Source organism: Desulfopila aestuarii DSM 18488 (assembly GCF_900143695.1).
In the GTDB taxonomy this organism is placed as follows: Bacteria; Desulfobacterota; Desulfobulbia; order Desulfobulbales; family Desulfocapsaceae; genus Desulfopila; species Desulfopila aestuarii.
This window is the reverse complement of record NZ_FRFE01000021.1, coordinates 1-96,775: the sequence shown is the minus strand read 5'-3', so window position 1 is coordinate 96,775 and position 96,775 is coordinate 1. Positions and strand designations below refer to the sequence as shown.

The window sequence follows — 96,775 nt, the reverse complement described above, 5'->3', positions numbered from 1 at the left end:
CGTTTTATGATTTCCCTGCCGCCCATTGGCAACATATTCGTACATCAAACCCTATCGAGTCAACGTTTGCCACTGTACGACTTCGGACAGCAAAAACAAGGGGATGTGTCGCAAGACATACTATCTTGTCGATGGTTTACAAACTCGGCCAGAGCGCCCAGAAGAAATGGCGTCGGCTAAGGGGATTCAAGCTACTTGCTGAGGTCATTCGAGGGGTGAGATTCAAGGATGGCGAGAGGGTTGAACCAGTAAAAGAAGGTGAGCTGACCAGGGTGGTCAATATCTAAGAATGATTCTTCAAACACCAGATTTGACTATAACTCGGAGATAACCGTTGGTGCTGCCTATGAGTATCTAGATGCTGGAAGTGCTGATATCGATCTCGATGGCGGACCGCTTCAGGGTGACCTCAAAGGTGATTATGGAACGAATGTAATACACTTCCTGGCAGTCAACTTTATATGGAGATTCTAGAAATTTACGCTATCTCATCAAGAGATGCTTCCTGATTATTGTTGCGGAGAAGTTCGGCAAGGACGTTAGGTATCGTGGTTGATATTTCACTATCGTGTATCCGGAAATTTAATATTCGTGTTGTCAATATTAACTGGTAGACTGAGTAGCCAGGTTAATACTTCCTGATATGTCGGGATCGTCCAACAACTTATAATTGCAACAAAATTGAGCAACTGTAAGGAAGAGATTACCAAAGAACACCCATCAAGAGAGCAAAAGCAAGCCAACCTGATGTTCTTACTGCAAATCTCATATTTTCATTTATTTGCACTACAGTCAGCTTAGATCTAACCTTCCTTGATATGAAGGTCTGGTCATATTGCGATTTCTACAAATAATACCGAGAGGACAAGTAAACCCAGTACCTCAATTGTGTCACGACCAAGTGGTCATACCCAAGCCTGGCCATCTATAATAACACTGCTTTTTAAAAACAACCTGTTCTCTTCCACCCTACTCTTTTTATCTCTCAATCCGTTTTTATCTTTTCACCACCTTCACAGAATGAATCACTTGCCAAAATGATATCTGAGGGATAGCCTTACACAACAAAGGAGTCTGTCTTCATAACAGCTCTTGCGACTGGCCAAACCATGTCAGCATTTCCAGCCTTGCCGCCGGACTGCAAATCATACAGTCCAGTTATATTCTGACAACACCCACAGATGTATTCATGATAAGGAGAGCAACATGGTCGAGATCATGCACAGCAATATCCTGGAACTCCACGAACTTCGAGAAAATGCCTTCGCTGGAGGAGGCACCAAGCGCATCGATATTCAGCATCAACGTGGAAAGCTCACTGCAAGGGAACGTCTTCACCTGCTTCTCGATGAAGGGTCTTTTGAAGAGATCGATATTCTCAAGGTTGGACGTGGTGAAGGTGTCGGCAGCTATGAAAGCCATCCCGGCGACGGAGTCATCACCGGTCACGGCAAGATCAACGGTCGTGAAGTCTTTGTGTTCAGTCAGGACTTTACGGTGGTCGGCGGATCACTCGGTGAAGGCCACTCCCAGAAGATCTGCAAGGTTATGGACCTGGCCCAGCAAGTCGGCTCCCCAATCATCGGGTTGAACGACTCAGGTGGCGCCCGTATCCAGGAAGGTGTCGATGCCCTGGCAGCGTATGGAGAGATCTTTCACAGAAATGTTCACGCCAGCGGCGTCATTCCCCAGATTTCATGTATCATGGGCCCCTGTGCCGGCGGTGCAGTGTACAGTCCCTCAATGACTGATTTTGTCTTCATGGTTGACCAGACGTCCCACATGTTCGTGACCGGACCAAACGTAGTCAAGACTGTCATTCACAAGGACATCACTTCAGAGGAACTTGGCGGTGCCGAGGTCCACGCAAGCAAAAGCGGTGTCGCTCAGTTTGTTTACCCCAACGACATCCTGTGCCTGCGGGCAGTTCGGCAATTGATCAACTATCTACCATCGAACAACAAACAGAAGGCACCAATCCTCGATCTCAACGATCCACCCGAACGCACCGATCTCACCCTCGACTATCTGGTACCGCCCAATCCCAACCAGAGCTACGACATGAATGTCCTCATTTATTCCATTCTGGATGGCGCGGAGTTTCTGGAAGTTCAACCTCATTTTGCCGGAAACATCATCTGCGGCCTTGGCCGTCTCGGCGGCCAGACCATCGGTCTTGTGGCCAATCAGCCGGCGGTGCTGGCCGGAGCACTTGATAACAACGCCTCTTTCAAAGCAGCCCGCTTTGTCCGCTTCTGCGATGCCTTTAATATCCCACTGGTCTGCCTGGTGGATGTTCCGGGTTTTATGCCAGGTCCGGAACAGGAGCACGGCGGTATCATCCGCCACGGGGCAAAGTTGCTCTATGCCTTTACCGAAGCGACTGTTCCGCGCATTACTGTCATTGTGCGTAAAGCCTACGGCGGCGCCTACGTGGTAATGAACTCCAAACATATCCATTGCGACATCAACTACGCCTGGCCCACTGCCGAGATCGCGGTCATGGGTGCGCGGGGCGCAAGCGAGGTCATCTACCGCAGGGAGATCGACAAAGCCGACGATCCGGAAGCCAAATTGAACGAAAAAATGGATTCCTACCGTACTCGTTTCATGAATCCCTTTGTTGCCGCGAAGCGTGGCTATATAGACGACGTCATCTTTCCACGAACAACCAGACACCGGCTCATCCGGACGCTGCAGTTTCTGGAAAGTAAGAAGCCGGGACGTCCCGACCGAAAACACGGCAACATTCCCCTGTGAGGTGACCCATGTTTACGAAAATTCTCATTGCGAACCGAGGTGAAATCGCGGTCCGGGTCATCCGCAGCTGCCGGGCCATGGGTATTACTACCGTCGCCGTCTATTCTGAACCGGATTTCCGTTCCCAGCATGTTCTATTGGCCGACGAAGCGGTGCTGGTGGGCACAGCTCGACCCGGCGAATCCTATCTTGTCATTGAAAGGATCATTGAGGCCGCGCTGAGCACCGGCTGCGAGGCAATCCATCCGGGGTATGGTTTTCTCTCTGAGAACCCGCTGTTTGCCGAGAAAGTGTCAGCAGCTGGTCTCGTCTTTATCGGACCGCCGCCGAGTGTGATCAGCGCCATGGGCGATAAGATTGCCGCGAAGAAGCTGGCAATAGCTGCAAACGTCCCGACGGTTCCCGGCTATAGCGAACCGGTAGTTTCGCTTGATGAAGCACTTGCGGCAACCGCAACCGTTGGCTTTCCCATCCTCTTGAAACCTGCTGCGGGCGGTGGTGGCAAGGGTATGCGCATTGTCGAGAGAAAAGAAGAGATGGCCTCAGCGCTGCAGCTTTGCCAGCAGGAAACACGAAAATCATTTGGCGACGAACGGATCTTTGTTGAGCGCTATATCACCAAGCCACGTCATATAGAAATTCAACTCATTGCCGACCAGCATGGCAATGTGGTCCACCTTGGCGAACGTGAGTGCTCGATCCAGCGACGTTATCAAAAGATTGTTGAAGAATCGCCCTCCTGCGCCCTCTCACCCGAACTCAGGGAAAAAATGGGCAGCCTCGCCTGTGAACTCGCAAGGACCGCCGGATATGTGAATGCGGGCACCGTTGAATTCATCCTCGATGAAGATGGATCCTTCTATTTTCTTGAAATGAACACCAGGCTGCAGGTTGAGCATCCTGTAACCGAGCTGGTCAACGGACTTGATCTTGTTGAACTGCAACTGAAAGTTGCCGCCGGTGAGCCACTGCCTTTTACCCAAAAGGATATCACTCTCAAGGGCTGGGCCATCGAAGTACGGGTCTGCGCCGAGGACGCACGTCGTGGATTTGTGCCGTCAGTTGGTCTTATTACCCGTTATGCCGAACCGCGCGGCCAGCATGTTCGGGTCGACTCAGGAGTGGAGGCCGGCAGCACCATCAGTGTCTTTTACGATCCGATGCTGGCCAAAGTCATTACCTGGGGAAGCAACCGGGAAGAAGCCAGAAAACGTATGGTCCAAGCCCTGAATGGTTACCATATCGAAGGAGTTTCAACCAATATCGATTTTGCCAATCAGGTGCTCACCCATCCGGTCTTTATCAGTGGTGAGATCTCCACTGCCTTCATTCCCACCTATCTCCCGGCAGAGGACGGGGGCCCGCCGCCCTCACGCGAAACCCTCCATTACATGGCGTTGGCCACTACACTTATCTACCACTTGCGGGAAACCCTGGTGCAGCAATCCCTGCTGCCCTTGAAATCAACAGTTGGCGTCTCTTCTCCTGAAAAACGGCAGTTTTCTTATGTTGCCAAAAGCGATACCGACATCTTTCCGATCCTCCTGGAAAACAATGATGGCAAACTGCAATGGCGAATCGAGATAGAAGACAGATCCTACACAGTCCTCACCCCACCGCTCGAATATTATCGCCGCCGCTTAAAACTGACGATTAACGACGAAAGCAGCTACTTCCGCTTGAAATATAACGGCAATTTTATCGAGGCGGCTCATAACGGTGTTTGTCGTAACTTTGAAATATATAATCCAAGAGAATGGGAAGTAGCCCAGTTCATGCCGCCACCAGCGACAAAGAAGCGCGACAATATCCTCGACTGTCCAATGCCCGGCCTGGTGGTGGATGTAAGGGTCAAGGCAGGAGAACGGGTTTATCGCGGCCAGGAATTGATCATTCTCGAATCGATGAAAATGGAAAGTGCCGTCTCCGCACCGAACGATGGGGTGATTGAAACAGTGAATGTCCAACCTGGTGATGCGGTCGAAACCGGCTCCGCGCTCATCCACTTCCGCAAAAGCTGAAAGCGAATCAGAATTATTCCCTTGCGATTAAGGCTATGCATACCTTAACCGCAAGGGGATTGCAGACAAACCACCGACATCATCTCCTCACTAGTGGAGCATCATTTTTAGCTGAGAAGATGAAAACGGAACAAAAAATTGTGCTCTTTTTCAGCAAATGAAATATCCATTTGCGTTGGCATCAACTCTACGATAGGCTTAGTATAAACCTGACCTTTTGGGGGATCAGGTTCGCATTCATCCAAATTGATCTCCAGGTATCCAGCGAGATCACAGAATTCCCATACGTATCAGCCGCATAGGCTTATCAACCAATTCAGGAGGCAAATATTATGAAAAAACGTTTTCTTATTCTGATGCTGTGTCTTATGGCACCTGTTGCTCTGAGCGGATGCGCGGACATGACTCCAACCCAGAAAGGCGCTGCTTATGGTGCAGCTGGCGGCGCGATAGCCGGTCAGCTGATCGGCGGCAGCACTTCGGCAACCTTGATAGGTGCTGGAGTTGGTGCCCTTGGCGGGGCCCTGATCAATGATGCCAGGCATAATAATTAATAATTTCGGATGATTTACCTACTCATACTTCCAATAATTCCCAGGAGAATCGCGCATGAAATCCACACACCCTGAGTTCACCCAACTTCGTGAGCGTATGGAAAAAATAGAACTGCAGAACAAGCGCCTCAAACGCGCCATGTTTCTACTTGCCGGAAGCCTTGTGCTGCTGATGGTCATGGGTGCAAAAGTCGGTATGAAAGACGGTCACTTTCGCAACATAACCGCCGGAACGATCACCATCATAGATACTTCCGGCAAAGAACTCATGACCATCGGAAGCCATAAAGACATGGGAACAGGCATACGAATTTACAACAAGGAAGGCAAGCGCATTCTAGGCCTAGGCCTTACCGCTGATGAAAAAGGCAGTGGCATGCTGGTGGCGGACAATGACGGCACACCGCGGCTTGGTTTTGGTATGGACCAGGGCATCCCCAGCATTGCCATGACAAACGAGGAAAATAAAAAGGTCCTCGCCTTTGGTGGTGGCAAGGACGGTTATGGCTTGGTCGTCATGGATGGCAACGAGGTTGAACGAGCCGGAATAGGGTTCAAAAATGGTAACAGCGGTATCGTTCTGTTCAACGCCGAAGGCGAGTACGTGCGCGGCATGGTCCAGCGAGCAGACGGTAGCCACTTCTCTTCCTATGCCGATGGCAAGGGTAACGAAGTCTTCACCAAATAGCCCCCTAGATAAGGGCGTGATCTTCAGGCCACCATACCGCCACCAAGGTCACGCCCGCGCTTCACCCCATACGCCTTGCACTTCACTCCTTATACCACCCTGCATACTTGATATAGCTATTGGCAATCCGTTCGATCTCTCCTGAGATCATCTCCTCGCTAATATCCTTGACCTTTTTGGCAGGAACACCAGCATAGATAGAGCCGGACTCCACATGGGTGCCCTTGGTGACCACCGCCCCAGCGGCAATTATAGTGTTGCTCTCAACCACACAGTCATCCATGACGATAGCGCCCATACCGATCAACACATTGTCTTTCACGGTACAACCATGAACAATGGCATTGTGGGCAATGGAGACATTGTTGCCAATATTGGTCGGCGATTTCTGGTAGGTACAATGGATCACCGCTCCATCCTGCACGTTTACCTTGTTGCCCATGCGAATGTAGTGGACATCACCGCGGACGACTGCGTTATACCAGATTGAACAGTTATCCCCCATCACCACATCTCCAACAATGGTCGCATTTTCCGCGAGAAAACAGTCTTTGCCAAATTGTGGTGTATGGCCATTGAGTTCCCGAATTATCATGAAGCTCACCCTTTAAAGTGTTGAAAAAAAAAGACGGATGGGGCACCGTAGTTGCGCCCCTCTCCGTCTTTAATATTGCACCGTAATGGCTGTTTGGCAATCTTGGGTCTAACCAATTACGGCAAGTGTCGCACCTTTCACCACACTGTCGCCAACTTTGAAGTTGACGGCATTGATGCTGCCATCACATGGGGAAACGAGGGCGTTCTCCATCTTCATCGCTTCCAGAATCAGGATGGTATCACCCTTCTTCACCTTATCGCCCGCTTTCTTTTCAAAGCGAACAACCATACCTGGCATCGGTGCCACTAACAGCGCACCGTTTACAGGAGCAACCGGCTCTTCCGGTGCAGGAGCAGGAGCGGCAGGTGCGGCTGCTTTTACAGCAGGTGCAGGCCTGGCTGGTGCTGCTGCAGCAACCTGAGGTGCAGCAATAATAGGAGCTCCACCGATCGGATCAACATCGACGGTGAAGTATTCATTATCGATAAAGACATTAAATGTTCTGACCGCTTCGGTTTTCTCCGGGGCATTCTCCGGCTTCTCCACCAATTTGCCGGCCAGGGCTTTTTTCACCAGTGCATCACGCTTTTTCACCTGCTCCATAGTGATTGGTTTAACCGAATCGGGAGCCTCAGAGACCCCGTATTTCCATTCGAGGAACTTCCGACCGGTAACAGGGAAGATGGCGAAAAGGATCTGGTCATCAATATCCTTGGCCAGATCACCGATCTCTGCCTTAGCCTTCTCTAGTTCTGGCTCGAGAACCTCAGCCGGACGGCTGGTGATCGGCGTTTCACCACGTGGATAGCCTTTCAAAGCCTTTTTCTGCAGTTCGGCATCAATGGGTACTGCGGTTTTGCCATAGAGACCGTAACAGAGGTCTTTTACCTGGCCAGTAATCATCTTGTAGCGTTCATCCGGGGTATCGTGGAGAACATTATTGACAGTCTGTACACCAACGATCTGGCTGGTCGGGGTAACCAGCGGAATCTGTCCGAGCTCGCGACGAACCCGTGGAAGTTCCTTGTAGACCTCGTCGATCTTGTCAAGCGCATCCATCTCGCGCAGCTGGTTCACCAGGTTGGAGAGCATACCGCCCGGGGTCTGATGCAACAGGACGTTGATATCGATGATGGAAACCTTGGAGTCATCAAGCAGATGCTTGTATTTCGGCAGGATCTGCTTTTCAAAAATCTCATTGATCTCGGCCAGTTTCTTGATATTGAAACCGGTATCACGACTGGTACCAAGCAGCGCCATGACCAGCGGCTCAACGGCTGCGTGGGATGTTCGATAGGCGTACGGAGTCATACAGGTATCAATAATGTCAACACCCGCCTCAATAGCCTTTAAGTGGGTCATAGGCGACATGCCGGAGGTGAAATGACTGTGCAGATGGATAGGTGCCTTGACCTGCTTCTTCAACTCCTTCACCAGCTCATAGGCATCATACGGTGCCATCAGACCAGCCATGTCTTTTAAGCAGATGGAATCTGCACCCATCTCTTCGAGTTCCTTGGCCTTGTTAACATAATAGTCAAGGTTATATACCTCGCCGCCAAGTCGCGGTTCGGTCAGAGTGTAGCAGATACAACCCTGGAAATGCTTGCCGCTCTTTTTGATCTGCTTAACGACTGTCTCGAAGTTACGGTAGTCATTTAATGCATCAAAGGTCCGAAACACATCCATGCCGTTCTCGGCAGCGCGATCGACAAAAGCATAGGCAAGATCGTCGGCGTAGTTACGGTAGCCCACCAGGTTCTGGGCTCTCAAGAGCATGGAGAATGGAGTCTTCTTGATGTAACGCTTTAAAGTGCGCAGCCGCTGCCAGGGATCCTCATTCAAGAAGCGATGCATGGTGTCAAAAGTGGCACCACCCCAGGTTTCGATTGCCCAGAATCCAACTTCATCCATCAACTCTGCAACGGGAATCATATCCTCGGTACGCCCACGGGTGGCAAACAGGGACTGATGACCGTCACGCAGGGACAGATCCATTATCTTTATGGGATTTTTTGCCGCCGGACGGTCGGCATCGTAATTCATTGCGGTTAACTTTACCTTGTCACTCATGGTCCGTCTCCTCTGACTCATCGTGATACATTGAAATTTCAAGAAACCTCGTCAAATCCCTTTCTTCATTTTTTCAGCAGTCCGCACTTCATGCGGTTTCAAAGCAGCTGTTCAAGGGATTTACGGGGTGACATTTCGAGCGTAACGCCGGGATCACCTATATGATCCATCTCCGGAAAGAACACCTTAGCGAAAACGATCAAACACCCGCAACTGCACCAGTCGACGCATGGCCATCATCTCCTGCCGGCCACTGAAACTCCACTGGCTGATACCAAAATCAGTCGGGGCTGGAGGAGGTGCTGCAGCAGCTGCCTGAAGCGCTACCGCCTCTTGCTCCTGCTGCATATAGGCGTTTACCGCGGCCAGCGCCGCAGCCATCTTCTTTTTCTTGTCTGCCATCAGTTCACCCACCGTTTCCTACGGCTTGTTGAAATATGGTGTGCCGCATCTCCCCGTTTACTCCCACGGTTCTCAAGGCACGCCTACCGTGATGGCCACCTAAAAAAAAGGCGGCCACTTCAACTTTTGACCAGGAGGATCAGCTGTAGACCTCGTAGGTGGTCTCCGCGCCCAGCAGGGTATCAATCTCACTCTGCACGGCTTTGCGCTCTGAGTTAGCCACCCAGGTGTTCCAATCGTCCATTGATCGCCAGGTAGAGATGACCATGCACTCGCCTTCCTTATCCATGCGCTTCATGGTTTCACCCGAGACATATCCTGGCTGGCTCAAGGTGAGTGCGCGAAGTTTTTTCAGAAGATCCATGAGTTCCATAATGGAATCATCAGCAACCTTTCGTTTGATAAATACCTTGATCATAACAATTCTCTCCCGTTCATGGATGTCTACAGTGGAATGTTGCCGTGTTTCTTCATCGGGTTGGTATCCCGCTTATTCTGCAACAGTTGAAGGGCCCTGACAATACGTTCACGGGTCCGCGCCGGCTCGATAATATCGTCGATGTAACCACGCTGGGCAGCAACATACGGATTAGCGACTGTATTCTGATACTCCTTCTCCTTATCTGCCAGAAACGCCTTGCCATCTGCCTCATCTCTGGCCTGACGTCCATAGAGTACTCCAACTGCCCCTTTGGCGCCCATGACCGCGATCTCGGCTGTAGGCCAGGCGTAGTTGATATCGCCACGCAGATGCTTAGATGACATGACGCAGTAGGCGCCGCCGTAAGCCTTCCGTGTAATGACGGTGACCTTGGGAATTGTGGCCTCGGCAAAAGCATAGAGAATTTTCGCGCCGTTTCTGATTACACCACCGTATTCCTGGACGGTACCTGGCAAAAAGCCAGGAACATCCACGAAGGTCACGATCGGAATATTGAAGCAGTCACAGAAACGGACAAAACGGGCACCTTTTACCGATGAATCGATATCCAGAACACCGGAAAGATGGGCCGGCTGGTTGGCGACAATACCAACACTCATGCCGTTGTAACGGGCAAAACCAACAATGATATTTGGTGCAAAATCCGCTTTCACCTCCAGGAACTCACGATTGTCAACCGTCTGAAGAATTACCTCCTTCATATCGTAGGCCGCGTTCGGGTTCTCTGGAATAATCGCGTTCAGCTCCTCGGAGCGCCGGGTCCCGGGATCATCTGTGGGAATTATCGGCGGGCTGTCCATATTATTTTGCGGCATAAAGGAGAGCAGCCCTTTGATATACTCAATAGCCGCCTCCTCTGATGGCGCAGCATAATCGGAAACTCCGCTTCTGCTGGCATGCATGGCAGCGCCACCCAGCTCCTCAACCGTTACATCCTCGTGAGTCACTGACTTGACCACTTTTGGTCCGGTCAGGAACATGTAGGACTGATTCTGGACCATCATGACAAAATCGGTAAGTGCCGGGGAGTAAACCGCGCCACCAGCACAGGGCCCGAAAATCGCTGAGATCTGCGGCACAACCCCAGAAGCCATGACATTGCGCTGGAAGATCTCGGTGTAGCCGGCAAGGCTTTCGATACCCTCCTGGATACGAGCACCACCAGAGTCATTCAGACCGATGACCGGCGCGCCGTTCTTCATTGCCAGATCCATGATCTTACAGATCTTCTCAGCAAAGGTCTCAGACAACGAGCCGCCAAGCACAGTAAAGTCCTGGGCGAACACATAGACCACCCGGCCATTGACCGTACCATAGCCGGTAACTACACCGTCGCCGGGGAAAACCTGACTATCCATGCCGAAATCACGACAACGGTGGGTCTTGAACATGTCAAATTCTTCAAAACTGCCGGGATCAAGCAACATGTCGATCCGCTCCCGGGCTGTCATGCTTCCCTTGGCATGTTGTTTATCAATTCTGTCCTGACCACCACCGAGGTGTGCTTCGTCCCTGAGCTTCATCAGGTGGTTGAGTCGTTCACTTGTATTCATGCTGTCTCCTTGCACTGAAATTCCGCAACTCCAACTCCTCTCCTGCTTATCTCCTACCGGACATATTTACACACTACAAAATCTTATGAAAAAACCTCTTTACACAAACGGCCTAAGTGGCCGAGATCTTTGCATACGTAGATGCCGCCTTCTTCCATAGCCTCGATCTTGGCTTCGGCAGTGCCCTTGCCGCCACTGACAATGGCACCAGCATGACCCATCCGTCGTCCCGGAGGGGCGGTGAGACCGGCAATAAAGCCGACAACCGGCTTTTTCATATTGGCCTTGATCCAGGCAGAGGCATCCTCTTCGGCTGATCCGCCGATTTCACCAACCATAACAACTGCTTCAGTGGCAGGATCATCATTGAAAGCCTTGAGACAATCGATAAAACCAGTACCATTAACCGGATCGCCACCGATACCGACACACGTGGTCTGTCCTAACCCAACCTCGGTCAGCTGATGAACAACCTCATAGGTCAAGGTTCCTGAACGGGAAACAACACCCACCGGTCCACCAGGAGTATGAATTGGACCGGGCATGATGCCGATCTTACATTCGCCAGGGGTAATAATGCCCGGACAGTTGGGGCCGATAAGCCGGCTGTTGGTCTGGGCCAGATAGTTTTTCACCTTCAACATATCCATGACCGGCACACCTTCAGTAATGCAGACAATCAGCTCCATGCCCGCATCCGCCGACTCAAGAATCGCATCGGCAGCAAAAGGAGGCGGAACAAAGATCATTGCTGCATTTGCACCGGTCGCTTTGCGACCATCTGCCACGGTATTGAATACCGGTACTTCATCCATAACCTGGCCGCCCTTACCCGGTGTAACACCCGCCACCACGTTGGTGCCATAGGCTATACACTGCCGGGTGTGGAACTGCCCTTCCTTGCCGGTAATACCCTGCACAAGTACTCGCGTCTGACTATTTATAAAAATGCTCATCTCGCACCTTCACCGTGTTGTGATACGCTGCCTACCTTAGTCTCACACGAGGCAGCTGTTAATCTCTTCCCTGACCTGTTGTCGCGTTTTGGAAAGTTCCCAGTTACGCCACCAGATCAGCCACCTTCTGCGCTGCATCCGCCAGACTTGTGGCATTGGTCAGATTCAGTCCGGACTCAGCCAGGATTCTGCGGCCTTCGTCAACGTTGGTGCCTTCCATCCGCACCACCACTGGCACATTGAGCTTCACCTTCTGTGCCGCCTGAACCACACCCTGAGCCAAAACGTCACAACGGAGGATTCCGCCGAAGATATTAATGAGAATACCTTTCACGTTGGGGTCGCTCAGAATGATGCGAAAACCATTCTCGACCTGCTCTGCGTTGGCACCGCCACCGACATCAAGGAAATTAGCAGGATTTGCTCCAGCCTGCTTGATAATGTCCATAGTGGCCATGGCGAGACCTGCACCATTCACCATATTCCCGACATTGCCATCGAGTTTGATATAGTTGAGATTGAACTTGGCAGCCTCCAGCTCAGCGGGATCGTCCTCGAAGGGGTCATGCATTTCTTTGACATCCGCATGTCGATAGATTGCGTTCGAGTCAACATCCACCTTGGCGTCGAGTGCGATAATACCATTATCAGAGGTGATGATAAGGGGATTGATCTCTACCATCGAGCAGTCATAATCGACGAAGAGATTATAGAGATTTTTCAGGACAGGACCAAACGGCTTCATCACGTCCTTTTCCAGCCCAAGGCCGAACATCACTTCCCGAAGATGATAGGCTTGAATGCCGACCAGCGGATTGACGAACACTTTGATAATCCGCTCCGGTGTCTTTGCCGCGACCTCTTCGATATCCATGCCGCCGTCTTGACTTGCAACAATAGCGATCGAGGCGGTATCGCGATCCGGAATGATCGAAAGATAGAGCTCCTTCTTGATGCTCACACCTTTTTCGATAAGCACTTTCCGGACCAGCTGGCCGGCTGGGCCGGTCTGCTTGGTAACGAGTGTCATGCCCAGGATATCACCTGCTGCGGCGGTAACTTCTTCTGCCGTTTTGGCCAGGCGAACTCCTCCACCTTTGCCCCTGCCACCGGCATGAATCTGCGCTTTGACGGCTACCGGCAGTCCGAGATCAGCTGCAATGCTCTCTACTTGCGCAACATTGTCAGCCACCCCACCCTGCGGTGTCGGGACGTTGTATTTACGGAACAGTTCTTTGGCCTGATATTCATGAATCTTCATAAATACCCCCTCCGGGAGGCAACCGGCTCATAAAGAGCCGGTTGCTTCTATGGTAATAGGTGAGATTTCAGCTATGAAACATAGCCACTTGATTGGTACTAGACCTTGGGATAGCCGATGGACTTCAGGGTCTCGGTGATCTCCTCAAGGATTACTGGATCGTCGATAGTCGAAGGCATGTTGTATTCCTTGGCATTGGCGATGGACCGCATGGTGCCACGGAGAATCTTGCCCGACCGGGTTTTCGGCAGCCTCTTGACCTGGGCAGCATCACGGAAGCAGGCGATGGGGCCGATCTTATCGCGCACCATCTGTACCAGTTCTTTCTTGATGTCTTCCTCTTTACGGTCAACGCCGGCTTTTAAAACAAACAGACCGACAGGCAGTTGCCCTTTCATCTGGTCGTTGGTACCAAACACCGCACACTCTGCGATATCCGGGTGACCAGCGATAATCTCTTCCATGGCGCCCGTGGAGAGACGATGGCCGGCGATGTTGATAACATCATCCATACGACCCATGACGTAGATGTAGCCATCCTCGTCAATATAGCCGCCGTCGCTGGTCTCATAGTAACCAGGAAAGTTGGCCATGTACGACTTGATGAAACGCTCCTCGTTACGCCACAAGGTTGCCAGGGTGCCAGGAGGCAACGGCAGCTTGACGACAATATTGCCTTCCGTACCCGGAGGAACTTCTACGCCGCCACTGTCGAGAATACGAACATCCCAGCCAGGCAAAGCCTTGGTGGGCGAGCCTTCCTTGACAGGCAGCAACTCGATACCACGACAGTTACCGGCAATAGCCCAGCCAGTCTCAGTCTGCCACCAGTGGTCAATGACAGGTACGTTCAACAGATCCTCGGCCCAGTGCAGGGTGTCGGGATCAGTACGCTCTCCGGCAAGATAGAGGCACTCAAAGCTGGACATGTCATATTTTTTGTAGAGCAAACCATTCGGGTCTTCTTTTTTGATTGCCCGAAAAGCGGTGGGAGCAGTGAAGAGACATTTGACCTTATGCTCAGAAATGACACGCCAGAAAGCACCGGCATCAGGAGTACCGATGGGTTTACCCTCATAGAGGATGGTTGTAGAACCCTGAATCAATGGGGCATAGACGATATAGGAGTGACCGACAACCCAGCCAACATCCGATGCTGCCCACCAGACCTCGCCCGGATTAATGTCGTAAAGCGCTTTCATGGTCCAGTTCAGGGCCACGGCATGACCGCCGTTGTCACGCAGAACGCCTTTCGGCATGCCGGTGGTTCCGGAAGTATAAAGAATATAGAGAGGATCGGTAGCGTCCAGCACGACACAGTCAGCAGGCTTTGCTTTTGCTGCTATTTCCATCCAGTCATAATCGCGGCCAGGTAGCATCTCGGCTTTGATGATATCGCGCTGGAACATAATGACCTTATCCACTTTATGGGTGGACTGCTCGATAGCTGAATCAAGCAGAGGCTTATAGGCGAGAGTTTTTTTGCCCTCAATGGCGCCAGAAGCGGCAATGATAGCCTTCGGCTGGGCGTGATCGATACGGATTGCCAACTCATGGGCAGCAAAACCACCAAACACCACTGAGTGAATGGCACCAATTCTTGCGCAGGCCAGCATGGCCACAGCGGCTTCGGCTATCATCGGCATATAGACGATAACAGTATCACCCTTTCCGACCCCAAGTTCAACCAGCGCACCGGCAAAGCTGGCTACTTGCTGCTGCAGCTCTTTATAGGTAATTTTTTTGATTGTATTGGTTACAGGACTATCATAGATAATGGCAACGTGATCCCCTTTCCCATTCTCTACATGGCGGTCAACAGCATTATAGCAGGTGTTCATTTTACCGCCGCGGAACCATCTGTAAAACGGCGGATTTGAAGAATCCAATACCTTATCGCACCACTTGTACCAGGTAATGCCTTTTGCGGCTTCTGCCCAAAACTCTTCCGGGTTGTCGACACTACTTTGAAAAACGGCATCAAAACTAGTCATAATCACTCCCCTTTTGGTCTGATGTTAGTCCACCTGTCCACCCTAACCACTTCCACTTGTATACAGCAATGAAGCGGATACAGCAAGCACTTTATTTAACATTGTTACAGATATCTTCACGAATGAAAAAACAGCCTCAATGTCAAATAATTTTAATTCCTTTATATACAACGACATACAATATATACAATTTATCACACTCGTTCTCGATATTGCACGTCTATAATTATGTTATTCAAATACACAGCAACCTATGTACCTTTTTTAACAGCATTTCCATTGACGAAATGAAAAAATTAGTAAATAATGCAAGTAACGTTGTTACATTTTTCAATTTATAACAAGTAATACTTATAAAAATGCCAACAATTCCTTATCTTTCCAACACAACAACCTGTAAGTCGATTAGCAACTTGCATGACAATATCTTTACGTATTTATGTCTTTTTTTTGATTATTTCGCTTCCCACCTATCCCATAAATGGTTTCACTGCCTACTGGCGGCCAAATCTCTCTTCCCATCAGCAGCAAGAACAGATACGCTGCTGGTGAAATACCGTTCCACAGTGGTATGAGGGAGCAGTTTATCATCCCTTGAAACGACACACCCTCCTTTTCAGAAGGTTCTGAGCATGCGGCTACCCGGCAGAAACAAACGAAGACCACTCCCGAAGATCATCCCGGTCAAAATCATTCTGCCGGTCTTACTTTCAATGTTCCTTTTCATTGCTACCTTTTTCGGCTTCATCCTGCCGCGCATTGAGGGCCAGCTGATGGAACGGAAACGGGAGATGATTCACGCCTTAAGTGAAGCAGCCCTCAGCTCAGTTAAGCATTACGCCAACATAGCAGCAAGCGGAACCATGACTGTAGAAGAAGCCAAGCAACAGGCTGCCGAGCATTTGCGGGATCTGCGCTATGGCCCCGAAGGCAAGGACTATTTCTGGATCAACGACACCCATCCGTACATGATCATGCACCCGTACCGGCCTGATCTGGAGGGAAAAGATGTAACGGAAGAGACAGACCCTGCCGGCCAGAAACTCTTTCAGGATTTTCTTGAGGCGGTCAAGGTGACCGGGGGCGGTTACGTCAATTACCACTGGCAGTGGCAGGATGATCCCAGTCGGGTTTTCTCAAAAATTTCTTACGTTCAGGAGTTTGCCCCCTGGCACTGGATCATCGGTACCGGCGTGTATGTTGAAGACGTGCATGCCCAGATAAATGCCATTACCAAAAACATGACATTTATTTTCCTTATCATCCTGCTGGTCATCGCCATGCTGTCAGTTTACATTATTTGGCAGGGTGCAAGCGTCGAGAACCGGCGCAGACAGATGGAGGTCTCACTCAGAAAGAGCGAAAACCGCTATCGACTGCTGACCGAGACAGCCAGGGAAATGATTCTGGTACTGGACAAGGATTTGCGCATCACCTACGCCAACACTGCTTTTACCAAAAACTGCGGCTACCCACTGGCCACAATCATTGACGCCTCCATTACCAGGATTCTCCCTTCTGAGCAGCAGATGATTTTTTTCAACAAGATTGACGCCGTCAGCAGTGATGCAAGCGATTCGTCGATGCTGGAGACTGAATTTATCGCTGACGACAACCGGATCATGCCGGTTGAGGCCAACTTTGCGCTGCTGGACGGTCAGGGAGGTCCCCTCACATTCCTGCTTACCGCCCGTGACATCACCGATAAAAAAAGGGCGGAAATCGAAGCACGGATGCGCCAGGAACAATTGATGCAAACCAACAAGATGGTGGCGCTAGGTACTCTTGTAGCCGGCGTCGCCCACGAAATCAACAACCCGATATCCTCGGTCATGCTGAATTTTCAGGTATATGAACGCTTCTGGCAGACTGCCCAGCCAATACTCGACAGCTATCATGCCGAAAACGGACATCTGGAGATAGGCGGCATGGACTATCCGCAATTACGGGAACGGATGCCCAAACTACTGCACTTTACCCGGGAGGGTGTATCGAGGGTCAAACGGATCGTTGGAGAGCTAAAGGAATTTTCCCGCCAGAATCCTGCCGAATTGCGAGAAGCGGTAAATCTCAACCAGGTAGTGGAAACCTCCATAGGACTGCTTACAGGTTTATTGAAGAAGGCAACAACGGATTTACGGGTTGAACTCGACGAAAACCTCCCGACGCTGCCCGGCAATAGCCAGCGCCTTGGTCAGGTGATTATCAACCTGCTGGTTAATGCATGCCAGGCCACAGATAATCCAAGCAAACCGATCATCGTCACCACCAGCTATCTGGAAGAGTCAGAGGAGGTACTACTTGAGATTATTGATCAGGGTGTCGGGATGACACCGGATGTACTCGAACGGGTCAAGGATCCCTTTTTTACCACCCGACGCGACAGTAGCGGCACAGGACTCGGCCTCTCCATCTCCGACACCATTATCCGCAACCATCGCGGTTGGCTCAACTTTAAATCTGAACCCGGACTCGGCACCACAGCCACCGTCCGGTTGCCGCGCTACGATATGAATGAAATTATTGGACGAATGATATGACCCGACCCAACCCCCAGGACCCTATTCTGGTTATTGATGATGAAGAGTCGATCCTGCTCTCAATCGACACCATTTTGCAATTGGCAGGCATGAACAATGTCATCACCTGTTCTGATTCGCGAAAAGCCATGGCCCTTGTCGAACAGTGCACTCCCAGTGTCGTGCTGCTCGACCTCAATATGCCCCATGTCAACGGCGAGGCGATCATTGAAGAGCTAACCGCTTTCCATCCACGGGTTCCCATCATTGTCATCACCGGCAGAATCGATGCAGAAACAGCAGTTGACTGTATGAAATCGGGGGCATCGGACTATATTGTCAAACCAGTTGAAGAAGAACGGCTGCTGAACGCCGTCAAAAAGGGTTTGCGCACCACCTCACAACTCTTCCCTGGAGAACAGTCAGCACAGGGGTATCAGTTAAAAAATCCTGAGGCCTTCGCAGCCATTATTACAGCATCCCCCAAGCTCTATACACTCTTCACCTATATCGAATCCATTGCTGGTACCGGCCAGCCGCTTCTGATTAAAGGGGAAACCGGCACCGGCAAGGAGTTGATGGCCCAGGCCACCCATGTAAGCAGCGGCAGAACCGGGAATTTTGTAGGTGTCAATGTCGCAGGCCTTGACGACAACGTCTTTTCCGATACCCTCTTCGGGCACACCCGCGGTGCTTTCACCGGTGCCGACTCCGATCGTCCTGGCCTTATTGAAAAAGCCGCAGGCGGGACGCTCTTTCTTGATGAAATCGGTGATTTGACGCCAGCTTCACAGGTCAAGCTTCTACGCCTTCTTCAGGAAAACGAATACCTGCCTCTAGGTAGTGACAGTTCACGCCGCAGCAACGCCCGCATCATCACCTCGACCCATGTCGATCTCTGGGAAAAGCAGGCAAACGGCCAATTCAGAGAAGACCTGCACTACCGGTTACGCACCCATCGTCTCAGGGTGGTGCCGCTCCGCGAACGAAAAGAGGATCTGCCACCTCTTGTCGACCATTTTCTTTCAGCCGCCGCCAAGGCCCTGAACAAGGCCCGCCCAAAGGTGCCCGGCGAACTTATCACGTTGCTCGAGACCTATCCATTCCCCGGCAATGTCCGCGAGCTGCAGGCCATGATTTTCGACGCCATGGCCCAGCACAAAAACACAATTCTATCCCTCACAGTCTTCCGTGAGCATATAGCCCGCATGCGGCGCATCGATGAAAAGCATCCCCCGCGTGCGATCGACTCAGGCATGGCCTTTTCCACCAAGGAGCCCCTCCCCAGCATCAAACAGGCCACCCGCATGCTCATTGAAGAGGCAATGATTCGCGCCAACAACAACCAGTCGATTGCCGCCTCGTTGCTCGGCATCTCGCAGCAAGCGTTGAGCAAACGACTGAAGTCTCTTTCCAAAGAGGACGAATAAAAAAAGATTACCAGTTTCAGCAGTGACAACAAAGCAATCCAGCAACCAACCACGATCCCTTGTTAACGATTGATCATTCAATTTCAAAGAGTAAAGACACCTTCTGACCCCACCATCCGTTGCCCCTACAACAAAGGTTGTAATCACAACCTTTGTTGTAATGTCGCTTAATACCTGAAAACCCCTATATTTTTTCGTTCCCCAGCCCGCATCCACAACAATGGTTGTACTTTTACGATAATGCCTTTTTTGCCCTTCCCCCTGTATCCACGTCATTTTTCAAAGTACCTCATGCATGGCACTCTAATTGCTTAAGTATTTTACAATCGGCATTCAAACATCCGTTACTGTTAAGCGGATACCCACCACCAATTCAAGAGAGGAGAAATGAGCATGGCAGACGCAAAAGCACCTGTAATGGGAAATCCCGCAGTCGTCGGTCTGGCTGGTTTCGGTCTGACCACCCTGATCCTTCAGTTCCATAACCTCGGTCTTGTCGGTGTTGGACCGATCGTGGCCCTTGGTTTTATCTTCGGCGGTCTTGCTCAGATGATTGCCGGCTACCAGGAATTCAAAGTCGGCAACAACTTCGGCTACAGCGCATTTGTATCATACGGTGCTTTCTGGATTGCATTGGCGATCATTTTCATGCTCAACCATTTTGACATCTATAAGTCCTCGGGCACCGACATCGGTTATTTCCTGATCGTCTGGACCCTCTACACCGTCATCATGTGGTTCGCTTCTCTGCGTATTCATGGCGCCATGGCCTCTACCTTCACCCTGCTGCTGGCAGGCTTCATACTGCTCGACCTGGCCCATTTCGGTTATCCGGCAATGACCAAGGTTGCCGCGTATGTTCTTATTCTTTGCGCTCTGAACGCCTGGTACATGATGGCCCATGTTATTTACCTGCAGATTTTCGGTCGCGATGTGCTTCCGGTTGGCAAGCCCTGGATCGATCCCAAGCCGATTGAAGAACGTGAATTGCAATCTGCTAAAGCCAGATGATAGAATTAAGGTGCTGTCGGTCTCGCCGGATGCAGCCGTGACCGACAGCTCAGTCTCCTGAATATGGTACTCTTTTGTACTCACCCGTGCCTGCTAGCTGGATGAAATTCACGAGACTGCAAAGGTTCCATGCTGCTCCTCCGCAGGAAGTCGGAGAAGCCACACTCCGACTTCCTGCACCTGCATTTACACCTATCCTGTCGGCGGAATGACCAGGGCCGGAACTCGTAGCTCCACACTACGATTACGCCTGTCCACCCAACCACAGCTCCGGCCCCAGCCGTCAGACAGGATAAACCTCACCAACACATCTCCCTCACCACACCTGGGTACGTTCTCGCCCTTGATCTCATACTCATCTTATGGGTATACTGCGCCTGACCTGTTCATGATTGACGCACTCAGCAATATATGGGCTTTCTCGCAGCAACCAATTGCCTCACCACTCACACAACCTGGAACGCATGACAACACCACCAGCAGACAACAACAAACCGCGGTACACATGCAACGAGTACAGAGAAGAAATGATCCTCGCCGGACTACAGCGTTCATTACAGCGACCGGGTCTTTCAGTAGAAGAGAAAGAACGAATAAAGCAAGAGATACAAAGCCTTGAAAAGGCTATGGGACTGTAGAAGGGAGCCCTCCTCCTCTGCAAACAATAACGGCCGCATCACCACCTTTTTGTGGTAATGCAGCCGCTTCACTGCTTCGTGCCTGCTCAGTTTGCTCCCCGCGACGAAGTCACATTTCCATCACCTCTTCAGGTCCGTATTCAACCACCTCGCCATCATGGGTCAATCCTGCCCAGCCGCCGCGTGCGTCAAGTGCTTTTACCAGACATTCGATCTGCGAGCCATCCACCAGATTAATCACACATTCACCCAATTGATCAAGGGTGTAGACCTGTCGGAAATCTTTCTCCTGAGCAAGATCTTTGAATTTTTTTGTGCCTTCCTCAAGTCGCAACACCTGCGCATGCACCTCGGGATCGACCTCAGCGATAGAACCTTTCAACTCAGCCACCCGCTCCTTCATTCTGATAATCTCACCGATGACCCGCTCCATCTCTTTTTCCTGATCTTTCGGGATGGACATCAAAATATTTTTGTGCAGCTCGATATCCCTTTCAACGAAATGAATCTTCTGCAATATTTGTTCGACCTTCTTACTCATTATCTACGCCTTTTCTCTCATATTGATTACTGATCAACTTGTGGAAACCTTGAAGAATTCACTGGACAGGCTCTACCTGCTTATCAACATCTTCGGAATTTACGACAGTTGCGGGATGCATAAACCGAAAGGTTGTCCCCTCACCGCTTCGTGAGGTAAAGGAGACCTTGCCACCAAGAATTTTTTCTCCGAAGAGTTTCATGGAGTAGGTACCAATCCCCCGCCCGGCCTGACCCTTGGTGCTAAAACTGCGTTGAAATATTCGGAGCGCGACCTCCTGTGGGATAACCGCATCATTCCACACGCAGAAAACAGGCGCCTCCTGCTCTTCCACCCACACCTTGACCGTCCCGCCTTCCGGTGTTGCCTCAAGCGCATTGACGATCATGTTCAGCAGTACCCTAAAGAGCGAGGAACCGTCTGTTTTTATACGGAGATGCTGATAGCTGTCGGGAAACTGCAGAAACCGTCCCTTCCCAGCCTTATGGCTTGCGAAGAAGACACGTAACTCCTGCAGGATCTGGCCGGCATCGCAATCGTGCCAGATGGGCGTATAAAAGCTTGCTTCTTCTTCAAAAAGACATTTCTGCATAGCCACTTCATTAGAAAGCCGGAGAGACGCATCGAAAATCGCCGAGGACAGGGTGGAAGGATTTTCATCAACAAGCAACTCACTAGCTTGCACCATCATGCTCAACATATTATTGATATCATGAAAGAATGTCCGTTCCAGAGCGGCCCGTTGTTCCTGAAGTGTTATATCCTGAAGAAAGAGCAGTACATACATTTTGCCATTCAGCCGGATAGGATTTGCCCGCACCTGGAGAGCCAGTTGCACCTCTTTGCCATTTTTAAAGGCGGTAAGAGCACATTTCCGTTCCACGGCAGCTGCAGTTTCAAGACATGTAACTATAGCTATGGCTGCTCCGCATGTCGAACAGTACCGACTCGTACCGCAACCACCGGGTTCCTCGTTGGCATGGATACAGTCAACAGCCTCACCCGGACGCAACCCAAGCACCTTCGCGCCATCCTGGATACCCAGCATTTCCAAAAATGAGGTGTTCAGCGAAACTATCTGCCGATCTTCGTTCAACACCGCAATCAAGCCACCGATACTGGTAAGCAACCCAGATATCACTGGGTTGTTACTGACAATATCGATATCGATCTGCAATTCGCCGCTGCCTGCACGTTTGGCAGAGGCAAAATAACTTCCCACCGCCTGGTCAGTCTTGAGATTTGCCATGGCCTTACACCCCAAAATACATTTTTTACCGGTCCTGGACCGCTAAACATTCAAACCGACGGACCTCTCAAACAGCTGCAGTTTGCCCTAAATAGGAGAGAATGTCACCCATCAAACGATGAATAACCAGGAAGCACCCGGATTCCGCAGCCAGAATTCTCTGTTCGCTCTGAACGTATCGGGCTTCAACCAATTCGTTCCGACAATGCTCCACCAGCGCCATGGCCGACTCCGGGGTTGTCTCCAGGTGAAACTGCAGGCCGATAACCGAGGGCCCATACTGAAAGGCTTGATGGGCACAGCCCTCACTACGTGCTATCTGAACAGCCCCGGCTGGTAGATCGAAAGTCTCACCATGCCAATGGAACGCCTCGACTGACGACGGAAACGGAAAAACATTTGTATTTTGAGTGCTCACGCCATACACCGGAAACCAACCGATCTCCTTTTCTGCATTGGGGTAAACCCGTGCCCCAAGCACATTGGCAATCAGCTGTGCGCCTAAACAGATCCCCAGCACAGGCTTACCACTCGCAATAACCTCGCCAACAAATCGCTTTTCCGCCACCAGCCACGGGAACTCTTCCTCGTCGTTAACACTCATCGGTCCACCCAGGACCACCAGCAGATCAATCCCTCCCGGCAGCGGCAGATTATCACCGGCAAACAACTTTGTGCAGCTTACCTCCCAGCCGGCAGAATTACACCACGACGCAATACTGCCAAGCCCCTCAAAGGCAACATGCTGCAGATAATGCACCCGCATCGCTCCCCCCTTTACCCCTGCGCCCCTGACCTGAACACTTCACTTTTTGTCCAGTTTAGCAGCTATTGCTTTCCCAAGCTCCACTGCCGCCTGCATCGCCGCAGGTTGCTCCTCAAAACACTGCACGCCAACCGACTCGACAGTGGAACCCGATCCATAGAGCATGGTGATACCGGTCATCTTGCACTCATCACCATGACCACATTTTATACAGGGAACATTACCTTCAACTCGCACCGCGCCAAGAAACTCCATCCCCTCTTCCATCATGTAGAAGCGGATGGCGTTGCTGCCAAAATCAAACGCCGGCGGCAACATATCTGCTCCGTGGGGAACGGCACAGGTAATGATTGCGCCACCAGGTTTTCCGGCCATGAAACCGTGGGTATGGCGAAGCGGATACAGACGCTCGATAAAGGCTTTCGTTCTCGCATCAAGCGACGAGTAGGGGGTAAACCCGCCTATGATGAGCGCATCCGCCTCTTTGGCCTTTTCCGCCAGCATGATACCATCGTCTTGTATTACGCAGGTGTTGGTTTCCACACAGCCCAGACATGCCTGGCATGGGGCAACCGTATAGTCCTTGAGCTTAACGAACTCTGTCTCAAGTCCCGTGGCATCAAGCGCATGACGTAATGCTTTATCAGTGCTACTGTTTTTTATGGGCGAACCTGACACTCCCAATACTTTCATGAAAATTCTCCTGCAACCCAAACAGATATAATATCGGACTTCTACCAAACCACCGCCCCTGGAAATGCAGAACATCCCCAGGCGACAACAGACTACCACATCGCAGGGATTTGGTAATGCGACAACTACTGCGTCCGTGGCAAATCATTCATAGTATTGCTTGTTTGACAGACGGTAGACAAGACCCACCACCAGACCAATGATCACCACCACCGCAGCAGCAAGCGAATACTTAAAAATCGGCTCAATATCTTTAAACTGTTGGAAAATGTTGAGACTGAAAATGGAGAGGAGCGCAACGAGAAAGATGATGGCAAGATGATACGCGAAATGTGTCCGGCCGAACCTCTTGCGTGTAAAATCTCGGAAGTAGAAAATATTTTCCAGCCAGATCACGTTCTGGATCTTTTCCTTGAGTTCTTCGTCAATATTTCTCCTGAGATACCAGACCATAAATGCCAGGCAGCAAAAGAATGCAAAAACACAATACGTTGCCACATCCAAGAACAACAGCTCTGTCTGACTGGTTTCCATAGGCGATTTCCCCGAAAAAGAAGATGGAAGTGGCACGACTTTGATGCAGTGCCTGTTTCAGTTGGCAGGGCGGGACAGTGTCACGAAAAGAATTGATCTTCTCGAGCAATTCACATCTGGTTCAACACACATCTCTCCCAATTGAGTTTGATGGTAAGTTTTTCATCCTCATAGACGAGCTTACATATGTGCTTCGAGTTGCAACAGAGAACCCGATCCGGCCCTACCTTCTTACCATTGACCTCAACACATTGGCAATCGACAGCAACCTCAGCCTCAATTGCTGGACAGAATCTGGTTGATCTCGTTATTCTCAGCATAGCAACTCCGGCAGACTGGCCCCCTGGAATCGTGACAGCATCTTCGACGATAGATCGTTATTTCGCAGCGAATTCATGACATCGAACAGCTTATCAAGTAACGTACAACACGTATACACCATAAATCGTATTCTATTGCGTTCCCAACCCAAAACACTCGATCAGGGTGAGATCAAACATACGAACATGGTATACCGTTAAGAACCAAAAGCCAACGAAATTGGTAGGGTTGGCACTGCTGCCCTAATACCAAGGAGAACCACCACATCTGGTTTCTCGGTGCGGACAGGCGGTTTTCCTGTACTAGGCTGCAGTCAGTACCTTAAGATTGACGTTTTCGACAATATCACGTGTTTTTTCGTGGTAGCTGACCATATGCGCCACTTTCATATGAGCCTGAAGGTCTTCAAGACTATCCCACTTTTCTATTACTGTCACAACATTGCCATCCAGTTTCTGCGCTGCAAAACCAGACCCCATATCGATGGTAGGTACATATTCCCTGCACCCTTTCTCCTGAAGAACGAGTGGAACATTGGCTTTGAAGATTTCAAGGAAGTCGGCCATTCGACCTTCACGAACGTGAATTGCAGCAATAACGTGTATCATATCGAACTCATGAGCAATAGTTATAGTCGCTTTGACGACCAGTAAATCATATGGAGATAAAGCCTAACGCTTCGAAAAAATTCAGGACAATTTTCGCTTGATACGGTGTTACACTTTTTTCACAAACTCAGATTTGAGCTTCATTGCACCTATACCATCAATTTTACAGTCTATATTATGATCTCCGTCTACCAGTCGGATGTTTTTCACCTTGGTCCCTACTTTTACCACGAGTGATGAACCCTTCACTTTCAGGTTTTTCATCACTGTAATAGTATCACCATCCTGGAGCATATTCCCGTTTGCATCGGTTATGACCTTCGCCTCGCTCTCATCCGTATCGGTTATTTCTTTTGACCATTCATGCCCACACTCGGGGCAAACATACATGGTGCCATCATCATATGTGTACTCGGAACTACATTTTATACAATTTGGGAGATCACTCATTTGAAATTCCTTATCCTTGGATACTACGTCAGTTTAACAATCGAGTCCCAGCGAAGCCTTTGAGATATTTGATTATGTTATATTCAATATATTGTCATTCGGTCGTATAACTATGCCGGCTATTTGGATAATTTCATTCCCCAAACCATTCATCCTCATATTCCATACATCGTGTATACATCTCCCGTGACCATGTTTTACATGGGTCATATGCTTCTGGGCTGACAGAATCTCTGAAATACATGCATTCTTTATGAGTCCATATCAAAACAAGATCTGTACACAAGCTCTCTCTACTCGCTTCACTTGTTCCATTGTATCTCTCTATCCATTTTTTTGAAAATGCACATCCTGACAACGCATGTTTTTCTAAAACATCTTTCTTTTCAGTTTCAATTGTTCTAATCCACTGCAGCGCGGCGGTGTAGCAACTATCATTCACATCGGATGAATATGCAAAAGTTGCGGATTGAGAAAAACTTACCAGAAAAAGAATTACAACCTCCTCTATTCGTCCCGTTCCAATCAAATATTATCACCTCTGGTTTACCGGACAATTACCTGCTGAATTGGCAGGCTCGCCAAACAACTTATCAAAGACTTTTATACTGTTCGACCTACCTTGTACTTTTTCATCGCGGGACTGAACATATTATGGGATATCAGCAAATCCCCGCACAGTAGTCCCTTACTAACTTGCGATCAATACAAAAGCGGCGAAAACCACCAGTGTTTTCGCCGCTTGTATAAAACATCATCCGTTTTGCTATCTACTGCACACCAGAACCTATCGTGTCCAGACTTCAGGCTCATACGATCCCGGGGTGCAGTATTCAATCCGGTATGGCTTGATCACAATGACACGGTAGCGCGGATCATCCGGTCCTTCAAAGATCGGGGACAGCATATCATTCCAGAAACTGTGACGCTCGTCTTTATCAGCTGTTACTGTTGCCACACCCTGAATCTGCAAATAGGGCTGCATTTCCATGAAGCTGTTAACACCGCACGTGAGATGCACGTCCGAGCGCCCTTCAATATGTTTTACTTTGCGCGACTCTGCAAAGGTCGCGCAGCGAATGATCAGATCACCGTCTCCAACCGTCACGACATAACGAACCCAGGGATTACCCATTTCCGTGACTGTGGCAAGAGCTGCAAGCTGTGGCTTATGCAGGATGGACAGAATACGTTCTTTTAGATCTGACATGTCGTTACTCCTTATATCGTTGGTTAGAAATCGTTCATCAGTACTGGCTAATGATGGAGAATGTAATACCACCTCACCACTTTGCCAGATTTTTCGCTCGTAATGTGGTTAAGGTTGGATCGTTGCCACCATGGCCCACTGGAGCCGTGTTCGTTTCGTGACAGCATCTCTTCTTCCATCCAATGGCCCTTTGTCTTTTCTGACCTGCAACGAAGAGAATCGAGCTTTTGGCAATTCTATCATTAAAGCATAGACATCATATCCTTGGCACATTATCATGACAAACTTTAGGTTGCCATGAAGCTTCTGATTCGTCGGAACAATTCACTGTCACTACTTAACACTTCACCTGCACCTCTTCACGGGATCATTCATTCCTTGCTGCAGGTTGAACTCAAGATATTCAAGGACACACAATGATATATGCTGCTATAACCGGTTGGGGAAAGTGTTTGCCTCCCGCTATATTGTCAAATGACGATCTGGCAACCTTTCTTGATACAACTGATGAATGGATCACCAGCCGAACCGGCATGAAAGAACGGCGGATTTCGCACGTGGATGTTTCAGAACTCGCGTATGTCGCTGCCGCCAGAGCGTTAGCGGCAGCAGGCAAAAAAGCGACCGACATTGATCTTATAGTATTTGGTTCGACCACTTTTGATGAACTATGCCCAAATGCGGCTTCAAACGTACAACGATTACTGGGTGCGAGCAACGCCGCATGCATGGATGTCAATACTGCCTGTACCAGCGGAATGTATAGTCTGTCTGTTGCCACCGCTATGATAAAGAGTGGTGTTGTCAATTCAGCGATCGTTATTGGCGCGGAAGTTGTTTCAAAAGTGATGGAATGGAGCAACCGGGATGTCGCGGTCCTATTTGGCGATGGCGCAGCAGCATTATATCTGGAGAAAAGTGAAACCGAGCAGGGCGTTTTGGCTGAATCGCTTGGATGCTACGGTGAGTCACGCGAAATCCTCTCTGTGCAGGGTTGGGGGATGAAATATGCTGATAAAAAAAGGATATTAGGAGATACATCCTGGGCATTTGCAGGCCAGGAAATATTCAAAAAGGCCATCGCCGGCATGTCGCAGGCTTGTGAAAAGACTTTGGCAAAGTCCGGCTTACAGACCGAGGACATTGACCTTGTCGTTCCCCATCAAGCCAATTTACGTATTATCGATACGCTTGCTAAAAAGATGAGGCTGCCAAAGAATAAAGTATTCATCAATATCGAGCGTTACGGAAACATGTCAGCGGCGACAGCTTTGATAGCATTGGTGGAAGCGGTCCAGGAAGGACATGTTGCGGCCAACAGCTCTATACTTATGCCCGCATTTGGTGGAGGGTTAACCTGGAGTGCTCATTTGATCAAATGGGGTGAACGGACCCAGGTTATTTCTGAATCTGAAATAGCCTTACCGGATACAACACAAACCGGTCTGGAACTCGTTGATGAATTGCGTCGAAAACCTTGAGGTGAACCAGATTCGGATTCCACCCAAACGACATAGACAACGCGTTACCCCATTACCATCGGCGTATCTGTGAGCATGACCGCGGTACAATCAACATTCGTATTGGTGTGAAAGATGGAAATCTGGATACCTTTTGTACTGGCTACCACCGTTATCCTGGTCATACCTGGCCCGACAATCATCCTGGTCATAAGCCAGTCCGTAACCCATGGCAGACGGTCGGTTGTGCCTCTGGTGAGCGGCGTTCTTTTGGGTGATTTCACCGCGATGACCCTTTCCCTGCTCGGCCTTGGCACCATTCTGTCGGCCTCGGCAAGTCTCTTTGCCATCTTTAAATGGATCGGAGCCATCTACCTGTTGTATCTCGGTGTAAAACTATGGCGAGCGAATCCAGAAGAAATTTCTGCCACCAAGCCATCCAGGATGGCATCAAGCAGATCGCTCTTCTGGAGTTCATTTATCGTCACCGCTCTCAATCCCAAAAGCATTGCTTTTTTCGTCGCATTTCTCCCGCAGTTCATACGGCCAACAGAACCATTACCTCAGCAGTTACTCCTCCTTGGGGGCACCTTTCTTATTCTGGCCACAGTCAATGCAGCACTCTATGCAATCTTTGCAGGCCAACTGAGCGAGCACATCCAAAAAACACGGGTGCGTAGATGGTTCAATCGTGTTGGTGGCAGCGCACTTATTGGGGCTGGGATCGTGACGGCGTCCATGCAGCAAAGCACCTGAAGCGTATAACTCTACGCTTCAGGTGCTTTGCTTTGTTACCACTCTGTACTTCCATGCAAGTCGTACGATATCTACTGTTCTTCCTCGACTAGAATGCCCCAGATTTCTTCTGAATACTCCTTAATAGTCCGATCGGTGGAGAATTTTCCCATGCGGGCAACGTTCAGGATCGCCATCTTCGTCCAGTTGTCCTGATCGAGGAAAGCCTCATTGACCTTGTTCTGACAGTTAAGATATGACTCAAGGTCAAGCATGAGCAGATAGGGATCGTACTGGTCCAACAGGCTATCGGCCAGGGGCTGGAACAAGGCCTTATCGCCCCGGGCAAAAGAACCGTTCCTGAGACTCTCTATTATATTATAGACATCCCTGTTCTGTTCACATATCTGCATCGGCGAACGGCTTGGATTCAGTTTCTCATATTCTGCCTCCTCAGCTGTCATCCCGAAAAGGAAGAAATTTTCTTCACCAACCTCTTCACGAATCTCGATATTCGCGCCATCCAGGGTGCCGATGGTAAGTGCTCCATTTAAGGAAAACTTCATATTACCTGTACCCGATGCCTCGGTGCCGGCAGTGGAAATCTGCTCTGAGAGATCGGCAGCAGGCATGATAATCTCGGCCTGCGAAACATTGTAATTCGGTAGAAACACCACCTTCAGTCGATTGGCGATCCGCGGGTCGTTGTTCACCACCTCGGCAATGGAGGTGATGAGCTTGATAATAAGCTTGGCCCGCCAATAGCTTGGCGCCGCTTTACCGGCGAAGATGGCGGTTCGAGGCGGGACATTTGTGCCAGGGTTACGCAGAATATGGTGATACAGATAAATAAGATGCAGGGCATTCAGCAGCTGTCGCTTATACTCATGGATGCGCTTTACCTGAACATCAAACATCGAATCCGGATCGACAGTGACCTGCGTCTCCTTGAAAATGTAGTCCGCCAGACGAACCTTGTTCGCCCGTTTAATATCGCTCCATCGTTTACGGAAGGTTTTCTTACCGGCATGTGCTTCAAGATTTCGCAACTCATCAAGATTGGTGATCCAGGCAAAGCCGAGGTTTTTGCTGATCAGGTCCGCCAACTCCGGATTGGCCTGCAACAGCCAGCGCCGCGGGGTAATACCGTTGGTTTTCGAATTGAACTTACCTGGATAAAATTTATCGAAGTCATGAAAAAGCCTGGTCTGCAACAGCTTGGTATGCAAAGCCGCCACCCCATTTACCGAATGACTGCCGACAATGGCCAGATGGGCCATCCGCACCTTTTTACCGCCATCTTCCTCGATGATTGAAAGCTTGCGCAATTTATTGCCGTCGTTAGGATACTTCTGGGCGACAGTCTCCAGAAATCGATGATTGATTTCATAGATAATCTGCAGATGACGTGGCAACACCTTGCCCAGCAGTTCCACGGTCCACCTCTCCAGCGCTTCCGGCATCAACGTATGGTTGGTGTAGGCAAAGGTCCTGACGGTGATATCCCAGGCCTTTTCCCAACCGATTCCCTCCTCATCCAGCAAAAGCCGCATCAACTCCGGAATGGCGATAGCCGGATGAGTGTCGTTTAACTGGACCGCAACATGGTCGGGAAAAGCGTCAAATGTTTCATTTTTTTTCTTATAGCGGCGCATGATGTCCTGAAACGTCGCCGCCACAAAGAAATACTGTTGCTTGAGGCGCAATTCCTGGCCGGCGAGATTGTGGTCCGGCGGATAAAGGACCTTCGAGATAGTCTCTGAACTCACCTTCGACTCAACCGCAGCGATATAATTTCCCTGCCCGAAATAGCTGAGATCAAGTTCACGCGAAGCCCGTGCCGTCCATAATCGCATATTGATGACATGGTCATTCCGATAACCGGGAATCAACATATCGCAGGGCATGGCCATGACATCTTTCGTATTGACCCATTGGGCTCGATAGTTCCCCTTGTCGTCCTGATAGGTGGTGACATGACCGTAGAACTTTACAGGAAAGACCGGCACTCGTCGGTCAAAGGCCCATGCTGTACCATAGCGTAACCAGTTATCAGGAGTCTCCACCTGATTGCCATCGACTAACTGCTGATAGAACAAACCGTATTCATAGCGGATCCCGTACCCGTAGGCCGGAATTTTCAGGGTGGCGATAGAGTCCATAAAGCAGGCAGCCAGCCTGCCAAGACCACCATTACCAAGGCCTGCATCCTCTTCTTCGTCGCAGATCTCACTCAAATCATACCCGAGGTCGGCCACCGCCTTCTTCACCTCGTCCATAATACCCAGATTGATAACGCTATTCAGCAATGACCGACCGATAAGAAACTCCAGCGAGAGATAGTAGACCCTTTTTTTCTTTTTGGCATAGAAGGTCTTCTGGGTGGCGATCCATTTTTCAACCATCAGATCACGCATGGTGTAAGACAGTGCCTTGGATATATCCACCGCCCCGGATCGCTCAGGATCACGTCCCTGAAAGCTCATCAAGTGGTGAATGATATTTTCCCTGATCGTTTCGGCATTGGTCTTAAAATGTAAAGAAGAGCTCGGCCCATCGTCGCGTACGGCACTGGAAACCACTTTATTCTGCACTTTCATCTGCATCCTCCTTCGGAATTCTCCTGTTGCCAACATGCGGATGTTCATTCGTCCGGCTACGACCCGAGGCCGTACCGAACAGAACTCTACGTAGTATTTTCTTTAAGAATCTTCAAAGCTCTATGAGCGAACCTGGCTACCACCAGGTTGCCGGCACAAAATCTTCCTCCATATCTTGAAAATGGAGGGGAAATATAATGCTCATGAAATGGGTTATGACGAATTGGTTTACCTTTGACCTGCCTACACTCTGCCACTTTTCGTCAGGCATTGTCCAGCCCCTCTTCACCAATTTTACAATTTCTTGCCCATTATATCACTTTGTGGTATGTACCAAATCCCATTTCTGTCATATTCTTTCCATCTCACAATAAGGTTAGTCCATAATTCAAAAGAGCAAACTCTCTTTTACCAAACCCGGAAACCCAAGCCAGACGGCAGGATACATTCCCACCGGATCTCCCATTTTTTACAATTACAATTCAGAGGCACTCATGACGGAAAATAAACAAAAACAACCGTACCTGGTATTCGCTATAATTTTTATCGTTGGATTCGTCTGCGGCGTCGGCTTTGCAGTGTATAAGCTTGATGCAGGCGAAGGCCAACAGACCGCCGCCACCAGCCAGCAAAAAAATGCGGAAGCCGACCAGATGGCTGCAGCCATCACCAACCTCGAAGCGGCAGTGACAGCCAAACCTGACGATTTCCAAACCTGGGTCCAGCTTGGGCACCTCTATTTCGATACCGGTCAGCCTGAAAAGGCAATCACGGCGTATACCACTTCTCTGAAATACCACTCCGGTGACGCCAATCTCATCACAGATCTTGGTGTCATGTACCGTCAGGTAAAGCAACCGGAAAAGGCTATCGAAATGTTCGAAAAGGCCCAGGCCATGGATCCGATACATCAACCCTCACGCTTCAATGAAGGCATCGTACGCTTCTATGATCTCAAAGATACCGAGGGCGCTATTGCCAGTTGGGAAGAACTGCTTAAAATTAACCCTGATGCAACAGCTGGTAATGGCCAGAAGATCAGAGAGTTTGTCGATCAGATAAAAAGCGGTCAGATAAAAAACTAAGACCGTCCATCCAAAACGCCGTCCAGACAATGAGATATACCGTCATGGACGGCGTTCACATATCGAGTACCATCGCAAACGGTACTTCACGGAAAAGAGGAGAAAAGAATGAAGCTGGAAACCCTCGCCGTACACGCTGGACATAAAGTTGATCAAGATACCCTTTCCCGCGCTGTTCCGATTTATCGGACGAGCGCGTATATGTTCAAATCCACCGAACATGCCGCCAATCTTTTTGCCTTAAAAGAGTTGGGCAACATCTACACCAGGATAGGCAACCCCACCCAGGACGTACTCGAACAGCGGATGACCCTGCTTGAAGGCGGCGCAGCTTCCCTGGCACTCTCTTCCGGCACTTCGGCCATTTTCTACACCATCATCAATATCTGCCAGCACGGGGACGAAGTGGTAGCTGCCAACAACCTCTACGGAGGCACTTTTGCCCAATTCGACTCGATCCTGCCCCAGCTGGGCATCAAGGTGAAAATGGTCGACCCTTCTGACCCAGATAATTTCAAGGCAGCAATCACCGGGAGAACCCGGGCAGTCTATTGCGAGACCCTGGGCAACCCGGCACTGAATATGACCGACATCAGAGCCGTTGCAGATATCGCCCATGCAGCAAAACTGCCGCTCATCGTCGATTCCACCTTCACCCCGCCAACCATGTTCAGACCCATCGAACATGGTGCCGACATCGTCATCCACTCGCTCACTAAATGGCTGGGCGGCCACGGCACCGGTCTTGGAGGCATCGTCATCGACGCAGGAACCTTCGACTGGACCGATCAGAAATTTACCCTCTACAATGAGCCCGACCATTCATATCATGGTCTCCGCTACGCCCACGATCTTGGGCCGATGAACCCCATCGCCTTTGCGCTCAGAATGCGGCTGGTGCCGCTTCGTAATCTTGGTGCCTGTATCAGTCCGGACAACTGCTGGATGTTTTTACAGGGCATCGAGACCCTGCCCCTGCGCATGGAGCGCCACTCGGAAAACGGCATGGCCGTCGCCCAGCACCTGCAGCAGCATGAAAATGTTGACTGGGTCAATTATCCTGGCCTGCCAGGATCGCCCGGCCATGAAACTGCCGTCAAATACCTGAAAAACGGTTTCGGAGGCATGATCGCATTTGGTATTCGCGGTGGCAGGGAGGCCGGTCAGAAATTTATCGAGAGCCTGCAACTCTTCTCGCATCTGGCCAATGTCGGTGACGCCAAGTCACTGGCCATACATCCGGCGACCACAACGCACTCCCAGCTCACGACAGAGCAGTTGCAAGCGGGTGGTATATCCGACGGCATGATCCGCCTCTCTATTGGTATCGAACATATCGACGACATTCTTGCTGACCTCGACCAGGCGATTGCAGTAGCACATAAATAGACCGACATCAAAGGAAACAGGAGATGTCTGCAATACCATCCATCGAGACTGCCACTTCACCCTTTCCCCACGATTCGGTGGGGAAGGTGAAGAAACAGCAGTTCACTTTTGCTGAACCGCCAGGTGAATTGGTGCTGGAGAGTGGGGCCAGGCTCGGCCCAATCACCATCGCCTACGAGACATACGGCACCTTGTCGCCGGCAAAAGACAACGCCATCCTTATCGCCCACGCCTTTTCCGGCGATGCCCATGTGGCCGGATATTACACTGATGACCCCACCACCGAAAAACCCGGATGGTGGGATTTCATGGTAGGCCCGGGTAAAGGGATCGACACCGATACTTACTTTGTTATCTGCACCAATATTCTCGGCAGCTGCATGGGCTCCACCGGCCCAAGCTCTATCAGCCCGGAAACCGGGGAACCATATGGCATGGAATTTCCCATGGTCACCATCGGTGATATGGTCGCAGCCCAGAAGTGTCTGATCGACCATCTGGGCATCTCCAGGCTCCATGCCGTGATCGGCGGCTCGGTGGGTGGCATGCAGGTTCTTGAATGGTGCGTGCGATATCCACATATGGTCCGTTCTGCCATCCCCATTGCAACCACCATGCGCCATTCGGCCTTGGCTATAGCTTTTAACGAGATTGCCCGCCAGGCCATCATGGCTGATCCCAACTGGCGTCATGGCGATTATTACGCCGGTCAAAAACCGGATATGGGTCTAGCTGTTGCCCGCATGGTTGGCCATGTCACCTACCTTTCTGACGAGGCAATGCGTCGTAAGTTTGGCCGTCAGCTGCAGAACAAGGATGATTTTTCCTACGACTTCGGCATTGATTTCCAGGTGGAAAGCTACCTGCGCCACCAGGGCAGCAAGTTTGTACAGCGTTTTGACGCCAACTCACTCCTCTACATCACTAAGGCTGCCGATTATTTTGACTTAAAAGATACAATCAGCACCCCATCCTGCATCGATGACCTGCACAAAGCACATCTTAAATTTCTCGTTATCTCATACAGTTCGGACTGGCTCTACCCAACCTACCAGGCCAAGGAACTTATCCAGGCCTTAAAACGCACCGGCCAGGACATGAGCTTTTGCGAGATCGAGGCCGATTGCGGCCATGATGCCTTTCTCATCAAAGATATCCGGCTAACCAATTTGATACGAGGTTTTCTCCATGGTGTCCCCCGTAACTGAAACGATACGGTTTGACCTGCAGGTCATCGCCGACTGGATCGAACCTGGCAGCCGGGTGCTTGACCTCGGATGTGGCAAAGGGGATCTGCTCGCCTGGCTCACCGCCAACAAACAGATTGTCGGTACCGGCATCGAGCTTGACAAAGAGAAAGCCGCTTACTGTATTGGTCGTGGTTTAAGCGTATTGCAGGGAGATCTAAGTGAAGAGGTTGCCGATTATCCAGACAAGAGTTTTGATTATGTCATTCTCAGCCAGACACTCCAGCAGATCTACGAGCCCGCCCAACTGCTCTATTCATTGTCGAGGATCGGCCGGCGTGTCATCGTTTCCTTTCCCAACTTCAGCCACTATACCATCAGACTGCAGCTGATGTTTTCTGGGCACGCCCCGAAAAATGACCAGCTGCCTTACTCGTGGTACGACACCCCCAACATCAGGGTTATAACCTTATCTGATTTCCAAAAGTTCGCCCGCGATGTCGGCTATACCATCGTGAAAGAGATTGCCATCAACACCAACAGTGCCAATAGTTCTGGAAGTGTTGTGGACTTTCTACCGAACCTCAGGGCGACGTACGGAATCTTTGTCATCGAAAAGAAAGGTTGAGTTTTCTCATTCTCTCCACTTTCATCGATGTTTACTTTTTTTCTTGAACCAAACTACCCATCACTCCCATGGCAATACAAACACGAATAGGCCCGGTAACAGATTCCCTCTCCGCCATCTGTGAGCATATCCAGCACTCCACAGGTTGCAAGCATGACAAGGTTCCGGCTGTGGTTAAGAAGTTGCTCAGCTCCTGGCAGGCTAAGGAATGTTATGAGCATATCAGCCCGGTATCGATACCATCGCACGCCCAGATAATCGATATCGTTAACCAGGCACGTCGCATCCTTTTTCCCGGCTACTTCACCAAGACCAAACTCCACGCTTCAAACCTGGAGTATTACATCGGCAAAGAGACCACGGACCTCTACGAAAAGCTCTCCGAGCAGGTCACCATGGCCATTCGCCACGACTGCCGTCGCCACGGTCAGCCCTGCACCGCCTGTGAGGAACAAGGACATCAGATTGCGCTGGCATTTATCGAGGAGCTGCCTCAAGTCGCCGCGATCCTGGCCAGCGATATCCGCTCAACTCTTGATGGTGACCCGGCAACAGATAACCCGGATGAAGTGATATTCAGCTATCCCGGCCTGCTTGCCACCTCGGTATTCAGGGTCGCTCATGTGCTTTACACCCTGCAGGTGCCGATCATCCCACGAATCATGACCGAGTATGCTCACAGCCTCACCGGTATCGATATTCATCCGGGCGCCACCATTGGACCAGGGCTGTTCATCGATCACGGCACCGGTGTGGTCATTGGCGAAACAGCGATCATCGGCAAAAACGTGCGAATCTACCAGGGTGTCACTCTAGGGGCCCTGTCCCTGCCCCGTGATGCCGGTGAGCGGTTGCGCAATAAAAAACGCCACCCGACCATTGAGGATGATGTGATCATCTATTCCAACACCACCATTCTTGGCGGCGACACGGTCATCGGTGCCGGTTCCGTTATCGGCGGCAACATCTGGCTGACAGAAAGCGTCGAAGCCGGCACCAAGGTGCTGCTAAAGCGTCCTGAACTGATCTATTCGCACTCATTTTAAGGATTCTTCCTAAGATACTATCAAGGAGCTGATTATGCCCCGCAATTTGACAGAGACCATTGGCAATACCCCGCTCTTGAGCCTAAACAATTTCGGTGTGGGCTGTGCTGCCACCATCCTCGGCAAACAAGAATCACGCAATCCTCTGGGTAGCGTCAAGTGTCGTATTGCCGTCTCGATGATTGAAGCGGCTGAGCGGGACGGCTCAATCACCGCCGGCACCACGGTAATCGAACCGACCAGTGGTAACACCGGCCTTGGGTTGGCCTTTGTCTGTGCAGCCAAGAACATCAAGCTTATCCTCACCATGCCGGAGTCGATGAGCATCGAGCGGCGAAAACTGCTCAAGCATCTTGGCGCCGGGCTGGTTTTGACTCCGGCAGCAAAAGGAATGAACGGGGCAATCGCAGCGGCACAAGAGCTCCTCGCCACAACGCCGAATGCCTTTATGCCCAATCAATTTGCCAATCCGGCCAACCCTGAAATCCATCGCCGGACCACTGCCGAGGAGATCTGGCGTGATGCTGATGGTAAGGTTGATATTTTTGTTGCAGGTGTCGGTACCGGCGGCACTATTACCGGTTGCTCCGAGGTGTTGAAAAAATACAACCCGGCCATGCACGTTGTCGCCGTTGAGCCCGAAGATTCACCCGTACTGTCGGGTGGGAAACCGGGACCGCACAAGATCCAGGGGATCGGCGCAGGATTCGTGCCGGAGATCCTCAATCGGGAGATTATCGACGAGGTCGCAACTGTCAGTAACGATGCCGCGTTTGCTACTGCCCGGGAACTGGCGAAAACAGAAGGTATCCTCTGCGGTATCTCCTGCGGGGCCGCGGCCCATGTTGCGCGGGAAATTTCCAGAAAACCTGAAAACAGCGGCAAAACCGTGGTAGTCATTCTGCCGGATACCGGAGAGCGCTATCTCAGCACCCCGCTACTGGCAGAAGACTGAGGAGCAAAACCAGAAGTGGCTCGCCCCAACCACTTTCAATAGCAATCTCAAAAAGATCGTAGTATCGTTGGCTCGAACCATTCTTCCACTACTGCAAATTTTGAAGGGAGGGCCGAGCCATCGAAACTCGACACCTGCGCATATTCGCTGCCGTCTACAGAAGTCGCAGCTTTACCAAGGCGGCGGAAATACTGCATACCAGCCAGCCGACCATCAGCGAACATATCAGAAACCTGGAACTCCGGCTCAATTGCCGTCTTTTCGACCGGTTGGGCCGTACCATCATGCCCACCAAGGAAGCTGAAGTTCTATATCCCCGCACCCTCGCCATTCTCGAAGATCTGCAGAAACTTGAAGACGACCTGGCCATGGTTGGTCAGTCGGTGTCAGGTGAGCTGATCATCGGTGCGTCTACCATTCCCGGTGCGTATATCCTGCCGTCCATTGCCTCGTCATTTAAAAGCAGATATCCTGGTATCTCGTTTGAAATACGCATCGAGGATTCAGCCCGAATCATCGACTCCCTTTTGGCCAATGAGTTACTGATCGCTTTTGTCGGTGCCAAGACCGTTGCCCGAAAGGTGAAATATGAGCCTTTTGTGGAGGATGAGCTGATTCTGGTCTGCGCAGGCGATAATCCTCTTCCCCCAAAAATCACTCCTGAGAATTTAACGGAGCTGCCCTTTATCTTTCGCGAAAGCGGCTCGGGCACCAGAAAAAACATCGAGACATTTCTGGCCCAGAAAAAGATCGGTGTCGATGAACTCAATATCGTTGCCGTCCTCGGCTCGAGCACAGCGGTAAAAGAGGCAGTCAAAGCCGATCTCGGTGTCTCCATCCTCTCTCGCTATGCAGTTCAGGACGAACTGGCTGCAGGGAGTGTCCGAGAAGTGAAAATCCACGGCCTGACCATGGGCAGAATGCTCTATATTGCCACCGCCACCAAACGCACCCTCCCCCACCACTACCAGATATTTCTGAACTTCATCGCCAAAACAACATCGGGTTAATTTTTTGTATTTAATGAGAATAATATTCAAAGGTGGGGAGAAGGGAAAGAGGAGAGCTCGCTCTATCTTTCTTCCAGGGCAAGATCTATCCTTTCAAGCTGCGGCTGACCACTGTTTATCCGTGAATTGAGCCGGATGAGCGTCAGCGGTCCGGCAAGACCGTCGACAGGGAGTCCTTCAGAGGCCTGGAATGCCCTGACATCGGCCTGAAGACTATCGTCATAGACGTATTTTTTGTGTGCCTCCGCTTCCCGTCCATTCAGGATTTCAAACTGTCGGGCAAGCCAACGAACAGCCTCACCACGGTCTCCTGGTATGATCACTCGTCGATACCCTGGTGGCGGTTGCCATAGCATGGTGAAATCACCAAGCCATTGCTGCACCAATGCACTAACAGTCACTTCTCGGAGAACGGTGCCGCTCTGCAAAACGACACGTTCACCCTTAATCGCTGTAAGCGTTGCGGAAAACTCTTTTCCAGTCAAGTCGGTCAATCTCAAAAGCGCTGGCCGGTTCAACCTCCGCAGATAACCAAAACTTCCTTTTTGCTTCACCAGTCCAAAATTGTTTTGTCGAGCGAATCTTTCAGGACTTATGCCCTCAACTGAACGATACTGAACCCCCCAGCTCTGAAAAAGAGTATGATATTCTGTCTCGTCACCCGATTCATCAAAAAGTGTTCTTATCCACTCAAACGGGTCTTCAGGTTCTATCGCTGGATCTGGTTCAACCGCAATCGCCTCAGTGGGTGCTTCTACCTTAGGTGATAACTCTGTCTCTACTGGTTTCTCAGGCAACGGTCTTCCCTCACCTGCTGACACCGTGATCAACGCATCCGGCTCCATGGACGATTCTACTCGCTGTTTTTGTTCTGTAATTTTTTCAACCGTTGCCGTTACAGTTGCCACCGCTGGGGCAGGAGTTACTTCAGAAATCATCTCCCTGGTCGCAGGAGCGGGCAAATCTATGGATGAGACAAAATTCGTACCAAGCAAAATCCACGTCCCTAAGAGTGTCAGAGAGAGCAGGCTTGCGCCAATCATCACCCCTCTTTTTGCAACTCGTCGACCAGGAGTGGCTCCGAACACTTCACGGGCCGCCGTTCTCAACATTTCGGGACTGACACTATCATCTCCCTGAGCGTATGCACCGAGAAGAGCTCTGCTGCAGATGATGTTAATAACCCGCGGCACCCCACCACTCAATGTATATATCAGGGGAATGGTCGACGGTGGAAAAACCGGCAACCTCCCTCCTGCTACGGCAAGACGATGGGCCATATATCCTTCTACATCTTTGGGAGAAAGGGGAAGAAGATGGTAGCGGGCAGTAATACGCTGGGCTAGTTGGCGCAGTTCAGGACGGCTCAGCATCTCTTGTAGTTCAGGTTGTCCCAGAAGTATGATCTGCAACAGTTTGTGCGTATTTGTTTCCAGATTGGTTAGCAACCGGATCTGCTCCAACACGTCTCGATGCAGATTTTGTGCTTCATCGATAACAATTATGGTGCGATGCCCTCGGCTATGGGCTTCGAGCAAAAAGCCATTGATCCCATCGATAAAAACTTTAATGCTCAACGTTCCTGGCGGATAGGAGATATGCAGTTCGTCACAGATTGATGCCAGCAATTCGACCACTGACAATCGGGGATTCCACAACAGGACAACTTCCGTATTTTCCGGTAGCTGTTCAAGCAGGCAACGACAGATAGTCGTCTTCCCGGTTCCGACCTCACCGGTGAGCAGCACAAACCCACCGGCACTCTGGGTTCCATACAGAAGATGGGCCAACGCCTCACGGTGCCGCGAACTTAAAAATACAAAGTGCGGATCCGGACTGATAGAAAAAGGGTCACATGTGAAACCGAAATAATCCAGATACATAACAGTGGCTCGATTCAGAATACGTCAACTGCTCCGGTTGTCGTTCTCAATAGATCCAAAAGCCGAGCACATTGATGCAACAGAAGTGCTCAGATATGACCATCAATGATGGTAACCGCTCGGCAGTAAAGAAGAAGGGCTATGCAAACAAGCTCATTCATCACTCTTCCGTTCACCCTTATCCTTCAGATTTTGCTCAAACCGTGAAGAAAAAGCAACCATTTATCTTCAACACAGGTCTTCAATCATATTGGCCGGTAAGATCGTTTTATCTATTTGATACAGAGCATATCCTGCTAATGCTTTTATTGGTTAGCAGGATTGTCCGGGATACCCCTCGATCAATGCACTTATCTTTATTGGTTTAACAAAGCTTTCAGCTTGTTTTCCCGAATTAATAGATGCCTCACTTGAATATGTTCCCTGAGCCGCAACCTGTTATCCTCAATTGACGATATCGCCATTCTGTTTTTTGTGAATGAACCTCGGTCTTGCTTCGTATGTTGGCAAGATCATAGGACACTATGAAATCAGCCCCTCCGCATGAGCTCAACAACGTCCCCTCTCCTTGCAATCCTGACGCATTCATGCCATAATAACCTGACTTTATCCGCGCCTGTCACCTCGACATAGCGCATAACAATTCGAAATAATACCAATGAGAAAGGACGGACTGTACATACAGCTAATCAGTATCCATGGATTAATTCGCAGCACTTCCCTTGAACTTGGCCGTGACGCCGACACCGGCGGCCAGACGAAATACGTTGTAGAACTTGCCAAGGCGCTCGCTCGCCATGAAGACATCGGCCAGGTGGATCTTGTCACCCGGCTTATCGTCGACAAGCGTGTTTCTGATGATTACGGCGTACAGATAGAGGAAATATCTGACAACGCACGCATCGTCCGCATCCAGTGCGGCGGAAGAAAATACCAGCGCAAAGAGCTGCTCTGGCCACATATGGAAGAATTTATCGATAAATCGATCAAATTCATCACCTCCGAGGAGCAGGTACCCGACGTTTTCCACGGCCACTATGCCGATGCAGGTTACGTGGCCATGCAGCTGGCAGCAGCATTCGACGCGCCCTTCTTTTTCACCGGCCATTCCATGGGCCGCAACAAACTGGCGAAACTGGTTGGCGACGGCATGAAAAAAAGCGAAATCAACCGCCAATATAAGATCGACACCCGCATTGACATGGAAGAGAGAATCATTGCCAAAGCGGATATGATCATCACCTCCACTCAGCAGGAAATCGACAAACAGTATGGTCTTTATGAAAATGGCCCAAAGGCTGAATACGCCGTCATCCCGCCTGGAATCGACCTGGACACCTTCTACCCCTATTATGATTCCCAGTTCGACGCCGATCTCCTGACCGAAGAGAGTAAGCAGGTCAAGCTCACGTTAAAAAATGAACTGTACCGTTTCTGGACCCATCCGGAAAAGCCCTTTATCCTTGCGCTCTGCCGTTCTGATCACCGAAAAAACATTACCGGCCTCATTGAGGCGTACGGCACCAACAAAGAACTGCAGGCCCTGGCCAACCTGGCAATTTTTGCAGGTATACGCCAGGATATCAACGGTATGGAGGAAAATGAAAAAGGGGTATTGACCGATATGCTGCTGCAGATGGATCGCCATGATCTCTACGGCAAACTGGCGATCCCCAAAAAGCATGACTTTTCAACAGAAGTGCCGGCACTCTACCGAATGTGCGCACAGAGCCATGGGGTCTTTGTCAATCCTGCTCTGGTGGAGCCGTTTGGCCTGACCCTGATCGAGGCATCCGCCTGCGGTCTGCCGATTGTCGCTACCAATGACGGAGGGCCGGTGGATATCGTCCGCAACTGTGCAAATGGCATCCTGGTTGATGCACGATCCACAGAAGCAATAGCAGAGGCGATCCGCAAAATTCTCATTGATCCGGAGCTATGGGATACATTTTCCAACAACGGTATCAACGGGGTCCGCAGCCATTACAGTTGGAACGCTCATTGCCAAAGAACTGTCAGTCACTACTGCCGCTCGCTGCCGGATTGTCGACAAAATGGGCAGAAAAAACCGGGAAGCAATAGACGGCAAGATCGGCCATCGTTTGGTAAGAGGTTGACCGGTATTAAAAAGCTGCTCATTACCGACATCGACAACACCCTCATCGGCGATAACGAAAGCCTTGCCCAACTTCTTGACCTTCTCGACGAGCATCGACGTGAAATGGCCTGGGGAGTAGCCACCGGTCGCAGTCTTGAGCTGACTCTTGAAGCGATGACCGAATTCAATATACCCATTCCGGATGTGCTAATCTGCTCTGTCGGCACAGAACTCTATTACGGACCCGACTTGCGCATGGACAAAGGCTGGCAGCAACATATCTCGAATCAGTGGAAGCCGGAGAAAATCAAGGAATGCCTCACAGAGTTCCCCTGGTTGGTCTTTCAGGAGGCGGAAGGACAACGCAGCCATAAAATCAGCTACTATCTGGAAAATATCGACAACCGGCTTGAAAAAATACAGAAATCTCTCGATGAACATCGATTACGTTGCCAGGTAATCTATTCCCACGGGCAGTTTCTCGACATCCTGCCCCATCGAGCTTCCAAGGGGAAAGCGGTCAACTATATACAGTACAAATATGATTTTCTGCCACGCCATGTGATGGTAGCCGGAGATTCCGGTAATGACACCGATATGCTGAGCGGCAGAGCACGCGGACTCATTGTCGGCAACCACTCAGAAGAACTGGAGCACCTGAAAGGTTCACCCCGTACCTATTTCGCAAAAGGGCATTGCGCCGCCGGCATTATCGAAGGGTTGCACAATTTCGGCCTGATTTAAACCGGTACGCGCCATGTAATTGCTCATGGCGCGTATCAATACCTGCGCAAGGGTGGCAGTGCAGCCTCCATTTCTCATCCGGGTTAGCGTTCCATGGCTGCGGCAAGTGGTCGATACTGAAGGTGGTACAACATTTCCAGATACCTCGACGTTTCCTGGCGTTCGAGATTGGTGGCAAACTTCCAGAATCCATAGACACAGGTGAGTGAAAGTAGCCGCTGAGCGTAAAGTTGCCAGGTGTAGCGCTCCTGCACCCGCTGAATGCCACCCTCAGAAATCTGTTGCCAGTAACCTTCTTCAGCTTCGCAGCGAGAGAAGAATTTCAACAAAATATCCGATGAGGCTGACCCGTGATTAGGGTCGATATGGAAGCCTGATCTACCGTCCTGAATAATCTCTAACGGACCGCCATAGCGGGTAGCGAAAGTGGGTAATCCGGATGCCATGGCCTCAATCACCGTTAGACCGAAAGCCTCAAAATAGGCGGGTTGGACAAACACGCCCCGACCATCGGCGATACAACGATACAATTCACCGGAAACCCTTTTATCAAGACGAACCCCCAGCCAGCGCACCTCTTTGTCGAGACCATAGGTATCAAACAGTTCATGCATGCGCAGTATCTGTACTCGCTCCTCCTCATCGCCCGAATGTTCGGGATTAACGGTCCCACCCACAATCATAAGATGTGTCTTGCTGCGCAATTCTTCGTTTTCGGCATACCATTGCACCAGCCCGGTAAGATTTTTAATGCGGTCGAGCCGGGCCATGGAAAAGATAAGAGGTCTTTTCGTTTCGCCAATCACACCTCGCCCGGCCGGGTGTTGTTCGCCAAAAATCAGCTCCCGGATCTCGTCGTGGTGCTCGGTAAACCTGCGTTTCTCTTTGGTGTAGCTGAAATACACATCCTCATCGGCTCCAGGCGAAACGATGTTGAACTTGGGATCGAACACATCGATCCCTTGCAGCACCCGCTGCAATCCCGGCATGGTAAAAGACGAATAGCTTTCATACTGGCCAACCACATCTGCTGAACCGGCAATCTCCTGAAAAGTAGAGGTAATGATAAAATCAGCCGAGTTCATTGCAATCATATCGGCAGTAAATTGGCAGGAAAAATGGTACTGCTCTTCCATCTGGTGCCAGTAGAGTGCAGAATAAAGATACTTGGTCTTCTCCAGCGCGTGGGCGATGGTACAGTTGGTCACCCCCATTTTTTTGGACATCAGATAGGAGACCAGGTTACCGTCCGAATAGTTGCCGATGACAAGATCGGGCCTGCGCCCAAGGATCGCGAGAATCTCGCCCCCAGCCTCGTCGGCGAATCTCTCAAGATATGGCCAGACCTCAAATCGTGAAATCCACTGCGGCAGCACCTCGCCGTTGACACGCCGGAAAGGGACTCTGACGATTTCCACATTTTCAGTCCCTTGAACATGTTCTCTCGCCTGATTACAAGTGGTATCACCTGCCTCTGGAATAAGGCGGGTTACAATCAGTATTTTTGGCTTAATATCAAGACCCTGCTCATAAATCCGTTCTTTCATCTCCCGCTCAAGCGCCCGCACCTGATCGAGGATATAGACAATTTGCCCACCCGTGTCGGGCAAGCCAAGCACATTCTCCTGGCCGAAAAAACCGTGGGGTGAAAGCACCACGATATTAAAAATCATTGGTACACCGGAAATAAATTTTTCCAGGTTCTGATAATCGGGAGCCTCAAGTAAATTCGCCAGGCGACTGAAACTCTGCATGACCTTTTCCCGGCTGCGTCCCCATCCCGGCTCAAATCCCATTTTCTGCAGATCATCCACCAGTGCCGACCATTCACTACCGGCGGTTTTTCCTTCCAGATACTCAAGAGCATCATTTAAAGCGTGCTGCAACTCGACAACGCTTGCAATCTTATCGTTGATCATGAACGAAATATTGCCGTACCCATGCAGACGCAAAAACGAAAAAACCAGTTCCCTGCCGCCCACAGGCTCACGGGACAGTCGACTGGTACAGATGCGATTGAGAAACTCCACCCCATGGCCGATGGAGCGGCTCTGGGTCATTTTGGGGAAATCTCGCTCAAACGGGCCAAGATCAAATTCAAGAACCGGCTGTTGCAGGTCATTTTGCACCTGCTTCTCTTTAAAGGCCAGAAACTCCGCCACAGCCATCTCTTCTAATTTTCCCTCATTATAGCTGTAGGAGAAGTAATGCCACTGGGCAACCTTTGGTCGAATAGCCATGGCCAGCCGGTCGTGATCTATGGCCGCCTCCTGCGCTTTGGCGATAACCCGTCCCAGTGGTGAAACGATACGTACTTTCTGTTCAACACTACTATCCAATGCCAGAAATTCGTCCCACAGTTCACTTTTCAACATAAGGTTTTTGCCGCTATCCCGATACCTCTCGAAAAGCGCAAGAACCATTTCCCGATTTTCTTGATAATATTTTTGCAGTGTATCAAACATGGTAACCCCACGTATTTCGAGTTAGCAGAGATAATGAATAGTGAATCAACTCTATAACTGACGCACTCAACATCAGCACGGTGCAGCCATCCGTACATGAAATATCTGTTGGATCAACAGCACTATTTCGCAAAAGAAAATGAAGCTGAAACTGAGCTTGCCTGGGCAGTTGTTAGAGTAATCTTACTCAAGGGTAACAAAAAGAGACCGGATCAAAAAGGAATTTCTGAAATTCGCAAAAAGGTGGAAGCTGAGATGGAAATGGATTGTACGGATTACCCCTGACAGACCCGATACACTTCTTCGATGGTGGTTTTACCGGCAAGCACCTTCATGATGCCATCATGGCGCAGACTGACCATACCACCCTTACGGACTGCATATTGTTTGATCGCATTGGCATCGGAAGTCTGCATCACGAGTGTTTTCAGACCTCTCGACATAATCAACAGCTCAAAGATTCCTGCCCGGCCGCGATAGCCTGTTTGATGGCATTTATTGCAGCCTTTGCTCCTATAGATCTTGACGCCGCCAAATTTTGCAGGATCAAGGCCGATCTTCATCAATTCCTGATGATCAGGGATGTAGGGATCTTTGCAGTTAGTACAAAGAAGGCGAACCAGTCGCTGGGCCAGAATGGCATTGATGGAAGACGCAATCAGAAACGGCTCGACGCCCATATCCCTGAGCCGGGTGATGGCACTGGCCGAGTCATTGGTGTGGAGGGTGGAAAAAACCAGGTGACCAGTCAGCGCCGACTGGATCGCGATCTCGGCAGTTTCGGTGTCACGGATCTCACCAACCAGAATAACGTCGGGGTCCTGACGGACGATGGAGCGCAGTCCCGAGGCGAAAGTCAAGTTGATCTTGGGGTTGACCTGGACCTGACCTATGCCACTAATCCGGTATTCGATCGGGTCTTCGACTGTGATGATATTGATATCGGAATTATTGATAGAAGTGAGCGCCGCGTAAAGCGTAGTAGTCTTACCGGAACCGGTGGGACCGGTTACAAGCACGATACCATTGGCCGCCTTGATCTCCTTGGTAAAGAGCGCCAATCTATCAGCAGGCATACCCAGATCGGTGAGCGAAATCAACACCGAGGATTTATCCAAAAGGCGCAGAACAACCCGCTCACCAAAGGCTGTTGGCAGGGTTGAAACGCGGACGTCTATCTCTTTATTTCCCACCTTCAACTCAATGCGCCCGTCCTGAGGCAGTCGTTTTTCGGCAATATCGAGCTTAGCCATAATCTTGACGCGGGAGATCAGCGTCGACTGCACATGCTTGGGCGGACTGAACATGTCATAAAGAATGCCGTCCAGCCGCTGGCGAATCTTAAGGCTGTTCTGGTACGGTTCAATATGGATATCCGAAGCGCCATCACGCACTGCCTGGGAAAACATGAAGTTCACCAGCCGGATCACCGGTGAGTCACTGGTGTCATCAAGCAGATCGCCAACCTCTTCGATCTCGGAAAAGAGCCGCTCTGGATCCTCTTCGTCGATATCCTGCATTACCTCCTCAGCAGTATCCTGAGTCATGTCGTAAGCGTAATTGATGGCACTGACGATGGCCTGATAGGGACAGAGAACAGGGCGCGCGTCTTCACGGCCCAGCAGCCGGCGCAGGTCATCCAGGGGCTGGAACAACGCCGGATCGTTAATGGCAATGAAAGCATCCTCGGTAGTAAGGACCGGCACCATCCGGTATTTCTTTAAAAAACTAATCCCAATCCGACTGGTAAATTCGGTATTGATCTCCGCCGGCAACTGTTGGGTCACCTCAACCTCATACTGGATGCCGAGCGCCTTCAGAACATCAACTTCGTCCACCGCCTTGGTTCGAATGAGCAGTTCACCAATTCGCTCCTTGCCGGTGCTGGTGCGAAGCGCCGCATCCACCGCCTCGGGGGAAAGATTACAGGTTTCCCGCAATATGTCTCCGAGTCTTTTCATCTATCCGCCATCATCCTCTCGTGTTTGCTTCGAGGGCAAATTGACCAAACTGTGCTTTCACTTTTTTGTGCTCATCCTTGGCTTGAGACGCTCGATATTCTCGCGGGCAATATCAACAAGCAGCAACCCTTTTTTCTCCGGATCGCTCGCCTCAATTGCGGTAGCCTCAGTATTGGTATAGATCACTTTCTGGTAGTACTCGGCGGCTCGCTGGAAATCCCCCTCACGTTCAGCAACTACACCAATATTGAGAAGTGTGTACGGATTCTCTGCGTCATGTTCAAGTGCTTCCTCGAAATATTCCTTTGCCTCTCGGTTCTTGTTTTCCAGCAGTTTGGCAAAGCCCCTTTCAGTGAGAATCGCAGCGTTTTCTTTATTGACCGGCTTATGGATGAGCTGCTTAGCTTCCGGCATCACTTTGTCGATGTTATCTTCCTTCTCCAGGGTAACTCCAGCTATATCAGCTGGGTTACGCATGATCTTCGGAGTAATGAAGATAAACATATTCGTTTTAACGGTCTTATTGTTCTCGGATTTGAACAACCAGCCCAGACCAGGAATATCGCCTAGCAGCGGCACCCTGTTTTCAGTAAATGTGGTATCTTCTCCGATGATGCCACCAATCACCACGGTATCCTTATCGTTGACCACCACAGTGGTATTTGCGGTACGTCGAAAAGTTGTTGGTGTTAGTTCCAGACTGTTTGCTTTTAATTTTACAATCTCGGTCTGAATCTCCAATCGCATCGTATCTGCTTGATTGATATGTGGCGTGATGGTCAGCTTGGTAGCCACATCCCGATATTCATAATTGGTATAATTAAACTCACTATCCCCTGTGGTATTTTGCTGGCTGGTAATGTAGGGGACATTCTCACCAACGCTAATCTCCGCCTTCTTATTATCCGTGGTGAGAATCTGGGGTGTCGAAACAATATTTATGTCGGAATCACCTTTATAGGCGCGCAGAATAGCATGAATATCCGGAAAGGTGATGTCGCCGATTTTTATCCCTTGCCGCAGGATACCAAGGGACAATCCTGCCGAACCCACGTCAATGTCACTGTTACTATTAAAGCTCCCAAATGCGGCGGTATCATGACCGGAGACCCGACCGTTCCACATCCAGTCCACGCCAACATTGAAATCCTTGCTGTCGTTCACTTCAAGGATGAGTGCCTCGAGATAAACCATCTGTCTCGGGATATCGAGCTTTTTGATCACATCCTCAAGCACAGCATACTCTTCACGAGTCGCGGTAATTATCAGTGAGTTGGTTTCCTCATCTGCGGTAATCTTGACATCCCTTGAAATCGCCGGGGCCTTGCCGCCCTCAGGTTCTGCCGGTTGCCCGGTTGACATGGTGGTCAACACCTTGGCAAGTTCGGCTGCAGTTGCATTCTGGAGATAATAAACGTTGATATTACCACCACCACGCTGCACAGGGGTGTCAAGCTTTGCCACCAGTTTTCGTACCCGTCGCAGTTCCTCGATATCGGCAAGCACCACCAAGGCATTGACCCGATCATAAGGCACGACTTTCAAAGCGGTGGTGGCCACCGCCCCTTTCTTGACGGGTGATCGTTGATATATACTGGCAAGAATTTTGGCGATAGATCCGGCAGCTGCATACTGAAGGTCGATCACCGCCACTTCTTCTTCGGTAAACTCCACATCTAGAGCTTCGATAATCGCGAGTAGACGCTGGATATTAGAAAGCGTTTCTGTCAGAATCAGCATCCCGGCCTGGGGATAGGAGATCACAACTGAAGTCTTTGACACTAGTGGGGTGAGAACCTTCTTCATCTCATCCGGTGAACTATATTTCAGTGGTACCAACTGAGTAACCACCCGATCTTCGGGATGCGATGCCGCACCAGTACGAAGAGTCTGGACATTCTGGGAGCGCGCGTCTGCCGACGGCAAAATCTTGATCACGGCCCCTGAAGTGACAGTGGTAAAACCGTTCACTTCAAGTACTGATTCAAAAACCCGATACGCCTCTTCATCGGAAATTTTTGTTGGCGAGAGCACGGTAACATTGCCCTGAACCGCTTTATCTATGACGAAATTCTTGCCGGTGAGCTCACTGATATATTTAATAAACAGCCGGATATCGACATTATCAAAATCAATGGTAATAAACCGTTTACCGGTGGTACCGCTATCACTCGGGATAACCACCTCTTCGCCTTTCACCTGTTGACCAGCACCGGCTGCAAGAGAGACCAAAAGTACGACGAATAGTAATAGAGGTAATCTCAACCTGCCCATGAACCCTTCCTCTGGTTATCTTTTACATAAAATGCAGATGATCAGCGATTTTCTGCGCTATATTCTACTCTCTACTGCTCATATATCTTGTTTGCGTTGCCTACTGGAGAACCCTTCCCAACGATATTGGGGCTATTCATTCATAACAGGTTTTTCAGCCCCGCTCTCATTGTGAATGAAGGATCTTTCCCTTTTGTAGGTTGAACGGGACCGGCAATATCTTCAACCTTTTTCTCAACTTCCCACTCAAAAGGATGAGGTAACACTTACCACCTCATTCTTATAAATTCATCCCATATCTGCCACATGAGGATGAAAAAACCCTTAAAATCGGATGCATATGCCACCCAATACACTCTATCTCAGCACATGCGTGCATCTGAACCTTTGCCATCCCCATAGACAATTACTTTTTTCCGGCACCAAACCTTTCGAATAAGCCATCTCTCCGACAAAGAGTCAGACCAAGTGATCAGAGGCCTGAAAATTTAGAAAGGTTGGACGTTATTGACTTATCGTATCCTCATTATCGGAATCCTGGACCTGCGCGTCTACCGGCGCCTCGGTATCCTGCGTATCTGTCAGGTCAGGCTCCTCAGTATCCGGCGGCACATCTTCCTCGTTCAGGAGATTTTCCTCCACGGCCTGCTCTGCCTGAATAGCGCTCCGCGGCCGGACGATGCGACGAAGGGGGCGGACAACACGGGGTGGTGCCTCAATTGCTTCCTGAGGGGCAACCACAACCGGTCTTCTTCGCACAGCAGGTCGGGCAGCAACCGGTGACGCATTTTGCGCATACTCGCGGGCCTCACTGATATCAAGCAGTTCATCCCTGCCGTCAACGGTGAGAATGACCCTCCCCCTCTGAATATCCTTAATCAAGGCGCCTTCGATCACCTCACCGACCTGATACATTTCCTGGGAGCGGTCCTTTTTCTTGAGAATGATCGCCCTGCCATCATCGCCGTCGGTATCTACCGTTCCCATCAGGACAACTTCAAGTGTCGTTGCTTCGAGATCCTCAACAGGCGGAGTTTCGGTGGCGGTGGTACTATCCGCCGATGACGGTGGTGGACCAAAAAGATTGCGACGGGTAATAACCGAATAATCCACATTTTCTTCCAGCGGCGGAGTTCCGCTCGCCACCGTTCCCCCCCCCCCTGTTTCAATCTGCTTTTGCACTGTCGTGGTCGGCTCGAGAAGATATCTCTCAAGACCGTTGTACAACAACTCCACCCCGCCAACACATAACAGCGTGACGATCAGAAAAGGAAACAATGCGGTGGAACTGTACTTTGCCATCATTTTTCTTCCTATTGACTTCCGAAACGAAAACGCGGAACCCCAAGACTACCGCTGACCACATAGGGCAGACTATTGCCTGTAAACTGTCGTTGCAACCGCTTTACCACCCTCTGCACCTGGGGATTTGCCGCCACATATTCCTGGGCCGGAGTTATACTCCCCTTCAATGCCATCGCCCAATCCGCCATCGCATCTTTTGTATTGAGCTCGCCGTCAAAATCGACAACCAGTTGATTGCCCCGCAAAGAGCCGTCACGCAACTGCAGCACTCCTTTTTTATAGGAAACATTGACATTCATGGGTGCCAGTTGCAACCGCTCAACCAACAGTATCTGTTGTCGAAGAGCAAAATCACCTTCACGGACGGAAAGTTTCCCCTCCTGCTCGACCAGACCAGCCTCTGCAAGGGACACAACCATACTCCCATGAAAATCTAGCAGCCCGCGAATATCGCGCTGCAGACTCTTTTTGACAAACTCAGATCGACTCAGATCCATGCTGGTCAGTTCCAGGCCGCTCAACTTCACAGTCTTCTTAAAAGGTGAAAATTCGGCAACCGTCAGGAAGGTGCCGCCGGAAATTTCACCAGTTATGGTATATTTCAGCCCGAAACCGGATGCTACTGGCGAAATGGTCATGTTCTCAAGAACAACCATTTCCTCTTTTTTTTCTCTTTCCCCAATAGAGAGCTGATCGCATCGTAACTCGGCAGGAAAGGCGTACCCGCATTTGCCGATATTGACAGCAGCCCCATGGCTGAGGGAGGAAACCTTCTCGGTCAGATAGCCTTCAACCTTGTCTGCCGGAAATCGGAAATAGAGCAAAACGCAGGTCAACACCAATCCGTAAAGCAGAAGACTCAACCAAAATACAAAAGATCTTCTCTTCGTTCTCACAGTTATCCCGCCTCCACCAAGGTGACAATCTGCAGAATGACATCGAGAAACCCTTCATCCCTGGCGCTTGTTTGAATAGAGAGCCGCCGCACCGACACCACATTGGTATCGGATTCGGTAACCTGCAGGAACTGGGTCAGCTTCTCCAGAGTAACCCCTTCGAGCCTCATCTCCACAACCGACTCATTAAGACCATTATCCCCCTCGATAACCGATGGTTTCATGTATTTGATCTGTTCTTTTACCCCAGCATTTTCCGCCTGCTTATCAAGAAAAGCGAAAAGGGTAAAACCGGCATCCCGTTTCTGTAACAGGGCCTTCAGGCCCCCTTCTTCAACCCGCAGCTTGGCATACTCCTGGCTCAGCCTTTGAATTTCCACAAGCTCCGCCTGTTTCCTCTGCAGTGAACTCTGCAACCGTTCGTGGGCCACAAGATACGGTGAAATGATTAGCTGATAGATCACCACTCCCAGAACAAACAGACCGCCACCAATGAGAATCAGCCGCTCACGGTCCGACAGGTTATTGAGGCCAAGTCGTGACTTCAGCTGTGCAAGCACTTTGTCCATGTTTTCTCTGCTCATAGTCATTACTGAAACTGCACCCTCAGCTCAAAGCGAACCCCGCCGCCCCTCGGCGCCAGATTGGCCGAGCTGATTACCACCGAACGAAACAGTTCCGATTTCTCCAGCTCACGCTTCACATTGTCCACTGTGTTAAAATTGGCTGTTTCAGCCATTATCCGCAGATCATTCTGGTCGCTGACCAGTCTGGTGATCCGGACTGTCAAGGATTCCGGGATACGGGAGGATAGCTCAGCCAGCAGGGCAAGTTTAGTGGGGCTGCCACTGCTCTGACTTGCGCCATAGACCTTTTGGCTCTCATCAACTTTCACCCGTAGTTGCTGAACCGGGTTGACCACACGACTGACTTCAGGCAACGTTTGCCGGAATACCGTGACTATCTCATCGTTCAACGCATCCCGCTGTCGGGCTAGCTGCGAATAATCCCACCCTAAATAGCCCGCAATGGCGCAGCAAACTGCCACCGCACCACAACCTATCACCAGAGCATTCTTCTTCAATTCTTTAAAGGAACGGCGCTTTCTGAACTCACCTGCTCTGAAGTTAAAGATCGGCGCGTCTTTTTTCTTCCAGAGCGCCAGGGCAAGGGGGGTATTCAGCAATGCTCGATTCCATTCCCGACCTTCCAGATGCTCGATTTTCAATAGCAGTCGTTTTGAAATATTACAGGGATTCACCTCAAAAGGGAGTTTTCTGCGAAGCTGCTCAAACAGAGCGGGGTAGAGTCCCACCGCTCCATTGACAAAACAGACAGCCCCGTCCTCCAGATAATGGGATCTTCCGACTGAGAGTAGAGTCTGTCGTATCGGCTGGAGAATCCTTTCAACAATATCGGTAATATTCTCAGGCTTGCCGCAAATGACATTTCCCTCGGGTGAGGAGAGAGAAAATTCCCCCATGGTTTCAGCATCAACTCCCAAGGTCCGGATCAAGACTACCCGCCCTTCATCGATTAAGACCAAAGTCGCCTGTTTTAAGCCGATATCGAGCAGCATGCAGTTCCGATTCGTGGTACTCAGCTCCGGTAACGCTGCGGCTGTAGACACACTGCCTACAGTAATCCAGTCAGGATCAATGCCAGCGGAGAGCACCTGCGCAAGAGTCTCCGCCAGATAGCCTTTTTCCACCATGGCTGAGACGATTTCCGTCTCCTCCCCCAATCCGGCAGTGGCCAGAGAGTCAAGTTGCAGTTCATCCATGGAGAATGAGGTTAGATCCTCAAGCTCAAACGGCAAAACTTTTGCAACCTTTCGCATATCGCGAAAAGGCAGGGACAGATTTCTGAAAAAACATTTTCCAGCGGAGATTGATAGCCGGCACTCACCCTTTTGAAAATCGGTTTGACGAACAACATCTGCGACAGCTTCTGCGATCGTACTGTCCTGCGTTACGGCAAAGCCATAGCCTCTGACGAGAGTAACCTTTTGTCCAAACTCCAGCAGTACGCCGCACACACAGTTGTCGCTTATGTCCAGTGCCAGCAGATTTTCCACCTTTTACTCCACTCGTTGTTCGACAATAGAAACGGTGCCGTCCGCCTTCCGTTCAACCACCGCTGTAATACTCCGCGTCTGTTCATCAAGCCGACCTTCACTTTTCAACAGGAATGTAGCGCTCGCAACCGACAAAACAGCTGCTGGCAGTTCGATATCGCCAGGAAAACCAGGGACATTCCGGTACCAACCGGAGTCGACCAACAACTCTCTATTTCCCTCAGCACGACGAAACTCATCAAGCATCCCGGCCAGTTCCTCAGTCATCAACGGGTTGAGGGCCTGAAGCATTCTCAAAGGGGTAGTATTGATATTGAGCTTCCCGTCAGTACCATGCACGGTAATAAAATCGGCAAGCCCAGGACTATCCCCTTCACCGTAGAGCAGACGAGGAGTGATACCTTTCACCAGCAACAACTCGGAAATTTCGGTCACCGGGCCATTTCTCGACTCATAGGCTGGATTCAGAGACCGGTAATAGCCGGATTCAGCACCAAACTCAGATTCCTCATCATCAGGGTCCAACCAGTCAATCAAGGCATCGCTGATCTCCCTTGCCTCCTCGGGACTGTCTACCATCAAGATACCGGAAGCAAGGAGCTGATTCAATAGTTCCCTGTTTTTATTCACCATCATCTCATTGTTTTCCGGTTGTTCCGATCCATCCGTGCCAGTTTGCTCATCCGGTACGCCTGATGGGTCTGGTGTACCCGGCGCATCAGATCCATCACCTCCAGACGCCATCACCAAACTATTGATTTGTAGCCTGCCGGATAAATCCTCCACCGTGAGATGTACCTCTCCTCGCGGAAAGAGATCAGTAAACTTGTCTGGTGCAACCAACGCCCATTCATCAAACAATGTGTCGTAATTATTGGCCTTGCCGTCAACCTCGAGCAGTGCCGTACCGATGGCAAGACCGGACCGGGCAATGGCGCTCAACCTCTGCCCCTCGAGCTGGGCAGCTGAAGAGAAGTAGCTATGACGCACACTCTTTGAGAACTGTACGGTTACGCCGATCAAAAGACTCACCACCATGATGGTGATCAGCAGGGCCATCCCCTGCTGTTCGCGGCCTATGCTTCTCATATGCGCTAAAAGCATCAACCCTCCGAAGGTTCGTCCCCTCGAACCGGCAGAGCCACCGCAGTCCGAAAATAGATGCCCGTCTCATCATCTTGTGAGGTTGGCACCAGGATCTCAACTCGGATCAACACCGGCAACATAATATTTTTCGTCTCGCCAGCGGAGCCACCCTCATCCTCTTCCGACCCGCTCGTCCATTCTTCGGACTCGCTGCCATCCGCCCCCACATAACTCACATGAAACGAAAGCAGATTCTTGCCGAGTATTTCACCGCGCCCCGTATCCTCCTGCACTTCGCCGGGACGAACGGGGCTGTCTAATCGATAAAGATCGATGCGGCCTGACTCGTTTTCCTCGGTACTGTAGGTGAGGGCTGCCCGACCGCCTCTTTTTTCGGTTCGGGAAAAGGGCAGGTGGGCAAACGCAACACAGGAAAAACCATCCGCCCGGTGTTCACCGACATCACCTCTTTTTCCCTGCAACGAACCATCGCTGTCGGTGGCGATTACCGTCAGATCCTCACTGATCCGCTCAAGGATAACCCGGGCCGCCGCACCTGCGGTCGCCTGGCCCTCCGAACCACTCACAGTCTGAAATGTTACCCGATAGGCCCCATATACTGAGGAAACGACCAGGGCGAAGACACTAATGGAGATCAACACTTCTAATAGTGTAAAACCTCTGGGTTGCTCTCCCTTCGCCATGACACTCATAACTCTGTTTTCCGGATCCTGACATATTCGGTGAAGGTTTCTGTGAACTGTTCCTCCTCCCAGCTGATAGTCAGATCAATACGCTTGAGACCGCGATCCAGTTCGGCAAGCCCGTCAAAACCATCCAACTCTGCATCGCTCACCTCAGTTTTCCAGCCAAATCCCGGGAAACCCTCGCCAAAATCCCCCTCACCGGAGATAATCTCAACGATACCCGCTTCATATTCGGCAAGCTTTTCCTGGGCGAGAAATGAAGCAGCTCCGTTAAACTTCGCTTCGATAGCCAGCGACAACGCCTGGGACTGGGAGCCAAAGAGACTGGTCATGGCAATGGCCAGAATCGCCAACGCAATCATCACTTCCAGAAGAGTAAAACCCCGATAGTCGTCCACACCGACCTCTTGCCCTCTTTCAGATTGATGATAACGCTTATTGATCATCCTGTACCGGCTCATACACTCCGTCCCGGATCTCTATTCCAGGCAAAAAAGGATAGACTACAAGGCTCAACGTCTCACCTGCGTCATCCTCAAGGTGAATAACTGTCTTTTCCAGATAACCCTGGCCACTTATCCAGAGCTCGAAGACCCCTCCGCCGGCAGAGCCATCGCTCTTTTGCCATACACTCCGCAGCCGCGCATCACCTGTTGGGGAGAACAGGTTCTTTTCCGGTTCTTCGATATCGTCTTTGCCCGCTTCGCTTTCAGGCAAATAGCGCAGACTGTTACCATCGATATCAATATAGATCAAATATCCCTTCTGCTCGCGGATGGCCAGTTCCCGTATACCGTCGATATACCCGACCAAGCGGCGACCAGTGCTTTTCAGTGGGTCGTCAATCAGCGTGTTCCGAAGCGCCGGGATGGAGACGACCATAAAAAGGCCAATCAGCATCAGAACGATGATCAACTCCAGAAGCGTAAAACCCCGATCGTGTCCATCAATCGTTCTGTCAGGTGTTATTCCATTCGCGAAACCCATCTCCGGGTAACGAGCTATTGCTCCAACTCCCAGCTGTTCACATCCGCATCATCACCTTCGCCACCGGCTTCGCCATCAGGACCGTACGAGCTGAGGTCGATATCTCCATGAACACCGGGGCTCAGATACACAAAATCATTCCCCCAGGGATCCTTGGGAACAGAGCTGTTCTCGAGATAGCCACCTGTTCGCCATTTGGGCGGCAGCTTGCCGGTTGTAGGAGCCTCTACTAACGCCTGCAGCCCCTGCTCGGTGGAGGGGTAGGTGCCGTTGTCAAGTTTATAGAGTTTTAACGCTGTCTCAATGGCCTGGATCTGTAACCCGGCCTTGGTCCGGCGCGCTTCTTCCGGCCTCCCCAGGATTTTCGGGCCGATGTAGCCTGCCAGGATGCCGATGATGACCAGCACCACCAGCAATTCAATCAGGGTAAAACCTTTATTATTGAAAAATCCTGACCCTCGTTTCAGTATGTTTTCTCGTGATATTCGCATCATGTTTTGCCCCATCTATCGGAAACTGCCTGGTAATGCCGTAACAAGCGGCTTTATTATACATCTCGTAAAAAACTTTAGCACGTCCGCCAACTCTTTTTGAAAGCTGACCACCTACCTCAGAACTACCCCACCAACTGATTCATTTCAAAAATCGGCAACAGAATCGAAAGCACAACAAATCCAACAGCAGCACCCATGCCAACGATCATAATCGGCTCAATAAGCGAGGTCATGCCAAGAATGGCTGTTTCCACCTCCCGCTCATATGAAGTAGATACTTTTTCAAGCATTCCTTCAAGGTTACCACTCTGTTCCCCAACCGAAATCATCTGCACAAACATCGGCGGAAACCATGGTGAACCAGACAGTGCGGCGGTCATGGACTTACCCTTTTCTATATGGGTCATCGCTTCATCGAGCACAGCTGCCACCTGTACATTGTCGATCAAGGTTTTCACGATCTGCATTGAGGTCAACAGCCCCACGCTGCTGTTCAGCAGACTGCCAAGCGTTGAGGCAAAACGGGCCAGCACCACCTTCCGCACCACCGGACCGATAATCGGCGCCTTCAACTTCACCAGATCCCAGAACGCCCGACCGGCTGGCAGACTGAAGAAGTAACGAATACCCATGAATGAAAGGGCCAAACCACCCAGAACAATCCACCAGTAAGTGCCAAGAAAACCGCTCAGATCAATAAGAAAACGAGTCGGCCATGGCAACACCTTGCCCATATCACTGAAGACCTGGGTGATATTGGGAACGACATAGGTGACAAGAATAAAAAGAATGGCAGACCCAATAATAGCCATGAATATCGGATAGATAAGCGCCGCCCGAAGCCGACCTTCAAGAGCCTGCTGTTTTTCCCCGAAATCCGCCAGCCTTTCCAGCACCACACTTAAAGATCCGGAGGCCTCGCCAGCCCGGATCATGTTGACATAGATATTGGAGAAAAGCTTGGGATGTTCCCCAAGGGCACGGGTCAGGGTTGAACCTTCATTGACCTTTTCCCGCACCTCGGCAATTACCCTTTTCAAGGCAGGGTTAGAGGACTGTTCAACCAACGAAGAGAGCGACTGCACTAACGGTATGCCCGCCCCGACCAGCGTCGCCAGCTGCCGGGTCATGACGTGGATCTCTTCGTCCTTGATACGCTCAAAAAAACCGACACTATTGGCCGTGTCAACACCGGCACCAGATCGAGGGTTGCCGAGTTTGATGGTGATGGGGTACTTTCCGGACGATCGCAGCCGACTTCTCGCTTGGGCTTCGCTCTCCGCATCAATGATGCCTTTTATATTCCTTCCGGCGCTGTCGAGCGCTTTATATTCGAAAACGGGCATTAGTCTCTATTCAATTTGTTGAAATTTAACACAGTTCCATTCTCGGAAATATGTTATGAGGTATAACCAGAAGTTACAACAAAAATAAAGAAGAATGGAAATAATCCGTTGTTTACCCTATACTATCCGCATTCATGGCTGCAAAAGAAAGTCGTTTCAGAACCAGACCATGCAAAAAGCGGCTCGCTGCAACAGGCCTGAGCATTTACAGCGACCAGATCCCGAAAATTTCGCGACATCTCAAAACAGCTAAACCATTGTCGCATATAATAGGTCAACATGTATACAGGTTATTTTGGTCTGACCGAAGCCCCCTTTGGAATCTCGCCAAACCCGCGCTATCTCTACATGAGCGAGTCGCACCGAGAGGCGTTGGCCCATCTTCTCTATGGGATCAGCAGCGACGGATGCATGATACTTCTGACCGGCGACGTCGGCACCGGCAAGACCACCCTTTGCCGCTGCCTCCTGGATCAACTGCCGGATAACACCGAAGTGGCTGTCATCCTCAACCCACGCCTGACGGCCCGTGAACTGCTGAAAACTATATGTGAAGAACTCGAGTTGCTGCCGGACCATACCACCGGCTCGATCAAGACCTATATCGATGCCCTCAACGCGCATCTGCTGAGAGCCCATGCCAATGACCGCAACATCGCCATCATTGTCGACGAAGCACAGAATCTGGCAATTGACGTTCTCGAACAGCTTCGTCTTTTGACCAACCTGGAAACACCAACACGCAAGTTGCTGCGAATTGTGCTCCTCGGGCAGCCAGAACTACGGGAAATGCTGGAACGACCGGAGCTCTCCCAGGTCAATCAACGTATCACCAGCAGGTTTCATCTGGGACCTCTTCAGCCAGACGACGTGCAGGCGTACATCCAGCACCGGCTAAACGTAGCGGGTGACCACAGTTCCTCCCTTTTTTCTGACAAAGCTATCCGTCACGCCATCAGCCTGACAGGCGGTATCCCCCGACTGATCAATGTGCTCTGCGACCGGGCTCTGCTCGGCGCTTATGCAATCAATACCGACCACGTTGATCTTGAAATAATGAAACAGGCCGGCGAGGAACTCTTCCCCAACAAGTACAAAAAAGAACACACACGCAAAAAAGCGGCCATTATAGCAGGCTCATTGCTTGCCATACTCGCGGTACCTGCGGTTGTTTTTATCCCTGACTGGCTGCAGTCGCCCCCTTCTAAACCCGTCACAAGTACTACAGAGCAGGTTGCCCCAACCACTCCGGAAAAACTTGCAACAACAGAGGCCAGGACTACAATCGAGACAACAACGGCAACAGAAGAACAACCGCCGGTTGCTCAAAAGGCCGAACCGGAAATGGTCAGCTCGAAAACTCAGGAAATACCAGCAGAAGAACAGCCGACGCCAGAACCAAACGAGCAAATTCAACTTCATGAAAATATTACGGAGTCACCCGCATTACCACCTGTTGCTCAGCAAGTCGCCGCATCGGTTGAAGAAAAGGTTGTTGAAGAAAATGCAGCAGTAAAAAAACCGGCGCCACCGCCCGCCCCCACTCCGGAGCTGGCAACCGAACACGTTGAGGTCGCAACTCCAGCCCCACCAATAGTGGAGGCTTTGCCGAGTAACGCAGATCAATCAGCAGAAAGCGTGGAACAGATGGAAGAATCTATGTCACCACCCTCCCCGCCACCACCAACAGTCAAACCACAGGAAACCACTATCAAGGTCTCTGATCCACTGCTGGTACGGGAAAAGGCAGGAGCTCATCCTCAAAAAGCGGTACAAGAGCTGATTGCCAGGTAAGAGGTTCATTATGTCATATATCCTGGAAGCACTTGAGAAATCAGAACAGGAGAGAAAACAGCGCGCCGTTCCCGACCTGCAGACCCAGCCCACGTTATATCCTGGGATAACGCGCTCACGCTCCAGACGACCCGCCAGCCCTTCCCGGCTGCTGCGCCCGACCATCCTGCTCGCTATTGCTCTTGTCCTGTCAGCCTGGTTGCTGAGAGATCATCTACCAGTTGAGCTTGAAATCAAGATAACCCGCCAGGCCCCCCAGGCAACGTCTGAGCCGCAAACAGCGCCAACCTCATCAACCCCGGATGCTACCGAGCCGAAAGTCGATAATGGGCAACAAGAAGTCCTGGCACAGCAACAGACAGTGGAAACCATCAGCAACGAGTCAGAAACTCTAACCGTTGCCGCGTCTGAAGAAATGGAACAGGAGGAGATCATCGGCCCCTCATCCACAGTTCCCGCAGTTCCAATACAAAAGAGTATCGCCGACAGGGCAAAGGTTACATTGCAGCCTGCGCCCATCATGCTGACCGACGACAACGACCCTGAGTCGATTGCAATAGCAGAACCGGTTCCGTTTCTGGAAGAGTTAACGGCAGCACAACAGCAAGAACTGCCCACCATGAAATTTGCCGGCCACACCTACTCTACTGTTGCAGGCGATCGTCTTATCATTATTAATAACGGAATTAAGCGTGAAGGCGACTCGATCGGACCCGGCCTGAAACTTGAGGAAATTACCTGGGACGGGGTGATACTCAATTACCGCGGACTGCGATTCCAGGTGGTCACAACCGGTACATAGACAACCGGCAGGTTGTCGACAGAAAAACGAATACGGATAGGCGCACCTGGCAACAACCGCGCGACTCTCGTACCAATTTCCCACCAATCATCCTGCCGGTCAGTGGAGTTTTATCTCTTATTTTTCGTTAACTTTTGATCATTTGAACTCTTTTTCAATGGCTTCCATTACCTCGTCGGACATGGAGTAACAGTTTTCCTTGGCCGGGAAAACGCCGGTTAGCACCTCTTCCTTGTACTGTTTGAAGGTATCAAGCATCAGCTGACCGACTTCCCGGTATCTCTTGGCAAAGGACGGCGTAAAGTTGTCGTACATGCCAAGTACATCATGGGTCACCAGCAACTGACCGGAGCAGCCCGGCCCACCACCGATGGAGATGGTCGGAATGGAGAGCCTGTTGGTCACCCACTCGGAGAGTTTGGCCGGCACTGCTTCGAAAATAATGGCAAAAGCGCCAGCCTCCTGCAGGGCGATGGCCTCGCTCACCACCTTACGGGCCGTTTCGATATCCTTGCCCTGCACTTTCAGTCCACCCAGAGCGCCTACCGCCTGGGGATGCAGCCCGACATGACCTACAACAGGAATGCCCATTTTGACAATTGCCTCGGTCTTCTCGATATGATGCGGGGTGGCCTCAAACTTAACGCCGTCGACCTTGGCCTCGGTCACGAAACGGGCGGCATTACGCATTGTCTCTTCGATACCGTACTGGAATGAACCAAACGGCATGTCGGCAATGACCATGGTCCGGTCACATGCCCGAGCCACCGCGGCGCAATGCAGCACCATCATGTCCATGGTGGCGGTCAGGGTATTGGGGTGTCCATGCACAACCATGGCGCAGGAGTCACCGACCAATATCATGTCGATTCCTGCATCGTTCACCTTCTTGGCGGTCGGGAAGTCATAGGCCGTCAACATGGTAATGGTTTCTTTTTTATCGTGCATTGCCTTGATTGTTTTTACTGTATGTTTGCTCACAACGGTCTCCTTGGTTATTTGATATTATGCGTTATCTGTTCGAGCATGCCGTCATATTGGCGGACTTGAACAACCTGATTTTTTCTTTTACGGGTTCCTTCATTGCGGCAATACCAAGCTGCATGATCTCCACGAGCTCGACCTTCGCCGAATTTGCAAAACGATCACCAAGGGCCTGCATGTAGGCGGAGCGCACCTCAGTGTTGACATTGAATTTACAGACTCCGTGATCTATGGCTCTGGTGATCATCTCATCGGGTAGCCCTGAGGTACCGTGCAGAACCAGGGGAATCCCGATCTGTTTGGCGATGGCTTCCAGGCGGGCAAAATCGAGATTGGGCGGCTGATGATATGTGCCGTGGATATTGCCAACACAGACTGCCAGGGCACTTACCCCAGTCTTCTTGACGAAATCGACGGCCTCATCCGGATCAGTCATCTTTGCTTCGCGCTCCGCAACCGTGATGCCGTCCTCTTCGCCGCTCAGTTTTCCCAGCTCAGCCTCCACCGCCCTGTTCTTTGCGGTAGCCAGCGCAGTAATCTCGCGAGTGAATTGTATGTTTTCCTCATACGGCATGGCTGAACCATCAGCCATAACAGAAGAAAATCCACACTCCAGAGCAAAGGTTAACATCTCGGCAGAACTGCAATGGTCAAGATGCACTGCGACCTCCACCGAAGCCTCTTCAGCCATGGAAAGAGACATCGCTGCTAGCGGCCGCCTGCCAAGCTGCAGGGCTGAGGGTAGTATCTGCAGAATCACAGGACTGCGCATCTCTTCGGCAGCAGCAACCACTGCCGTCGCGCCTTCAAGGTTATAGATATTGAAGGCCCCCACAGCATAACCTTGTGCTCTGGCCCGCTGCAGCAGCGCAGCTGTTGAACTCAGCATCCTCGTTCTCCTTGCCGAATTTTGACTGTATGCAGCACGAATTCACCCGAGATTTTGCTGGATACGGACCAGAGCATCGTCGTCGCCCACATTCCCGGGAAAAACGATGTAGCTCATGCCCGGATAGCGGCTCTCTGCCCCGATTTTCCAGGCAGGTACACCCGGCAACGCCTGGCCGATCACCATGGCCCGCCGAACGCCCAACCCCTTGGTGGCGACATCGCTTGAAGTAATGCCGCCTTTTGCCACCAGATAGCGGGGTTGAATTTCAATGCCTTGTACTATCCGAATCAAGCTATCAGAGACGATCGAACCGATAGCCAGACTCTCCACTGCATCTTTACCTGTGACTAATTGCCGACTGGTATAGACCGCTACATCTCTTCCTGCTGTCAGCAGTTCTGTTGCCTGGTCAATGACCCGTCTGATCTCTTCTCCGCGATCGTTTTCGAGAAGCAGTTTGGTGACCATCACTTCCACCGGCACCACTCCGGTCTTGTTAAAAAGCGCCTCAACCTGCTTGCCGGTCTTGGGAACGTACGAGCCGATCACAAACAGTCCACCATGATTCGAATCCGACACCAGCTGTTCTGCGGCAAGCAGGCCTACTCCAGCCGCTATTCCCATACGGCTGCGGACAAAAGAGGCGGCGGTTCGATAAAGGAATTCCGCTCCCTTTGCCTCTGCTTCCATCAGCGCCGTCACAACCACTTCCATATCTTTGTAGGAAACGGCATTGACGATGCAGGCTGCGTCGTTTGCCACGCTTAGAAATTTCTCGCAAAGCGCACGAATATCCGCGGTGCGAATATCGTTGAGCGTGATCGACACCACCGCTTTGGCCTTAATCCTGCCACCGCTCTTTTCCTCAACCCATTTTTTGAGATCCGAGTGCTGAAAACCAAAGGCTGCATCTCTGGCAAAAGGGGTATCCGCAGCAGGGATCAGCTTGTCACCCTCGCGGACATAGTGGATATCATGAAGAGTGTAGCGCCCGCCTTCCAGGAAAAACGGGATGATCATATAGGGCAGTTTTCCTTTGCCCATTGCCTTTGCCACCGCATCTACCTCAGACGGGAAATGTCCGCGCAAGGTAGAATCACTACGGCTGACAACCACAACCTTCACGCCGCATTGCTTAGCAGCAGCGAAAAGAGTGGTGCCGATTTCCTCACCAAGCCGGACAGCCTCCTCCTCCGGCATGCTCCTGCTATTGGTAAGGATAAAAAAGGCCGGATACTCACTTTGCAGCTCACTTACCAGGGCCTCTTGTGACCAGTGGGTGAGTACCGGCAGCCCCTGAATTGTCTGAGTGCCGGTCGGGTCGTCGTCGAGAATGACCACCTTCGAGCCGGTATTACCAATCCGCTCTCGAATGGTGGCGAGAAAATCGCCCTCGCGCTCAAGCGGCAGGGTCTGCAGGACCTCTAAATTGAGGATTGCATTCGTTTGGTTCACCAACGTCATTTCATCCCCAACAGGTTCTGTTCTATAAATTTCCAGGTTTCAATATAGTCGCCGTCATTCATCAAGCCATCCAGCCGAGAGGTATCAACCTCATCCAGTCGCTGCCAGATTTTGGTGGTCAGTCGGCTATTGACCTCGAAGGTGCCGCGGATATCCCAACGGGTCGGCGAAGTATCGGAGGTGAAATAATCGTTGTAGCCGTACTTTTTCAGGTAATAGAGAAACTCCACATAATCGACAAAGTGCTTGGTGCCGCAGAAGTAGTCCCAATCCCAACGACCATCGTTGTCATTGATATGGACGTAATATTTAAATCTGCTTGCTTCGAGGAGAGCTACCGCCTCGGCCGGGGTTTCATTACCGTAAATAGAGTGACCAAAATCAAGGGTCACACCCATTTCAGCAATAGCAATGTCGTTTAACAGACAAAGGGTCTTGGCGGCATTGTCGATAAAACAGCGACCTCGGGTCTCCGAAGGCTTGTATTCGATAAAGAGTGGGATATCACGACGGTAATCACCAGCAGCTGAAAATGTCTCGATCAGGTTTTTCCAGGCCGTGGCATAATCGTATTGAAAGGAAAATTCATAGCCGTCGCCCAGGGGGCAGCAGGTCACCTTGTCAGCACCTACTTCAGCGGCAAAATCTTTGGCATTTTTGATAAACTGCACCGCCCGCTCCCTCACCTCTGGTTTCAAAGAGGTGAGACCACCGCTACGGAATTCAGGTTCCGCCTTCACGTTGACATTTACCGCAGCCACACCGAGGTTATATTTTTTCAACAGCTCACGGGTTGCAGCCGCCTCTTGCACTTCATACGGATAAATAATCTCTACGCCGCTATAACCGCTGATCTCGGTCATCATTTTAAATTTTTCTTCTACGGTCAGCGGCTTGTTGTATTCATGAAAGCGATCTTTGGTCTGGCCAAGAAACGCGGTAATGATTGCAAACTTCAACATATTTTCTCTCCACGGATAAATGTTGTAATCGCCTAAGCGACCAACGGTTCAACGTATTAATTTTGTATTAGATGTTATTGTGGCTTCTTTTACGAAACAGCAGTGATTTTATTTTTGACATCAGCCGCTTGTACCACTTGAACTGGCTCACTACCATCCAGACGATGATCAGGAAGAGGATGAGCGATACCGGACGCTCGAAAACCGGCATGAAACTACCCTGGGACACCATGAGGGCACGCCTGAGGTTAACATCGGCCATGGGCCCAAGAATTACGCCGATCACCAACGGCGCGATGGGATAGCCCATGAGCGTGAGGAAATAACAGATAATGCCAACAGGCAGCATCAGGTAGAGATTGAAGATATTAAGGCCCAACGAATAGGAGCCGATGATGCAGAGAATCCCAATAATCGGCATAAACAGCTGGGTTGGTATTTTCAAAATTTTCACCACTTGCTTGGCCAGAATCATGCCCGCAACCCACATGGCCATGGAAGCCAGCAGCAGGATGGCAGCAACCTCGAGAATAAAGGTCGGCTGCTCGAAGGTGATCATCGGCCCCGGTGTCACACCATGAAGCATCAAGGCACCAAGGAGCATTGCCGCGGGCGGACTGCCAGGAATACCCAGGTTCAAAAGAGGAATCATCGCGCCACCCACACAGGCGTTGTTGGCCGTCTCGCTGGCGATTACGCCCTTCAATTCGCCTTTGCCAAAGGTTTCCGGATGCTTTGATGTGTTTTTGGCCGTCCCGTAGGATACCCAGCCGGCGATATCTTCGCCGATGCCGGGAACGGCGCCGACACCAACCCCGATCAACGCTGAACGAATAATAGCCGGAATGTTACGAATAACCGTGCCGATCTCCGGGATGATGCGTTGCAGCTCCTTCATCTTGGCTTTCACCTCGTGACCGCGCAGCACCTCTATAATCTGGGGAATTCCGAAAGCGCCGATCAATACCGGAACAACCTCAATACCGCTATCAAGTTCAGGAATACCAAAGGTGAATCTGGGAAAAAACTGCAGCTGGTCGCGACCTACACAGGCCAGGAAGAGCCCAAGGAAACCTGAAATCCACCCTTTCACCACCAGATCCGGCGCGGTCAGGGTTCCACTGATCAAGATGCCGAAAAAGGCCAGCAGAAAGAATTCAAACGAGGTGAACTCCAGAGCGAACATCGAGATGAGAGGCGAAATGCTCACCACGAAGAGCATACTGATAATGGTGCCAATCGCCGAGGACGTAGTGGTCAGCCCGATGGCACGGCCAGCCTCCCCCTTACACGCCAGCGGATAACCGTCCATGGCCGTGGCGGCAGACGCGGCTGTTCCTGGGATATTCAATAAAATCGAGGCATACGAGCCACCATAGGTACCACCAACATAGATCGAAAGCAGGCATACCATGGCCAATTCCGTATCCATCGAGTAGGTAAGCGCGGTCAAGAGCGCCACCCCAAGCGTCGATGTAAGCCCTGGCATTGCTCCAAAGAGAATGCCAAGCACGACAGAACCAAAGAGGACAGCCACCGAGACGGGATCGGTGAGCATCCCGCCGATGATACCGAAGAAGGTACCTATCCGTTCAAAAATCATCATTGCAGCGCGCCTCCCCTGCGGTCACAATTTCCCTGTTGACGGTTTTTTCTGAAAACAGCGAAAACTCCGCAAGGCGTTAATTTCTTGAGTTGCCAGTATGATGAATGTTGAAAATCGTACCGGCGGTTTTTCATGTGAACAGTTAGAATTCCATATACCAGAGAGTATCAAGCAACTGGATTACCAGCCCTTCCGAGGGCATGGGAACCAGCAGGAAATATTTAAAAATGATACCCACTGTAAATGGTGCTACCACGGCGATGATCAAGCTGATCCTGAAACGCCTCGCCTGTTCCGGATAAGTGCGAAGCTGCAAAACGCCATAGACAATCAATATCGCAATTGTCATAAAGGTCAGCCAGTCACCTGGATATGAGACTGTCGCGGAGACCTTTTGGTCCAGACCAGAAAAAAAGAACAGACCAAAAAATGTTATGCTCCCCAATGAACACTTCAATAGAGTGCGCAATGTGCCATGATCCCCGCAGTAATACATAAAGAAGAGAACCAGCAAAAACAGGATTGCCGCAGGAAAGAAATCCACATGGGGAATGAAAACAAATACAAAACCGAGCAGATTGACAACGACGCCATAGTAGCGAACGTTATTCTCCTCTTTGAAATAACTGAATAATTCTGAGCTGCAGATAAAAGACAAAACACTTCTGATCCCTTCCAAACCAACAGCCTTTAACGCAGTACGGATTAACACCAAGCCAAGGAGTATCAGCATCCCGCCAACGAGTAGGGGGAAAAGTGCCGGCGAAACGTACCAGACGTTCTGCACGCCGCCATAGGAATCCTTCATCGGCATCTTCATGGCCTGCAAGATGACCAACATACCGGTCAAAACGACCAGCGCCCCCGAAAATATATCGGCTTTTCGGAGCCGTTCGATCTCCATCATGGTTGAATAAACCTCGGCTATGTTATATTTTCTTCAAACAGCCGGACCTGGGTACAGTGGAATGGACATCAGGCCCGGCTCCAAGTGGCTGGTATCATACGATGCCAGCCGCTTATTTTTTGATATTAGCAAATGTTCTCATGACTTCGGGATTCCAAGGGTGTCAGGGCTGACTTTGGCTGCGCCCAGCTCATGCAGGGTCCAGGCAAAGTTGGATTCCAGGGCGGAGAATACTGCGCTGGCGTCAGCACCACTCTTACCGGAGAGCAGATAGTAATTTTCCTTAGCCCAGTCTTTTACCTTATCGGTTGCGATTGCCTTGTTGAACGCATCAACCAATACTGCTTTCACGTCATCTGGAGCATCTGCAGGAACGGCAAAACCGATGGCCTGCGATATCGGCAGATACTTGGAAAGTCCTGGGTAGGCTTCAAAGGCAGAGGGGATGGTGCCGAGATCGGCAACGTCAAATGAGGATGGTATAAGCATACCAAGGGCACGTAATTTACCACCGCGCAGCAGCTGCTGTTGTTCAGCCAGAGAGGTGACGACCACATTGACTTCACCGGTCATTGCGGCATTCTGGGCAGGACTGGAACCGGCATACGGAATAAAGTTGAATTTTGCCCCTGAACCATTTTCAACCGCCAGCAGGTTGAGGTGATGAATGGAGCCTGCGCCACTGGCGGCAGCCTTGATGGAGCCCGGATCTTTCTTGGCGGCTTCAATCAGGTCCTGCATGGTTTTGTAAGGAGAATCAGGTGTTACAGAAAGCACATCAGGTGATCCGCCCACGATAAAGGGGTACCACACCTCAAATTTCTTATCCCAGCCGCCCTGAACACCTGCGGTAACGTTGGATTCGGAAATACCGGCCAGGGTGTAGCCATCGTGTGCCATGCCATAGGCGTGACTCATGCCAACCGACCCGGCAACGCCACCGGTCTTGTTGATGACATTTATGTTGACTCCCAGCACCTTGGCCATCTCGGCGCTGATGATGCGGTTACACACATCAGTTCCGCCACCCGCGCTCCAAACGACAACGTTGGTGATGTTTCTTTTGGGATATGCCGGCGCGGCCATGGCACTGGCAGAAAAAGCGAAAAATGCTGCAAGACCTAAGGCTATAATCTTTTTCATTCTATTCATTCTCCACAAATACGGTTTTGTGTTTCCTCCCCCAATCGGGGACCATCACAACCTTTTTTTGGAACTCCTCTTTCGAACGAATCTCTCTTTTTCGGGATTCCACCTCCTTTATTTTGATGAACCGGTTTCTATCACATCGTTTTCGTGAGCTCAGAAATGGCTGAGCGCAGATGTTCCCGCATGAGCTTTTCCGCCGTTTCTGAATCGTGGTTACAGATAGCGTCAGCGATTTTCAAATGATCGTGGATTGTCTCATTAGGATGCCTGATCAGACCCTCACGTGTCGGATACTGATAGGCCAACGAAATAATATTGAATGTCTGCAGAATGGATGTCAGAAATTCACGCGAGGCAATATCAGCAATCAGCATGTGAAATTGACGGTCTGCCCTGGAATAGGCCTGATAATCGGTAATGTCATCGACAGACAAATACGGCTGAAAAATCGTCTGCAGCTGCCTGGCCTCGTCCTTGGTGATTACCTTTGCGGCCCTGCGGGCAGAAAGCCCCTCCAGCACCTCACGGATTTCAAATATCGACACCATTTCTTCGATAGAGAAGAGCCGGACGTAATAGCCTCGACGCGGTTTTGCCTCGACCAGTTTTTCGTGTTCAAGAAATTTGAGGGCTGCAATAAGTGGGGTGCGGCTAATCCCCATCTCTTTGGCCAGCTTCTCCTGTGGTATCTTCTTTCCGGGCAATAGCTGTCTATTCTCGATCATCCCCTTGACCAGCTGATAGACCTTCTGATCGAGGTTTTCGTATTCAATTGCCAGATTTTCCATGCTTCCTCGCTTATAGAAATTTGCAAATCATGCAAAATGTATTTTGTATTCAAAATTCATAATACAATAATACAGGGGACGTCAACACTTTTCTCCAACGGAGATACAATTACTTACGCCGATAACGTAACGTTCTGTATTGATGGATATTATCTTACTGTTCTATAAAATGATGCGGACAGAACATTTCAAAACACCCTGCAAACCGCAGACACCAGGAGTAATTTCAATAAGAAGAGATGGAACAATTCAACGAGGTGGGGCCAGTCTGCCTGAAGAAAGAGAGACTTTCGATAAAGAGTACCCTCGCATCAGATGGGAAAATGGAACAACTCATCGGCCGAGAAGGGTCTAAACCCGATGGTCAGCCGATTTCAGAGCAAGATGTGATAAACGTTAGAATGTCCAGCCAATCTCAACCTGGTTCAGATTGACACTGTTGTTGCTGGAATAGATGTGAGCATTGGACTGATGATAGCAGCGGTAGCCGGCAAAAATATTTTCGGTGAAATACCAACGAACTCCTACCTGCCCCTGGAAAAAAATGGGCCACCGAGATCATGATCATCACTGAACTTTGTTTCTCCAAGCATCACACCCATTCCTATACCGGCAATCACGTCCAGCTTGCCAGCAGGCGAGGTCACGAGGACATTAGACATAACCGAAGGTTTTACCGCCGTGTCACCATCCAAGGTGAGCACTCCGAGGATACCCTCCACATCAAAATGCGTCAACCAACCGGAGTTTAAAGATCTTTGCCAGGGCAAGGCCATTGACACTGCGATGTCGAACTGATCGAAATCCTTCCCGTCAAACCCTCTACCGTAGCGAAAGCTTACATCCTTTACTTCGGCCTGCGAACACATCGTCATTGCGAAAAACGAAAGAACAGCAAAGAATAAAATTTTGCATGTTCGCATTCAATACCCTCCTGCTTTTTTCTAAAGAGTATATGACACACGTGATCAACAGACTCCAACCGACTAAAGGCCGGAAAACATCTCAGGCCCATGTATAGTTTCCTTGTATTTACTGCACGTTCAATCACATAGTGTCTCTCAACTCACCGGCCTAAGCAAAGACATTGAGGTGATCAGACAGGTAGCTGCATTTGCATATACTACATAATAGCCCCGAAGCACCCCTGCCTGTCAATGTGCTCATCATCTCCAGTAAGCACAGTAAAATTACTTTATTTTTCCAAAAACCAGCCAAAGCATTTTTTCTTATGTTTAGTTTTTACACAATATTATCAGTTATATTTTCGCATATACTCAGTATGCATTTCGTACATTTCCACAATGCGAAACTTTGTTTATTTTTTCCTTGACATCACCAATCATCTCGTGTCAGTAGATCACACAACAGCACCACGGCAACCGACTGATGTTTTCATCATTTTGCAACATTAGTCTTTATGATATCAACGTTTTTGCGCCAACATATCTCACAAATGCGCAAATATATTTTTGTTATTGCATTTTTCTTCAGATTAGGGTTTTAAATCTCTAAATGCTACCTTTAGTCCTTTTGTTGGAACAAATCTCCCATTATAGGATTCTTTTGTTCCAGCTTGATGTCCGCCGAAATCGGAAGATCTGTTTCTGATCTCCCCTTCGGTCCCAACAGCATTACAACCGAAAAGCAGGAGGAAACGCATGGATCAAGTTGTTAATTTTTTAAATGATATTATCTGGAGTAAGGCTCTGGTATATCTCTGCCTGGGAGCAGGTGTCTATTTCTCGATACTGATGAAATTCCCACAAGTTAGACTGATCAAAGACATGATTGGCCAGCTGGCTGCCGGTCAAGAGTCCAAAAGAGGCGTTTCTTCTCTGCAGAGCTTTTCCATGGCTCTTGGCGGTCGCGTTGGTACCGGTAATATTGCTGGTGTTGCCACAGCCATCGGCTTCGGCGGTCCAGGTGCGGTTTTCTGGATGTGGGCTATCGCCTTCCTCGGCGCCGGTTCGGCATACATCGAGGCCGCTCTCGCCCAGGTATACAAGGAAGAAATGGATGGTGAATATCGCGGTGGCCCCCAGTATTACATTGAAAAGGGTCTTGGCATGCGCTGGTTCGGTATTGTTTTTGCCATCGCCGCCATCGTCTCCATGGGCTTCTTCCTGCCCGGCATCCAGTCCAACTCCATAGCCCTGGCAATGCACACCGCTTTCGGCATCCCGGTTTACGTTTCTGGTGGTGTCGTTGCCGTTCTCCTTGCTCTTATCATTTTCGGTGGTGTACGCCGTATCGGCAGAGTAGCTGAGATCATGGTACCGTTTATGGCAGTGGCCTATATTCTGGTCGCTCTTGTTGTTATCGTCATGAACATCGATAAGGTTCCTGCAGTCTTCTCCCTGATCTTCTCCTCAGCCTTCTCCACGAGTTCCGCTTTCGGCGCGATCATCGGCCAGGCTGTTATGTGGGGGGTTAAGCGTGGTATCTACTCAAACGAAGCTGGTCAGGGTACCGGCCCGATGGCTGCAGCTGCCGCCTCAGTATCTCATCCTGCCAAGCAGGGACTGGTTCAGGCATTCTCCGTCTATGTCGACACCCTCTTCGTCTGTTCCGCCACCGCATTCATGATCCTCATCACCGGCATGTACACCACCAGTGACGGCGCTGGCGGCTATATCTACAGCAATCCCGCCCTTGAAGGTGCAGCACCCGGGCCTATCTTTACCCAGTCAGCCCTTGACTCACTGCTCCCCGGCACAGGCTTTGGCAACATCTTTGTAGCAGTTGCCCTCTTTTTCTTCGCCTTCAGTACCATCATGGCCTACTACTATTACTGTGAGTCCAACGTTGCCTACCTGGCCAGAAGCATGAAAAACCACAAACTGGTCTTCAACGTCACCCGAGTGGTACTGCTGATCATGGTCGTCTACGGCTCCGTCAATTCCGCCGGCTCAGCCTGGGCACTTGGTGATGTCGGCGTTGGCCTCATGGCATGGCTGAACATCATCGCCATCATTGCCCTCACCAAGCCGGGTCTTGCTACCCTGCGTGATTATGAGGCACAGAAGAAACAAGGGCTTGACCCAATATTTGAACCCTCAAAACTCGGTATCGAAAACGCTGAGATCTGGGATACAATCAACGAAAGGAACCGCGTACGAGCGGAAGTAGATCTGAAAAACTGATCAGAATTACCCCGCTGTAACTGCTGTACCTTCCGGGAATCCTCGTCATTGAGGATTCCCGGATTTTTCATTTTAGAACGGTGCCGTTTTTCGTGTTAAACTGTCACAAGAGACAGGACACCAGTGCAATGAATCGTTCTATCGTGTTCGTCAGCTCACCATCCTGGCGGCACATGCATATTCACCTTCACACTCCACGGAATGAAGCCATGAAACGGATACTCATACTCGCAACCGGCGGTACCATTGTCTGCAGCGATGACGGCCAGGGACTTCGACCGCACTATACCGTTGACGATCTGCTTGGCCACATCAGCCACTTCATGGTCGATCGAGACATCACCGGCAAGACCCTGATGAATATCGACAGTTCGAACATGACGCCATCCCGCTGGCTCGTTATTGCCCAGGCCATTGCCGCTGAATATGACCGGTTCGACGGCTTTGTCATAACTCATGGCACCGACACTATGGCCTATAGTGCTGCCGCCCTGGCCTACCTGCTCGTAGGGTTAAACAAACCTGTGGTACTCACCGGCGCCCAGTACTCCCTGATCGATCGCAAGACCGACGCGGTACAGAATCTCCATGACGCCCTGCTGCTTGCCGGTGAAGAACTGGCCGGGGTGTTTATCGTCTTCGATGGCAAGGTGATCAACGGTACCCGAGCCATGAAAACCAAGACCCAGAGCTATGACGCTTTCGAGAGTGTCAACTATCCACTGGTAGCGGAGATAAAGCATAACCGTATCAGCTATGACCTCACCATCGCCAGGACCTTCAAACGCTTTCCCGAAAACATGCTGCCTGAGGGGGGCACCCTCTCACCGCTGATAACAGCTTTAGAGGAACGAATACTGGTTCTCAAAGTTTTCCCCGGCCTGCACCCTGAGATTTTTGATTACATCAAAGATAACTTCCGAGCCGTTATTATCGAAAGCTATGGCACCGGTGGCATCGCCACCGAGACACTTGATCTCGCCTCCAAGGTCAGCAGTCTCGCCGATAGTGGAGTTGTGGTAGTGGTCACCACCCAATGCATGAAAGAAGGGGTACACCCCCAGATCTACGAGGTCGGCCGCAAACTTCCTCTCGATAAGATCGTCTATGCAAGAGATATGAACACCGAAGCAATTGTCCCAAAACTCATGTGGGCTCTAGCCGCTTCAGATGAGTTCGGAGAGATAAAACGGTTGATCGAATCACCGATCCAAAGCGACCTCCTTGATCCGGCAATTGAGGTGGAACACCTGTAAGATATCGAGTCATCCTGAAGGCAACCGATGTTTCACTGCCTGTGTTCGTCATTTTCACCCGATCATCCAGGCAGACATGACACTTTGTAGCTGAAACCACTTACCTTCCTTTTCTGTTTACGCTATACTCCCTGAGATATTGAGGTATACCGTTATCCCGCAACCAGCTACGCAAGGCAACGCTATGACCAGAATGACCAAGGGAAATTACTCTGAGACCTTTGACAAGGGGTTAAAACTTCTCGACCTCTATTGCGGTGAGGAGTCCGCCTTCACTCTTGCCGAGATATCCCGCCGCCTGGATGTGAACAAAACCTCGGTCTACCGGCTGGTTAACACCCTCTGCGAGCACGGTTATCTGCAAAAAGACCCAAAGACCAAGGCCTACTACCTGGGGATTCGAACCATCCCGCTGGCACACAGCTTTCTCCAGAAAGCAAATATCGTGACCCGCATTAAGCCCTACGTCGATGAAGTGCACAAGGAGTTTGACCTGCACATTGACGTCGGACTCATCCAGAATAATTCCATCTATCTGGTCTATCGCCGCGAATCAAAAGACACCCTGGCCTTCTTACACTTCACCGCTGCCGGCGATCTCTACAATCTGGCAACCGGCAAAGCGGCCATGGCTTTTATGGAAGAGGAGCAGCTGGCCCAGTTCCTCCAACATTCGGAAAGTAAACATGGCAAGACCAGGGCAGCCCTCAACCCCGAAACATTAAAGAAAGAACTGACGCAAACCAGACAACGGGGTTACTCACTCAACGAGGAGCTGTTTCTCCCAGGGCTCATCGCCATCGGCGCCCCCATTTTCAATCTGCATACCATGACAGTTCTGGGCGGGATAAGCTTTGATTCGTCAACTTCACGCTACTCGATGGCCCAATTCGAAAAGGCCTATAGCTCCGTCCTGGTCGAACTCGCAAAAAAAATCTCGGCCGCCATCTCAACAGAGGAATAGCTCAAGTTCTTGCACATCGTCGAAACACGCGTGGCATCATTTTGTTATTTCTCCACATATTGAGATTTGCTAAATATCAAAGGACAGGACTTCGACCAATGCCCCCCACCAAATCTCCCACATCACGAAATACCTTTCTGCTTTGATTTGACATAAGCTGTCCATATCCATACACTGAAATAAAGTGTACCCACTTAGAAAAGGCAAACTCAGGGAAACTTGAGGACGCAAAACCACGGGCCGTATAACAATGGCAGCCGGGTCGCAGATAAGATCAGGGTCAGTGCAGAATGCTCATAGCGCCCATCTTTGCGACAACGATGGACGCTTTTTTTGTTCACCGGCGACCCTGACCCAAACAGCCCGGGAGCATCATTATGCCGACCACCGCTCTTGTCGTTGACAACAACCCGGTTATCCTCAAACTTCTCACCCATACCTTGCAACAACGGGGAATTCAGGTCCGCACCGCCGGTGATGGACTATTCGCCCTGGAAGTGCTTGACTCCTTCACTCCCGATATCATTTTTACCGACCTCATCATGCCTTTTATCGGCGGGGAAAAGCTCTGCCGGATTGTCAGCAGCAAAGAACAATTTGCCAAAACAGTCCTGGTAGTTGTCTCAGCGATCGCCCTTGAAGAGCAGATCAACTTCAGAGCTTTTGGTGCCCACGCCTGCCTTGCCAAAGGCCCGGCGAAGCAAATGGCAGCCAATATTGACCTGGTCCTGTCGCTTGTCACCAGCGGTCGCGTAGACCTTTTGACCGGCATGAAACTTGGCGCAGAAAACCTTGTCCATAGGGCGATGACCAAGGAGCTCCTTGCAGCCAAACACCATCTGCAACTTCTGTTGGAAAATACAGATAATGGCTATATCGAATTCATCGATAATGAAAAAATCGTCGCCTGCAATTCGTTTATAACACGACTTTTCCGTCGTGACGAAACCGTCGTACTCGGCCACAATCTGCGGGAACTCTTCACGGATACATGTTGTGCCCACGTACTTGAATGCCTCGACCAGTTCCAGGTTAGCCGCACGCTCATCGAGAGCACCCGTTCCGTTAGAATAGGTGATAGAGATCTTGTGTTTCGATTAACGCCATTAACCGGATCTCCCACCCAATCTTCCACCATGGTCTTACGTGATATCACCGAAGAAAAACAGGCGAGAAAACAGCTAAAAGACCATTTAGAGCACTTGGAAACCCTGGTGGCTGAACGGACCCGCAACTATGAGATCGTCAACAGACAGCTGAGTGAACAGGTCGCTGAACGTGAGAGAATGCATGAAAAACTCGAGTTGGTTGCCCGTCAATGGACCAACACCTTCGACACAATCTCCGACTTTGTCTCTGTCCATGATAAGGATCAGCAGTTTGTGAGAGTCAATAGAGCACTTGCCAACTTCTTGGGGAAGGATCCTGCAGATCTCATCGGCAAATATTGCTATAAGGTCATGCACGGCCTGGAGCAGCCATGGCCGGAATGTCCCCACCTAAAAGCTCTTCAAGAGAATAGAACCATCACCTTTGAAGTCAACGATCACCATATCGGCGTTCCCCTGCTGGTAACCTGCTCCCCACTCAAGGCTGAGGACGGCAGCCTGCTCGGCTCGGTTCATGTGGCCCGGGACATATCCGAACAGAAGAAAGCTACGAATGAACGGGAAAAACTCATCAAGGCGCTGGAAGAAAATCTCGCCAAGGTTAAACTCTTAAGCGGCTTTCTACCAATCTGCGCCGCATGCAAGAAAATCCGTGATGACAAAGGTTATTGGCAACAGGTTGAAGAGTATATCCGCAACCATTCTGAAGCCGAGTTCAGCCACAGCATCTGCCCAACATGCGCCAATAAGCTCTACCCAGGCTATACATTTGAGGATGACTAATTTCAGAGCGAATCCCTACATCTCTCTTTGCTGGCAGCTGCCTTCATATTGAGGTTGTGGAGCTTTATGAAGTGAGGCGTAAGGAGAAAGGTGTGAGGAGGAACTGAGCAAAACGATAGCGTCACTTCTAATGCAAAGAAATGACGCCTCACGCCTTACACCTCTCTCCAAACCTTTACCAGCTGAGTGTTTGTGGAAATCAGAATCGTTTATTCACCCAGAACGGCGTGCACTCCTCGTGCTATTGCATCCACAATCGTATCAATATCAGATCGGGTGGCAATAAGAGCGGGACACAAGGTCAAGGTGTTGTTCTGATTTGGCAGACTCCGGTTGGTACGCCCGATCATCACACCATTTTTCAGACATTCGCCAACGATAGCCATCAATTTGCTTTCATGCAGTGGCACCTTGCTCTGCCTGTCCTCGACAAGCTCGACCCCGGCAAAGAGACCGAGGCCCCGAATTTCACCGACATGTCTGTTTAAACCCACCTTATCCTGAAGCTGATCCAACAGATATGCCCCCATCACTCTGCTGTTTTCGACCAGACCATCTTCCTCAATGACCTTTATGTTGGCGACACCGGCTGCAGCTGCACCTGCACAGCCTCCATAGGTACTTATATCACGGAAATATGCAGCTGTATCCGACACTTCGTTGACAAATGCCGTGAAAACCTCTTCGGTGGTAATCGTCGCCGCCAGGGGAGCATACGAACTGGCAAGTCCTTTCGCTGTAGTGACGATGTCCGGTACCACATCATAATGCTGGTATCCAAACCACTTACCCGTTCGGCCCAGCCCGCAAACCACTTCATCAATAATCAGCCAGACATCGTATTTGTCACAAATCGCACGAACCATTGGCAGGTATTCCTTAACCGGGATGATAATTCCTCCCCCTGCCGTCATTGGCTCAACAATAACCCCGCCAATACTCTCTGCTCCCTCTCGCAGAATGTGGTCCTCAACCGACCTGGCACATTCGATCTCACATGATCCATACTGCTTCCCGAATGGACATCTATAACAGCTGCAATGTTCGAATTTCATAAAACCCGGGGTATAGGGACCATATTGCATTCTCCGCTCTTCCTGCCCGCCGGCGCTCAGTGCGGTTATAGTCGTTCCATGATAATCCCTGTCCCTATACAGAATCTTATGTTTTTGGCCTCGATATTTGAGCTCTGCCCGCTGCCGTACCATCTTGAAGGCCTTTTCATTGGCCTCTGAACCTGAGGGGGAGAGATAGACACGGCTGAGTCCTTTCATTTTCGAGACAACGGATTCGGCCAGTTCAATTGTGGGAACGGTTCCGGCAGATCCCGCAAAATAGCATAACTCCATAAGTTGCCGGGAAACGGCATCAACTATCCGCTTTTCCCCAAAGCCGACATTCACACTCCACACGCCGCCGGAGAGAGCATCAAGATATTCCCTGCCGTTGATGTCTCGCACAACCATTCCCTTGCCGCCAACAATAATGAGGGGATCATTGTGTTCAAAATTTTTATGTTGGGTAAGGTGATGCCATAGATATTGCTTGTCATTTGCCAACAAACCATTCGTATCAAGTGCCATACCATCTATCCTTTTGGGTGAGAATTACGAATTGCCAATCAACAACACCACACAACAGCAACGGCAAGAAGACCTTTCATGTCTGCCGAAACAGACATCGGCGTTATTCTACGCCGCTTGGAAAAGAAAAGACGGCTCCTTCCCGCAGACTGGATGACGGCCAGCGCTGGGTAATGGTCTTTCGCCTGGTATAGAAGCGCACCCCGTCGGGGCCATAGGCATACAGATCGCCAAATAGTGATCGTTTCCAGCCACCAAAACTATGATAGGCAACCGGTACCGGCAGCGGGACATTCACACCCACCATGCCAACCTTGATCGTATCAGTGAAATACCTGGCCGACTCACCGTCTCGGGTAAAAATGCAGGTGCCATTGCCATATTCATGACGATTAATCAAATCAATCGCCTCCTGCAGACTGTTCACCCGGACGACACCAAGAACGGGGCCAAAGATCTCATCACGGTAAATTGTCATCTCACTGGTCACCTTATCAAACAGGCAACCTCCGAGAAAAAATCCTTTTTCATGCTCCGGAATTACAATATTTCGCCCATCGACAAGCAACTCAGCGCCCTCGGCAACGCCAAAATCCACATACCTCCGTACTTTAGCCAGATGTTCTTTGGTAACCAGTGGCCCCATGTCGTTGCTATTATCCACGCCGGGGCCGATTTTCATTACCTCCAGCTGCCTTTTCAGCCTGGCCACCACAGCATCACCCGTCTCGTCGCCAACTGCGACGACCAGAGGGATGGCCATACAACGTTCTCCGCACGAACCGTAAGCAGCACCCATCAGAGCGCTGACCGCATTATCGAGGTCTGCATCCGGCATGACTACTGCATGATTCTTGGCACCGCCAAGGGCTTGAACACGCTTGCCGTTTGCGGTTCCGGTAGCGTAGATATATTCTGCAACAGGGGTCGAGCCAACAAAGCTTACAGCCTGGACACGTGGGTCCATTAGCAGAGTGTCGACGGCTTCTTTATCGCCATTAACAACATTCAAAACACCTGGTGGCAGGCCTGCTTCCAGAGCCAGCTGCGCCATGAATATTGAGGCAGACGGAGTTCGCTCAGACGGTTTGAGGACAAAGGTATTGCCGACCACAACAGACAGCGGCCACATCCAGAAAGGCACCATTGCCGGAAAATTAAACGGGGTAATTCCAGCGGTTACACCCAATGGCTGAAATTCGCTCCACGAATCAATCGAGGTGCCGACATTTTTTGAATGCTCGCCCTTTAACAGCTCAGGAGCCCCGCAGGCAAACTCTACATTCTCAATTGCTCGGGTTAATTCACCCATGGCATCGTGGTAGACCTTGCCGTGCTCGTCGATTATCATCCCGACGATTTTCTCGGCGTGCTGTTCTATCAGATACTTCAGTTTGAAAAAGACCTGTGCACGCTTTGCAGGAGACGTGTTTCTCCAGGCGGGAAAGGCTGCCTCGGCGGCACGAATAGCCTCTTCCACCCTTTCCTTTGACGCCAGCGCCACCTGTCGTGTCACTTCTCCTGTTGCCGGGTTGTAGACATCCTGCATTCGGTTTCCAGCACCAGACACATTCTGACCGTTGATAAAATGTCCAACTATGTTTCCCATCCCATCCTCCATTGAGGCCACTTTAAGTTCAAGAACGGTTGCGCACTCCTTTTGACACACATCCTCCATCACAAATACACGCTACATGTGTTCAATATTTTAGACAACAACTTTTTCATCATCACCAAACAATAGTGACATAAAGGCGTGTTAGCACATTGGCGCCCATCAAAGTGAACAAGATATCAACAAGAACTCATCCATTCCTGGTCGATAGCCAATACAACATCACCCCATAGTCGGCAGGAAATCAGAACAAGAAAAATCCATAACCCGACACGCCTCGGCCAATTGCCGGCAGGCCGCCAGGCGGCGATCCGGGCAAACACACACGTTTTCGTCGGAGAGGCCCGGTGGAACGACAACCGGGGAACGTTTGCAGAGACCAGCAGAGACAGGATAGAGATAATCAGAAACGGTTTACAGAGTCGGCGGGGAGCAGGCGCTGACCATTTCCACGGTTTCAGTGCCAATATTACGGAAACGGTGCGGAATACGGCTGTCAAAATAGTAGGCATCGCCAGGTCCAAGAATATGCACCTCAGCGCCGACCGTCAGTTCAATCGTTCCGCCTATCACTACACCGCCCTCTTCCGATTCATGGCGCAGCATCTCCTTGCCGCTATCAGCTCCGGGAGCAATTCGCTCATGGAGGATCTGCATGGTCTTTCCCTTCATGTTTTTTCCAACCTGCTTGAAGGAAAATCCAGAACTACCAATCTCCTGCAATTCTTCGGCTCGGAAAACTATGTCATGATTTTCATTGAGATCCATCGAGAAAAAATCGGAAAGGGATATGGGAATGGCGTCGAGAATTTTTTTCAGCGTCGCAAGAGAAGGGCTGTTACGATTCAGTTCGATCATTGAGATGATCCCGTTGGTGACACCTGCCTTCTTGGCCAGTGCCCGCTGCGACAGTCCATACATCTCACGCACAGCACGCAACCGTTGCCCCGCATCAAACTCCATTCTCTCCTCCTCTCTGTTCCATTACGCTTTACACCTGCCGGTCAAGGTAAGCAGATCGCCTGGAATGAACTTTACGCAAAACGAGTAACGCCAGCAACGGTTAATATTTTAGACACCAGAAGATATCCTTATATGGCAACAGCCGTGTCTCTCAACGGGATTGCAGTACGTTAATATATCGGATAAGGTGGAATGGGGGGTGACAATAAAGAGACGTTGAACAATAACGGTATTTTAAAAACACTACCAAGACATTAGGAGTGCTGATGCTTCAACAACTTCTTACCAAAATCTTCCCTCGGTACACCACAACAGCCCAGGTGGAAAGCATCAATCTTCTGCTGAACAACACCCCCACTGCTGCGGCTGTCAACAGTGCCATAGCCATCCTTACCTGGATGGCTATCCCCTCTCCATCCGCGCTTTGGCTCTCGCTTATCCTTATCGCCTCATTGCTTCGCTTTCTCCCGATTTTTATTTCGCGAAAAATGGTTCTGACAGATAATTTGCAGCGTTTGCATACTCTTATCCTGCTCACCATTTTCGTACAGGGCGTCGCATGGGGATACACGTCCACGCAACTGTTCAGCACGACATCTGAGCATCAGAGTTTTTTTCTCCTGACCATAATCTGCGGCATGATGGGCGGCGCAATCCTTACCCTTGCGCCATCTCTTCTGGGCTTTCTCTGTTTCATCCTGCCGTCTGGCTGTCCGCTTATTATCATCATGTTTATGTCCGGCCAGAGTACCTTTCAATATGCAGCCTGTATGGGAATTATTTTCATCGTTGCCTTGATTTTACTTACGAGGAAAATCTGCCAGAACCATCTTGAACTAATCCTTTCAAAACAACAACTGGAGGAAACTTCGGCGGAACTGGTCAACCACCAGAAACACCTGGAGAACCTCGTAAAAGAACGCACCATTGAGCTGCAGGCTTCCCGGGAAAGCTATCGCCGCCTGATCGAGGAAATCAACGATGTCATTTACGAACTCGATGTAAATGGTATCATACGCTACATAAGCCCGGCAGTAACACCACTTCTCGGTTATCCCGCGGACCAACTCCTCGGCAGACCTCTCAAGGATTTCATTGCCCCTGAAGATAGAGAAAAAGTGCAAGCCAACTTTGATGCAACCCTGGCTGGGGAACTCACCCCTCTCGACTACCGCATTCTCGACACATCAGGAAAAACCCGTTGGCTCAGGACATCGAACCGGCCTGTCGTTGAAGATGGGCACCCAGCAGGATTGCGTGGGGTACTGACCAGTATTGATATGGAAAAGCTGGCTGAACAGGAGAAGCTTGAACTGGTCCGCAAAATCGGCGAGACCCAGAAGCTCGAAGCTCTCGGCACCCTGGCCGGAGGTGTCGCCCATGATTTCAACAATCTGCTTATGGGGATACAGGGACGCACCTCGCTGATCGCAATGCACCTGCCGCCATCCGATCCCGCTCAGGAGCATACCCGCGCCATTGACGAATATATCAGGAGCGCTTCAAGTCTCACGTCACAGCTGCTCGGTACCGCCCGGGGCGGCAAATATGACCCGAAGCCCACTGATCTCAATAAGCTGGTAGAGCGTAGCGTCAAATTGTTTGGTCGAACAAGAAAGGAAATCAGTCTTGAACTACAGCTTTCTCCAACAGCGGCCATAGCCAACATCGACACACCCCAGATCGAACAGGTGCTCTTAAATATGTTCGTGAACGGCTGGCAGGCAATGCCGGACGGCGGCGCACTGAGCGTAAAGGTTTCCCACGCCATGCTGGACGCAGCATTTTGCGCCCCATATAATATTGCGCCTGGAAAATACCTTAGAATCTCAGTTGCCGATACTGGTATAGGCATGGACGACACAGTCCGCGCCCGCATTTTCGACCCCTTTTTCACCACCAAGGAGCTTGGTCGCGGCACGGGGCTGGGGCTCGCCTCCGCCCATGGGATCATCAGCAATCATCAGGGTTGCATAACCGTTCAAAGCCAACCTGGCAAAGGCACCAATTTTGACATCTACCTCCCCGCATTAATCGAAATTACCCAGCAACAGACCATGGAGGAGACCCGTATTGACCAGGGAGTGGAAACAATCCTGCTCGTCGATGATGAAGAGATGATCGTAGAAGTGGGAGAAGCCGTTCTCAAAAAACTCGGCTATCGGGTACTCGTTGCCCGTGGTGGACGGCAGGCCATCGGGCTGCTGGAGGAATATGGCGATGATATTGACCTCGTCCTGCTCGACATGATCATGCCGGGAATGGATGGTGGGAAAACCTTCGATGCGCTGCGGGCACTCTCTCCGAACCTGTTGATCATCCTGTCAAGCGGCTACGCCATGAGTGACGAGGCGATGGAAATCATGCAGCGAGGTTGCAACGGGTTTATTCAAAAGCCCTACAATCTTTCAGAATTATCACAAAAGATACGAAACGTGCTGGACACAAGACCCTGATTTGTAGCCCAACAAGGAACGGGCCGCTATACCTTCCTGTCCCGCTCTGCCGCCACGATACCAGCGCCGCCCCGCTCCTTAGCCCGGTACATGGAACTATCGGCCTTCAACAGCAGGATATCAATATCCTGGCCATCAGTCGGGAACATGCTTATGCCGATACTGGCAGAGACAAAGTCGATACGCTCCGAACCAATCTCAAAGGGTTTCTTCATCAGCGCCAAAACCCGTTCTGCCACCACTTCCGGTGAATGGGCCTGCGGCTCGGACAACACAATCACAAACTCATCTCCGCCCAGACGAAAAAACTTATCAGCGTTACGCAAAACCTGGACAACTCTGGCACAGAACTGCTTCAACAGAACGTCCCCTATTGCGTGCCCGAAGGTATCGTTAACCTTTTTGAATTTATCGAGATCGATATAGAGCAATGAGCGCTGCTGGGAATAGCGCTCCGCATAGAGCAGCTCGTTCTTGAGATGCTCATAAAAAGCCTTACGGTTGAAAAGACCAGTCAACCCATCATGATATGCCAGGTAGAGAAGCTCTTCGGCCGCCTTTTTCCGCTCTGTCACATCCCTGGCTATCCCCCGAAAACCAGTGATCATGCCGTCAGCATCCCTGATAAGGGAAATGGTGGATTCCAGAAACAGCTGCTTGCCATTTTCAAGGGTAAAGCCTGTTTCCATGCCTATTATCGGCCGGCCAGTGGCATACAGCCGCTTCATGGCCTGAACCGTTTGACTGGCAGATTTTCGGTCCATCAGATGACGGTAATGCACATCACTGATATTTTTTTCCGGATAGCCAAAAAGCTTGGCAAGGGCTTGGTTAAAAAAGGTAATCCGCCCTTCCAGATCGAGCTCAAAATAGCCATCCTCCATCGACTCCAGGATGGCCCGATCCCGCTCGGTACTGATCCGGACTGAGTCCACCATCTGGTTTATGGCCGACGATAACCCTGCCAGTTCATCTTTACCCTCCACTGTTGCCTTTTTTAACAGATTGCCGCTTGTGCCGATATCCTGAACTTCGTGATTTAAGCGAACAACCCTGGAGAGTACCCTGGTTTCAAGAAACAGCATGGTAGCAACAATACACACCAGACCGGTAATGCAGATAGCAATGATGATATATAAAAGACTTTTCTTGCCCTCGGCAAAAATTTGCCGGTCCGTTTTGATTCCCAGCATGAGGATTGGACTGTCCTGTACATCGAATAACAGCGAATAGGCGGCAATGTTTTTGGCATCAATCCGCTCCACCACAGCTTTTCCCGCCCCTGTTGTGAGATGCTCTCTGGCCAGGGAAAAATCTTCAGAAAGATCGCTGCCTGCCAAAGACTCAAGCTGGAGCGCTAGACCTATTTTGGTGGCCAGCCGCTGAATCTCTTTAGGAAAGAGAAACCGGCCGGCGAGGAGAGTGCCCATCGCAGGACCGGTAAATTGGCTCGTCATGATGGGAGCTGCCGCAATAATTGCAGGCACATCGCCAAGCATTGCCAGACCACTGATCGTCTCACCATTTTCATCACTACGCTGGATAAACGGACTCAAGGCAAATTGTTGTATCGAGTTGGGACATGTCGCATCCTCTTCGGTTTCAGGATCGACATACTTACAGTAGAGGAGATTTCGCTCTGGTCCAATGTAGATTATAAAATCCACCGGCAGGTTATTAATGGTTGAGTCGCTAAGGTTATCGTCAATATAGTCCTGGTTTCCGTCCTGAACAAACTGGTAGGTATCGTCCCAAGGAGCCCAGTCTCCCGTCACTATTTTGACCTGGCCGACTTCATCATCCACCATCCTGAGAACTTGCTCAGCACTTTCCAGAATTTTGTCATTTTCCAACCGGCTGTAACCGTCAAGAACAATGACCTTGGAAATGGAAGAAATAAGAACAATCATCAGAACGAGAATTGTCCCAATAACCGCCAGTGTCGTTGCCCTTAGTCCCATGTCACTCCTTTTGTATCTGCTGATACTGCAATCATTCGCCTCGCGTGGACATATAACACCATTCCATTGAATGACTCAATGCCATCTGGTTGGTAATCGGCTAAAATAACCAAAACGGTTAGCATAAACAGCGATGTTACCGCCATGGAGTTTTCGCAACTTATTCTACTGGCAGCTCCTCCTCGTCATTCGGGTCAATGTCGGGACTCCAGCTGCGGATCTGTAAATGCTCAGGAAAGGCGTGGGGTTTAAAGACCGACTTACCGAGCAGCATCCGAAGACACTCCTCGATTGCTTCGGTGATGGTGGGGTGAGGATATATGCTCTGCAACACATCCAGCACACCTTTGCCCTGGTCCATAAAATGGGCGATAGACATGATGGTACTTGAAACCTGGGGACCGGCGGCCCGCATCCCGAGGATACGCTGCTGCTCATCGTCGCTCACGATAATCTTCACAAAACCGTGGGTGGACCGCATCGCGATGGCCCGGCTGCATAGCGCATTGGAGTAGTACGCAACTCTATGAGGGATCTTCTGCCTGCGACAGGCTTTTTCGCTCAACCCAACCGCCGCTACAGCCGGATAAAAAAACATCACCGTCGACATGTTCTGGTAATTGAGAGGCCAACGCTTCTTGCCAAACATATGTTTTACCGCGTAACGCCCTTCCATTTCCGCGATATTTACCAGCGCCGGATGGTGGGTTATATCACCCGCAGCATAGATATTATCTTTTACCCGGCAGTTTTCATCGGTAACAAGAATACCCGCCTGACTGGTATCAATACCCAGATTTTCAAGCCCGAGACCGGTTCGGTCAAAGGTCCTGCCGATGGAGATAAAGGCAGCATCTGCCTCGATCACTTCCGAGTGGCCATCCTGAAAATCGAGTACCACCTGGAGAATATCAGCATTGGGACGAATATTTCGCAGTTTCGCGGAGTGGATGACTTTGACCCCACTACGCACCAGGTTGTCCTGCACAAATGCAGAGACATCTTCGTCTTCATAGGGGATAACCCGTTTAGCGTGGTCCACCAGGTAAACGATAGTCTGACCAAAATTTGAAAAGATCGTTGCGTACTCACAGCCAATGATACCCGCGCCAATAATGACCAGCCGCCCTGGGAAACATTGCAGGTTGAGAATACCGTCGGAATTAAAAACCCTCTGTTGATCAAGAAGTATATTGGGGAAACTCCGTGGTCTGGTACCCGTGGCAATCAGAAAAAAGTGCGCCTTTACCCGCTCAGATGTACCGTCGGCAGCGCTGACCTCCACCTCATTGTTCGAGAGGAACCGCCCCCACCCATTCTTCAGCGTGAGCGAACCGGGCCCGTCCCAACGCTCAGGGGAGTAGGTCTCTATCTGCGACAGCATCTGGTACTGTTTTTCCTTAGCCGCCTGGAGGATCGTACGCCGAACCGCGCAGTAATCCACTGACATGCCGCTCGCCCGATAACCGCGATCCTGCATGTTGGCAATGGCATAATCCTTGGCAATTTCCCACATGGTCTTTGAAGCCAGGGCTCCCCACATCACTCCGGCCCCACCTAATTCGGCACCCTCAACGATACAGACGTGTTTACCAAAATCGAGGGCCCGCATAGCTGCGGCAAAACCTGCGGGGCCGCAACCGATAACGCAGAGATCATAAATATCCGGTGCTTTCTGTGCCACAAATCATCCTTTTTTTGGTTGGTCCGGTTGAAAACCGTGTAAGAATGTAGGTTCATGCGAATTGCCACATCCAGTTCATCACACCATGGCCACTCTCGACAGTCTCGTAAAAAAACTCATATTTATGGATTGATGAGCAAATATAGAGAGCATTTTACGACGCCATCACTCTTTGGTGATACAGGCAGAGGGACATGAAGCGATAGCCTCATCCACACAATCTTCTTCAGCATCGGCGCCATCAATCACATGTGCCTTCCCTTCATCGTCATCAAAAGCGAAAACCGATGGACAAATCTCTACGCAGGCTTCGCAACCGATACATTCATCTTGATCGAGTTGTACTTCTGTCGCCATGGGTCACTCCTTTGTGTATTTTTTAACTACAGGTACCCTCATAGTGTATCATGCAACCATGTCATATGTATATACGCTACGACCCTCAAATCGGCGGTGCTATGGTCACGAGAATCCTCATTCTGTCTTTGGCTCGCACCCCATGCGGTTCACGGATCTGCGAGATAAGAATATCACCCGATTTGGCGGGGATTTCTGTGTCGTTTTCTCCCAGAAACCATCCCTCCCCCTCCAGTACCAGAATTGAAAGCTCGCCATCCAGATCATGGGAATGAACTGGAAAAGTCACGCCTGCATCCAGATTAAAATTAATGATCTTGAAAAATTCAGAGTCCTCAACCAGAAAAAAGCGTTTCATCGCACCAGGTGTAAACTCATTTGTCTCGGTAAGTTGTATAGTTCTCATGCTATCTCCCTGTAGTTCCACTTTATGACATGTACCACAATGTTCACTACTCGCCTCTTCATGCTTAATATATTCACTATATCGCTCATTAGGCGTGAGCGACCTGGTAGCACATAGAAAAAAGTAATTTTTTACCCGTAGTCGTGAGAGGAGGTCAACCGATGAAAACGCAGAAAGAAATGGTCGAATCATTCCAGATGATGCATCGTGGCTATATAAAAAATCTGAACGACTGTCTGAAAAAGATTGAAACCGACTTCGAAGAAGCTCGTGAAATTGATGAAGTCTGTACTGGAGAGTGGTGCAGGGCTATCGAATTCTCCCTGGACGAAATGGCGAAGGAGCTCTACTCAATCAGTGAGCCCCGCTGGGTCGCGGACGATTACTCACGCACGTTGAGGAACATGCGCCGGCGACTCCACGACCTGTATTCCAAATATCATGGAATGAACGCATCGACCAGTCATTAGTTTTGCCCTTGAAGGGCTCTCAGATAGCTCTCTGGGATAAGCTCTATTTATAATGCACTGCCTGAAATGACGATTTGAGGATAACGCGTGTGTGAATCATCGTCATTTCAGACAAAAAAAGATAATATTTACATATATTTTATAAATACCTTCTGTTCTTTATCTTCTTTGAATCCAAGTGCATCATAAAAAGAATGAGCTGCCGTTCTTGTCACATTTGCTCTTACACGTATCTTCTTTACATGATTTTTCGCCCAACACTCAGCGGCATGTACCAATTCTTTACCAAAACCCTTCCCTCTATGGTTGCTGGAAACAACCAGACTTACGATCTCAGCATATACCCCTTCAGCAAGACGGACATCTATGATCGCGCAGACACTCCCGACAACCTCATTACCTACCTCAGCAGTAAATATTGCTCCACCCCGCATCTGTATTTCATGTATATTTTTCTCAAGTTCTTTCTGATCAACATTGTAGCCTAGCTCTGCGATAAGATTATTGAGAGCAACGATATCATCATTCTTAAAAATTCTGCATTTGCAATTCATTATTCCCTCGAAACGAACTACCCGACCTATATAAGCGAGTAACTATAGAGCGCTTGGCCGCTATATAGTTCTTATCTATCAAAAACGCATTTTCCAACTATTTATTCCATATACGGTTCTGGAAATTTATTAGCATTACCCTGAAGATGATTCCATTCATGTTCAATCTGACATTGCCAACTTAATACCGAAACCAACAAATATAGCACCCGCGACCTTCTCAATTTTTTGCCTTTGCAGATCATATAGTCTTTTAGCAATGTCAAAAGAAAATATAACTGAAACAGCAGCATACCATATTGCAGATATAGAACATACTAATATCACACAAGCTACACCAAGCTCAATTGATGCATTGGATGGTATTGTAGCGGCAAATAGACTTGTCATAAAGGCAGCTGTCTTCGGATTGAGCAGATTTGTTAACAAACCAAGACGAAAGCAACTCAACACAGAGTAACATTTGCCAACATTCATTTCTGTTTGATTCTTCTTTTTTATCATTAAAGAGAACCCAACATATACTAGATATAGGCCACCAAGAATTTTCAATGAAAAGTAAAGCATTGGAGCAGCTTTAAATAACACAGAAATCCCAAAATAACCCGAAACAGACCAAACTAGGGTACCAACAACAATGCCCAGTACAGTAAATAAGGATAATTTGCGATTAGTACCAATTGCAGTATGAACAGTTATAAAGAAGTTTGGACCTGGAGTAATTGCTGCTACGCTCCAAATGACTGAAACAGCGGCCAAAACATGCAAATCCATCCCCTAACCTCCTCTATTTATACAAATTTACAATATTCTCTTTCGACTTGCATAACTAGCGGCCCTCCCATCGGCACAGCCGCGTCTAATGCTGCCTGATGCATATACCTGTTTTATTGTACTATTTATCTTTTCCTTGCAACAATTGCAAATTCTGTAGCCTCAGAGTCAAAAGAGTCACCCGCAACATTTGAGTAGAAACTTTCAATCTTCAAGCCATTTCCATCAAACTCCTCGGAAACTGATTCGACGCTAAAATACTGTAACCAGTTGTAAACCATACGCGTTTTCGACTTCTCTATTATGGTGTATTTATCGAGGGTTACCTTCTCTTTCTCGTACTTGAATGTATTGACAAAACAGTAATAATCCTCGGGAGACCAAAAACCATCTAACTGATTAAGTTCGTAGATTGCTGATTCTTTTGCTTGGTTAAAACTGTTGAGAGAATACACATCGAGTAGTACAGAGCCCCCTACCTTTAAGAGGGAAGCAAATTTTGAAATCATTGTCTTTCTTTGCTCCGGACTCAATGCACAGAAATCACACATGATCATCGTAATCAAGTCGAAACGGTGAGTTGTCTCAAAGTTGAGATAGTTTGTGTGGACGTAATTGATTTCCAGACCTTTTTCCTCTGCAATTTTCTTTGCATATTTCAGCGAATTTTCAGAAAAATCTACGCCGGTAACAGCTGCGCCTCGCTCAGCGAATCTTGTTGTATAGAGGCCAGGGCCACAACCAAAGTCTGCAATTTTAGTTTTCTCACTCACACCAAAACGATTAACAATCCACTCAACAGAGCGTTCGATGAAACTCTGATTTCGAGACGAGACATCAATCGCTTCATTTAAATGGTAATCGAGCATTTGTTTTGAAGTATACTCATTTGCCCACAATTCATCAGCTGTATAGAATTGAAAAGGTTCTGGCCTCGAGTTTATTTCTTTGAGTTTCTTAAACATTCTTTACTTTATCGGAGAGATTGTGACACATGCAATATCGTTGGGCAGCGGGCCAAAAAAGTCCGTCTTACATGTTTGGTTTTTCTGATCGCTTAGATTTCATTGTAAAAGTTCTTAAACCTTATCGTTAATGCTGCGACTTGCTGTTCGTCACAATCAGTAAGTGCATCTTCAATCGAACTTTCCAGATTATCGTATTCGATTTTTTCATCAAACTGGCTTGATGTAAAATCAAATATTTTACCATTTATCCTATTGTAATAATGCCAATGACCACCGATACATGTTCTCAATACAGTTCCACCAAATTCTCTTTTAACGACAATTGCCGTAACAGAACACTGACCTTTCGAAGGATTACACCTATCATATCTTGAACTACTTTCCTGGCTCCAACTTTGATAAAGTGCCGATACTATTCTTTGATAGTTCATCTGTTACAGGTTAACTCCTGCAATAGTCGATTTAACTCCAGTGAGGAATGATCCGCAGGTGATTTCGGCATATACTTCCACTAAAATCATTTCTATTTTCCCGCCGGACGAATCGTTCCAACTTACTTCTGGCACATTACTCCTTACTCAGTAGTACGACCCTTTGTGTCAGCTGAGTTCACATATTGGCGTAGGTATTCGATTACCTCACGGTCCAATGGGAATTGGCCTGGCCATTTCCGCTTTTTTGATTGTTTCTCGGACAGTTCCGCGCGTGGTACGACGACATTCACTCCGAAGGGAGTTCGCATCTCGATGGTTTCTTCATCGGTGACGTCATGAGAGCCGTCAAGCCTTAATACGGCGGTACCCGAGTTGACAATCAGCTTTCGGTTAGCAAGCCGCTCTTCTCTGCAAGGCGAACAGACACTGCGACAGAAGCCACATACAGTGTAATAGAACCAGTCAGGATCGAAGACCGCCTGCCGATAATCACTCCAGCTGTTATCGTCTGCCTGCATCTGAGGGTCCAACTTCTGCAAACTGGTGCACAGTGCATCAAGTTCCTTCTTATCTTCTGGCAGCTTGCGGCCGAGTCGGTAAGGACTCCAGTTAGACCACGTTCCCGAAGCTGCTAATCCCTCATAGCCGGTACATCCGATCCAGCAACAGGTGTTGGGTCGCTTTCTCGATATGGTTTCGGTGACACCAGCTATCGCAACCTGGAACGATTCCCTTGGATGAATCATTTCCACGGGACAAACCAGGCTGCACATTTTACATCTATCGCATGGATTTTCCTCATCCGGCACAGGTGAGTCTGGTGTCAAGATAGCAGAGGTCAGAACACTCCCTAACTCAACCAGCGCGCCGTATTTCTTGGTGAGCAAATTTCCACTCCAACCCAACCGTCCGACCCCGGCAGCAATGGCAGCATAGCGATGTGAGAAATCTGGATGGAAGTCGGTCATCTCTGTTACATCGGCAGCGGCTTTCTCAGGCCGATAATTGTTGTTGAGGTCTACATTAACAGCTTCATATCCTTCAGTTCGTAGTTGCTCGGCAAGATTATCGCCAATAGCATAAAGTGTCTGAGCGATGTTTTTTCGGTTGTCGCAGTGAGATCGCCAATCCTTTTTGCTAATAAAATTCTGTACGAGATCCCTATCCAAAGATAACGCAAATGAAATAACGGAGTTTGCAGAAGGCAGAAGGTAGCGTGGGTCGGCTGAAGGTGGTCCGTTTGCGAGGAGGTCTCTGGTTGTCACACCAACTAAATCCGCACCAAGGCTTTTCGCTAATGACTTGAGTCTTGTTTCAGCAGATTCCATGGTTTTTTCTCCTTTGAATTATAGCTCTCTCCAATCATGGCTTTCAATGGCGAGCTTCGGTGATCCCAAAGGAACCTTTGGATGATGAAAATCGTCAAAGTCTGGCTTCACCTCAGAAGGGATTTGCGTAATGTCTCCATCCTCACCTTCAAATATTTCTACTTCGAATAAAAATTTGGAATGTTCGTATATTGTATAATCGTAAAGCAGCGCTAAGCGTCAAAATTCGCGTGCAACGGGTATTTCTTCCGTCACTCACGATCGCCTTGTCTCAAAGCACTTACCGGGACTCTGACGCTTTACTCAAAGCGTACAGCCAAATATCTATAGGCGCATCGAGCTTCTTTGCCATAGCACCCTTCAGCTGCTTCACCAGCCAGTCGCCAATGGATTCATTTGTTCGCACCATAGCTTTTCCGTTCTCCAGTGCCACAAATTCCCAAGTATGGATTGCCAAGGTACCGAAGTCTTAACCGATCCACCCAATGAAGCTGTTTTAGGCAACCTTTCTGATTGTGGAGGTGAGCTTAGATCAGTCTGACTTCCAAACAAAGGTCGCATCCGGCTCAAGAGAACCCATTATCTTTCAATCAGTGGTCTCAGGCTGCCAATCCGGCTACGAATAAATGTGGGTCTATATTTTTCCATACCACCTCTACCGGAGCCTTGATTTCGATTTCTTTACTGGTCTTCAGTACAGCGCCTTCATTAATCTCCAAGATAGTCCTCATTCTCAAAATTGGCACTCACTGTGCCACGTTATGAATAGATCCAGTTAATAAATATTTGACTTATTGATTGATTTAATATTTGATTTATAGGACATCAAAAGGGAGCTACTCAAAATTTTGAATGTCCTAATCTTCAAGTAACGCATCATGAAGCCATTTGATAGCCAAATACCAAATCAAGATGCCCTTTCCTGATAGCGACATTTTTATTGAATGTCTTATTTCTGTTTTTTGAAAACTAATTCTGTAATTTCTAACGTATGAGTTCCGTTAAAACCGTCTGGCTTGATGAACTTAAATTCAATGCTATTTCCAGGAACATATTTCCGGATCGAATATTTAATAGGCCCATTGCCACCTACCGCTCCTTCCGAAAGACCTTTCCTGGAAATCATTGGGGGCCACTGTTCGCTTGTCCACAGTTGATCATCTTTTGAAGACAAATAGTCTAGAATTCCAGATAATTTACCTCTTCCCTGGTGGACAACTCTTGTATGGATATTTGTAATTTTCATAAGTGACGCTGCTAATCAACCGCGCGACTTTTTGATTCAGCTGGATGAGCTTGCTCTACCTTTCCTTGGTCAAAGATATCAGCATTAAGACCCATGGTCTTGGCACGTTCTTTCCATTGTTGCCGTGCTAGAGCGCGCATGTCTTCAACATCATCCGTTTCATCCATAATTTCCATACCCATAAGCGTCTCGATTACATCCTCTAGCGTCACGAGTCCATCGGTCCCTCCATATTCATTGACGACAATAGCAATGTGCTGGCGATCCTTAAAAAAACGTTCCAACAATGAACTCAGCGATACCGACTCTGGAACAACGAGAATTTCACGCTTCAATGCTTTGAGTTTTTCATCACCTCGCTTCTGGGCGGCGTTAACCAGAATATCCTTTTTAAGAACAAAAGCTGTTATGTCGTCAATATGCGTAGTGTAAATTGGCAGACGTGAAAAAGGGCTTCTGGTAACATGTTTCAATGAGTCGTTAATCGTCATGTTCTCGGGCAATGCGAAAACCACGGCTCTTGGTGTCATGATATCGCTTACTCTTAGTGAATCGAATTGGAATATGTTTCGAATAATCGTTGATTCTTTATCGCGAATATGCCCCGTTTCAACACCGACCTGAGCCATTGCGATGAATTCGTCTCTACTAAAAATGTGAATGTCCTTTCCATGTGAAATAAGTTTTGTCAGACGCTCTGAAATCCACACGATTGGATAGAGGACCACAATCAGAATGTTCACAAAATACGAAATTGGACCTACAATTTGAGACCAGTAGATGGCGCCTAAAGTTTTAGGCACGATTTCGGAAAGAAAAAGGATCAAAAGCGTCATGACAGCAGAAAACAGACCAAACCATGCGCTTCCAAATACGACGGTCGCTTTGGCCCCGGCCCCGATCGCGCCAACCGTATGTGCAATAGTGTTTAAGGTTAGGATGGCAGCCAGTGAACGGTCCACATTATCTTGTCTCAGTCTTTTCAAAAGCGCAGCATGCTTAGGCCGCCCTTCTTTCTGCCCTTCGATATATGAAGGCGTAATGCTTAAAAGTACCGATTCCGCCACTGAACAGAGAAATGAAAATACCAATGCAAGTAGCACATAAATTATCAATAGCAGACCATCAGTACTCATATTTTAAATGCATCATTCATTTGAATATTTTACGCCAACGGCATAACCCAAGAGAGTCATCACCAATGTTATTATAAGGACAAAAGTCTTCCCTCGAAACTCTAGGAAGTTATCTACTTCTTTATAAATATAGTATCTGATTCGAAAGAGGATTTTTAATAAATATAACGTAGATATAACCGGCGCGCGCTGTTTGCGCGTCCGTGTTTTTAGATTTGTGTACGCCCGGCATGGGCGTGATCTTATGGGGTGTAAGTCCCCTGTATGTAAACCCTGTTCTTGTCGTAATGACAGGAACATAAATACTAGTCGAAAGCAAGGGCGATCCCGCGAGGGCTCGTCCGGAGGAAGCTGGAGTACAAAGTTATGGGCCGACGAACAGAAATGGCATACAAGGCCGAGTCTCCGGGTAAGTCAGCACAACATGACAAAGCCCCGGGTTCAGGAGATACGGTAAATGCCGCGGTCGTGTAACGACAGATCACGTCCTTATCCGGGGAGGCCTGTCCGGCCTGCAGTTCAGTTACCACTGGAAAGCCTCTTG

Annotated in this window: 85 protein-coding genes, 1 pseudogene and 1 riboswitch; of the genes and pseudogenes, 28 read left to right on the top strand and 58 right to left on the bottom strand. The window is 49.9% G+C overall.

From position 1 onward, the window contains the following. The 5 genes and pseudogenes from BUF15_RS18445 to BUF15_RS18425 form a co-directional block, all read left to right on the top strand. Positions 1-287 (top strand): annotated as a pseudogene (locus BUF15_RS18445) (IS256 family transposase); the annotation flags it as partial. A gap of 931 nt (positions 288-1,218) precedes the next feature. After that, entirely contained in the window at positions 1,219-2,760 is a 1,542-nt protein-coding gene (locus BUF15_RS18440) for an acyl-CoA carboxylase subunit beta (protein WP_073615192.1), read from the top strand. Positions 2,761-2,768: 8 nt separating this feature from the next. Then, complete coding sequence (locus BUF15_RS18435; RefSeq protein ID WP_073615185.1) at positions 2,769-4,781, top strand: acetyl/propionyl/methylcrotonyl-CoA carboxylase subunit alpha; 2,013 nt, start codon at positions 2,769-2,771, stop codon at positions 4,779-4,781. A gap of 332 nt (positions 4,782-5,113) precedes the next feature. Next, a complete protein-coding gene (locus BUF15_RS18430; protein ID WP_073615184.1) occupies positions 5,114-5,335 on the top strand; it encodes a YMGG-like glycine zipper-containing protein in 222 nt (73 codons plus the stop codon). Between the two features lie 55 nt (positions 5,336-5,390). After that, positions 5,391-6,023 carry a hypothetical protein gene (locus tag BUF15_RS18425; RefSeq protein ID WP_073615183.1) on the top strand — a complete coding sequence of 211 codons (633 nt, stop codon included), beginning with the start codon at positions 5,391-5,393 and terminating at the stop codon, positions 6,021-6,023. An 82-nt stretch (positions 6,024-6,105) separates the two neighbouring features. Here the strand turns inward: BUF15_RS18425 and BUF15_RS18420 are convergent, their stop codons facing one another. The 8 genes from BUF15_RS18420 to BUF15_RS18385 form a co-directional block, all read right to left on the bottom strand. Next, positions 6,106-6,618 carry a gamma carbonic anhydrase family protein gene (locus BUF15_RS18420; protein ID WP_073615182.1) on the bottom strand — a complete coding sequence of 171 codons (513 nt, stop codon included), beginning with the start codon at positions 6,616-6,618 and terminating at the stop codon, positions 6,106-6,108. 108 nt (positions 6,619-6,726) lie between these two features. Then, a complete protein-coding gene (locus BUF15_RS18415) occupies positions 6,727-8,694 on the bottom strand; it encodes a pyruvate carboxylase subunit B (RefSeq protein WP_073615181.1) in 1,968 nt (655 codons plus the stop codon). Positions 8,695-8,880: 186 nt separating this feature from the next. Next, positions 8,881-9,096, bottom strand: coding sequence for a hypothetical protein (locus BUF15_RS18410; RefSeq protein ID WP_073615191.1), 216 nt, complete (start codon positions 9,094-9,096; stop codon positions 8,881-8,883). Positions 9,097-9,235: 139 nt separating this feature from the next. Continuing rightward, positions 9,236-9,514: an antibiotic biosynthesis monooxygenase family protein gene (locus BUF15_RS18405; protein ID WP_073615180.1), complete on the bottom strand. Its 279-nt coding sequence runs from the start codon at positions 9,512-9,514 to the stop codon at positions 9,236-9,238. 26 nt (positions 9,515-9,540) lie between these two features. Continuing rightward, positions 9,541-11,091 (bottom strand): acyl-CoA carboxylase subunit beta, encoded by a 1,551-nt coding sequence (locus BUF15_RS18400; RefSeq protein WP_073615179.1) that lies wholly within the window; start codon positions 11,089-11,091, stop codon positions 9,541-9,543. An 83-nt stretch (positions 11,092-11,174) separates the two neighbouring features. Then, positions 11,175-12,047 carry a succinate--CoA ligase subunit alpha gene (sucD, locus tag BUF15_RS18395; protein WP_073615178.1) on the bottom strand — a complete coding sequence of 291 codons (873 nt, stop codon included), beginning with the start codon at positions 12,045-12,047 and terminating at the stop codon, positions 11,175-11,177. 103 nt (positions 12,048-12,150) lie between these two features. Next, positions 12,151-13,308 (bottom strand): ADP-forming succinate--CoA ligase subunit beta, encoded by a 1,158-nt coding sequence (gene sucC / locus BUF15_RS18390; protein WP_073615177.1) that lies wholly within the window; start codon positions 13,306-13,308, stop codon positions 12,151-12,153. Positions 13,309-13,406: 98 nt separating this feature from the next. Then, the gene (locus tag BUF15_RS18385) at positions 13,407-15,302 is read right to left on the bottom strand and encodes a propionyl-CoA synthetase (protein ID WP_073615176.1); all 1,896 of its coding nucleotides are present in this window, start codon (positions 15,300-15,302) and stop codon (positions 13,407-13,409) included. 632 nt (positions 15,303-15,934) lie between these two features. Between BUF15_RS18385 and BUF15_RS18380 the strand changes: the two genes are divergently transcribed. The 4 genes from BUF15_RS18380 (at position 15,935) to BUF15_RS27465 (ending at position 20,900) form a co-directional block, all read left to right on the top strand. Then, positions 15,935-17,842 carry a cache domain-containing protein gene (locus BUF15_RS18380; RefSeq protein ID WP_073615175.1) on the top strand — a complete coding sequence of 636 codons (1,908 nt, stop codon included), beginning with the start codon at positions 15,935-15,937 and terminating at the stop codon, positions 17,840-17,842. Then, the gene (locus BUF15_RS18375; protein ID WP_073615174.1) at positions 17,839-19,251 is read left to right on the top strand and encodes a sigma-54-dependent transcriptional regulator; all 1,413 of its coding nucleotides are present in this window, start codon (positions 17,839-17,841) and stop codon (positions 19,249-19,251) included. The genes BUF15_RS18380 and BUF15_RS18375 overlap by 4 nt, the downstream gene beginning before the upstream one ends. Positions 19,252-19,644: 393 nt before the next feature. Beyond that, entirely contained in the window at positions 19,645-20,262 is a 618-nt protein-coding gene (locus tag BUF15_RS18370; protein ID WP_073615173.1) for an acetate uptake transporter, read from the top strand. Positions 20,263-20,726: 464 nt separating this feature from the next. Then, on the top strand, positions 20,727-20,900 hold the full coding sequence (locus BUF15_RS27465; RefSeq protein WP_200802413.1) for a hypothetical protein: 174 nt from the start codon (positions 20,727-20,729) through the stop codon (positions 20,898-20,900). A 109-nt stretch (positions 20,901-21,009) separates the two neighbouring features. Here the strand turns inward: BUF15_RS27465 and BUF15_RS18365 are convergent, their stop codons facing one another. From BUF15_RS18365 to BUF15_RS18325, 9 genes are all read right to left on the bottom strand, one after another. Continuing rightward, positions 21,010-21,441 (bottom strand): hypothetical protein, encoded by a 432-nt coding sequence (locus BUF15_RS18365; RefSeq protein ID WP_073615172.1) that lies wholly within the window; start codon positions 21,439-21,441, stop codon positions 21,010-21,012. Positions 21,442-21,499: 58 nt separating this feature from the next. Next, entirely contained in the window at positions 21,500-22,690 is a 1,191-nt protein-coding gene (locus BUF15_RS18360) for an ATP-binding protein (RefSeq protein ID WP_073615171.1), read from the bottom strand. A 67-nt stretch (positions 22,691-22,757) separates the two neighbouring features. After that, on the bottom strand, positions 22,758-23,456 hold the full coding sequence (locus BUF15_RS18355; RefSeq protein WP_073615170.1) for a type 1 glutamine amidotransferase: 699 nt from the start codon (positions 23,454-23,456) through the stop codon (positions 22,758-22,760). 39 nt (positions 23,457-23,495) lie between these two features. Next, positions 23,496-24,149: a flavodoxin family protein gene (locus tag BUF15_RS18350; RefSeq protein WP_073615169.1), complete on the bottom strand. Its 654-nt coding sequence runs from the start codon at positions 24,147-24,149 to the stop codon at positions 23,496-23,498. Positions 24,150-24,293: 144 nt separating this feature from the next. Then, positions 24,294-24,683, bottom strand: a complete 390-nt coding sequence (locus tag BUF15_RS18345; RefSeq protein WP_073615168.1) for a hypothetical protein — start codon at positions 24,681-24,683, stop codon at positions 24,294-24,296. A gap of 623 nt (positions 24,684-25,306) precedes the next feature. Continuing rightward, positions 25,307-25,612 (bottom strand): putative quinol monooxygenase, encoded by a 306-nt coding sequence (locus BUF15_RS18335; protein WP_073615166.1) that lies wholly within the window; start codon positions 25,610-25,612, stop codon positions 25,307-25,309. Between the two features lie 108 nt (positions 25,613-25,720). Further along, positions 25,721-26,062: a zinc ribbon domain-containing protein YjdM gene (locus tag BUF15_RS18330; RefSeq protein ID WP_073615165.1), complete on the bottom strand. Its 342-nt coding sequence runs from the start codon at positions 26,060-26,062 to the stop codon at positions 25,721-25,723. 133 nt (positions 26,063-26,195) lie between these two features. Then, on the bottom strand, positions 26,196-26,591 hold the full coding sequence (locus BUF15_RS26855; protein ID WP_143170772.1) for a hypothetical protein: 396 nt from the start codon (positions 26,589-26,591) through the stop codon (positions 26,196-26,198). A 258-nt stretch (positions 26,592-26,849) separates the two neighbouring features. Then, complete coding sequence (locus tag BUF15_RS18325) at positions 26,850-27,272, bottom strand: pyridoxamine 5'-phosphate oxidase family protein (protein ID WP_073615164.1); 423 nt, start codon at positions 27,270-27,272, stop codon at positions 26,850-26,852. A gap of 416 nt (positions 27,273-27,688) precedes the next feature. Between BUF15_RS18325 and BUF15_RS18320 the strand changes: the two genes are divergently transcribed. Both BUF15_RS18320 and BUF15_RS18315 read left to right on the top strand, forming a co-directional pair. Then, complete coding sequence (locus tag BUF15_RS18320) at positions 27,689-28,753, top strand: beta-ketoacyl-ACP synthase 3 (RefSeq protein WP_073615163.1); 1,065 nt, start codon at positions 27,689-27,691, stop codon at positions 28,751-28,753. A gap of 114 nt (positions 28,754-28,867) precedes the next feature. Further along, positions 28,868-29,488: a LysE family translocator gene (locus BUF15_RS18315; RefSeq protein ID WP_073615162.1), complete on the top strand. Its 621-nt coding sequence runs from the start codon at positions 28,868-28,870 to the stop codon at positions 29,486-29,488. A gap of 71 nt (positions 29,489-29,559) precedes the next feature. Here BUF15_RS18315 and BUF15_RS18310 read toward each other — a convergent pair whose 3' ends face one another. Beyond that, the gene (locus tag BUF15_RS18310) at positions 29,560-32,067 is read right to left on the bottom strand and encodes a glycogen/starch/alpha-glucan phosphorylase (protein ID WP_084554176.1); all 2,508 of its coding nucleotides are present in this window, start codon (positions 32,065-32,067) and stop codon (positions 29,560-29,562) included. Positions 32,068-32,561: 494 nt separating this feature from the next. Between BUF15_RS18310 and BUF15_RS18305 the strand changes: the two genes are divergently transcribed. The 7 genes from BUF15_RS18305 (at position 32,562) to BUF15_RS18275 (ending at position 39,367) form a co-directional block, all read left to right on the top strand. Then, a complete protein-coding gene (locus tag BUF15_RS18305) occupies positions 32,562-33,152 on the top strand; it encodes a tetratricopeptide repeat protein (protein ID WP_073615161.1) in 591 nt (196 codons plus the stop codon). A gap of 108 nt (positions 33,153-33,260) precedes the next feature. Next, entirely contained in the window at positions 33,261-34,541 is a 1,281-nt protein-coding gene (locus tag BUF15_RS18300) for an O-acetylhomoserine aminocarboxypropyltransferase/cysteine synthase family protein (RefSeq protein WP_073615160.1), read from the top strand. 23 nt (positions 34,542-34,564) lie between these two features. After that, positions 34,565-35,749, top strand: a complete 1,185-nt coding sequence (gene metX, locus BUF15_RS18295; RefSeq protein WP_073615159.1) for a homoserine O-acetyltransferase MetX — start codon at positions 34,565-34,567, stop codon at positions 35,747-35,749. After that, positions 35,730-36,356, top strand: a complete 627-nt coding sequence (gene metW / locus BUF15_RS18290) for a methionine biosynthesis protein MetW (protein WP_200802412.1) — start codon at positions 35,730-35,732, stop codon at positions 36,354-36,356. Before metX ends, metW begins: the two co-directional genes overlap by 20 nt. Positions 36,357-36,424: 68 nt before the next feature. Next, entirely contained in the window at positions 36,425-37,402 is a 978-nt protein-coding gene (locus BUF15_RS18285; protein ID WP_073615158.1) for a serine O-acetyltransferase, read from the top strand. 34 nt (positions 37,403-37,436) lie between these two features. Next, positions 37,437-38,357: a cysteine synthase A gene (gene cysK, locus BUF15_RS18280; protein WP_073615157.1), complete on the top strand. Its 921-nt coding sequence runs from the start codon at positions 37,437-37,439 to the stop codon at positions 38,355-38,357. 119 nt (positions 38,358-38,476) lie between these two features. Then, the gene (locus tag BUF15_RS18275) at positions 38,477-39,367 is read left to right on the top strand and encodes a selenium metabolism-associated LysR family transcriptional regulator (RefSeq protein ID WP_327021875.1); all 891 of its coding nucleotides are present in this window, start codon (positions 38,477-38,479) and stop codon (positions 39,365-39,367) included. A gap of 62 nt (positions 39,368-39,429) precedes the next feature. On the opposite strand, the gene BUF15_RS27175 is transcribed toward BUF15_RS18275, so the two are convergent. Next, positions 39,430-41,250 carry an ExeA family protein gene (locus BUF15_RS27175; protein WP_073615155.1) on the bottom strand — a complete coding sequence of 607 codons (1,821 nt, stop codon included), beginning with the start codon at positions 41,248-41,250 and terminating at the stop codon, positions 39,430-39,432. A 658-nt stretch (positions 41,251-41,908) separates the two neighbouring features. On the opposite strand from BUF15_RS27175, the gene BUF15_RS18265 reads away from it, so the two are divergent. After that, positions 41,909-44,092 carry a sucrose-phosphate phosphatase gene (locus BUF15_RS18265; protein ID WP_073615154.1) on the top strand — a complete coding sequence of 728 codons (2,184 nt, stop codon included), beginning with the start codon at positions 41,909-41,911 and terminating at the stop codon, positions 44,090-44,092. 83 nt (positions 44,093-44,175) lie between these two features. On the opposite strand, the gene BUF15_RS18260 is transcribed toward BUF15_RS18265, so the two are convergent. Then, the gene (locus tag BUF15_RS18260; RefSeq protein WP_073615153.1) at positions 44,176-46,557 is read right to left on the bottom strand and encodes a sucrose synthase; all 2,382 of its coding nucleotides are present in this window, start codon (positions 46,555-46,557) and stop codon (positions 44,176-44,178) included. A 96-nt stretch (positions 46,558-46,653) separates the two neighbouring features. Here BUF15_RS18260 and BUF15_RS18255 point away from each other — a divergent pair, with 96 nt between their 5' ends. Then, the gene (locus tag BUF15_RS18255) at positions 46,654-46,842 is read left to right on the top strand and encodes a hypothetical protein (protein WP_073615152.1); all 189 of its coding nucleotides are present in this window, start codon (positions 46,654-46,656) and stop codon (positions 46,840-46,842) included. Here the strand turns inward: BUF15_RS18255 and gspE are convergent. The 12 genes from gspE to gspF form a co-directional block, all read right to left on the bottom strand. Further along, on the bottom strand, positions 46,833-48,518 hold the full coding sequence (gene gspE, locus BUF15_RS18250; RefSeq protein ID WP_073615151.1) for a type II secretion system ATPase GspE: 1,686 nt from the start codon (positions 48,516-48,518) through the stop codon (positions 46,833-46,835). The genes BUF15_RS18255 and gspE overlap by 10 nt on opposite strands. A 57-nt stretch (positions 48,519-48,575) precedes the next feature. Then, complete coding sequence (gspD, locus tag BUF15_RS18245) at positions 48,576-50,792, bottom strand: type II secretion system secretin GspD (RefSeq protein ID WP_073615150.1); 2,217 nt, start codon at positions 50,790-50,792, stop codon at positions 48,576-48,578. Positions 50,793-51,296: 504 nt separating this feature from the next. Beyond that, positions 51,297-52,097: a type II secretion system protein N gene (locus tag BUF15_RS18240; protein WP_073615149.1), complete on the bottom strand. Its 801-nt coding sequence runs from the start codon at positions 52,095-52,097 to the stop codon at positions 51,297-51,299. A gap of 8 nt (positions 52,098-52,105) precedes the next feature. Then, positions 52,106-52,993, bottom strand: coding sequence for a type II secretion system protein GspN (gspN, locus tag BUF15_RS18235; protein WP_159441327.1), 888 nt, complete (start codon positions 52,991-52,993; stop codon positions 52,106-52,108). A gap of 2 nt (positions 52,994-52,995) precedes the next feature. Beyond that, positions 52,996-53,562, bottom strand: coding sequence for a type II secretion system protein GspM (gene gspM / locus BUF15_RS18230; protein WP_159441326.1), 567 nt, complete (start codon positions 53,560-53,562; stop codon positions 52,996-52,998). A 20-nt stretch (positions 53,563-53,582) separates the two neighbouring features. After that, entirely contained in the window at positions 53,583-55,070 is a 1,488-nt protein-coding gene (gspL, locus tag BUF15_RS18225) for a type II secretion system protein GspL (protein WP_073615146.1), read from the bottom strand. A gap of 3 nt (positions 55,071-55,073) precedes the next feature. Further along, positions 55,074-56,174 (bottom strand): type II secretion system minor pseudopilin GspK, encoded by a 1,101-nt coding sequence (gene gspK / locus BUF15_RS18220; protein WP_073615145.1) that lies wholly within the window; start codon positions 56,172-56,174, stop codon positions 55,074-55,076. Next, on the bottom strand, positions 56,174-56,869 hold the full coding sequence (locus BUF15_RS18215) for a PulJ/GspJ family protein (RefSeq protein ID WP_073615144.1): 696 nt from the start codon (positions 56,867-56,869) through the stop codon (positions 56,174-56,176). Before BUF15_RS18215 ends, gspK begins: the two co-directional genes overlap by 1 nt. Continuing rightward, positions 56,866-57,324, bottom strand: a complete 459-nt coding sequence (locus tag BUF15_RS18210; RefSeq protein ID WP_084554172.1) for a type IV pilus modification PilV family protein — start codon at positions 57,322-57,324, stop codon at positions 56,866-56,868. Before BUF15_RS18210 ends, BUF15_RS18215 begins: the two co-directional genes overlap by 4 nt. Further along, positions 57,299-57,850 carry a prepilin-type N-terminal cleavage/methylation domain-containing protein gene (locus tag BUF15_RS18205; RefSeq protein ID WP_073615142.1) on the bottom strand — a complete coding sequence of 184 codons (552 nt, stop codon included), beginning with the start codon at positions 57,848-57,850 and terminating at the stop codon, positions 57,299-57,301. Before BUF15_RS18205 ends, BUF15_RS18210 begins: the two co-directional genes overlap by 26 nt. Before the next feature lie 14 nt (positions 57,851-57,864). Then, entirely contained in the window at positions 57,865-58,344 is a 480-nt protein-coding gene (gspG, locus tag BUF15_RS18200; protein WP_327021872.1) for a type II secretion system major pseudopilin GspG, read from the bottom strand. A gap of 122 nt (positions 58,345-58,466) precedes the next feature. After that, positions 58,467-59,690, bottom strand: coding sequence for a type II secretion system inner membrane protein GspF (gene gspF / locus BUF15_RS18195; protein WP_073615141.1), 1,224 nt, complete (start codon positions 59,688-59,690; stop codon positions 58,467-58,469). Between the two features lie 279 nt (positions 59,691-59,969). Between gspF and BUF15_RS18190 the strand changes: the two genes are divergently transcribed. Both BUF15_RS18190 and BUF15_RS18185 read left to right on the top strand, forming a co-directional pair. After that, the gene (locus BUF15_RS18190; RefSeq protein ID WP_073615140.1) at positions 59,970-61,484 is read left to right on the top strand and encodes an ExeA family protein; all 1,515 of its coding nucleotides are present in this window, start codon (positions 59,970-59,972) and stop codon (positions 61,482-61,484) included. 10 nt (positions 61,485-61,494) lie between these two features. Next, positions 61,495-62,286: a general secretion pathway protein GspB gene (locus BUF15_RS18185; protein WP_073615139.1), complete on the top strand. Its 792-nt coding sequence runs from the start codon at positions 61,495-61,497 to the stop codon at positions 62,284-62,286. Between the two features lie 138 nt (positions 62,287-62,424). Here BUF15_RS18185 and panB read toward each other — a convergent pair whose 3' ends face one another. From panB to BUF15_RS18130, 10 genes are all read right to left on the bottom strand, one after another. After that, the gene (panB, locus tag BUF15_RS18180; protein WP_073615138.1) at positions 62,425-63,267 is read right to left on the bottom strand and encodes a 3-methyl-2-oxobutanoate hydroxymethyltransferase; all 843 of its coding nucleotides are present in this window, start codon (positions 63,265-63,267) and stop codon (positions 62,425-62,427) included. Positions 63,268-63,298: 31 nt separating this feature from the next. Next, positions 63,299-64,159 (bottom strand): class II fructose-bisphosphate aldolase, encoded by an 861-nt coding sequence (locus BUF15_RS18175; protein ID WP_073615137.1) that lies wholly within the window; start codon positions 64,157-64,159, stop codon positions 63,299-63,301. A 42-nt stretch (positions 64,160-64,201) separates the two neighbouring features. Then, a complete protein-coding gene (locus BUF15_RS18170; RefSeq protein ID WP_084554168.1) occupies positions 64,202-65,626 on the bottom strand; it encodes a four-carbon acid sugar kinase family protein in 1,425 nt (474 codons plus the stop codon). Beyond that, the gene (locus BUF15_RS18165; protein WP_073615136.1) at positions 65,623-66,588 is read right to left on the bottom strand and encodes a sugar phosphate isomerase/epimerase family protein; all 966 of its coding nucleotides are present in this window, start codon (positions 66,586-66,588) and stop codon (positions 65,623-65,625) included. Before BUF15_RS18165 ends, BUF15_RS18170 begins: the two co-directional genes overlap by 4 nt. Positions 66,589-66,655: 67 nt before the next feature. Beyond that, on the bottom strand, positions 66,656-68,194 hold the full coding sequence (locus tag BUF15_RS18160; protein ID WP_073615135.1) for a tripartite tricarboxylate transporter permease: 1,539 nt from the start codon (positions 68,192-68,194) through the stop codon (positions 66,656-66,658). Positions 68,195-68,336: 142 nt separating this feature from the next. Next, positions 68,337-69,101 carry a hypothetical protein gene (locus BUF15_RS18155; protein ID WP_143170770.1) on the bottom strand — a complete coding sequence of 255 codons (765 nt, stop codon included), beginning with the start codon at positions 69,099-69,101 and terminating at the stop codon, positions 68,337-68,339. Between the two features lie 138 nt (positions 69,102-69,239). After that, entirely contained in the window at positions 69,240-70,244 is a 1,005-nt protein-coding gene (locus BUF15_RS18150) for a tripartite tricarboxylate transporter substrate binding protein (RefSeq protein WP_073615133.1), read from the bottom strand. A 140-nt stretch (positions 70,245-70,384) separates the two neighbouring features. Then, positions 70,385-71,038 (bottom strand): GntR family transcriptional regulator, encoded by a 654-nt coding sequence (locus tag BUF15_RS18145; protein ID WP_073615132.1) that lies wholly within the window; start codon positions 71,036-71,038, stop codon positions 70,385-70,387. 396 nt (positions 71,039-71,434) lie between these two features. After that, a complete protein-coding gene (locus tag BUF15_RS28410; RefSeq protein ID WP_407642629.1) occupies positions 71,435-71,536 on the bottom strand; it encodes an acyloxyacyl hydrolase in 102 nt (33 codons plus the stop codon). 26 nt (positions 71,537-71,562) lie between these two features. Then, positions 71,563-71,961: a hypothetical protein gene (locus BUF15_RS18130; RefSeq protein ID WP_073615130.1), complete on the bottom strand. Its 399-nt coding sequence runs from the start codon at positions 71,959-71,961 to the stop codon at positions 71,563-71,565. 738 nt (positions 71,962-72,699) lie between these two features. On the opposite strand from BUF15_RS18130, the gene BUF15_RS18125 reads away from it, so the two are divergent. From BUF15_RS18125 to BUF15_RS18110, 4 genes are all read left to right on the top strand, one after another. Further along, complete coding sequence (locus tag BUF15_RS18125; protein WP_073615129.1) at positions 72,700-74,184, top strand: alanine/glycine:cation symporter family protein; 1,485 nt, start codon at positions 72,700-72,702, stop codon at positions 74,182-74,184. A 209-nt stretch (positions 74,185-74,393) separates the two neighbouring features. Next, positions 74,394-75,440, top strand: a complete 1,047-nt coding sequence (locus tag BUF15_RS18120; RefSeq protein WP_073615128.1) for an asparaginase — start codon at positions 74,394-74,396, stop codon at positions 75,438-75,440. 184 nt (positions 75,441-75,624) lie between these two features. Beyond that, the gene (locus BUF15_RS18115; protein WP_084554166.1) at positions 75,625-76,404 is read left to right on the top strand and encodes an IclR family transcriptional regulator; all 780 of its coding nucleotides are present in this window, start codon (positions 75,625-75,627) and stop codon (positions 76,402-76,404) included. A 192-nt stretch (positions 76,405-76,596) separates the two neighbouring features. Then, positions 76,597-76,674: riboswitch (cyclic di-GMP riboswitch) on the top strand. Between the two features lie 107 nt (positions 76,675-76,781). Beyond that, positions 76,782-78,296: a response regulator gene (locus BUF15_RS18110; protein WP_073615127.1), complete on the top strand. Its 1,515-nt coding sequence runs from the start codon at positions 76,782-76,784 to the stop codon at positions 78,294-78,296. A 209-nt stretch (positions 78,297-78,505) separates the two neighbouring features. Here the strand turns inward: BUF15_RS18110 and BUF15_RS18105 are convergent, their stop codons facing one another. The 3 genes from BUF15_RS18105 to BUF15_RS18095 all read right to left on the bottom strand — a co-directional run bounded on the left by BUF15_RS18105 (position 78,506) and on the right by BUF15_RS18095 (position 82,457). After that, the gene (locus BUF15_RS18105) at positions 78,506-79,879 is read right to left on the bottom strand and encodes an aminotransferase family protein (protein ID WP_073615126.1); all 1,374 of its coding nucleotides are present in this window, start codon (positions 79,877-79,879) and stop codon (positions 78,506-78,508) included. A gap of 103 nt (positions 79,880-79,982) precedes the next feature. Next, entirely contained in the window at positions 79,983-81,488 is a 1,506-nt protein-coding gene (locus BUF15_RS18100) for a CoA-acylating methylmalonate-semialdehyde dehydrogenase (RefSeq protein ID WP_200802411.1), read from the bottom strand. A 420-nt stretch (positions 81,489-81,908) separates the two neighbouring features. Beyond that, complete coding sequence (locus BUF15_RS18095) at positions 81,909-82,457, bottom strand: cupin domain-containing protein (RefSeq protein WP_073615124.1); 549 nt, start codon at positions 82,455-82,457, stop codon at positions 81,909-81,911. Positions 82,458-82,723: 266 nt separating this feature from the next. On the opposite strand from BUF15_RS18095, the gene BUF15_RS18090 reads away from it, so the two are divergent. After that, complete coding sequence (locus tag BUF15_RS18090) at positions 82,724-84,913, top strand: hybrid sensor histidine kinase/response regulator (RefSeq protein WP_073615123.1); 2,190 nt, start codon at positions 82,724-82,726, stop codon at positions 84,911-84,913. 26 nt (positions 84,914-84,939) lie between these two features. Here the strand turns inward: BUF15_RS18090 and BUF15_RS18085 are convergent, their stop codons facing one another. The 4 genes from BUF15_RS18085 to BUF15_RS18070 all read right to left on the bottom strand — a co-directional run bounded on the left by BUF15_RS18085 (position 84,940) and on the right by BUF15_RS18070 (position 89,321). Continuing rightward, entirely contained in the window at positions 84,940-86,874 is a 1,935-nt protein-coding gene (locus tag BUF15_RS18085) for a sensor domain-containing diguanylate cyclase (protein ID WP_073615122.1), read from the bottom strand. 160 nt (positions 86,875-87,034) lie between these two features. Further along, positions 87,035-88,558 carry a dihydrolipoyl dehydrogenase family protein gene (locus BUF15_RS18080; RefSeq protein WP_073615121.1) on the bottom strand — a complete coding sequence of 508 codons (1,524 nt, stop codon included), beginning with the start codon at positions 88,556-88,558 and terminating at the stop codon, positions 87,035-87,037. 165 nt (positions 88,559-88,723) lie between these two features. After that, positions 88,724-88,915, bottom strand: coding sequence for a ferredoxin (locus BUF15_RS18075; RefSeq protein ID WP_073615120.1), 192 nt, complete (start codon positions 88,913-88,915; stop codon positions 88,724-88,726). A gap of 85 nt (positions 88,916-89,000) precedes the next feature. Then, entirely contained in the window at positions 89,001-89,321 is a 321-nt protein-coding gene (locus tag BUF15_RS18070; RefSeq protein WP_073615119.1) for a cupin domain-containing protein, read from the bottom strand. Between the two features lie 161 nt (positions 89,322-89,482). Here BUF15_RS18070 and BUF15_RS18065 point away from each other — a divergent pair, with 161 nt between their 5' ends. Then, positions 89,483-89,791, top strand: coding sequence for a hypothetical protein (locus tag BUF15_RS18065; RefSeq protein WP_073615118.1), 309 nt, complete (start codon positions 89,483-89,485; stop codon positions 89,789-89,791). A gap of 128 nt (positions 89,792-89,919) precedes the next feature. On the opposite strand, the gene BUF15_RS18060 is transcribed toward BUF15_RS18065, so the two are convergent. From BUF15_RS18060 to BUF15_RS27810, 9 genes are all read right to left on the bottom strand, one after another. After that, on the bottom strand, positions 89,920-90,345 hold the full coding sequence (locus BUF15_RS18060; RefSeq protein WP_073615117.1) for a GNAT family N-acetyltransferase: 426 nt from the start codon (positions 90,343-90,345) through the stop codon (positions 89,920-89,922). Between the two features lie 162 nt (positions 90,346-90,507). Continuing rightward, on the bottom strand, positions 90,508-91,119 hold the full coding sequence (locus BUF15_RS18055; RefSeq protein WP_073615116.1) for a LysE family translocator: 612 nt from the start codon (positions 91,117-91,119) through the stop codon (positions 90,508-90,510). 125 nt (positions 91,120-91,244) lie between these two features. Then, positions 91,245-92,084 (bottom strand): class I SAM-dependent methyltransferase, encoded by an 840-nt coding sequence (locus BUF15_RS18050; protein WP_073615115.1) that lies wholly within the window; start codon positions 92,082-92,084, stop codon positions 91,245-91,247. 92 nt (positions 92,085-92,176) lie between these two features. Then, positions 92,177-92,518 carry a YunG family protein gene (locus BUF15_RS18045; protein WP_073615114.1) on the bottom strand — a complete coding sequence of 114 codons (342 nt, stop codon included), beginning with the start codon at positions 92,516-92,518 and terminating at the stop codon, positions 92,177-92,179. A 143-nt stretch (positions 92,519-92,661) separates the two neighbouring features. Further along, complete coding sequence (locus tag BUF15_RS18040) at positions 92,662-93,849, bottom strand: epoxyqueuosine reductase (protein WP_073615113.1); 1,188 nt, start codon at positions 93,847-93,849, stop codon at positions 92,662-92,664. Positions 93,850-94,129: 280 nt separating this feature from the next. Beyond that, entirely contained in the window at positions 94,130-94,258 is a 129-nt protein-coding gene (locus tag BUF15_RS28110; protein WP_268753202.1) for a hypothetical protein, read from the bottom strand. Positions 94,259-94,798: 540 nt separating this feature from the next. Continuing rightward, the gene (locus BUF15_RS18035) at positions 94,799-95,095 is read right to left on the bottom strand and encodes a hypothetical protein (RefSeq protein WP_073615112.1); all 297 of its coding nucleotides are present in this window, start codon (positions 95,093-95,095) and stop codon (positions 94,799-94,801) included. Between the two features lie 11 nt (positions 95,096-95,106). Beyond that, complete coding sequence (locus BUF15_RS18030) at positions 95,107-96,231, bottom strand: hemolysin family protein (protein ID WP_073615111.1); 1,125 nt, start codon at positions 96,229-96,231, stop codon at positions 95,107-95,109. Between the two features lie 305 nt (positions 96,232-96,536). Next, the coding region (locus tag BUF15_RS27810; RefSeq protein WP_234981214.1) for a hypothetical protein at positions 96,537-96,775 on the bottom strand (239 nt) is incomplete at its 5' end.

Excerpts from the sequence above, each read along its gene's own strand:
- BUF15_RS18440 (WP_073615192.1), top strand. The coding sequence starts at position 1,219 with ATGCACAGCAATATCCTGGAACTCCACGAACTTCGAGAAAATGCCTTC.
- BUF15_RS18435 (WP_073615185.1), top strand. The coding sequence starts at position 2,769 with ATGTTTACGAAAATTCTCATTGCGAACCGAGGTGAAATCGCGGTCCGG.
- BUF15_RS18430 (WP_073615184.1), top strand. The coding sequence starts at position 5,114 with ATGAAAAAACGTTTTCTTATTCTGATGCTGTGTCTTATGGCACCTGTT.
- BUF15_RS18425 (WP_073615183.1), top strand. The coding sequence starts at position 5,391 with ATGAAATCCACACACCCTGAGTTCACCCAACTTCGTGAGCGTATGGAA.
- BUF15_RS18420 (WP_073615182.1), bottom strand. The coding sequence starts at position 6,618 with ATGATAATTCGGGAACTCAATGGCCATACACCACAATTTGGCAAAGAC.
- BUF15_RS18415 (WP_073615181.1), bottom strand. The coding sequence starts at position 8,694 with ATGAGTGACAAGGTAAAGTTAACCGCAATGAATTACGATGCCGACCGT.
- BUF15_RS18410 (WP_073615191.1), bottom strand. The coding sequence starts at position 9,096 with ATGGCAGACAAGAAAAAGAAGATGGCTGCGGCGCTGGCCGCGGTAAAC.
- BUF15_RS18405 (WP_073615180.1), bottom strand. The coding sequence starts at position 9,514 with ATGATCAAGGTATTTATCAAACGAAAGGTTGCTGATGATTCCATTATG.
- BUF15_RS18400 (WP_073615179.1), bottom strand. The coding sequence starts at position 11,091 with ATGAATACAAGTGAACGACTCAACCACCTGATGAAGCTCAGGGACGAA.
- sucD (WP_073615178.1), bottom strand. The coding sequence starts at position 12,047 with ATGAGCATTTTTATAAATAGTCAGACGCGAGTACTTGTGCAGGGTATT.
- sucC (WP_073615177.1), bottom strand. The coding sequence starts at position 13,308 with ATGAAGATTCATGAATATCAGGCCAAAGAACTGTTCCGTAAATACAAC.
- BUF15_RS18385 (WP_073615176.1), bottom strand. The coding sequence starts at position 15,302 with ATGACTAGTTTTGATGCCGTTTTTCAAAGTAGTGTCGACAACCCGGAA.
- BUF15_RS18380 (WP_073615175.1), top strand. The coding sequence starts at position 15,935 with ATGCGGCTACCCGGCAGAAACAAACGAAGACCACTCCCGAAGATCATC.
- BUF15_RS18375 (WP_073615174.1), top strand. The coding sequence starts at position 17,839 with ATGACCCGACCCAACCCCCAGGACCCTATTCTGGTTATTGATGATGAA.
- BUF15_RS18370 (WP_073615173.1), top strand. The coding sequence starts at position 19,645 with ATGGCAGACGCAAAAGCACCTGTAATGGGAAATCCCGCAGTCGTCGGT.
- BUF15_RS27465 (WP_200802413.1), top strand. The coding sequence starts at position 20,727 with ATGACAACACCACCAGCAGACAACAACAAACCGCGGTACACATGCAAC.
- BUF15_RS18365 (WP_073615172.1), bottom strand. The coding sequence starts at position 21,441 with ATGAGTAAGAAGGTCGAACAAATATTGCAGAAGATTCATTTCGTTGAA.
- BUF15_RS18360 (WP_073615171.1), bottom strand. The coding sequence starts at position 22,690 with ATGGCAAATCTCAAGACTGACCAGGCGGTGGGAAGTTATTTTGCCTCT.
- BUF15_RS18355 (WP_073615170.1), bottom strand. The coding sequence starts at position 23,456 with ATGCGGGTGCATTATCTGCAGCATGTTGCCTTTGAGGGGCTTGGCAGT.
- BUF15_RS18350 (WP_073615169.1), bottom strand. The coding sequence starts at position 24,149 with ATGAAAGTATTGGGAGTGTCAGGTTCGCCCATAAAAAACAGTAGCACT.
- BUF15_RS18345 (WP_073615168.1), bottom strand. The coding sequence starts at position 24,683 with ATGGAAACCAGTCAGACAGAGCTGTTGTTCTTGGATGTGGCAACGTAT.
- BUF15_RS18335 (WP_073615166.1), bottom strand. The coding sequence starts at position 25,612 with ATGATACACGTTATTGCTGCAATTCACGTTCGTGAAGGTCGAATGGCC.
- BUF15_RS18330 (WP_073615165.1), bottom strand. The coding sequence starts at position 26,062 with ATGAGTGATCTCCCAAATTGTATAAAATGTAGTTCCGAGTACACATAT.
- BUF15_RS18325 (WP_073615164.1), bottom strand. The coding sequence starts at position 27,272 with ATGTCAGATCTAAAAGAACGTATTCTGTCCATCCTGCATAAGCCACAG.
- BUF15_RS18320 (WP_073615163.1), top strand. The coding sequence starts at position 27,689 with ATGATATATGCTGCTATAACCGGTTGGGGAAAGTGTTTGCCTCCCGCT.
- BUF15_RS18315 (WP_073615162.1), top strand. The coding sequence starts at position 28,868 with ATGGAAATCTGGATACCTTTTGTACTGGCTACCACCGTTATCCTGGTC.
- BUF15_RS18310 (WP_084554176.1), bottom strand. The coding sequence starts at position 32,067 with ATGAAAGTGCAGAATAAAGTGGTTTCCAGTGCCGTACGCGACGATGGG.
- BUF15_RS18305 (WP_073615161.1), top strand. The coding sequence starts at position 32,562 with ATGACGGAAAATAAACAAAAACAACCGTACCTGGTATTCGCTATAATT.
- BUF15_RS18300 (WP_073615160.1), top strand. The coding sequence starts at position 33,261 with ATGAAGCTGGAAACCCTCGCCGTACACGCTGGACATAAAGTTGATCAA.
- metX (WP_073615159.1), top strand. The coding sequence starts at position 34,565 with ATGTCTGCAATACCATCCATCGAGACTGCCACTTCACCCTTTCCCCAC.
- metW (WP_200802412.1), top strand. The coding sequence starts at position 35,730 with ATGGTGTCCCCCGTAACTGAAACGATACGGTTTGACCTGCAGGTCATC.
- BUF15_RS18285 (WP_073615158.1), top strand. The coding sequence starts at position 36,425 with ATGGCAATACAAACACGAATAGGCCCGGTAACAGATTCCCTCTCCGCC.
- cysK (WP_073615157.1), top strand. The coding sequence starts at position 37,437 with ATGCCCCGCAATTTGACAGAGACCATTGGCAATACCCCGCTCTTGAGC.
- BUF15_RS27175 (WP_073615155.1), bottom strand. The coding sequence starts at position 41,250 with ATGTATCTGGATTATTTCGGTTTCACATGTGACCCTTTTTCTATCAGT.
- BUF15_RS18265 (WP_073615154.1), top strand. The coding sequence starts at position 41,909 with ATGAGAAAGGACGGACTGTACATACAGCTAATCAGTATCCATGGATTA.
- BUF15_RS18260 (WP_073615153.1), bottom strand. The coding sequence starts at position 46,557 with ATGTTTGATACACTGCAAAAATATTATCAAGAAAATCGGGAAATGGTT.
- BUF15_RS18255 (WP_073615152.1), top strand. The coding sequence starts at position 46,654 with ATGAAATATCTGTTGGATCAACAGCACTATTTCGCAAAAGAAAATGAA.
- gspE (WP_073615151.1), bottom strand. The coding sequence starts at position 48,518 with ATGAAAAGACTCGGAGACATATTGCGGGAAACCTGTAATCTTTCCCCC.
- gspD (WP_073615150.1), bottom strand. The coding sequence starts at position 50,792 with ATGGGCAGGTTGAGATTACCTCTATTACTATTCGTCGTACTTTTGGTC.
- BUF15_RS18240 (WP_073615149.1), bottom strand. The coding sequence starts at position 52,097 with ATGATGGCAAAGTACAGTTCCACCGCATTGTTTCCTTTTCTGATCGTC.
- gspM (WP_159441326.1), bottom strand. The coding sequence starts at position 53,562 with ATGGACAAAGTGCTTGCACAGCTGAAGTCACGACTTGGCCTCAATAAC.
- gspK (WP_073615145.1), bottom strand. The coding sequence starts at position 56,174 with ATGCTTTTAGCGCATATGAGAAGCATAGGCCGCGAACAGCAGGGGATG.
- BUF15_RS18215 (WP_073615144.1), bottom strand. The coding sequence starts at position 56,869 with ATGAGTGTCATGGCGAAGGGAGAGCAACCCAGAGGTTTTACACTATTA.
- BUF15_RS18210 (WP_084554172.1), bottom strand. The coding sequence starts at position 57,324 with ATGAGCCGGTACAGGATGATCAATAAGCGTTATCATCAATCTGAAAGA.
- BUF15_RS18205 (WP_073615142.1), bottom strand. The coding sequence starts at position 57,850 with ATGGGTTTCGCGAATGGAATAACACCTGACAGAACGATTGATGGACAC.
- gspG (WP_327021872.1), bottom strand. The coding sequence starts at position 58,344 with ATGATGCGAATATCACGAGAAAACATACTGAAACGAGGGTCAGGATTT.
- gspF (WP_073615141.1), bottom strand. The coding sequence starts at position 59,690 with ATGCCCGTTTTCGAATATAAAGCGCTCGACAGCGCCGGAAGGAATATA.
- BUF15_RS18190 (WP_073615140.1), top strand. The coding sequence starts at position 59,970 with ATGTATACAGGTTATTTTGGTCTGACCGAAGCCCCCTTTGGAATCTCG.
- BUF15_RS18185 (WP_073615139.1), top strand. The coding sequence starts at position 61,495 with ATGTCATATATCCTGGAAGCACTTGAGAAATCAGAACAGGAGAGAAAA.
- BUF15_RS18175 (WP_073615137.1), bottom strand. The coding sequence starts at position 64,159 with ATGCTGAGTTCAACAGCTGCGCTGCTGCAGCGGGCCAGAGCACAAGGT.
- BUF15_RS18170 (WP_084554168.1), bottom strand. The coding sequence starts at position 65,626 with ATGACGTTGGTGAACCAAACGAATGCAATCCTCAATTTAGAGGTCCTG.
- BUF15_RS18165 (WP_073615136.1), bottom strand. The coding sequence starts at position 66,588 with ATGTTGAAGTTTGCAATCATTACCGCGTTTCTTGGCCAGACCAAAGAT.
- BUF15_RS18160 (WP_073615135.1), bottom strand. The coding sequence starts at position 68,194 with ATGATGATTTTTGAACGGATAGGTACCTTCTTCGGTATCATCGGCGGG.
- BUF15_RS18155 (WP_143170770.1), bottom strand. The coding sequence starts at position 69,101 with ATGATGGAGATCGAACGGCTCCGAAAAGCCGATATATTTTCGGGGGCG.
- BUF15_RS18150 (WP_073615133.1), bottom strand. The coding sequence starts at position 70,244 with ATGAAAAAGATTATAGCCTTAGGTCTTGCAGCATTTTTCGCTTTTTCT.
- BUF15_RS18145 (WP_073615132.1), bottom strand. The coding sequence starts at position 71,038 with ATGGAAAATCTGGCAATTGAATACGAAAACCTCGATCAGAAGGTCTAT.
- BUF15_RS18130 (WP_073615130.1), bottom strand. The coding sequence starts at position 71,961 with ATGCGAACATGCAAAATTTTATTCTTTGCTGTTCTTTCGTTTTTCGCA.
- BUF15_RS18125 (WP_073615129.1), top strand. The coding sequence starts at position 72,700 with ATGGATCAAGTTGTTAATTTTTTAAATGATATTATCTGGAGTAAGGCT.
- BUF15_RS18120 (WP_073615128.1), top strand. The coding sequence starts at position 74,394 with ATGAAACGGATACTCATACTCGCAACCGGCGGTACCATTGTCTGCAGC.
- BUF15_RS18115 (WP_084554166.1), top strand. The coding sequence starts at position 75,625 with ATGACCAGAATGACCAAGGGAAATTACTCTGAGACCTTTGACAAGGGG.
- BUF15_RS18110 (WP_073615127.1), top strand. The coding sequence starts at position 76,782 with ATGCCGACCACCGCTCTTGTCGTTGACAACAACCCGGTTATCCTCAAA.
- BUF15_RS18105 (WP_073615126.1), bottom strand. The coding sequence starts at position 79,879 with ATGGCACTTGATACGAATGGTTTGTTGGCAAATGACAAGCAATATCTA.
- BUF15_RS18100 (WP_200802411.1), bottom strand. The coding sequence starts at position 81,488 with ATGGGAAACATAGTTGGACATTTTATCAACGGTCAGAATGTGTCTGGT.
- BUF15_RS18095 (WP_073615124.1), bottom strand. The coding sequence starts at position 82,457 with ATGGAGTTTGATGCGGGGCAACGGTTGCGTGCTGTGCGTGAGATGTAT.
- BUF15_RS18090 (WP_073615123.1), top strand. The coding sequence starts at position 82,724 with ATGCTTCAACAACTTCTTACCAAAATCTTCCCTCGGTACACCACAACA.
- BUF15_RS18085 (WP_073615122.1), bottom strand. The coding sequence starts at position 86,874 with ATGGGACTAAGGGCAACGACACTGGCGGTTATTGGGACAATTCTCGTT.
- BUF15_RS18075 (WP_073615120.1), bottom strand. The coding sequence starts at position 88,915 with ATGGCGACAGAAGTACAACTCGATCAAGATGAATGTATCGGTTGCGAA.
- BUF15_RS18070 (WP_073615119.1), bottom strand. The coding sequence starts at position 89,321 with ATGAGAACTATACAACTTACCGAGACAAATGAGTTTACACCTGGTGCG.
- BUF15_RS18065 (WP_073615118.1), top strand. The coding sequence starts at position 89,483 with ATGAAAACGCAGAAAGAAATGGTCGAATCATTCCAGATGATGCATCGT.
- BUF15_RS18060 (WP_073615117.1), bottom strand. The coding sequence starts at position 90,345 with ATGAATTGCAAATGCAGAATTTTTAAGAATGATGATATCGTTGCTCTC.
- BUF15_RS18055 (WP_073615116.1), bottom strand. The coding sequence starts at position 91,119 with ATGGATTTGCATGTTTTGGCCGCTGTTTCAGTCATTTGGAGCGTAGCA.
- BUF15_RS18050 (WP_073615115.1), bottom strand. The coding sequence starts at position 92,084 with ATGTTTAAGAAACTCAAAGAAATAAACTCGAGGCCAGAACCTTTTCAA.
- BUF15_RS18045 (WP_073615114.1), bottom strand. The coding sequence starts at position 92,518 with ATGAACTATCAAAGAATAGTATCGGCACTTTATCAAAGTTGGAGCCAG.
- BUF15_RS18040 (WP_073615113.1), bottom strand. The coding sequence starts at position 93,849 with ATGGAATCTGCTGAAACAAGACTCAAGTCATTAGCGAAAAGCCTTGGT.
- BUF15_RS28110 (WP_268753202.1), bottom strand. The coding sequence starts at position 94,258 with ATGGTGCGAACAAATGAATCCATTGGCGACTGGCTGGTGAAGCAGCTG.
- BUF15_RS18035 (WP_073615112.1), bottom strand. The coding sequence starts at position 95,095 with ATGAAAATTACAAATATCCATACAAGAGTTGTCCACCAGGGAAGAGGT.
- BUF15_RS18030 (WP_073615111.1), bottom strand. The coding sequence starts at position 96,231 with ATGAGTACTGATGGTCTGCTATTGATAATTTATGTGCTACTTGCATTG.